This is a genomic window from Streptomyces sp. NPDC101234, assembly GCF_044767525.1.
Lineage (GTDB): Bacteria > Actinomycetota > Actinomycetes > Streptomycetales > Streptomycetaceae > Streptomyces > Streptomyces sasae.
On sequence record NZ_JBIWOA010000039.1, the window covers coordinates 1 to 103,124 of the forward strand.

The following is a 103,124-nucleotide window of genomic DNA, read 5'->3' on the forward strand; positions in this document are numbered from 1 at the left end:
ACCGGCACCTGCACCACCTGCCACCAACCCCTGCCCAGAACAACCCCCACCAGCCAGAACCCGAGAGCCAGAGCAACTTAACGGAGTCCTACTAGTGCCGTATCCGCGCAGGTTCACCCTTGCGGCCGGGGCCGCCGGCGCGACGGTCGGTATGCGGAGCACGGGTGCCATGCCCACGGACCGCTTCACCCCGGCCGCCTTGCGGACCTTCCCTGCCCGAGCGGGATACGCCGCCCCATGTGCCCGCCGAGCAGCGGAAGCCGGTATGTGATGCTGCCCTGCGGCGGGTCTGAGCCCGGGTTCTGCCATCACACTCTCGGACGGAACCGCGGGCCTTTTCGCGGTCCGGCTCCGGTATCGGACCCTTCTTCTTTCCGGCAGCGGGCAAGGTAATCAGCAGCACGGCAGCTCCGAGGAATGCGATGAGCGCGATCCAGCCCGCGCCGACGTGGCGGGCCCCTTCGGCGGAAACCCGTGCCTGATCCTGCACCGGACCGGGTGCACCCTCCAGCCGGCCGATCCTGCACCGGCCTGTTCCAACGGCAGGTTGCTGATCGGCGCGGCCGTGACGGGGCCGATCACCATGCCGATCGGGAGACCCTGTATCACCGCCCATGGTCAGCGCGGCCATGGTCAGCGGCGGCACGGTGGCCGGGCGTAGCGAAAAGCGGCGAACCAGGCGCGCGGCAAGGGGCGCCCCCACGAGCGCGCCCATTGCGGTCGGCGGTCGGAATATTGGCCGGCCCCGCCTTCATCGGCGAAAATCCGAGCGCCGCATTGCCGCCACCGAATGTGCGTTGCGCGAGCAGTCGTGGATCAAAGCCGGGCGCCTTGACGCGCAGCTCGACGCGTCCGAAAACGGCCGGCAGAACCAGACCGGCAACGAATCGGCGCCCACACGTCTATGACTCCCCGCAGCCGCCTGACTTCCGGAGGGCTGCGACTGAGCGGATTTCATGCCCTGCCTCGGGGGCGACACCGAGATGGCCGACGTCGGGCTGGTACGGAGTGGCGGCGACGTCGGCGACGGTCTCGCTGTCCAGGCTGCCGCGCTCGACCCGGTGGAACATCTCGACGCACGCCTCGTGGTCGGGCTCGGCCGGGAAGGCGAGACGGTCCGACGGTTCGGGCGGCACCGCCGGGCGGCCGTCTCCTCGCGGTAGCGGTCCGCGGTGGTCCAGACGACGGCCAGAGGTCTTCCCGACCGTCGGCGTCGGCGCGCGTGGGCGCAGGGTTCGACGTGCCGGCCCTGACGGCCGCCCGTACTCGCGCCGACTCGGTCGATCACATTTGTGCCGGTTCGGTCGACGATTCACTCCGAAATCCCGGGGCCCCGCTTTCCTTGGTGAATTCTATTCAGTCTGTGAATCCTGAAGATTTGGTCACGGATGTAATTCGAAGACATTCCCCGCTCGCTTTGCGCGTTGAGTGTCAACAATGTTGTTGCTAACGTCCTCCGCGTTCCAGCGATTTCGCAGCCGGTCGACGGGTGCCTCCCGTACGGCTGGTTCGGCATGCCATGTCTTGCTTTCACCTTGTCGCAGAAGGAGTGGTTCGTGAGCAGGGAAAGAACCCGTCAGATACGGTCCCGACGGACCTGGCGGGGCGTGGCCGGCGCCGCCACGGCCATTGTTCTGGTCGGCGGCGGATTCGCCGTCGCCAATGCCTCCACCGATGGGGCGAAGAAATCGGCCGCCGGTGTGCAGCGCCCGGTCGACAAAAAGGCGAAGGGCGTCGCGGCCGTGGTCAGCGCCGCCAACGCGTTCCTCAACACGCTGACCTCCGACCAGCAGTCGTCGACCCTCCTGGACCTCACCCAGGCGAACGCCACCGCATGGTCGAACCTGCCGTGCGGCGGGTCCTGCCGCCCCGGCATCGACTTCGGCTCGCTCACCGACGACCAGCTGGCCGCCGCCGAGAACGTGCTGAAGCTGGCCCTGGGCACCGGCAAGGACACCGGCTACGAGCACGTCCTGCAGACCCTCAAGGCCGACGACGTGCTCGCCTCGGCGGAGAGCAGCAGCTCCGCCTCCGCCGCACCGACGGACGCCCCCTCGACCGGTTCCTCGGCGGACCCGAGCGCGAGCGCGACCGCCACCGACGTCCCGACCGACGTCCCGACCGGCACCCCGCCGTCCGGCGGCACCGGCGGCGGCGCGGGCGGCTTCTCGTACGGCAGCGGCTCCTACTACCTGGCGTTCCTGGGCACCCCGTCGAAGACCGGCACCTGGCAGTTGCACTTCGGCGGTCACCACCTCGCCGTGAACATCACGTACAAGGACGGCAAGGTGTCCGGCGCCAGCCCGTTCTTCACGGGCGTCGAGCCGACCACCTGGACCGCGGACGACGGCACCACCTACGCGCCGCTCGCGAAGTTCCGCGACGGTCTGCTGAAGCTGACCGGCAGCCTGAGCACCGGGCAGCTGGCCGAGGCCAAGCTGTCCGAGTCGTTCGGCGACGTGCTGCTCGGCCCGGGCAAGGACGGCGACTTCCCGGAGACCAAGGAGGGCGTCAAGGTCAGCGAGCTGTCGGAGAAGCAGCAGAAGCTGGTCCTGGCGGCCATCCACCCCTGGGTCGCCGACGTGGACGACGCCACCGCGAAGCAGCTCATGAAGACGTACGCGAAGGAGCTCGACGAGACGTACGTCGCCTACTCCGGCGGCACCGGCCTGGACACCCAGGGCGACTACGTCCGTATCGACGGCCCCAGCGTCTGGATCGAGTTCGTCTGCCAGAACGGCGTGGTGTACCAGAACCAGATCCACTACCACACCGTGTACCGCGACCACACCCGCGACTACGGCAACGAGTTCTCCTTCTCATGACCGGACCGCGAAACTGGCTGACCACAGCGCTGGCACGGCTGTTGGCCGGGATCGCGATCGTGGTACCGGCGGCGCTCCTGCTCGGGGCGTCGCCGGCCGCCGCGCATCCGATGCCGCACTCCGTGGTCCGGCTCGACGTGTACCGGACCTCGGTCGCGGCCCGACTGGAGCTGCCGGCCGACGAGTTCACCCGGGCCAGCGGGATCGACCTGACCGGCGCCACCACGGCGACCCTGCCCGCCCGGGCCGCGGCGATCCGCGCCTACCTGGTCCGGCACATCCATCCGGTCACCGCCCGGGGCAGGGCATGGCGGGTCACCGTCGGCGCGCTGAGCCTCAGCCGCAGCCGGCAGACCTCCACCGGCTCCTACCGCGAGCTGACCGCCCAGGCCGTGCTCGCCCCGCCGGCCGGCGCCGACGTACGGCACTTCACCTTCGACTACGACGTGATCGTCCACCAGGTCGTCACCCACGTCGTGCTGGTGACGGTCCGCCAGGACTGGGCCGCCGGGCGGGTCGACGGCAAGGGCACCACCCAGGTCGGCACCATCGAGCTCGACACCCGGCACATGACCGTCCCGCCCCTGAAGGTCGACCTGGGCGCGGGCAGCGCCTGGCGCGGCTTCGTCGCCATGGTCGGACTCGGCGGCAACCACATCCTCACCGGCACCGACCATCTGCTGTTCCTGCTCATCCTGCTGCTGCCGGCCCCGCTCGCCGCCACCGGCGGCCGCTGGAACGGCCTGGTGGGCGCCGGCTCCGCCCTCGCCCGCATCGGCCGGATCACGCTCGCCTTCACCGTGGGGCACTCCGTCGCGCTGGCCGCCACCGCGGTCGGCCGCCTGCAGATCCCGAGCCGGCCGGTCGAGGCGTTCATCGCCGTCAGCATCCTGGTCGGTGCCGTCCACGCGATCCGCCCGCTCTTCCCCGGCCGGGAAGCGGTCGTGGCCGGTGTGTTCGGCCTCGGCCACGGTATGGCGTTCTCCTTCGTGCTGGCCGAGATGCACCTGTCCACCGGGCAGTTGGCGACCAGCCTCCTCGGCTTCAACCTGGGCATCGAACTGGTCCAGCTGCTCCTGGTCTGCCTTGCGCTGCCCTCGCTGCTGGTGCTCGCCCGCCTGCGTCCGCAGCCCGCGCTCCGGGTGACCGGCGCGGCGCTCACCGCGGTGGCCGCCCTCGGCTGGCTGGCCGACCGCCTCGGCCTGCCCAACCCCGTGGCCCGTACGGCCGACAGCGCCGGTGCCCACACCACCCTGCTGCTGGCGGCCCTCGCGCTGACCGCCCTCACGGCCGCCACATGGGCCCTGGCCGCCCGTCTCCGCACCCGCACGCGGCCGGACATCGGCCCGGCGGCCCGGACTCCCGAACCGCCGCTGTCCCGGCTGCCGGCAGGACGGGGAGGCCGACGACCCTCATAGCGCGGCCTCCTCCTCCCGCTGCCGCAGGTGACGCGTCAGGGTCAGCTGAAGACCACGGTCCGGTTGCCGTGGATCAGGACGCGGCCCTGGCAGTGCCAGTTGACGGCGCGGGCCAGTGCCAGGCGTTCGGCGTCGCGGCCGACGGTGACCAGTCGTTCGGCACCGCACCGGTGATCGACCCGGATGATCTCCTGCTCGATGATCGGTCCCTCGTCCAGGTCGGCCGTGACGTAGTGGGCGGTCGCGCCGACGAGCTTCACCCCGCGTCGGTGGGCCTGGTGGTACGGCTTGGCTCCGGCGAAGCTCGGCAGGAAGGAGTGGTGGATGTTGATGGCCCGGCCTTCCAGCCGCTTGCACAGGTCGTCGGAGAGCACCTGCATATAGCGGGCGAGGACGACCAGGTCGACGTGGTGTTCCTCGACCAGGGCGAGCAGCCTGGCCTCCGCCTGCGGTTTGGTGCCGGCCGTGACGGGGACGTGTGTGAAGGGCAGGCCCTCGGCCGCGGCCAGCGGCTCCAGGTCGGGGTGGTTGGAGACCACCAGGACGATCTCGGCGTCCAGCGCGTCGCTGCGCCACCGGTAGAGCAGGTCGGCCAGGCAGTGGTCGAACCTGGACACCATCACCAGCACCCGCGGCTTGACCGCGGCGTCCCTGAGCTGCCAGTCCATCCCGAACTCGGCGGCCACGGGCGCGAACGTGTCCCGCAGCCGGTCCAGGGAGACCTCGGTGCCGGGGGCGGCGAAACTCGTGCGCAGGAACACGATGCCGTGGTCCGCGTCGTCGAACTGCTGGTGCTCGGTGATGTCACAGCCGTGCCCGAGCAGGAACGACGTCACGGCGTGCAGGATGCCGGGGCGTTCCGGGCAGCTGAGGGTGAGGACGAACTCGTTCTTCATACAGGGCTCCTCAGCGGTATTCCGTGCAGGCGTCGACCAGCCAGGCGGCCAGGTAGGAGGCGAACGAGGAGCGGACCAGCAGCCGGACACCGCAGGCCGCCCCGTCGTGCACCACGAGGGTCACCGGAGCCTGGGCCAGCAGCGTGGTCAGGCAGGAGCCGACGGGCGTCACCCGCGGATCCAGGTCGATGGCACAGCCCTGGGCCAGGACCGTGCGGACGAGGTCCCCGGACAGGGCCAGCGTGGTGCGCTGCGCCGAGACGTCGGTGACGGTGGCGAACTCGTCACCGATGGCCGAGCGCAGCCGTGCGAGCAGGTCGTCCTGCCGGCCGTCCGGGGCCACCAGCAGCCATTCGTCCGGCCCCATCCACAACACCTCGACGTCACCGGAGAGTTCGGCACGCAGCGGGCCGGGCAGGGTGACGCCCAGGCAGGACTCGACGGCCTTCGCCGCGGCGCCGCCGGGCGGCACGCGGAGGGTGAGCTGGGTCAGGCAGGGCAGTTCCCGCACCCGGAATCCGGCCGGCGACTGCGCGAGGCGGTCCTGCCACTCGGCCAGCGGGCTGAAGCGAGCGGGTGTCTCAACCGTCACGGCGAGCTCCCTCCTTGTCGAAGAGCACGGGGTCGGTCACGGTCACCGGGACGGTGCGGCCGTCCAGCGGGACGTAGAGGGTCTCGCCGATGCGCCGGGTTCCCGAGCGCACCAGGGCCAGGGCGAACGTCCGCCGCAGGGCGTCGCTGCGGTAGCTGGAGGTGACATGGCCCAGCATGGGCACCGGGGGCTCCGGGATGTCGCTGGTGGCGATGATCTGGGCGCCTTCGGGAAGCAGCACGCGCTCGTCGGCCGGCAGCAGGCCCACCAGCTGCTTGCGGTCCTCCCGCTGGTTCTCCGCGCGGCTGAAGGACCGCTTGCCGACGAAGTCCGGCTTCTTCTTCGACACGACCCACGACATGCCCAGGTCCTGCGGGGTGACGGTGCCGTCGGTGTCCTGCCCGATGATCGGGTAGGCCTTCTCGGCACGCAGCACGTGCATCGTCTCGGTGCCGTACGTCGTGAGGCCGAACCCGCTGCCCGCCGCGCAGAGGGCTTCCCACACCGTGATGCCGTACCAGGCGGGCACGTTGATCTCGTAGGCGAGCTCGCCGGAGAAGCTGATCCGGCACACCCGCGCCGCCACCCCGGCGACGGTGGTGTCCTGCCACGACATGAAGGGGAAGGCGTCGTTGTCGACGTCCAGGTCCGGTGCCACCAGGGCCAGTACGTCACGGGAGCGGGGGCCGACCAGGGGGATCGTCACCCAGTGCTCGGTGACGGAGGTGAGGTGCACACGCAGGTCGGGCCACTCCGTCTGCAGCCACTCCTCCATCCATTCGAGGACCTTGGCCGCGTTGCCGGTGGTCGTGGTGAGCAGGAACTCCTGCTCGGCCACCCGGATCACGGTGCCGTCGTCGATGGCCATGCCGTCCGCGCCGCACATCACGCCGTAGCGGACCCGGCCCACCTTGAGGCTGCTCATCAGGTTCGTGTAGAGCCGGTCCAGCAGCACACCGGAGTCCGGGCCCTGCACATTGATCTTGCCGAGCGTGGAGCCGTCCATCATCGCCACGCCGGTACGGGCGGCCCGGCACTCGCGCAGTACCGCCTCCTCCATGGTCTCCCCGGCCCGCGGGTAGTACCAGGGGCGCTTCCACTGGCCGACGTTCTCGAACAGGGCGCCGTGCTCGACATGCCAGGGGTGGATCGCGGTCACCCGGACCGGGTCGAACAGTTCCCCGCGGTTGCGGCCCGCGAGGGCGGCGAAGGAGACCGGCACGGCGGGCGGCCGGAAGCGGGTGGTGCCGAGGTCGGCGACGTCCACCCCGAGCGCCTCGGCGACGATGCCCGAGGTCATCACGCCCGAGGTACGGCCCTGGTCGTGGGCGGTGCCGATGGTGGTGTACCGCTTGACGTGCTCCACCGACCGCAGGCCCGCCCCGGTCGCCCGCAGTACGTCGGAGACGGTCGCGTCGCGCTGGAGGTCGACGAACTGCACCGCGCCTTCCGGGCTGTCGTCGGCGTCCTGGGGGCTCGGCACCCGCCAGAGCACCCGGGTCGGCGCTCCGTCCGGGAGCGGGGCGGTGGCCGGCGGGGCGGTCTCCGGGCCGGTCCTGCCGATCGCGGACAGGGCCTGCCGGGCCGCGTCCACGCCGTCCGTGAGACAGCCGGAGAGGGTGAAGGTGCCACTGGCCGCCCCCGCCGTACGGACGTTGCCGGGCGCGTCGGCCGGGACGAAGGCGCCGATTCCGGCGTCGTAGCGCAGGGTGCCGCGGGCCTGGCTGAACAGGGCCACCGCGGGGTTCCAGCCGCCGGAGACCAGCAGCAGATCGCAGTCGACGCCCTGCCGTTCGCCGAGGTTCCCCTGGCCGAAGGGGGCGACATGGGCACGGGTGACCTGCTCGATGCCACTGGTGCCGGTGACGACATGGCCCGCGCGGATGTCGATGCCACGCTCGGCGCAGGCGGTGCGCCAGTGCTCCGGCACCTCCTCGCGTACGTCGACGACCGCGGCGATCCGCACGCCCGCGTCGGCCAGTTCGAGGGCGGCCGGGTAGGCGCTGTCGTTGGTGGTGAAGACGACGGCCCGCGAACCGGGCAGGACGCCGAAGCGGTTGAGGTAGGTGCGGGCCGAGCCGGCCAGCATGATCCCGGGACGGTCGTTGTTGTCGAAGGCGACCGGACGTTCGTAGGCGCCGGTGGCGTACACGACCTGCCGGGAGCGGATCCGCCAGATCCGCTGCCGGGAGACATGGGCGGGCGCGGCGGCACCGAGGTGGTCGGTGCGCTTCTCCAGGGCGAGGACGAGTCCGTCGTCGTAGTGGCCGAAGGCGGTGGTGCGCGAGAGGACCTGTACGTCGGGGTTGTCGGCGAGTTCGGTGAGGACCTCGGCGACCCAGGTGAGCGCCGGTGCGCCGTCGATCAGTTCCCGGCTGCCGAGCAACGACCCGCCCGGCTCCGGGAGTTCGTCGACGACGATCACCCGGGCTCCGGCCCGTGCGGACGCGAGGGCGGCGGCCAGTCCCGCCGGGCCCGCGCCGACGACCAGGAGGTCGCAGTGGGCGTGCATGGTGTCGTAGCGGGCGGTGTCCGGATCGCCGGCCAGCTTGCCCTGACCGGACAGACCCCGGGCGACGAGGCCGTCGTACAGCTCCACGGTGGTGGCCGTGAGCATGGGCTCGGGGAAGGGCGCCTCGATCTGCACGAGCGCGTTGGGCTCCTCGGCTCCGGCGGCCAGGATCCCGCGCGGCCGGCCGTACTTGATGCCGTCGGCCACGTGGTGCACGCCGTTGGCCAGCAGGGCCGAGGCGAGGGTGTCGCCCGGGTGCCCGGTGTAGGCGGTGCCGTCGAAGGTGAAGGAGAGGGCGGTGCCACGGTCGACGCGACCGTGGCCCGGGGCGCGGAAGGGGGTGTTCATCGGCTGGCCTCCTGGCCCTTCGCGGTGCTCGCGGTGCTCGTCGTGGCAGGGCGCTCGGCGCCGGCCCGGTAGACGGCGAGGAACTCGTGGGTGACCGTGTCGCGCACGGCGTTGAACCAGCGCCGGCAGCCGGCCGAGTGCACCCAGCGTTCGGCGAACGGGCCCTTGGGGTTGTCCCGGAAGAAGACGTACTGGGCCCACTGCTCGTCGTCGAGCGCGTAGGGGTCCTCGGGGTAGGCGACATGCGCCTGACCGCCGTAGTGGAACTCGATCTCCTCGCGGTCACCGCACCAGGGGCAGGTGATGAGCTGCATGCCGGAACTCCTCGCTCAGTGGGCCACGGCGGCTGCGCCGTGCTCGTCGACCAGGGCACCGGTGGTGAAGCGGTCGAGGGTGAAGGGCGCGTTGTAGGGGTGCGGTTCGCCGGTGGCGACGGTGTGCGCGAAGCACCAGCCGACGCCCGGTGTGGCCTTGAAACCGCCGGTGCCCCAGCCGCAGTTGAGATAGAGGTCCTCGACCGGCGTCAGGCCGACGATGGGGGAGGCGTCCGGGGTGGTGTCGACGATGCCGGCCCAGGTGCGCAGCATGTGGGCGCGGGCGAAGACGGGGAAGAGCTCCAGGGCGGCGGCCATCTGGCGCTCCAGGATGTGGAACGCGCCGCGCTGTCCGTAGCCGTTGTAGCTGTCGATGCCGGCGCCCATGACCAGTTCGCCCTTGTGTGCCTGGGAGACGTACACATGCACGGCGTTGGACATCACCACGGTCGGGTGCACCGGTTCCAGGAGCTCCGAGACCAGCGCCTGGAGGGGGTGGCTCTGCAGCGGCAGCCGCAGTCCGGCCATGCCGGCCAGCACGGAGGAGTGACCGGCCGCCGCGAGCGCGACCTTCCCGGCGGCGATGTGGCCGCGGGTGGTCTGTACGCCGCGCACCCGGCCGTCGACGATGTCGAGGCCGGTGACCTCGCAGTCCTGGATCAGGTCGATGCCGTACGCGTCGGCCCGGCGGGCGAAGCCCCAGGCCACGTAGTCGTGCTTGGCGATGCCCGCGCGCGGCTGGTAGGTGGCGCCGAGCACCGGATAGCGCACGTCCGGCGAGATGTTGACGATGGGACAGACCTTGGCGACCTCGTCCGGCTCCAGCCACTCGGCGTCGATGCCGTTGAGCTGGTTGGCGTAGACCCGGCGCTTGCTGTCGCGGATGTCCTGGAGGGTGTGGGCGAGGTTGAGGACGCCGCGCTGGCTGAAGAGGATCGGATAGTCGAGGTCCTCTTCGAGGGTCTCCCAGAGCTTGAGGGAGTGCTCGTAGATGCCGGAGCTCTCGTCCCACAGGTAGTTGGAGCGGATGATCGTGGTGTTGCGGGCCATGTTGCCGCCCGCGAGCCAGCCCTTCTCCAGCACGGCGATGTTGGTGATGCCGTGGTTCTTGGCCAGGTAGTAGGCGGTGGCCAGGCCGTGCCCGCCGCCGCCGACGACGACGACGTCGTACGACCGCTTGGGGTCGGGGTTGCGCCAGAGGAACTCGGGGTGGTCGGGCAGGTCGGCGCCCGGCGTGGCGGGGGCGGTGTCGCGATGCATCACTGGGCAGCCTCCTCGGCCACGAACTGCGGGTCGACGGCCGCCGGTTGCGGGTCGGCGGGGTACAGCGGGAAGCGGTCGGTGAGGACCTGGACGCGTCGGCGCAGCTCCGCGGCGACCTGGTCGTCGAAGCCGGGCAGGAAGGCGGTGGCGACGATGTCGGCGACCTCCGTGAACTCCTCGGCCCCGAAGCCGCGGGCGGCCAGGGCCGGGGTGCCGATGCGGACACCGGAGCTGACCATCGGCGGGCGCGGGTCGAAGGGGACGGCGTTGCGGTTGACGGTGATGCCGACCCGGTGCAGCCGGTCCTCGGCCTGCTTGCCGTCGAGTTCGGAGTGGCGCAGGTCCACCAGGACCAGATGCACATCGGTGCCGCCGGTCAGCACGCTGACCCCGGCCGCCTTCGTGTCCTCGGCCAGCAGCCGCTCCGCCAGGATCGCCGCTCCCTCCAGGGTGCGGCGCTGCCGGTCCGCGAACTCCGGCTGGGCGGCCATTCTGAACGCCACGGCCTTCGCCGCGACGACGTGTTCGAGCGGGCCGCCCTGCTGGCCGGGAAAGACCGCGGAGTTGATCTTCTTGGCGAGTTCGGCGGTGGACAGGATCACCCCGCCGCGCGGACCGCCCAGCGTCTTGTGGGTGGTCGTGGTCACCACATGCGCGTGCGGCACGGGGGAGGGGTGCAGACCGGCGGCGACCAGGCCCGCGAAGTGCGCCATGTCGACCATCAGGTAGGCGCCGACCTCGTCCGCGATCCGGCGGAACTCCGCGAAGTCCAGATGGCGGGGGTAGGCCGACCAGCCGGCCACGATCAGCTTCGGCCGGTGCTCGTGGGCGAGCTTGCGGACCTGGTCCATGTCGATGCGGTGGTCGTCCTCGCCGACCTGGTAGGCCGCCACCTTGTACAGGCGGCCGGAGAAGTTGAGCCGCATGCCGTGGGTGAGGTGGCCGCCGTGCGCCAGGTCGAGGCCCAGGATGGTGTCGCCGGGCTGCAGCAGGGCGGCCATCACGGCCGCGTTGGCCTGGGCGCCGGAGTGCGGCTGCACATTGGCGGCCTCGGCTCCGAACAGCGCCTTGATGCGGTCGATCGCGATCTGCTCGATGGCGTCGACGTGCTCGCAGCCGCCGTAGTAGCGGCGGCCGGGGTAGCCCTCGGCGTACTTGTTGGTCAGGACCGAGCCCTGGGCCTGCATGACCGCGAGCGGCGCGAAGTTCTCGCTCGCGATCATCTCCAGGGTGCCGCGCTGCCGGGCCAGCTCCGCGTCGATCGCCGTCGCGATCTCGGGGTCGAAGTCATCGAGCTGAGCGCTGAGAACCGCGGAACGGGCCGCGTGCCGGCCGGGGGCGTGGGCAGTCATGAGAACTCCTTGAGGACCTGAAAGACCTGAGAGACCTGAAAGGTCTGAAGACCTGGAGACCGACTGGAAGGAGACTGATATATCAACCTGCTGTTGCGCTACGCTAAGAGGACGGATCGGCCCGCGTCAAGGGAGGGTTTCACGTGACTTCGTCGACCGTCGCTGGTCAGAGCGCTGGTCAGAGCCCTGGTCAGGGCGCCGGAACACTCGCCGATCAGGCCTATCGCGCCATCTCGGACCGCCTGGTGACCCTCCAGATCCGTCCCGGAGAGCCCATCAACGACGAGCGGATCGCCGCCGAGCTCGGCTTCGGGCGCACTCCCGTCCGGGAGGCCCTCAAGCGCCTGGAGCACGAGCGCCTCATCGTCGCCTACCCCCGGCGCGGGACCTTCGCCACCGAGGTGCAGATCGCCGACCTCGGGCACATCTCGGAGGTCCGCAGAGAGCTGGAGCCCCTCGCCGCGGGCCTGGCGGCGCAGCGGGCCGGCGAGGCCGACCGCGCCGTCCTCGACGGGCTGCTGGCCCACCTGGCGGACGCGTCCGACGCCGGCACCGACCTGATCCGGCTCGACATGACCCTGCACCGGGCCATCTACGCCGCGACCCGCAACCCCTACCTCGAAGACACGCTGATCCGGTACGACAACCTGGCCACCCGCATCTGGTGCCTGTTCCTCGACCGGCTGCCGGGCCTGGCGGGCCATGTGCACGAACACGGCCCCCTGCTGCGAGCCATCATGGAGGGCGACGCGGAGAAGGCGGCGGCACTGGCCGAGGAACACGTCAGAGGGTTCGAGGCGGCGATCCGCAGCGTGATCTGAACGGCGGACGGCGTGCCGCGGGCGGTGTGCCGCGAGCCGCACGCCTCGCACCGGCCGGGTGAACCGGCCGGATCTCGTGGCCGTTGTGCCGAGCGGACGGGCTGCACACCCTTCCGCTGCGGGACGCCGTCCGCGTCTCCGCCGCACCCGAGGAGGTCACCCGGGTCTTCGGCCGTCTCACCGAGAGTATCCTGACTCTCCGTCACCAGCGGTTCTCCGGCGGGGAGGAGGGGCGGCACGGGACACCGGGCCCCGGGGCGCCGGCCGCGCGGCAGGATCCTGTCACCGGGCCGTCCCGCGACGAGTTCCTCGACGTCCTGACGAGCCGCCGGACCGCGGTCGGCTGAGCCGCTCCGGCCGCCCGTGTGCACCGCACAGCAGGCAAGGTGCCCCACACGCACCGCTGGGCTACGCGACCCGGCTCCCGGACGGCAACCGGCCGTTCGTCGCCGGGCTGCCGGGGCGATCCCGCCGATCCGGCCCAGGTACCGCCGATCATGTTGTGCGGGCTGCACGTCGCCCGCAACTCCTCTACCAGGCCGGGGAGTTCCTGGTTCAGCAGATACAGTCCGCCGGGCAGCAGGCCGTGGGTCCGGCGGAACTGGTGCACCCCTGGTCGGTGCCAGTCGTCCCAGATCGCGTCCGCGTCACCGGGCGGCGGCAGCGGATCACCGTCGAGCACCGTGACCCGGATGTCCTCGGCGGCCGGCAGCAGGGCGGTGACCAGTCCCGTCGGTCTTCTAAGGGGCGTCCGTCGGGGCTCCTCAGGCCGCCGGCCTGAGGAGCCCCGACTCGTAGGCGAAGCTCACCGCCTGGACGCGGGCGCGGGCGCCGATCTTTCCGAGGACGTTGCTGACATGGGTCTTCACGGTGGTCGGGGCGATGGACAGCCACTGTGCGATCTCGGCGTTGGACCAGCCGGAGGCGACGGCGACCAGGACGTCCCGCTCGCGTTCGGTGAGGGCGCCGAGCCCCGAGGGGCGGGGGAGGGGGCGGACGGTGTGCTGCTCGCGGACGGCGTCGATGAGCGCCCGGGTCAGACCGGGGGTGATGACGGCGTCCCCGGCGGCCACCACCCTGATGGCCGCGGTCAGTTCGGCCGGGTCGGCGTCGTTCAGGAGAAAGCCGTCGGCGCCCGCGCGCAGGGCGGCCCAGGCGTCCGCCTCCCGGTCGGCCGCGGTCAGCACCAGGACCCGGGGGGTGAACGCCTCCTCCTCGGCGAGGTCGGCGAGGTCGGCGAGGTCGGCGAGGCCGGTGACGCCGGTGACGCCGGGGGTCCGGCGGGCGGGGCGGGGCGGGCGGGCGAGGCGTCGGATGGTCTCGATGCCGCCCGCCCCGGACGGCCGGCTGTCCATGAGGACGACATCGGGGCGGAGCGCGGCGCTCGCACGGATCGCCTCGTCCCCGTCCGCCGCTTCCCCGACCACCGTCAGGCCGGGCTCGGCGGTGAGGAGCATGCGCAGGGCGAGGCGCTGGAGGGATTGGTCGTTGACGACGAGTACGGAGACGATGCCTGTCTTCTCCATGCGAGGTCCGTTCCGTGCGAGGTCCGTTCCGTGAACGAAACGGTTTCGTTCACATGCTACGCCCACTCCCACGGCACCGGGAGAGCACCCCGGGTGTTGCTCGACCCGCGCCGGTCCCGTACCCGTCCCGCGCCGTACGCCGTGATCAGGGCCCGGATCCGGTCGCGCGCCCCGGCAGCGCATGGTTCATATCTCGGATGGCCATGGCCCGGCGGCCGATTCACAGGGGCGGCTCACTTCTGCGCCCCCCCCGGGCGCTGCTTCACTCCCTGCCACGCCACCTGACGTCGACCACCCCATGAACAGCCATGGGACACAAGGGAGTTCGGCATGCCCAGAAACACCCTGAGGACCGAGGAACAGACCCGCGCCGAACGCGGGGTGACCATGCGGGCGCGGGTGCGCGCGCTGCTCGTCGTCGGGGGCGTTGCCGCCGCGCCCGCACTGCTCGCGCCCACCGCGGCGCGGGCGGCGGGACGGCGGAGCAGGACCGTCGCCGCGGGGGAGACCTGGGAGGTCACCGAGATCACCCGGCTCGACGAACTCGTGGTGGCGGAGGGGGCCGTCCTGACCGCCCCCGACGGCCAGATCCTCTCCCTGACCGTGAACGGCGTGGAGACGGGCTCCGCCCTGGACGGCACCTACGGCTGGACCACCGTGACCGCGGCGGGGACGTACCGAGGCGATGTGGTCCTCACGCCCGCCGTGGACCACCTGGAGTCCTTCGCCGGCGCCACCTTCCACCTCCGCCAGGCCGTCTACGTCGGCGCCGACGGCGTCGTACCGGCGAACTCGGTGCTGTCCGCCGTACGCGGCGGCCGTCTCACCGACGCGTACGCGAGGAACGTCGGTCTCACGTCCACCGGCGAGGCGTTCAACGGCTTCTTCGTCGCCGACGGCGCCTCCTACGTACTGGACGGGCCCCGCATCCGCTTCGACGGCAACGGCCGCCTGGACTTCGCCAGTTACGGCTCCGCCGTCACCGGAGCGGGCGATGGCACCCGGCTGGTGGTGGACGGCGCGGAGATCGACAACCGGGGTGCCGTCCGCACCGGCGTCATCGCCCGCGACGGCGCCGACGTGATCGTCAAGAACTCCCGCATCCACACCCGCGAGGGCGTCCTCCCCGCCGACTACCAGCCCGGGTTCGGCGCCAACATGATGACCGTGCCCTGGATGCTGGGCCTCAGCGGCAACGTCCGCGCGACCAACGTCCTCGGCGAGAACACCACCGCCACCTACATCGACTCCCGTATCTCCTCGGAGTCCTGGGGCGTCCTCTCCACCGACTCGGTCCGCAACTCCCGGCTCACCGCGATCAACAGCACCGTCACGCTCACCGGTGACTCCGGCTACGGCACCTATGCCGACGGCAACAGCCAGCAGGACCTCTTCCTCGGCACCCACTTCGACGTGGCCACCTTCGCCGCCATCTCCACCGGCAGCCCGGTCACCTTCGGCGACAGCACCCGCGAGGCGGTCGCCGCGCTCAACACCGAACTCGGTCTCGGGCTCACCGACCGGGAGCTGGCGGCGATCGAACCGCGCCCGTCGGTCGTCAGCTCGCGCGGCTTCGGCGTGATGTGGCACAGCGGCAACGGCGGCTCGGTGACCATCGGCGGCGGCACGCGGTTCACCACCGCAGAGACCATGTTCCTCGACAAGGCCAAGCAGATCAGCATCACCGTGGACGGTTCCCAGGGCGCGCGCCTGCACGCCGGCAACGGGGTCCTCGTCCAGATCATGGAGACCGACGACCCGGGCTCCATGACCGGCACCTACACCGAGCCCACCGGCGACCCGTCGAAGGACACCACCTTCGACACCGCCGCCGAGCACACCGCCGACGCCACCGCCACCTTCACCGACATCGCGCTGCGCGGCGACTTCTACAACGCGATGCGCACCGGCAAGAACCTGGTGGCCGCCTTCGAGCGCACCCGGGTCGAGGGCGTGATCTCCGCGTCGGCGTCCCGGCACGCCGTCTCCACCATCACCTCGACGGAGTGGCGGCAGATCAACCACGTCACCAACACCCCGCAGGCCGCGGTCAACAACGGCGTGATCGTGAAGCTGGGCGCCGGATCGGTCTGGACGGTCACCGGCACGTCGTACCTGACGAAGCTGGTCGTGGACGCGGACGCGACGGTGCAGGCGCCGACGGGCCGGACCCTCACCCTCTCCGTCGACGGCACGGCGACCGCCCTGACCCCCGGCACCACCTACACCGGCGCGCTCACCCTCACCCCTGCCTGAGCGCGGCCAGCGCGATCCGCTCGGCCACCGGGTTCATCTCCTCGCCCTTCGCGTCGGTCGAGCCGACCGAGTAGACGAGGGTCCGGCTCAGGTCGCGGGTACCGGCGATGACGGAGCTGTAGCCGTACCGGGCACCCGACTTGAGCCAGTACACCCGCCCCTGGTACGCGAACCGCTGCAGCCCGGCACTGTAGGTGGCGCCCTCGATGTTCGCCGGGACCGTGAACATCTCCTCCAGCCGCGGTCCCGGCGGCACGATCCGGCCCCGGAAGAGGGAGGTGAGCAGCCGTTCCAGGTCGGCGGTCGTGGAGATCATGTCCCCGGCCGCGAACCGGTCCGCCTGGTTCCACTCCGTGACATCGACGAACTCGGTGGTCCCGTCGGCCTCGGTCACCTTCTGGTAGCCGTGGTTGTGCGGTCCGCGGATCCGCGGGTCGGTGCCGGGGAAGTAGGTGTCCCGCATGCCGGCGGGGCGCAGCACCAGCCGGGTGACCTCGTCGTCGTACGACCGCCCGGTCACCTTCTCGATCAGCAGCCCGAGCACCGTGTAGTTGATGTTGAGGTAGTCCTGCCGGGTGCCCGGGGCGAACTCCGGCCCCTTCGCCACCGCCGACCGTACGACCTGCTCCGGGGTGAGCGTGTCGAAGCGGTGCGCGTACTGCGCCTCGAAGGAGTCGCCCCAGCCGTCACCGGCCTGGATACCGCTGGTGTGGTTCAGCAACTGCCGTACGGTGATGGGCCGGAAGGCCGGGGTGAACAGTCCCGGCAGGTAGCGCTGGACGGGCGCGCCGAGGTCGACCCGCCCGTCCGCCGCCAGTCGCAGCACGGCCGCCGCCGTCACCACCTTCGTCGTCGAACCGGCCCGGAACCGGGCGTCCGGGTCCGCCGCCCGGCCGCTCGCCAGATCGTGCACGCCCGCGCTGCCCCGCCAGGCACCGTCGGTGCCGCCCACCCGGACGAGCGCGGCGGTGGCGTCCGCGTCGGGCAGCCCGGCGATCGCGGCGCGCAGCGCCTCGGCGTCCGGGCCGGTGGTGTTCCGGTCGACGGCGGGTGCCGATGCCGCGGTCGCGGCGAGGGCGGGTGCCGTCAGCGGTCCGGCCGCGAGGGCCAGGACGAGGGAGGCGGCGAGAGCGGTGCTCCGGGTACGGACACGCATGCGTGAGCTCCTCAGAAGGCGATCGGTGAAGGGGATGTGATCATCTTCCCGGGGTGCGGCGGCTCCCGGATCGTCGGCGAGGAGGGCCGGCGCCCCGAAGTCCTCACCCATCAACTCGCACTGGAAATCGGTGAGTTGTAGGGGTCCACCCCCTAGGGGGCGGTAGGCGGCGCGGAACTCCGGGGCGAAAAAGTGTTATCCCGGAACCCCTCACTCCGTCTCCACACTGTGATCCCCGACATGGCCCACGCCACCGCCCCTGCTGAGAGGGTGCGGTTATGAGGACGGACGTGCACGTGCCGCGGCAGTGGCATGCCACCATCGCGGCCGCGCAGACGGGCGACCGGCGCGCACTGGACGAACTGGTCGAGGGCTGGCTGCCGCTGGTCTACAACGTCGTCGGCCGCGCCCTCAACGGTCACGCCGACGTCGACGACGTCGTCCAGGAGACCATGCTGCGTGCCGTCGGCAACCTCGGCACCCTCCGCGACCCGGACAGCTTCCGGTCCTGGCTGGTGGCCATCGCCATGCGGCAGATACGGGACCGGGCCCGCCGCAGACAGGAGCGGAAACTGGACGAGACGGTCCCGGACGGGGGTGCCGACTTCGCCGAACTCACCGTGCTGCGACTCCAGTTGGAGGGACAGCGGCGGGAGGTCGCGGAGGCGGTGCGCTGGCTGGACCCCGAGGACCGGCAGCTGGTGTCGCTGTGGTGGCTGGAGGTCTCCGGTGAACTCACCCGGCGCGAGCTGGCGTCGGCCGTCGGCATCAGCCGGCAGCACGCCGCCGTACGCATCCAGCGGATGAAGGAACGGCTGGAGGTCTCGCGCGGCATCGTGCGCGCGCTGGAGGGGGCCTGCCCCGAGCTGCGCGAGCTGACCGCCCGCTGGGACGGGCGGCCCGACTCCGTGTGGCGCAAGCGGCTGGCCCGGCACATCCGGGGCTGCGGCTACTGCGGCGACACCCGCGAATCCGTCGTACCGGCGGACCGGCTGCTGGTCGGGATCGCCCTGGTGCCGGTGCCGGTGGGCTTCACGCTGTCGCTGGCCCTCGGCGGCAAGACGGCGGTGGCGGCCACCGCCGCGACCTCCGCCGGGTGGTCGGCGAAGGTGCTGGGCGCGCTGACCAAACCGGTGGTCGCGGTGACGGCGGGGGCGACGATCGTCGCGGGCGGCGCGTATGTCGTCGTACAGACACCGGGGGATCCGGCACCGCGTACGGCGGTGTCGCCGACGGCGGTGGTCACGAGCGCGGGGCCCGCGGAGCCGGGGCCGACCACCGCCGCACCGTCCCCTTCGACCTCGCCGTCCCGGTCTCCGTCGGCCTCGGCGAGTTCGGGGGTCTACGGCTCGGTCGTCGACGCGGTGGACAAGGCGCCGGACCCGGACACCAGGCCGGGCGCGCTGCCGCACCGGCCGGAGTCCGGGATCACCAGTACGGGCGGTGCGCACGCCGTCATGAACCACCGCGGGGACAGCGTGACACTCAGCGGACAGGGCTATGTACTGGTCCGCTGGCAGATCTCACCGCAGTACCGGGCCGGGAGCCTGGTGATGCCCTCCTGGACCGGGTTGAAGGGGAAGCTCTTCCATGTGGCGTCCGGGGGCGGGCGGCGCATGGACGACCGGGTGAGCACGACGGACACCTCCGCGACGGGGATGGGCAACTCGGCCGTGGGGTACGCGGTGTTGCCGGCCGGGACCCAGCAGATGTGGCAGAACGAGTACTTCTACGTCGACGGAAGCGTCACGCTGACCGTGAACGAGCGGGGAGCCGACTACGGGCTGAGTGTCTTTCCCTCGTCGTGGGACGCGGCGGAGAAGGACGTGCTGTACGGGCCGCCGGACGGGGCCATCCGGTACGGGCTGGTGCGGGACGACGGGAAGGATTCGGCGCCGGTTCCGCAGTACGTGACGCGGAAGACGCCGAGTGACGCCTCGACGGTGCCTCAGCGGTCGGCCGTGTAACCACGCAGCGCGTTCAGCACGTCCACCCTGTTCGTCGTGATCGAGTCGACGCCCGTCTCCAGGAGGCGGCGCATCGAGCGGCGGGTGTCCGGGGTCCAGCACGAGACCAGGTAGCCGCTGCGGTGCACGTGTTCCGTGAGGGCGTGGTCGAGCAGGCTGAAGCGGTAGTTGAGGTAGTGCGGGCGGATCGCGGCCAGCAGTACCGGGCGGGCCGGGGCCAGGGTCGTACGGGTCAGGGCGATCTCGGCGGCCGCGTCGGCCGCCCGTACCGCCAGCATCGACGGGGCGTCCCCCGTGTAGTACACGCGGTCCGTCGCACCGCACTCCCGGGCCACGGCCACGATCCTGGCCACCGCCCGCTCGCTCGGGGCGCCGGGCAGGTCGATCATCACCCGGCCGCCCTCCGTCGCCGCGAGCGCCTCGGCGAGCGTCGGGACACCGCCCTCCGTCAGCCCGCGCACCTCGTCGGCCGACAGCGCGGTCAACGGGCGGTCGTGCCTCCACAACCGCTTCAGCGTGCCGTCGTGCAGCAGGACGGGGACGCCGTCACGGGTGAGGCGTACGTCGGTCTCCACCGCGTCCGCGCCCAGTCGGAGCGCGGAACGCAGGGAGTCGAGCGTGTTCTCGCGGAAGCGGTAGGGGTCGCCACGGTGGGCCACGGCGGTCACGGTCTGCATGAGCCCATGTTCTCAGGGGCGGGCAGGGGCGCGGGCAGGGGTTTTCAGGGGGCGAGCCACGCCTTGGTGTAGGCGTCGATCTCGGCCGAGATCCGGGCCTTGCCCGACTGGTCCAGGAACGACGCCTCCACCGCGTTCCTGGCGAGGTCGGCGATGCCGCGCTCGTCGAGGCCGAGGAGGCGGGCGGCGACCGCGTACTCGCCGTCGAGGTCGGTGCCGAACATCGGCGGGTCGTCGGAGTTGATCGTGACCAGGACACCGGCGTCCACGAAGTCCTTGATCGGGTGCTCTTCGAGGGTGCGGACCGCGCGGGTGGCGATGTTGGAGGTCGGGCACACCTCCAGCGCGATGCGGTGCTCGGCGAGGTGCGCCAGGAGCTTCGGGTCCTGGGCGGAGCTGGTGCCGTGGCCGATGCGCTCGGCACGCAGCTCGACGAGGGCGTCCCAGACCGTGCCGGGGCCCGTGGTCTCACCGGCGTGCGGGACGGAGTGCAGGCCGGCCGCGATCGCTCGGTCGAAGTACGGCTTGAACTGCGGCCGGGGCACGCCGATCTCGGGGCCGCCGAGACCGAAGGAGACGAGACCCTCCGGGCGGATCCGGTCGTCGGTCGCCAGCCGTACCGTCTCCTCGGCGGCCTCCAGACCCGCCTCGCCGGGGATGTCGAAGCACCAGCGCAGCACCGTGCCGAACTCGGCCTCCGCCGCCTTCCGCGCGTCCTCGATCGCGTCCATGAAGGCCCGCGCGTCGATCCCGCGCCGGGTGGACGAGAAGGGGGTGATCGTCAGCTCGGCGTAGCGCACCTGCTGGCGGGCCAGGTCGCGGGCCACCTCGTAGGTGAGCAGCCGGACGTCCTCGGGCGTGCGGATCAGGTCGACGACCGACAGATAGACGTCGATGAAGTGCGCGAAGTCCGTGAACGTGAAGTAGTCGGCCAGCGCCTCGGGGTCGCTGGGGACCTTGGAGTCGGGGTGCCGGGCGGCCAGTTCCGACACAATACGGGGGGAGGCGGAGCCGACGTGGTGGACGTGCAGTTCGGCCTTGGGCAGCCCGGCGATGAAGGGGTGCACATCACGCAGGGCGGCGGGAACGGTATGGCGGTCGGTCAAGGGTTCCTCCCCGGAACGGCGCGGGCCGCCTACGGCGGGGTACGGCCGTGGGGTCCTGCGCGGTGATCGGCTGATCGGTGACTCGGGGTCATCGTAGGCCGGGCCGGGATGCGGCGGGGGGCCGGGCCTTAGCATGACGGCGGCATACGCGCAGGAGAGGGGACATCGCACGATGGCTGACGAGGTGCCGCAGGCTCCGAAGACACGGCTGGAGAAGGGGGCGGACGCGGGTCCCGGGGACGGCCTCGGAGACAGGCCCGGGGACGGGCCGGCGGGGGACGGCGTCGCCGACGCGCCGCCGCCGGGGTGGGTCAACCCCTACGCCGCGCCGTCCGGCACACCTACGGCTCCGCCGGCGAACCCCTTCGCCGCGCCGAACCCCTACGCACCGCCCGCGCCGCAGCAGGGTGCGGCCGTGCCTCCGCCGCCGACAGCCCCGGACGGGCCCGGGCAGGTTCCCTACGGCTATCCCGGCGCCCCCGCCCCCGTCGCTCCCGGCCCCGGTTACGGCTATCCCGGCCAACCGCTGCCCTCCTACCCGGGCGGGCCCGCGGGCTACGGCGGCTGGCCCGGGATGCAGCCGATGCCCAACAACGGGCTCGGCACCGCCAGCCTGGTCACCGGGATCATCAGCGCGATCGGGTTCTGCCTGGTGCCGGTCTCGCTGGTGATGGGGGTGCTGGCGATCGTCTTCGGTTCCATCGGGCGGGCCCGGGTGGGGCGGGGCGAGGCCACGAACGGGGGGCAGGCGCTGGCGGGGATCATCTGTGGGTCGGCGGGGCTGGTGATCTCCGGCGGGTTCGTCGCGCTGCTGGTGCTGGCTGCGAGGCACGGAGGATAAGGAAAGGAACGGTCGTGGTTCGGGCGCGGGCTGGTGGGGGCTGGTCGCGCCCACGCGGCGGAGCCGCATATCGATACAGCCCCGCGCCCCTTAGGCGGGACCAGTTCTGTCGGTCAGCAACTGCTCCCTTGCCTCCATCAACGCGAACCCCAAGAGGTTCAGCCCCCTCCACTTCTCCGGGTCCTCGGCTCTCTCGTCACTCGCCGCCAGCCCGATCCCCCACACCCTGTCCACCGGGCTCGCCTCCACCAGGACCCGGCTCCGCGTCCCCAGCAGAAAGTCCCGCAGCTGCTCGTCGGCCGCGAACTTGTGCACGCTGCCCTCGGTCACGATGCCGAAGCGCTCCCGCTGCCATATCGCCTCGTCGAAGCCCCGGACGAGTCGGCCCGCCTTCTTCGCCTCGGCCGGATGCGCCGCCGCCAGGACCCGGCGCTCCGCCTCCGCGTCTTCGAAAAGCCTCGCCTTCGCCGCCATCATCCAGTGCTCGGCGGTCGCGTATTCGACACCTTCGACCACGAAGCGTGACGGCCACCACTGGCTCAGACAGCTCGCCGAGACCCGGCCGTCCGGTCGCGGGCGGTGTCCCCAGAAGTGCAGGTACTTGATCCCGGCCCCCGCCCGGACCGCCCTGATCAGGGCCTCCGCGGAATCGATCCTCGTCATGCATGCCACTGTGGCACGCACCACTGACACTCCGTCCCGCCTTTTCCTCCCCGACTCGACACCTGGTCGACAGATTCCGTCGCGTAACCAAAAGGCAACAACGGAATCACTTGTTGGACTCCCCTTGCTCTGTCAGGATCGGCAGTCAAATCGAGCTGGAGCTACGCCACCCGCCTCTCGGGACGGGGTGACGGCGGAGGAGAAGCGACATGGACAAGCCGGGCACCGCCACCCCGGAGACCTTCCCCGCGCAGGAGCGGCTCGCGGGCGGCGCGCAGTACATCGGGGGACGGCTCACCAAGGGCACGTCCGGCCGTACGCACGCCGTCGTCGACCCGGCCACCGGCGCGGAGGTGTACACCTACGAGCTGGCCGGGACCGACGACGTCGACGCGGCCGTAGCGGCGGCCCGCACGGCTTTCCCGGGCTGGGCCGGGGCCACCCCCGGCGAGCGGTCCGACGCGCTGCACCGGTTCGCCGCCGTGCTCGCCGACCGCGCCGAGGAATTCGCCCGTGCCGAGTCCCTCCAGTGCGGCAAGCCGCTGAAGCTGACGCGCGAGTTCGACGTGCCGGGGACCATCGACAACACCGCGTTCTTCGCCGGTGCCGCCCGGCACCTGCAGGGGCAGGCGGCCGGTGAGTACTCCGGCGACCACACCTCGTACGTCCGCCGCGAGGCCATCGGTGTCGTCGGTTCCATCGCGCCCTGGAACTATCCGCTCCAGATGGCCGCCTGGAAGATCCTCCCGGCGATCGCCGCCGGCAACACCATCGTGCTCAAGCCGGCCGAGCTGACCCCGCTCACCTCGCTGCTCTTCGCCGAGGCCGCCACCTACGCCGGTATCCCCGACGGTGTCATCAACGTCGTCACCGGGACGGGGAAGGTGGCCGGTGAGCATCTCGTCGGGCATCCCGACGTGGCGATGACGTCCTTCACCGGCTCCACCGGGGTGGGAAAGCGCGTCGCCGAGATCGCGACGGCGACCGTGAAGCGGCTGCATCTGGAGCTCGGCGGCAAGGCGCCGTTCGTGGTCTTCGACGACGCCGATCTGGAGGCCGCGGTGAACGGCGCCGTCGCGGGCGCGCTGATCAACACCGGGCAGGACTGCACCGCCGCCACGCGCGCGTACGTGCAGCGCCCGCTCTACGACGCCTTCGTCGAGCGGACGGCCGCCCTGATGGAGACCGTGCGGCTGGGAGACCCGTTCGCTCCCGGTACCGACCTCGGGCCGCTGATCTCGCACACCCAGCGGGACCGGGTCGCCGCCTTCGTCGAGCGGGCGCGTGGCTACGCGCGCGTGGTGACCGGCGGGGAGGCTCCCGAAGGGGAGCTGAAGGACGGTGCGTACTACCGGCCGACCCTGGTCGCCGACGCGCCGCAGGACAGCGAGATCGTCCAGTCCGAGATCTTCGGGCCGGTGCTGGTCGTTCTCCCGTTCGACAGTGATGATGAGGGCATCCGGCTGGCCAACGACACGCCCTACGGTCTGGCCGCCTCCGCGTGGACGGGCGGCGTCTACCGGGCCAACCGCGCGACGCGTGAGATCAAGGCGGGGTGTGTGTGGGTCAACGACCACATCCCGATCATCAGCGAGATGCCGCACGGCGGCTACAAGGCGTCCGGCTTCGGCAAGGACATGTCGGCGTACTCGTTCGAGGAGTACACCCAGGTCAAGCACGTAATGTTCGATAATACGGCGGTGGCGCGGAAGGACTGGCACCGCACGATCTTCGGGGACCGATAGTCAGATCTTCGGCCGCTCATCACGGCCATCTTCCCGAAAGGGCATCTAGCGCATGAGGCAGTATGAGCCCGACCGCCCTACCCCGGTCGAAGTGGCCGCCATGCGGCGCAGTCTCCGCAACGGCCGGGCCGCCCTGGCCCGCCGGTCGTTCCTGGGCGGCGCGCTCGCGGTGGGCGGCGTCGGGGCGCTGAGCGCCTGCGGCATCCCCGCGGCCGGCAAGTCCCAGGGCGGGGTCTCCGCCGACGACCACTCGGCCACGGAGAAGGTCGTCAACTTCTCCAACTGGCCCGAGTACATCGACGTCGACGACAGCGGGAAGATCCACCCCACGCTGGACGCGTTCCGCAAGCGGACCGGCATCACGGTCAAGTACACCGAGGACATCAACGACAACGACGAGTTCTTCGGCAAGATCCAGCCGCAGCTCGCCGCCGGCCAGGACACCGGCCGTGACCTGATCGTCCTCACCGACTGGCTGGCCGCCCGCATGATCCGGCTCGGCTACGTCCAGAAACTGGACGCCGCCAACCTGCCGCACGCCTTCGCCAACCTGTCGGAGCAGTTCCGCAGCCCCGACTGGGACCCGGGCCGCGCCTACTCGTACCCCTGGCAGGGCATCTCGACCGTCGTCGCCTTCAACAAGAAGGCCCTGAACGGCGTCGAGGTGAAGTCGGTCTCCGACCTGCTCGACAACCCCGCGCTCAAGGGCCGGGTCGGCCTGCTCACGGAGATGCGGGACACCGTCGGCATGACCATGCTCGACATGGGCATCGACCCGGCGAAGTTCACCGACGACAACTACGACGCGGTGATCGCGCGGCTGCAGAAGGCCGTCGACAAGGGGCAGATCCGCCGCTTCACCGGCAACGACTACACCTCGGACCTCAGCAAGGGCGACCTGGCCGCCTGTGTCGCCTGGGGCGGCGACATCGTGCAGCTCCAGGCCGACAACCCGGATGTCGCCTACGTCATCCCGGACAGCGGCTACATGACGTCGACCGACAACATGCTGATCCCGAACAAGGCGCGCCACAAGACGAACGCCGAGCGGCTCATCGACTACTACTACGAGCCCGAGCCGGCCGCGGAACTCTCCGCCTACGTCAACTACGTCAGCCCGGTCGGGGACGTACAGCCTTACCTTGCCAAGATCGACAAGTCGGCGGCGAGCAACCCGCTGATCGTTCCCGACAAGGCCATGCAGGCCAAGTCCCATGCCTTCCGCGCCCTGAGCTCGAAGGAAGAGACGGCCTACCAGCAGAAGTTCGCGAAGCTCACAGGGGCGTGACGACACCATGACGACAGACAGCAGCGGCGACGTCCGCCTCACCGGCATCGGCAAGACCTACGACAACGGCTTCACCGCCGTACAGCCGATGGACCTGACCGTGCCGCAGGGCTCCTTCTTCGCCCTCCTCGGTGCCTCGGGCTGCGGCAAGACCACCACCCTGCGCATGATCGCGGGCCTGGAGGAGCCGACCACCGGCACCGTGCACCTCGGCGACCAGGACGTCACCCATCTGCCGCCGTACAAGAGGCCGGTGAACACGGTCTTCCAGTCGTACGCCCTCTTCCCACACCTCGACATCTTCGAGAACGTCGCCTTCGGTCTGCGCCGGCGCGGCATCAAGAGCGTCAAGAAGCAGGTCGAGGACATGCTGGAACTGGTCCAGCTCGGCGAGCAGGCCCGCAAGAAACCGCACCAGCTCTCCGGCGGCCAGCAGCAGCGGGTCGCGGTGGCCCGCGCGCTCATCAACCACCCCAAGGTGCTGCTCCTCGACGAGCCGCTCGGCGCCCTCGACCTCAAGCTGCGCCGCCAGATGCAGCTGGAGCTCAAGCGGATCCAGACCGAGGTCGGCATCACCTTCGTGCATGTCACGCACGACCAGGAGGAGGCCATGACCATGGCCGACACGGTCGCCGTGATGAACGCGGGGCGCGTGGAGCAGCTCGGCTCGCCCGCCGATCTCTACGAGAACCCGAACACGACCTTCGTGGCGAACTTCCTCGGCACCTCGAACCTGATCGAGGCCGAGGTCGACACGAAGAGCGGCGACGACATCATCCTCAAGGCCGGCGGCGGGAAGCTGGTGCTGCCCGAGGCGCGATGTTCGGCGCCGACCACGACCGGCGGCAAGGTGCTGGTCGGGGTCCGCCCCGAGAAGATCTCCCTCACCCACGCCGACGACGCGGGCTCCATCCCCGAGGGCCGCAACCGGATCACCGGCAAGGTCGCGGACGCCAGTTTCATCGGCGTCTCCACGCAGTACGTCATCGACAGCGCGGTCTGCCCCGAGTTCGCGGTGTACGTGCAGAACATCGAGCGCGACGGACGGCTCGTCCCCGGTGCCGACGTCGTCCTGCACTGGAGCCCGGCCCACACCTTCGGTCTCGACGCCGCCCAGGACATCGACGCCGGCACCGAGGAGGAGGCCGCCTGATGGCCACGCTGACGGAAGCGCCGCCGCCCCTGGCGCCGGCCCCCGAGAAGAAGCCGGCGCGGAAGCGCGGCCGGTTCACGCCGTACTGGCTGCTGCTGCCCGGCATCCTGTGGCTGATCATCTTCTTCGCGCTGCCGATGATCTACCAGGCGTCCACGTCGGTCCAGACGGGCTCCCTGGAAGAGGGCTACAAGGTCACCTGGCACTTCGCGACCTACTGGGACGCGCTGAGCGAGTACTGGCCGCAGTTCCTGCGGTCCGTCTTCTACGCGGCCGCGGCCACGGTCCTGTGCCTGCTGCTCGGCTACCCGCTGGCGTACCTCATCGCCTTCCGCGCGGGGCGCTGGCGGAACCTGATCATGATCCTGGTGATCGCGCCGTTCTTCACCAGCTTCCTGATCCGCACCCTGGCCTGGAAGACGATCCTCGCCGACAACGGCCCGGTCGTGCACGTCCTGAACTCACTGCACATCCTGAGCCTCACCGACTTCCTCGGCTGGACGGCCGGCGACCGGGTGCTCGCCACCCCGCTCGCGGTGGTGTGCGGTCTGACGTACAACTTCCTGCCGTTCATGATCCTGCCGCTCTACACCTCGCTGGAGCGCATCGACGGACGGCTCCACGAGGCGGCCGGCGACCTGTACGCCAAGCCGTGGACGACGTTCCGCAAGGTCACCTTCCCGCTGTCGATGCCGGGCGTGGTCTCCGGCACGCTGCTGACCTTCATCCCGGCAGCCGGTGACTACGTCAACGCCGAACTCCTCGGCTCGACCGACACCCGCATGATCGGAAACGTGATCCAGACGCAGTTCCTGCGGATCCTGGACTACCCGACGGCGGCCGCGCTGTCCTTCATCCTCATGGCCGCGATCCTCGCCATGGTCACGATCTACATTCGCCGGTCCGGGACGGAGGATCTGGTCTAAATGCCCTTCGTCAACTGGCTCAAGAAGAATCTCGTCGTCATCGCGGGACTGCTGACCCTCGGATATCTCCTGCTTCCGAACGTCATTGTCACGGTGTTCTCCTTCAACAAACCGAAGGGGCGCTTCAACTACGAATGGCAGCAGTTCTCGCTCGACGCCTGGAAACAGCCGTGCGGGGTCGCCGACATGTGCGGCTCGCTCTCCATCAGCCTCCGGATCGCCGCCCTCGCGACGATCGGGGCCACCGTCCTCGGCACGATGATCGCCTTCGCGCTGGTCCGCTACCGCTTCCGGGCGCGCGGCGCCGTGAACTCGCTGATCTTCCTGCCGATGGCCATGCCCGAGGTCGTGATGGCGGCCTCGCTGCTCACCCTGTTCCTCAACATGGGCGCCCAGCTGGGCTTCTACACCATTCTGATCGCCCACATCATGTTCTGCCTCAGCTTCGTCGTCACCGCGGTCAAGGCGCGTGTGATGTCGATGGACCCGCGCCTGGAGGAGGCGGCCCGGGACCTCTACGCCGGACCGGTGCAGACGTTCGTCAGGGTCACCCTCCCCATCGCGGCCCCCGGAATCGCGGCGGGTGCGCTGCTGTCCTTCGCGCTCTCCTTCGACGATTTCATCATCACCAATTTCAACGCGGGCTCCACCGTCACCTTCCCCATGTTCGTCTGGGGTTCGGCACAGCGCGGTACGCCCGTTCAGATCAACGTCATCGGTACGGCCATGTTCCTGGTCGCCGTACTGTTCGTGCTGGCGTCGATGCTCATCAACAACCGCCGCAACAGGCAAAAGGCATAACCCTTAATTGACTCTGTAGGGAGTTGAAAATCATGGCCCCAAGCGCCATGAGCCGTCAGGCAGATTGGACCAAGTCACTTTCCGAAGCACAGCCGGTGCCGTACTGGCTGGAAGACCCCGGCAAGCCCCACCCCGAGCCCGCGCTCACCGGCGCCGACACCTGCGACCTGCTGGTCGTCGGCGGCGGGTACAGCGGACTGTGGACCGCGCTCAACGCCAAGGAGCGCGACCCCGGGCGCGATGTGGTCCTGCTGGAAGGCCATGAGGTGGGCTGGGCCGCCTCGGGCCGCAACGGCGGCTTCTGCGCCGCCTCCCTCACCCACGGGCTGCCCAACGGGCTCGCCCGCTGGCCCGACGAGATCCACACACTCCAGGAGCTGGGCCGGCGCAACCTCGACGAGATCGAGGCCGCCGTCACCCGGCACGGCATCGACTGCGAGTTCGAGCGCACCGGCGAGATCGACGTCGCCACCGAGACCTACCAGGCCTGGGAACTCCGCGACTGGCACAAGCAACTGGAGCAGAAGGGCCTCGCGGACGGCATCGAGTTCCTCGACGCCGACGAGGTGCGCGCGCAGGTCGCCTCGCCCACCTTCGAGGCCGGCCTGTGGGACCGGCGGGGCGTGGCCATGCTCAACCCGGCCAGGCTCGCCTGGGGTCTCAAGCAGGCCTGCCTCGCACTCGGCGTCCGCGTGTACGAGCACACGCCCGCCCTCGACCTGAAGGCGTACGGCGCCGGCATGGCCGTACGCACCCCGTACGGCTCGGTCCGCGCCCGCCGGGTCGCGCTCTGCACCAACATCTTCCCGAGCCTGCTCAAGCGGGTCCGCGCCTACACCGTCCCGGTCTACGACTACGCCCTGATGACCGAGCCGCTCACCGCCGAGCAGCTCGGCGCGATCGGCTGGAAGAACCGGCAGGGCCTCGGCGACTCCGCCAACCAGTTCCACTACTTCCGCCTCTCCGCCGACAACCGCATCCTCTGGGGCGGCTACGACGCGATCCACCACTACGGCGGCCGGGTGCGCCGTGAGTACGACGACCGCCCGGAGACCTACGCCAAGCTCGCCGGGCACTTCTTCAGCTGCTTCCCGCAGCTGGAGGGCGTCCGCTTCACGCACGCCTGGGGCGGCGCGATCGACACCTGCTCCCGTTTCTCGGCGTTCTTCGGCACCGCGCACCAGGGGAAGGTGGCGTACGCGGCGGGCTACACCGGCCTCGGTGTCGGCGCGACGCGATTCGGCGCCGACGTGATGCTGGACCTGCTGTCGGGGGAGGAGACCGAGCGCACCCGCCTGGAGATGGTCCGCAAGAAACCGCTGCCGTTCCCGCCCGAGCCGTTCGCCTGGACGGGCATCGCCCTCACCAAGTGGTCGCTGGCCCGCGCGGACGCGCATGGCGGGCACCGGAACCTGTGGCTCAGGGCGATGGACCGGCTGGGACTGGGTTTCGACAGCTGACCTTCTGATATGTGACCCAGGTCACTTCAAAAGCCTGCCGAAAGCCGCGTAATGCTCGCGGAGGACCTCCCTCTCTCCCCGTGGCGCGATATCCGCGTCCGCGTGTGAGCTGGGGAGGTCCTCTGATGACTGGGGCGAAGACGGCGGTCGAGTGGCTGGCATCCGTCGCACCGGATCCCGAGTCCTGTCGCCGGGAATGGGAGCGCAACCCCCTGGGGATCGCGCTGCTGCCCGCGGGCAGGGCCTGGGACGTGCTGATCCTGCCGGGCGAACTCGGCTGTCCCACCCTCGACGTGCTCACCCGCGTCCTCGATCAGCCGGGGCCTGTCCTGGTCGACTTCGGGGACAACCGGGTGGGCTTCTTCGTGCCGCCCGGAACGGCCGCGCGGTGGCTCGGTACGGGGATCCGCACGGCGGGGGCCGGGACCTGGATCGTCGTGCCGTATCCCGGGCGGGCGAGCCGGGGGATGCGGTGGCTGGTGGCGCCGGACGGGTCCGGGACGTTGACGGATCCGGCGCTGTTGGAACTGGCCATGCATGAGGCGGCGGCGGGGTTGGCCGACGACTAGGCGCCGTTCGTGCGTGGGTCGTCGGTCGGCTGCGGATTCGTCGTGGCTGGTCGCGCAGTTCCTCCCCCAGCCTTCGGCCGGGGGTACCCCCAGCGCCCCTTCGGGGTGCTTTGCCGCAGATCTTGACAAGTTGATTGGTCTGGACCAAATTGAGCGCGCTCCCACCCTCCAATTCCCCCACGTCCGGAGGTCCTTGTGGTTCGCGCAAGGATGTCAAATCGCGATGACCGACATGCTGCTGACCGGCTTCCCGGTGGCGGGCGACGCCGACAACGTCTTCCCGGCGCTCCGTCCCGACCAGGTGGCGATCGGCATGCCGGCGTCGACCGACGCGGGCAACGGCTATGTGGCCCCGTCCGAGGTCACCGAGGCCCTGGACTGTCTGACGAAGAAGACGAACTGCGGGTCGTACGGCACGCACGGCACCTGGCCGGCGCTGCGAGGCCTGATGACCTGGTCGGTCAACTGGGACCGGTACTCGAACTGGGAGTTCCAGAAGAACTTCGACGCGTACTTCGGCTGAGCAGCAGTCTCAGCGCCGTCAGCAGGACGGTGGCCAGGCACCAGCTGGCCACCACGTCCAGCGGCCAGTGCCAGCCCCGCCGGACCAGGCCGTAGGAGACGCCCAGGACCAGGGCCGCGCAGATCCCGACGGCCAGCCGGCGGGCCCGCGCGGAGGCCAGCCAGGGGAGGAGGACCAGGGTCGACGAGCCGTACGCGATCGCTGCGGTGGCCGTGTGCCCGGAGGGGAAGTAGCCGACCGCCGGGGGTACCACGGGGGTTCCCGGGCGGGCGGTCCAGTCCTTGAGCGGCACGATGATCGCGGGGACCAGGGCCATCAGGACGGCGGCGGCCGTGGGCGGCAGCCACCAGCGGTCTGTACCGGTGGCACGCCCGCGCCAGGCGACGTAGCCGATGACGGCCACCAGGACCGGGATGGCGACCTGCACGTTCCCGAGGTCGGAGAGGCCGGAGGAGAACCGGTCCGGATGGACGAGTGCGCTGCTCAGACGGCTGTCCAGGCGGAGCAGCGGGCCATGGGCGACGACCTGCCAGGTGATCAGCGCGAAGAGGAGGGCCGGCAGGCCCAGGAGTCCCAGGAGGGGAAAGAGGAGGAAGGAGGTCGGCCGCCCCGGAACAGGGGGGGTGGTTCCGAGGCGGCCGTCCGGATCGGAACGCCGCGCGCCCCGGGGGGTTTGGGGCGGGCGACCGTCCGATCGGTGAGGAGATCCGGAGCCGGAGGCCCCGGTTGTGTGCGCGAGGGCACGACCAGGTCGAAGCTGGGGAGGCCCCGGCCTGAAATCGCCCACAGTCCCCTGTGGGCGGGGTGTATCTCTCATCTGGATAGAACCTACGGCAGGGGCGGGTGCCGCGACAGGCGGAATCGCGTCCCGTCATCCACCCCGCACACCTTCTTCACACGGCCTGACGGGGGCCGCCCCAGCCCCTCACATCACACCAGGTGGGAGGGGTGGGGCGGTGGTGGCACAGGGGTTCGACAGCCTTTGAGCCGGCTGCGAGAAGCCTGTGACTCAGATCCGGGCGAAGGCCTGCTCGATGATGTCCAGGCCCTCGTTGAGGAGGTCCTCGCCGATGACCAGCGGGGGCAGGAACCGCAGCACGTTGCCGTAGGTGCCACAGGTCAGGACCAGCAGGCCCTCCTGGTGGCAGGCCTTGGCGAGGGCGGCGGTCGCCTCCGGGTTGGGCTCCTTCGTCGTACGGTCCTTGACCAGCTCGATGGCGATCATCGCGCCGCGGCCGCGGACGTCACCGATGACGTCGAACTTCTCGGCCATGGCGGTGAGGCGGGGCTTCATGATCGCCTCGATGGCCTTCGCCCTGGCGTTGAGGTCGAGCTCCTTCATCGTCTCGATGGCGCCGAGCGCACCGGCGCAGGCGACCGGGTTGCCGCCGTAGGTGCCGCCCAGACCGCCGGCGTGCGCGGCGTCCATGATCTCGGCGCGACCGGTGACGGCGGCGAGCGGCAGACCGCCCGCGATGCCCTTGGCGGTGGTGATCAGGTCGGGGACGATGCCCTCGTCCTCGCAGGCGAACCACTGGCCCGTACGGCAGAACCCGGACTGGATCTCGTCCGCGACGAAGACGATGCCGTTGTCCTTGGCGAACTGGCTGATCGCCGGCAGGAAGCCCTTGGCCGGCTCGATGAAGCCGCCCTCGCCGAGCACCGGCTCGATGATGATCGCGGCGATGTTGTCCGCGCCGACCTGCTTGGACATCTGGTCGATGGCCTGCTTGGCGGCCTCGGGGCCCGCGTTCTCCGCACCGGTCGGCCAGCGGTAGCCGTAGGCGACCGGGACGCGGTAGACCTCGGGGGCGAAGGGCCCGAAGCCGTGCTTGTACGGCATGTTCTTGGCGGTGAGCGCCATCGTCAGGTTGGTCCGGCCGTGGTAACCGTGGTCGAAGACGACCACGGCCTGCCGCTTGGTGTACGCACGCGCGATCTTGACGGCGTTCTCGACGGCCTCGGCACCGGAGTTGAACAGGGCGCTCTTCTTGGCGTGGTCACCGGGGGTCAGCTCGGCGAGCGCCTCGGCGACCTCCACATAGCCCTCGTACGGGGTGACCATGAAACAGGTGTGGGTGAAGTCGGCCAGCTGGGCGCTCGCCCGGCGTACGACGGCCTCGGCGGAGGCGCCCACGGAGGTCACGGCGATACCGGAACCGAAGTCGATCAGACGGTTGCCGTCGACGTCCTCGATGATGCCGCCACCCGCGCGGGCGGTGAACACCGGCAGCACGGAACCGACGCCCTGCGCGACCGCGGCGAGACGGCGGGTCTGCAGCTCCTGCGACTTGGGGCCGGGGATGGCGGTGACGACGCGGCGCTCCTGCGGAAGTGCGGTCATGGGGGCTCCCTGATGAATCGTGCGAACCGGCGCGTTCCGGGCTGCGTACCGAGTGTTCTCCCGGGTGACTCCGGTGGTGCGTTTTCGGACGCTTTCCTTCTTTCTTCGCAGGCTAGGGCCGGGTGTGGGAGGTGGGCATGCTCCATGTGGGCGTTGTCGGAGAGTGACGTTGTCCGCAGTGGACAGGTGACGTTGTCCGTGGTGGACACGGCGCGGACGGCGGGGCCGCGGCCGGACGGCAAGGATCCTCGGCCGCGTAAGCGGTGAACTCCCCTTGTGGGGGCATTAGATTGGCCGCTGACGGTGGACGGAACGGCTGGTCAGGGAGCGAGAGCGATGGACAGCGACGGGACGCGGGACGCGCGGGGCACGCAGGCGAATCCTGTGCCGCGTCCGGCGGGGCCGCAGGACGCGGGCGGTACGCCGACCGAGGCCGCCGCGGTGCCACCGCGACCGACGGCACCGCCGGCCGTGCCTCCGCTGCCGGACGGCTCGGCCTTTCTGAGCTGGCTGCGGGCGCCCAGGCCGGAGGCGGCGCCCGGGGTGTGGCGGTTCCGGTACACCCCGCGGCCGGAGCAGGAGCCCGAGCGGATCCCGGCCCGGCAGCTGCTCAGCGGCGCGCTGATCGCGTTCCTGGTCGGCTGGCTGGTCTGGTCGCTGCTCTGGAACGGCTACCTGGGCGGCTGGTGGGTCGTGCCCCTGGACCTGTTCACCCCGGACTCCTGGCGGCACAGCGACAACGCCGTCGGCAACGCCTTCCTCTGGTACGGCTACTACAGCCTGATCGCCCTTGCGATCATGCTCGTCGTCGGCCGCCTCGGCCGCTGGGGCGAGGTCTGGCGCCGCTACGGCCCGCCCGCCTGGGCCCAGGCCGCCCCTGCCGCCGAACGGGCGCCCGCGCCCGAGCAGGACCCCGCCGAGTTCCTCTACCTCCGTCAGGCCGGGGCCGCCGAGGCCGCCGACCGGCTCGCCGCCGAGGCGCGGACCGGGCTGATGCGGGACGTGGACCACGCCCGGATCGCCCGCGCCTGGCAGGGCGTGCGCAGCGGCCGGCACAGCATGGCCACCTTCACAAGTGCGGTGCTCAGCGATGGCGCCGCCGCCTGTCTGCACCCCTCGGGCGAGCGCGACCTGCCCGCCCGGCACGCCCCGCACGACCTGGTCACCGGCCAGGTCCGGCTCGGTACGACGGTCGACGACCCCCGCAACCCCTACCACTACCGGGGCGCCGGCCTCGCTCTCGGCCCCGAGCTGCTCGGCACCTCCCTGCTCGCCGTCGGCCCGGTCGGCTCGGGCAAGACCGGCGCGCTGGTCCGCCCGCTCGCCGAGTCGCTGTGCCTGCACGCGCTCGCCGGCCGCGCCTCCGTGGTCGTCGTCGGCGCGGCCGGCGCCGGGCTCGGACCCGCCGACTCCTACGACGTCGTCGTCCGCATCGCCCACCCCGAGTCGGTCTACGACCTCGACCTGTACGGCGGTACCACCGACCCCGACGAGGCCGCCGCCATACTCGCCGAGGCCCTCGTCGGCGACCTCGCCGACCCGCACCCCGGCAGCGACAGCCGCCGCTCCACCACCGTCCTCGCCCAGCTGCTCGGCCCGTTCAAGGCGGTCCACGGCCGCTTCCCCTCCGTCCCCGAACTCCGCCAGCTCCTCGACGGCGCCGCCGGCCCGCTGGCCGCGCTCCGCAAGGCGCTCACGGCCACCGGACACGAGTCCTTGCTGCGCGAACTGGACGCCCGGGAACGGCAGATGGGCCACCCCGGGGACGTGGGCGCGGTCCTGGCCGACCGTATCGCCCTCCTCGACCGCCCGGCCTTCGCCGGTTTCTTCGACACCTCCGGCCAGTCCCGCCCCTTCTCCCTCAAGGCCCTCGACCACCCGGTCCGGGTCCGCATCGACCTGCCCGAACGCGGCCACGCGGACGCCTCCCGCATCCTGGCCCGCCTGGTGCTCGCCCAGTTCACGGCGAGCGTGACGGTACGGGACGACCGCTCGCTCTTCGCCTGTCTGCTCCTGGACGACGCGACGGGCGTGGTCACACCGGAGGCGGTCCGTGCCGTACAGCGGCTGCGTTCGGCCAACGCGGGCGTGGCGCTGACCCTGCGCACCCTGGACGACGTACCCCGCCCGCTGCGCGGCCCCCTGCTGGGTGCCACCGGCTGCAGGATGGCCTTCTCCGGTCTCACCCCCTGGGACGGCCAGGACTTCGCCGAGGTCTGGGGCAAGGAGTGGACCGAGGCCCGGGACGTCACCGACCGCCAGATCATCGCGGAGACCCCCGCGGGCAAGGCGTTCACCGTCGTCCGCCGGGTCATCACCGGCAAGGCGCCCACCGCCCGCGCGGTCACCGTCCGGCAGGTCGAGCGGGAGCGCTGGTCGGCCTCCGAACTGGCGCACGAGGTCCCGGCGGGCCATGCGGTCCTCTCCCTGACCACCGTCAAGGGCGAACACGCGCCACCGCTGCTGGTGGATCTGAGGGGCGGTCCGCGGGTCTGAACACGCCGCTCCACAGGACCGTACAGTGAGGCAGAATCGATAGAGGTCGTTCATACGAGACGGCCAAAGTCCCTGTGAAGAGAAGATCGGCCCCATGCCTCCGACGCTCGCCTCGCTCGTCCACCACTCCGCGCTCAAACTGACCGTGCGCGCGGGCGAGGACCGCCTCGACGTACCCGTGCGCTGGGCCCATGTCAGCGAACTCGCCGACCCGGTGCCGTACATGGAGGGCGGGGAACTGCTCCTGATCACCGCGCTGAAGCTCGACGCGGAGGATCCGGAGGCGATGCGGCGCTATGTGAAACGGCTGGTGGGAGCCGGTGTGGTGGGCCTCGGCTTCGCCGTCGGGGTCAACTACGACGACATCCCCAAGGCCCTCGTCGACGCGGCGGAACAGGAGGGCCTGCCCCTGCTGGAGGTGCCTCGCCGCACCCCCTTCCTCGCCATCAGCAAGGCGGTCTCGGCGGCCATCGCGGCCGACCAGTACCGCGCCGTGACGGCGGGCTTCGCCGCCCAGCGCGAACTCACCAGGCAGGCGCTGAACGCCGGCCCGGAGGGCCTGCTGGCCGCGCTCGCCGCGCAGGTGGACGGCTGGGCTGCGCTGTACGACGCGTCGGGTGCGGTGGTGGCCACGGCACCGGAGTGGGCGGGCCGCAGGGCGGGCCGTCTGACGGCGGAGGTGGAACGGCTGCGGGAGCGCCCGGCGCCGGCGTCCGCTGTGGTCGGCGGCCCGGACAACGAGGACCGGGTGGAACTGCACTCGCTCGGGACCGGCCGGCGACCGCGCGCGGCCCTCGCGGTCGGCACGGCGGCGGCCCTCGGCACGGCGGAGCGCTACGCCGTGCATTCGGCCATCGCGCTGCTGACCCTCACGACGGAACGCTCCAGCTCCCTCCACGCGGCCGAGCAGCGGGTCGGGGCGGCGGTGCTGCGCATGCTGCTCGCCGGGCAGCCGGACCATGCGCGAGGGGTCGCCGGGGACCTGTACGGCGGGCTGCTCGACGCCCCGTTCCGGGTGATCGTCGCGGACGCGGACGGCGAACGGCTGGCCGGGCTCGCGGAGGCGGTGGAGTCGGCGGCGGCGCGCGCCGGGGAGGCCGTGCTGGTGGTGCCAGAAGGGGAGCGGCTGGTGGTGCTGGCCGCGGACGGAGGTGCGGCGGTGACGGCGTGCCTGGACTACGCGGCGGCGCGGGAGGCCGCGCGGGCGGGGACGGCGGAGCAGGGCGGCGGGGAGGACGACGAAGCGGTCGTGGGCCTCTCCGCCCCGTCCGGCCCGATCGCCGCGGCCGCCGCCTACAAGCAGGCCGAACAGGCGCAGTCCGTGGCCCGGCGGCGGGGACGGGTCCTGGTGGAGCACGAGCAGCTGGCGTCGGGGTCGGTGCTTCCCCTGCTGGCCGACGACGCGGTGAAGGCGTTCGCCGACGGTCTGCTGCGAGCCCTGTACGAACACGACGCCACGGGCCGGGGAGACCTGGTGGCCTCCCTCAGGGCGTGGCTGTCCCGGCACGGCCAGTGGGACGCGGCGGCGGCCGACCTGGGCGTCCACCGCCACACGCTCCGCTACCGGATGCGCAGGGTGGAGGAGATCCTGGGCCGCTCCCTGGACGACCCGGACGTGCGGATGGAACTCTGGCTGGCCCTGAAGGCGACGTCGACGGAGTGAGACCGCTCCGTCACTGCGCCAAACCGGCGCGGCGCCGCCTCCCATCACTACACCCCGGACAAACGCCGCTTCCCGCTGCCGCGCCTACCGTGGACAGCGAAAGCCAAGTGCACATCCCATACGCGGAAAGGCCGGGATCCTCATGACCTCCACGCACGCCTTCTGGCTCGCCGGCCGCCAGGTCACCGGCGAGGACACCTTCGACGTCACCAACCCGTGGGACGGCCGTCTCGTCGGCAAGGTCGGCGTACCGACCGACGCCCAGGTCGAGGAAGCCGTCGCCGCCGCGTACGCCGTACGGGACGAGTTCGCCGCCACCCCGGCCCATGTCCGCGCCGCCGCCCTCGACCACGTCAGCCGGCGCCTCGTCGAGCGCACCGAGGAGATAGCCCGGCTGATCTCCGCCGAGAACGGCAAGCCCATCAAGTGGGCCCGCGGCGAGGTCGGCCGTGCCGTCTCCGTCTTCCGGTTCGCGGCCGAGGAGGCCCGCCGCTTCAACAGCGGCGAGGCCCAGCGCCTCGACACCGACCTCGGCGGCCAGGGTCGCCTCGCGCTGACCCGCCGCTTCCCGAAGGGGGTCGTCCTCGGCATCGCGCCGTTCAACTTCCCCCTCAACCTCTGCGCGCACAAGATCGCCCCGGCCATCGCCGCCGGCGTGCCGATCATCCTGAAGCCGGCCCCCGCGACCCCCCTCTCCGGCCTGATCATCGGCGACCTGCTCGCCGAGACCACCGGTCTCCCCGTCGGCTCCTGGTCGGTCCTCCCGGTCGCCAACGACAAGATGACCGCCCTCGTCCAGGACGAGCGCCTCCCGGTCATCTCCTTCACCGGTTCCGAGAAGGTCGGCTACTCGATCATGGACTCGGTGCCCCGCAAGCACTGCACCCTGGAGCTCGGCGGCAACGGCGCGGCTGTCGTCCTCGGCGACTACTCCTCCGACGCCGACCTCGACTGGGCCGCGACCCGCATCGCGACCTTCTCGAACTACCAGGGCGGCCAGTCCTGCATCTCGGTGCAGCGGGTCATCGCCGACGCGTCCGTCTACGACCGACTCCTCCCGCGCATCGTCGCCGCCGTCGAGGCCCAGGTCACCGGCAACCCCGCCGACGACAACACCGACGTCGGACCGCTGGTCAGCGAGGCCGCCGCCGAGCGTGTCGAGGCCTGGGTGAAGGAGGCCATCGAGGCCGGCGCCACGCTGGTCACCGGCGGTGACCGCGACGGAGCCACCTTCGCGCCGACCGTCCTCACCGACGTCCCGGCCGGCACCAACGTCGCCTGCGAGGAGATCTTCGGACCCGTCCTCACCGTGCAGAAGGTGAATGGCGAGGCCGAGGCCTTCGCCGCCGTCAACGACTCCAAGTACGGCCTCCAGGCGGGCGTGTTCACCCACGACCTCCAGGCCGCCTTCCGCGCCCACCGCGCGCTGGAGGTCGGCGGCGTGGTCGTCGGAGACGTCCCCTCCTACCGCGCCGACCAGATGCCGTACGGCGGCGCCAAGCAGTCCGGCGTCGGCCGCGAGGGCGTCAAGTTCGCGATGGACGACTACACCTACGAACGAGTCCTGGTCCTCACGGGCCTCGCCCTCTGACCTGCCACGGACAGACCGCAGAGAGACAGAACGGCCGCAGCCCACTGTGCGGGGGCTGCGGCCGTTCTCCGTGCCGACCGCTCCGGACCCTCAGCCGGAGAAGTCGACGTGCGCGAGCCGTAGGGGGCCGCGCAGTCTGAGGTGGACGTCGTGGACGCCCTCGGTGGCGAGGGGGGCCGTCAGCGAGGTGTACGTGTATGCGTCCGGCGTCGGGTCGGTGAGTTTCAGCTCCGCCAGCGACGGGCCGCCGTCCAGGGTGAGTTCCAGCGTGCCCGTGCCTGACACCCGAGCCGTCACCTCCGTCACCCCCCGGCCGAAGTCGCAGTCCCGGTAGACGAGTTCACCGGAGCCGTCGCCCTGCGGCGTGACCGCGTCGCCCTCCGTCCTCGTACGGTCCACGATCGCGATGTTCGACTGCTCGTCGAAGTCCGCCGCTTCCAGGCCGCGTTCGGCGGCAGGCCGCGGCGCCGCCTGCTCGCCGTCCAGGGTCAGCGTCGTACGCAGGCGGACGTCCTCGCTGGACGCACCGACCAGTACGTCGTACGGACCGTGCTCCAGGCGCCGCCGGCCGTGTGCCACATCCCAGAACTCGAAGGCGGAGAGCGGGACTTCGAAGGTCACCTCGGCCCGTTCGCCGGGGGTGAGGGTGAGGCGGCGGTGGGCGAGGAGCTCCCGGCGCGGGCGGATCGACGACGGTTCGACGGCCCGGGTGTAGAGCTGGACCACCTCGTCCGCCGTCACATCGCCGGTGTTGGCGACCGTGAAGGCCACCCGGAGCGTCCCGTCCGTCACCGCGGTCGTCAGGTCCGCGTAGGAGAAGGACGCGTAGGACAGCCCGTGGCCGAACGGGAAGAGCGGGGTTCCCTCGAAGTAGAGGTAGGTCTGGCGGGCGCCCAGGATGTCGTAGTCGAGGAGGTCGGGAAGGTCGGCGTCGGCCGCGTACCAGGTCTGCGGGAGGCGGCCCGCGGGGGAGACGTCACCGGCGAGGACACGGGCGAGGGCGGTGCCGGCCGCCTGGCCGCCGTGGGCCGTCCAGAGCACGGCCGGGAGGCGGGCCACGTCCACCGCGTAGGGGTAGGCCGACGTCAGCGCCAGCACGGTCCTCGGGTTGGCGGCGCGGGCCGCCCGCAGCAGCCGTTCCTGCTGCGGGGGCAGCGCGAGGGTCGTACGGTCCTCGGTCTCGCGGCCGTTGATGTGCGGGTCGTTGCCCGCGACCACCAGGACCGCGTCGGCCGCGGCGGCGACCCTGGCGACGGCGTCCGTACCCCGTTCGACGATGATCAGTTCGAAGATGGAAGCGTTTTCGGCGGCAACCCTCACACCGTCGGCGGCGACAGAGACGTGGCGACCCGTGCCGAGATGCCGGAGGAGGTGACCGTTCTCGTGGGGTTCCAGGCGGAACGTCTCCTGGACGACCCAGCCGCCGGGCTGGTCCGCGGCGGCGCGGACGAAACCGTCGTCGGCGACCGAGAGGTAGCGGCCGTCCGGGGCGCGCAGCGTCAGCACCCCCTCGCCCCAGTCGACGAGGGCGAATTCGGTGCCCGTCGCGTCGGTGGTGAGCGGGGGCAGGTCGGTGCGGCCCGCGAGCAGCGCCGGATCCAGGGCGCCTTCCGCGCCGCGCGCCTCGTCGGCGACCTCGGGCGCGGCCGGTACGTGCAGGAAGGTGCCGTCGGCCAGCTTCAGCCGGACCCGGTCCACGCCCTCCGCGAACTCCACCCGCTCCGCGCCGAACCGCTCGTACAGCCCCTCCAGCGGGGTGGAGCGGTGGATCAGGGTGCCGCTGTACCAGTCGAGCTTGCACTCGTCGGCGAGCAGACCGACCACGGCGATCCGGGTGTCGGGCGCGAGCGGCAGCAGGTCGTCGTCGTTCTTGAGAAGTACGACGGCCTGTTCCGCGGCCTCCTGGGCGAGGGCGCGGTGCGCCGGTGTGTCGAACTCCGCGGTGCTCGGATACGGGTCGTAGTGCGGGTCGAACTCGCCGAGGCGGAACCGGACCGAGAGCTGGCGGCGGACCGCCGTGTCGATGTCGGCCTCCGTCAACAGGCCCCGCTCCAGGGCCCCCTCGACCCGCGCGACGATCTGAGAGCCGTCCGTGCCGTGGTCGGTGAAGCTGTCGACACCGGCGAGAAGGGCGGCCGCGGTGGCTTCCTCGTGGGTGTCGAAGTAGTGCTCGTGGTCGACCAGGTTGGAGGGTGCGCCGGCGTCCGAGCAGACCAGCAGGTCCTCCTCGGTCCAGGTGCGCAGCTGCTCGCGCAGGTACGGGGAGACGTGGTTGGGGCGGCCGTTGACCAGGTTGTAGGCGGGCATCACCCCGGCCACCGCACCCGCCTCCACGGTCTCCCTGAAGGCGCGCAGGTCGTACTCGTGCAGCACGCGCGGGCGGACCGAGGAGGAGGAAGTGGCCCGGTCCGTCTCGTTGTTGTGGGCCAGCCAGTGCTTCAGCACGGGGGCCGTGCGCCAGTACACCGGGTGGTCGCCGCGCAGGCCACGGGTGTAGGCGGTCGCGATGGCGGAGGTCAGCTTCGGGTCCTCGGAGTAGCCCTCCTCGTTACGGCCCCAGAGCGGGTGGCGCAGCAGGTTCACCGTAGGGGCCCAGACGTTGAGGCCGACCCGGTCGTCGCGGGCGCGCATCGCCCGGACCTCCTTGGACACGGCCTCCCCGACCCGGCGTACGAGCTCGGTGTTCCAGGTCGCGCCGAGCCCCACCGCCTGCGGGAACACCGTCGCCGGGCCCATCCAGGCGACCCCGTGCAGGGCCTCCTGGCCGGTGCGGAAGGCCGCGATGTCCAGACGCTCGACGGCGGGCGCGAACTGGTGCAGGAAGGAGACCTTCTCGTCCAGGGTGAGCCGTGCCAGCAGGTCGTCGATGCGCTTCGCGAACGGCAGGTGCGCATCGCGGAAAGGCGGCGTAGGCGGCGTTTGTGCGGTCACGTGCGGTTCCCCTTGGGATGGAGCGGCGAGGAGCTTTCGAAGCGCTTCGATGCTCATTCGACGCAGGGGTGGGTGTCAAGGGATGCACACCGTTATTTCAAGCGCCGCATACCCAGAGGTCATCCCCGGTGCCTCGGAGGAATCTTGGGAGCGACCCTTGTGCACCCCCGGGTGTTCACTTAACCTCGCAGCAACATCGAAGCGCTTCGACTAGCCAGTTCGCCCCAGGGACGCATGACAGGGGCCGTGGGACATGGGTCGGGGGACCGCTTCAGCTCAGCCAGTTCCACTCGAGACACCGCAGCCGACGGCCACCGCCGGGTGTCCTGGTGCGCCATGAAGGGTTGACGCAATGACGCCGAACGCCGCTTCCGCCCCCTCCGGGCCGAGCCGGAGAAGTTTCCTCGCCTCCACGGCAGTCGCCACCGCAGCGGTGGCCGGCGGGATGCCGCTGCTCGCCGCCTGCGGAGGGTCGGACAGCGGGTCGGGAGGGGGCTCCTCCTCGGGCAAGGACACGAAGAAGCTGCTGCCGTCCTACGTCGCCAACAACGTGGTGACCCCGGACATCCCGTCGAAGAACGGCTCCTCGATCGGCTTCACCGGCAAGCTCGACCTGGCGACCCTGAAGACCTCCGTCCCGAAGAAGCTCGGCAAGGGCGGCAAGGTCACCATCATGGCCCCGTTCTGGGGCTCCCCGCCGAAGCAGGACAACGCCTACTACACGGCGATGAACAGCATGATCGGCGTCGACGTCGAGTGGCAGAACCAGGACGGCAACACCTACGACCAGAAGCTGGGCGCGGTCCTCGCCTCCAGCGACGTACCGGACGTCGTGGTCGTCCCGAACTGGAACATGGGCGGCAAGATACCCACCGCCATCATCAGCAAGTTCGCCGACCTCGGCCCCTACCTGTCGGGCGACAAGGTCAAGGACTACCCGAACCTCGCCGCCATCCCCACCGACGCCTGGCGGCGCTGCATCTTCGGCGGCAAGCTGCGCGGCCTGCCGATGCCCTCCTCGTACGTGACCAACATCGTGCCCTTCTACCGCAAGGACATCTTCGACAAGAAGGGCTACCAGGTTCCGCGTTCGGCGGACGAGTTCCTCGCGCTGGCCAAGGAGATCACCAACGCCAAGGCCAAGCGCTGGGCCTGCATGGACATGAAGTGGACCGCCTGGCAGATGTTCAGCGTGCTCTCCGGCAGCGAGAAGCCGCTCGGCTGGAACCTCGTCGACGGCAAGCTGATCAACCGCATCGAGACCCAGGAATACCTCGAAGCGCTGGAGTGGACCCGCAAGCTCTTCGCCGCCGGGGTCGTCCACCCCGACGCCATGCTGGGCAAGAACGCCCCCGACGCGGGACCCAAGTTCGCGGCCGGCGAGTTCCTGATCTACCCCAACGACATCAGCCAGTGGTGGAGCCGCACCGCCGAACAGGCCACCCAGAACCCGGACTACAAGATCTGGGGCATGGACGTCTACGCCCACGACGGCGGCAACCCGCAGGTCTGGGCCGAACAGCCCGCCGGCATCTTCGCCTTCGTCAACAAGAAGGCCTCGGAGTCCGTGATCCACGACGTGCTGGCCGTGGCCAACACCACCGCCGCGCCGTACGGGACCAAGGAGTACATGGCCACCAACTACGGCGTGGAGGGCACCCACTACACCGTCAAGAACGGTGTGCCCACCAAGACCACCCAGGGCAACAACGAGGTCATCAACGCCTACGTCATGGTCGCCAGCCCCGCCTCCACCATCGCCCACCCCGACTTCCCCGAGGTCGCCAAGGCCCAGGTGGAGTGGCAGCAGCGGATGGGCTCCTTCACCAAGAAGTCCAGCTTCTTCGGCCAGATGATCACCGAGCCGTCCCGCTACGCCAACCTCATGGACAACTTCGAGACGCTGGAAGACGACATCACGCGCGGCCGCAAGAAGATCAGCGACATGCAGCAGGCCGTCGCCGACTGGAAGAGCAAGGGCGGCGACAAGGTGCGCGACTGGTACCAGAAGCTGCTCGACGACAACGGTTCGTCCGCGAGCTGACCAGGCACCGAGGCAAGGAGAACGGCCGTGTCCCACAGCACGGTGCCTCGCAGCAGGGCCGAGGCAGACGACAGAGCGGGGAGGACTCCGGTGGCGTCCGACGGCACCACCGGAACCCGGAAGAAGGGGAGCACCGGGAAACTGAGCCTGCGCCTCAGATTCAGACGCGACCGCGTACTGATCCTGATGACGCTGCCGGCGGTCCTGCTGCTCCTGGTCTTCAACTACCTGCCGATCCTCGGCAACATCGTCGCCTTCCAGGACTACGACCCGTACGTCAGCGACAACGGCATCGTCTCCATGCTGCACAGCGCCTGGGTGGGCGTGGAGAACTTCCAGCAGATCTTCGCCGACTCGGCGTTCTGGAACGCGGTGCAGAACACCCTGGTGCTGTTCTTCCTGCAACTCGTGCTGTTCTTCCCGATCCCGATCGCGCTCGCACTGCTCATCAACAGCGTGGTCCGGCCCCGGGTGCGGGCGATCGCGCAGGCGGTCCTGTACCTCCCGCACTTCTTCTCCTGGGTGCTGGTCATCTCCGTCTTCCAGCAGATCTTCGGCGGCGCGGGCCTGCTGTCACAGCTGCTGCGCCAGCACGGCTACGACGGCATCAACATCATGTCCGACCCGTCGACCTTCAAGTTCCTGGTCACGGCGGAGAGCGTCTGGAAGGACGCGGGCTGGGGGATCATCGTCTTCCTGGCGGCACTGGCGTCCGTGAGCCCGGACCTCTACGAGGCGGCGGCGATGGACGGGGCGGGCCGCTGGCGCCGCATGTGGCATGTCACGCTCCCCGCACTGCGCCCGGTGATCGCCCTGCTGCTGGTGCTGCGGGTGGGTGACGCGCTGACGGTCGGTTTCGAGCAGATTCTGTTGCAGCGTGATGCCGTCGGCCCCGGGGCCTCGGATGTCCTCGACACCTTCGTCTGGTGGAACGGCGTCCGCAACCAGGACTTCGGCTACGCGGCCGCCGCCGGCCTCATCAAGGGCGTGGTCAGCATCGGCCTGGTCCTCGCCGCGAACAAGGTGGCCCATCTCATGGGCGAGCAGGGGGTGTACAAGAAGTGACCGCCGTCATCGACGAGCCGCCCGTACGGGAACCGTCCCGGTGGGCCGCCCCGCCCCGCCCGGTCTGGGAGGAGGAACCGAGCAAGGCCGGAGTGACCGGCAAGGGACTCGTCCTCGCCCTGGCCTGCCTGGGCATCCTCTTCCCACTGTGGATCGTCGTCGTCACCAGCCTCTCCTCACGGAAGACGATCGACCAGGCCGGGGGCCTGGTGATGGTGCCCAAGGGCATCACCTTCGTCGCCTACAGGGAACTGCTGAGCGGCGGCCAGGTCACCCGGGCCACGATCATCAGCATCGGGATCGCCCTGGTCGGCACGCTCTTCTCGATGACCGTGTCGGTCCTGTGCGCCTACGGCCTCTCGCGCATCGGCTCCCTCGGCCACCGCTGGTTCCTGATGCTGCTGCTCGCGACGATGTTCTTCAGCGCGGGCCTGATCCCGACGTACCTGCTGGTCCAGTCCCTGGGCCTCACCGACAGCTATCTCGCCCTGATCCTCCCCAGTGCGGTCAGCGTCTTCAACATCCTTGTCCTGCGCGGCTTCTTCATGGGCATCTCGCAGGAACTCATCGACAGCGCGCGCATCGACGGCGCCGGCGACTTCCGGATCCTCTGGCAGATCGTCATGCCGCTGTCGCGGGCGGTGCTGGCCGTGATCACCCTGTTCTACGCGGTCGGGTACTGGAGCGCCTGGTTCAACGCGTCCCTGTACCTCAACAACCAGGACATGATGCCGCTGCAGAACGTCATGATCCAGCTGGTCCAGAAGCAGGAGGCCCCGGTGGGGATGGCCCAGGCGATCAAGACGGGTGAGCTGTCGGGGCTCGCGGTGCAGATGGCGGTGATGGTGATGGCGCTGCTGCCGGTGGCTGTCCTGTCGCCGTTCGTCCAGAAGCACTTCAAGAAGGGGATGCTGACGGGGGCGGTCAAGGGGTAGCCGACAGCGCGTTCTGAAGGGGGCGGCGGGGGAGCGTCGGCGACTGCGGGTGGTTCGTGGCTGGTCGCGCAGTTCCTCCCCCAGCCTTCGGCCGGGGGTACCCCCAGCGCCCCTGAAGGGGCTCGTCGTAGCTGCGGGCATGCGTGCCTCCCCCAGAGGGGGGACCCCCAGGGCGGCACGGGTGGGCGCAGCGGCACCCCGCAAGCGCGGGCAAGTGAAACCCCCTCGCCCCAGCCCCCACCCCGGACCACCAACCCACCCACGCCCACCGAAGGTTCCCCATGCCCACCCTGAGCCGCAGAACCGTTCTCGCCGGTACGGCAGCAGCAACCGCCCTCACCGCTCTGCCGACCCTCACCGCCACCGCCCACGCGGCCGAGCCCCAGCCGCAGGCGTACCGCTGGCGCAACGCAGTGATCGGCGGCACCGGCTTCGTCACCGGCGTCCTCTTCCACCCCGCCACCCCCGGTCTCGCCTACGCCCGTACCGACATCGGCGGCGCCTACCGCTGGGACGACCGGGCCGCCCGCTGGACCCCGCTCACCGACCAGCTCGGCTGGGACGACTGGAACCTCCTCGGTGTCGAGGCCCTCGCCGTCGACCCCGCCCATCCGGACCGGCTCTACCTCGCCCTCGGCACCTACGCCCAGTCCTGGGCCGGCAACGGCGCCGTCCTGCGCTCCGACGACCGCGGCGCCACCTGGACCCGCACCGACCTCGCCGTCAAGCTCGGCGCCAACGAGGACGGCCGCGGCATGGGCGAGCGTCTCCTCGTCGACCCGCGGGACAGCGACACCCTGTGGCTGGGCACCCGGCACGACGGACTGCTCAGGTCCACGGACCGTGGCGCCACCTGGGCGGCAGCCCCCGGCTTCCCGGCCACCCCCTCCGCCTCCGGCCAGGGCGTCAGCCTCCTCGTCGCCGTCGGCCGTGCCGTCTACGCGGGCTGGGCCGACGGCGACGGCGGCGCGACCGCCGTCAACCTCTACCGCACCTCCGACGGGGCGAGTTGGGAGGCCGTACCCGGCCGGCCCACCGGCACCGCCGCCAAGGTCCCGGTCCGCGCCGCCTACGACTGCCACGCCCGGGAGCTGTACGTGACGTACGCCGACGCCCCCGGCCCGGGCGGCCAGGCGGACGGCAGCGTGCACAAGCTGGCCGTCGGCAGCGGCCGGTGGTCCGACGTCACCCCGGCCGTGCCCGGCGGCAGCGACACCTTCGGTTACGGCGGGGTCGCCGTCGACGCCCGACGCCCCGGCACCGTCGTCGTCTCCACCAACAACCGCTGGGCGGCCGTCGACACCCTCTACCGGACGACGGACGGCGGCCGCACCTGGACGTCCCTCAAGGACACCGCCGTCTTCGACGTGTCCGAGACTCCCTTCCTGAAGTGGGGCGGCGACCAGCCCAAGTTCGGGTGGTGGATCCAGGCCGTGGCCGTCGATCCCTTCGACTCGCGGCACGTCGTCTACGGCACCGGCGCCACCCTCTACGGCACCCGCGACCTCGTCCACTGGGCCCCGCAGATCCGCGGCCTGGAGGAGACGTCCGTGGTCCAGCTGGTGTCGCCCCCGGTCGGGGAGGCACACCTGCTGAGCGGCTCGCGGGACATCGGCGTGATGTACCACGAGCGGCTCACCGCGTCTCCGTCCCGCGGTATGGCCGCGAACCCCGTGTTCGGGTCGGCGACGGGACTCGCGCAGGCCGCGGGCAGGCCGGCGTACGTGGTCCGCACCGGCTGGGGCGACAACGGCAACGGCGCGTACTCGAACGACGGGGGCCGGACCTGGGCGCCCTTCGCAGCCCAGCCCTCCCTCGCCCACGACGCCCCGGGGCCGATCGCCACGAACGCCGACGGCAGCGCGCTGCTGTGGTCCTTCGTGCACTGGGACGGGACCAAGTACCCCGCCCACCGGTCGGACGACAACGGCGCCACCTGGACCGAGATCTCCTCCTTCCCGAAGGGCGCCACGCCGGTCGCCGACCCGGCCGACCCGACGCTCTTCTACGCGTACGACACCGACACTGGAACGCTACAAGCCAGCACTGACAGTGGCCGCACGTTCACCGCGCGTGCGACCGGGCTTCCCGCCGGGGACAGCCAGTTCCAGCTGGTCGCGGCGCCCGGCCGGTCCGGTGACCTGTGGTTGAGCGTGAAGTGGAACGGCTTGTACCGGTCCACCGACGGGGGTGTCACCTTCGCCAAGGTCGTGAGCTGCTGGGCCTCCTACACCCTCGGCTTCGGCAAGGCGGCGCCCGGCGCCGACTACCCGGCGGTCTACCTGGTCGGCTCCACGGAGGCCATCACCGCCGTCCACCGCTCCGATGACGAGGCCAGGACCTGGGCCCGGATCAACGACGACCAGCACCAGTGGGGCTGGACCGGGCAGGTCGTCACCGGGGACCCGCGTGTGTACGGCCGGGTCTACCTGGCCACCAACGGACGCGGCGTCCAGTACGGCGAGCCGGTCCGATGACCGCAGGCAAGAGGCCGCCGAGACTCTCCGACGCCACCCGCGGCCGCATCCTCTTCGGCGGCGACTACAACCCCGAGCAGTGGCCCGAGGAGACCTGGCACGAGGACGTCCGGCTGATGAAGGCCGCCCACGTCAACTCCGTGACCATGGGCGTCTTCTCCTGGGCGAAGCTCGAACCCCAGCCGGGGGAACGGGACTTCGGCTGGCTGGACCGGCTGATGGACCTGATGCACGAGAACGGCATCGGGGTCGTCCTGGCCACCCCGACCTCCTCCCCGCCGCCGTGGCTGGGGCGGCTGCACCCGGACACGCTGCCCCGGGACGCCGACGGCCGCACCGAGTGGTGGGGCGGCCGCCAGCACTTCTCGCACTCCAGCGCCACCTACCGCCGCTACGCCGCCGCCATCACCGAGGACCTCGCCGCCCGCTACGGCGGCCACCCCGCCCTCACCATGTGGCACATCAACAACGAGTACTGCACCTTCGATCACGGAGACGAGGCGGCCGCCGCCTTCCGCCGCTGGCTGCGTGAGCGCTACGGGACCCTCGACGCCCTCAACACCGCCTGGGGGACCGCCTTCTGGAGCCAGGGATACGACACCTGGGACGGCATCCTGCCCGCGCGCCACGCCCATTACCTGAAGAACCCCACCCAGGTGCTGGACTTCCGCCGCTTCACCTCCGACATGCTCCTGGAGTGCTACACCGCCGAACGCGACATCGTCGCCCGGCACACCCCGCACATCCCGGTGACCACCAACTTCATGCCGCTGTGGATCGGCCAGGACGCCTGGCACTGGGCCGAGGAGGAGGACGTCGTCTCCGTCGACCTCTACCCCGATCCGCGTGATCCGCTGGGCGCGCAGCACGGCGCGCTCGTCCACGACCTCACCCGCTCGCAGGCGCGCGGTCCCTGGATGCTCATGGAGCAGGCCGCCGGATCGGTCAACTGGCGCGGGGTGAACCACCCCAAGCCGCGCGGGCTGAACCGCCAGTGGTCCCTCCAGGCCGTGGCCCGGGGCGCCGACGCCGTCTGCTACTTCCAGTGGCGGCAGTCCAGGCAGGGCGCGGAGAAGTTCCACTCCGGGATGGTCTCGCACGCGGGGGAGGAGGGCCGTACGTACCAGGAGGTCAGGCAGCTCGGTGCCGAACTCGCCCGCATCAGTGCCGAAGTGGCCGACCGTCACATCGAAGCCGACGTCGCCGTCCTCCACGACTGGCACTCCTGGTGGGCCGGTGCCCACGAAGGCCGGCTCTCGACGCAGGTGGACCTCCCCGACGTCCTGCACGCCTGGCACCGTGCCCTCTGGGAGGCGAACCTCACCACCGACTTCGCCCACCCCGAACACGACCTGTTCTCCTACAAGCTGGTGGTCGTCCCCCAGCTCTACCTCCTCACCGACGCCGCCGTCGACAACCTCCTCGCCTACGTCCGCGGCGGCGGCACCCTCGTCAGCGGCTTCCTGACCGGCATCGCCGACGAGGACGACCGGATCCGCCCCGGCGGCATGGACGCCCGGCTGCGCGAGCTGTTCGGGATCCGCACCCTGCACGAGTGGTGGCCGCTGGACGCGGGGGAGTCCGTCGAGTGCGAAGGCTTCCGCGGGACCCTGTGGTCGGAGGAGATCGAGGCCGCGCCCGGCGTCTGTGAGACGGTGCCCTACCGGGGCGGCGAACTCGACGGCCTGCCCGCCGTACTGCGCAACGGGCGCGCCTGGTACGTCTCCACACTCCCGGAACCGGCCGCGCTGCGCGAGCTGGTCGCCGGGATCGCGGCCGGGGCCGGGGTCCGTCCGGTCCTCGACGGGCTGCCCACGGGCGTCGAGGCGGTCCGCCGGGGTGAACTGCTGTTCCTCTTCAACCATGCCCGTGAGGAGGCGAAGGTCCCCGTGCCCGGTACGCACAGGGACCTGCTGACCGACTCCACCGTGATTGACAAGATCGTTCTCGGCCGGTACGGAGTGGCGGTGCTGAAGCCACGACGATCACCGGAGCTGCCATGACCACCACCGGCCCTGTCCACGGCACCTGGGAACCCGCCCCGGCCGCCCGCTGGGAGGACGCCTTCCTGAGCGGCAACGGCCGCCATGGCGCCCTTGTGTTCGGCGATCCGAACGACGACCGCGTCATCGTCACCCACCACACCCTCGTGCGCCCGAACGGCGGCGAACACGCCCGTCCGCCACGCCTGGCGGCAGAACTCGCGGACATCCAGGACCGGTTGCTCGCCGGGGACCTGAAGGCCGCCGAGGGCTTCACCGACGGCCGCCCCCTCCAGTGGGTCCAGCCCTTCCACCCCGCCTTCCAGACGCGGGTGCGACGCACGCCGGCCGGCGGCACCGACGGCTACCGCCGAAGCGTCGACTTCACCACCGGCGAGGTCACCGCCACCACCGCCGACCGGACCAGCCAGGTCTTCGTCTCCCGCGCGGACGACGTGATCGTGCAGCGGATCAGCGCCACCGCCGACCTCGACATCTCCCTCGACCACCGGCTCCCCGGCGCCCCGCAGGCCTTGGGCGTCGGCCACGGCGCCCTCCGCACCCCCGAGGGCGCCCTGCTCAGCCTCCGTGCCCGCTACCCGGGCAGCGACCGCGCCTACACCGGTGTCACCCTGGTCGCGGTCACCGGCGGTACCACCGAACTCGTCCCGCCGGGAGTCCGGGTCACCGGTGTGTCCACCGTCCTCCTCCTTACGCGCGTGCGCCGCCACACCGGCGAACTGGACGTGGCCGTCGAGGCGCGGGAGCTGCGCGAACTGCTCGCGGACGAACGGTCGTACGAGCAGTCGTACGACACCCTCCTCGCCCGCCACCTCGACACGCACCGCGCCGCCTACACCCGCGTCACCCTCGACCTGGCCGCCGCACCGGCCGAACGCGCACTGCCGGCCTCCGAGTTGCTCAAGCGGCCGGCCAAGGCCGCCCTGCTGGAGCGGCTCTTCGCCGCCGGCCGCTACCACCTGCTCTCCGCCTCCGGCCTCAACCCGCCCCGCCTGACCGGGCTGTGGACCGGCGACTGGGACACCGCCTGGTCCGGCGCCTTCACCAACGACGCCAACGTCAACCTCCAGACGGCCTCCGCGGCCGCCGCAGCGCTCCCCGAGGTCAGCGCGGCCTGCGCCGCTCTGGTCCAGCGTCAGCTGGGCGACTGGCGGGAGAACGCCCGCGCGGTGTTCGGCGCCCGCGGCGCGGTCGCGCCCGCACACAGCGACGGCGAGTCCGGGCTGTCGTACCACTTCAGCCGTGAGTACCCCCTGCATCTGTGGACGGCCGGCGCCGACTGGCTGCTCAAGCCGCTCGTCGACCACGACGAGATCCGCGGCGAGCGCGATCCGCGAACGGCGGCGGCGCTCGCCGAGGTCGCCGCGTTCTACGAGGACTTCCTCACCCGGACCGACGCCGACGGGCACCTGGTCGTCGTCCCTTCCTATTCGCCCGAGAACCGGCCCGCCGACGCGAGCTGGGGCGCGATCAACGCGGCGATGGACCTCTCCGCCGCCCGGCACGCCCTGCGCACGGCGGCCGACTACCACCCCGGACCGGACGCCGACCGCTGGCGCGCCCTCGCCGACCGGCTGCCCCCGCACCGGATCAACGCCGACGGCGCGCTCGCCGAGTGGGCCTGGCCCGGTCTCGACGACACCTACGACCACCGCCACCTCAGCCACCTCTACGGAGTCTGGCCGCTCGACGAGATCACCCCGTACGACACCCCGGAACTCGCGGCCGCCGCCCACCGTGCGCTCGAACTGCGGGGCGCCGAGAACGATTCGGCTCACGGGCACCTCCACCATGCGCTCATCGCGGCCCGGCTGCGGGACGGCGACCGGGTCGCCGCCGCCCTCGGCCAGGTCCTGGACGGCGACTTCTTCCACGCCTCCCTGATGAGCGCCCACTACCCGAACCGCGACGTCTACAACGCCGACGCCGCCCACACCCTGCCCGCCGTGCTGATCGAAGCCCTCGTCCAGTCGACCCCGGACCGCCTGGTCCTGCTCCCCGCGCTCCCGGCCGCCCTCGCACAGGGCCGGCTCCACGGCATCCGCACCCGTTTCGGAGCCGAACTCGACCTCTCCTGGACCCCCGACGGTGCGCAGGCCGTCCTGAAGCCCTCCCGAACGCTCCGCATCGATCTGTGGACTTCCTCCGGCGCGCAGCCGCTTGACCTCGTCGCCGGAGAAGACCACGTCCTCAGCCCGGGGACGTGGTAGCCACCGCAATTCCCCCCACCCATGGAAGGGACACCATGGCAACACGCACGCTCCGCAGGGTCGCCAAGGCCCTGATCGCCCCCGCGCTCGCCCTCGGTGCCACCGTCGGCCTCGCCTCCGCCCCGGCCTCGGCCGCCGTCTGGAGCTCCTGCGACCAGTGGGGCAACACCACGCTGAACGGCTACACCCTCTACAACAACATCTGGGGCTCCGGCGCCGGCAGCCAGTGCATCTGGGCCAACTCCGGCACCAACTGGGGGGTCTGGGCCAACCACCCCAACACCAGCGGCATCAAGTCCTACCCCAACGCCAAGGCGGTGATCAGCAAGTCGATCACCTCGCTGTCCTCGCTCTCCAGCAGCTACAACGTCACGGTCCCGTCGTCCGGCGCGTACAACACGTCGTACGACATCTGGGACACGGGCTACAAGTACGAGATCATGCTCTGGATGAACTACACCGGTGCCGTCGGCCCGCTCGGCACCTCGCAGGGCACGCTGACCCTGGGCGGCCACACCTGGACCGTCTACAAGGGCAACAACGGCTCGAACGACGTCTTCTCGTTCGTGCGTACCTCGAACTCGTCCTCCGGCACCGTCAACGTCCTGCCGATCCTGAAGTGGATCAAGGACACCAAGGGCTGGTTCGGAAACGTCACCATCGGTGACTTCCAGTTCGGCTTCGAGATCACGTCCTCGTCCGGCGGGCTGAACTTCACCGTCAACAGCGAGAGCGTCAGCAGCAGTTGAGAAACCGGTCGGCCCCGCGTGCGGTGCGGGGCCGACCCCCTCGCGGTCAGGCCCGGTCGACCTCCGCGCGCAGCGCGTTGTAGTCGGCGAAGGCCGTGTCGACGTCGGCACGGGTCAGACCGTAGCGGGCCAGGTCGTAGGAGTGGACACGGGTGCCCTTGGGGCGGGCGGTGACGGCGGGGAGCCGGGCCGCGTCGGCCTCGGTCCAGCGGGCGCCCACGGCCGCGTAGAGCTTCGGGGCGCCCGCGGCCGGGTCGGAGCCCAGCCAGGAGTACGGCACGTCGACGAGGGACTCGCGGGGGACGGCCGCACGGGCGGCGAGGCCGCGGGACGCCGAGCGGGCCAGCAGCTGCAGCCAGGTGGCGCCTATCCAGTTCAGGTCGAGGGGGCGGGTGTTCACCGCCATGCCGTGCTCGACCAGGCTGCAGAACGAGGCCACGGCGGTGGCCGGATCGCGGTGCGTCCACACGATCGTGGCATCCGGGAACACCGTGCGCAGCGCGTCCAGGTTCTCCAGGTGCAGCGGGGACTTCAGCACCCAGCGGCGGCGCGGTCGGCCGTACTGGAGCACCTGGTAGATCTGCTTGAGGTAGCGGTAGTCGGCCTCGAAGTCACGGGTCTCGTGCCAGGGCAGGTACTCGGGAATGACGGCCTGGGTGAGCGGCATCACCGTGTGCGGCAGCGCGAAGGTGCACTCCTCCGGGCCCTCGGGGCGCAGGGCGTGGATGTGCCGGAAGCGCGGGGCGAACAGATCGATCCCGCCGGCCAGGCGGCGGGCGGTCGCGATCGCCTTCTGCCGTTCCTCGGCCCCGAGTTCGAGGTCCGGGGTCAGTAACTCCCAGAGCAGCGGACAGCGGTGGTCCGCGGAGAGCGACAGCACGCTGTGGGTGAGCGTGGTGGCGGTGCGGGGCAGGCCCACCACGAACACCGGACGCTCGACGGGCTCCTGCTCGATCCGGGGGTGCTCGGCGAGCAGCCGGCGGATCCGGGCCCGGTTGGCGAGATGACGGCCGACGTGTCCGCGCGCGGACAGCCAGCCGACCGGGGTGAGGTGATCGGCGCCCGACCAACATCGCAGCAGGAACCGGAAGCCGTCGACGAATTGCTCGTCGCCCTCCGTCCGCCCGGCCGCGTCGAGCAGCCGGTCGAAGGCGTGGTCGGGCGTGCGGCGCGAGCGGGAGACGGGTCCGAGGAGCGCGTTGGCGAGCGTGAGAGAGAGCGGGCCGGAGGGCACGGCAGCGGATCCCTTCATGGGGGACAGGGGGAGGGGATACTGACTACCCCCTCCAACTGCCCCACCACACCGCCGAGTTGAGACATTTACCGGCTGGTAACAGCAACTCGCCGTGGCTACTCCGTCACCGGCAGTTTCGCGCCGTCCCGCAGGAACAGCGGAATACGATCCAGCGGCGCGTCCACCGTCACCGCCGTACCCCCCTCGTACGACTCGCCCGTCCACGCGTCCGTCCACCGGGCGCCCGCCGGCAGATACGTCGTCCGGGCCGTCGCCCCCGCCGTCAGCACGGGGGCCACCAGCAGGTCCCGGCCGAACAGATACGCGTCGTCGACCGTCCAGGCCGCCTGGTCCTCCGGGAACTCCAGGAACAGCGGCCGCATCGCCGGCAGGCCCTCCTCATGGGCCTCCCGCATGACCTCCAGGACGTAGGGCCGCAGGCGCTCGCGCAGCCGCAGGTACTTCTCCAGTACCGTGCCCGCCTCCTCGCCGTACGACCACACCTCGTTCGGGCCGCCGGTCATGTCCGGGCCCAGCGGCATGCCCGGCTCGCGGAAGCCGTGCAGACGCATCAGCGGGGACAGTGCGCCGAACTGGAACCAGCGGACCATCACCTCCCGGTACGCCGGGTCGTCCGGGTCGCCGCCGTGGAAGCCGCCGATGTCCGTGTTCCACCAGGGGATGCCGGACAGCGCGGTGTTGAGACCGGCCGCTATCTGGCGGCGCAGCGAGGCGAAGTCGGTGGGGATGTCGCCCGACCACACCGCGGCTCCGTAGCGCTGACTGCCCGCCCACGCCGAGCGGTTGAGGGTGACGATCTCCTCCTCGCCCTCCGCGCGCAGGCCCTCGTAGAAGGTGCGGGAGTTCTCGGCGGGGTAGCTGTTGCCGACCTCCAGGCCCGGTCCGGTCCAGTAGCGCAGGTTCTCCTGGAAGCCGGGCTTCAGCTCGGGCTCGCAGGCGTCCAGCCAGAAGGCCGTGATGCCGTACGGGTCGAGGTAGTTCTCCTTGATCTTCGACCAGAGGTAGTCCCGGGCGTCCGGGTTGGTCGCGTCGTAGAAGGCCACCTGGACGGTCGACGCCACCTCCTTGTCCGGCCAGTCGGCGTGTGCCATCGGGCCGTACTGGGTGCCGATGAAGTAGCCGCGCTGCTCCATGACCGGGTGGTTCTCGCTCAGCGGGGACACCGAGGGCCAGACGCTCACCACCAGCTTGATGCCCAGCTCGTCCAGTTCGCGGACCATCGCGGCCGGGTCGGGCCACTCCTTCGGGTCGAACTTCCACTCGCCCAGGTGGGTCCAGTGGAAGAAGTCGCAGACGATGGCCGAGATGGGCAGGCCACGGCGCTTGTACTCCCTTGCCACCGCGAGGAGTTCGTCCTGGGTGCGGTAGCGCAGCTTGCACTGCCAGAAGCCCGCCGCCCACTCCGGCAGCATCGGTGAACGGCCGGTCGCCGCAGTGTAGTTGCGCTGCCCGTCCGCCGGAGTGCCGGCCGTGATCCAGTAGTCGAGCTGGCGGGCCGAGTCGGCCACCCAGCGGGTGCCGTTGCCGGCCAGCTCGACCCGGCCGATCGCCGGGTTGTTCCAGAGGAGCGTGTAGCCGCGGCTGGAGACCAGGACCGGGATCGACACCTCGGCGTTGCGCTGGATCAGGTCCAGGACCAGGCCCTTCTGGTCCAGCCGGCCGTGCTGGTGCTGGCCCAGGCCGAACAGCTTCTCGCCCTCGTAGGCGGCGAACCGCTGCTCCAGCCGGTGGTAGCCGTTGCCGACGGCGGTGTAGAGGCGGGAGCCGGGCCACCAGAAGTGGGCGCGTTCCTCGGCGAGGATCTCGGTGAGGTCGTCGGTGCGCAGGAACCGGATCAGGCCCTCGGCGGACACCTCCACGGTCAGGTCCCCGACCGTCAGCCACCCTTCCCCGTCACCGATCTTGACGGTCGACCCGGTGACCGGGCGTTCGTCGAGCAGCGCGCCCGGCAGGCCGTCGAGGACCGGACCGCCGAGCCGGGCACGCACCCGGACCGCGGCAGGGCCCCACGGCTCGATCCGCAGTGTCTCCTGGCGCCCGCTCCACTCCAGGGCGCCGTCCCGCTCACGGAACGTGCCGACGGTGGGGGAGGACTGCGCGAGGCTGACCTTGGGCTGGTCGACCGCGGACTGGTTTTCGGCAGGCTGATTCATGTCACGTGCTCCTGAAGGAGTGCAGACAGGGGGGTGCCCCGGCAGGGCAGGGCAGATGAGCCGGAAGAAGAACGGTTCAGGACCCGGCCGGCGCCGGTCCCGTGCTCGCCCGTACCGTCAACTCGGGTGCGATCAGCACGACTTCGTCGCTGCCCCGGCCGTCCAGTTTGGCGACCAGGTGTTCCACGGCGTGCCGGCCCATCTCCTGCGCGGGGATGGCGACCGACGTCAGCCGCACCGAGGCCTGGACGGCGACCTGGTCCGGGCAGATCGCGACCACCGACACGTCCTCGGGCACGGCCCGGCCCTGCTGGCGCAGCAGCGCGAGCAGCGGCTCCACCGCGGACTCGTTCTGGACGACGAAGCCCGTGGTGCCCGGGCGTTCGTCGAAGATCCGGGCGAGGGTCGCGGTCATCGCGTCGTACCCGCCCTCGCACGGCCGGTGCAGCACCCTCAGGCCCAGCTCCCGGGCCCGGGACCGCAGTCCGTCGAGGGTGCGTTCGGCGAAGCCGGTGTGCCGCTCGTAGACCGCGGGGGCCTCGCCGATGACAGCGATGTCACGGTGACCGAGCTTCGCGAGGTGCTCCACACACAGTGCGCCGGTCGCCCCGAAGTCGAGATCGACGCAGGTCAGACCGGAGGTGGAGGCGGGCAGACCGATGAGCACGGAGGGCTGGTCGGTCTGCCTGAGCAGCGGCAGCCGTTCGTCCTCCAGCTCCACGTCCATCAGGATCATGGCGTCGGCGAGCCCGCTGCCGGTGACCCGGCGCACCGCGTCCGGCCCCTCCTCACCCGTGAGCAGCAGGACGTCGTAGCCATGGATGCGGGCCGTGGTGGCCACCGCGATGGCGATCTCCATCATCACCGGCACGTACATGTCCGTACGCAGCGGGATCATCAGCGCGATGATGTTCGACCGGCTGCTGGCCAGGGCGCGGGCGCCCGCGTTCGGGTGGTAGCCCAGCTCCCGGATGCTCTGCTCGACCCGCTGCCGGGTGGTGGTGGAGATGGACCGCTTGCCGCTGAGGACATAGCTCACCGTGCTCGCCGAGACTCCGGCGTGCTGGGCGACCTCGGCGAGGGTGACCATCCAGCTCTCCAAGCTTTGTGAAGCGCTTCGACAGTGCGCATTGCTGACAGGGGCGAGTGAGGGTGTCTCGACAGTAGCCCCAGTGCGGGTGGGTGTCCATAGGTTGTCGAAGCGCTTCGACACTCAAGGCGGTCAATTCATCGGCCGGAGTCGGCAACCTTTCACGGGGGCGGCGGCCGCAAAGAGGTCGTACGGCCGTCAGACGGGTCGTACCACGAACCGTCCCCCGGAAGGACCCCTCGATGCAACACCGCAGACCGCGCCTGTCCAAGTCGGCGAAGACGCTGCTGGCCGCCTCGGTCGCGCTCACCGCCGCCGCGGGCGTCACCGTGGCGCAGGCCGGCGCAAGTGGCTTGCCGAGCGCGGCCTAGTCGCGCTCGGCAAGTACTACGCCACCTTCTCGGCCGCTTCCGGCTGAACTCACTGCTCGGCCCTTTGCGCCTCGTCGCGCTCCCGACTGTCCCCTACGGCAGGACGGTCACGGGTCGCATCCACCCCAACCTGAGAGTGCGGGTACGGTGGCGGGCACCCACATCGGGCAGGCGGTGCCCGATGACGGCAGTCCGGTCGACGCCATGTACAACCGTGTCCCCGGTGTTCGCCGGTTCGTGCCTTCAAGGACTGGCGGACTGTCAGGCTGACGTTAACGTAGCGACCCACTCGCACGGCGGCTCACCACCGGATCCGGTGACTGTGGGGACGCGTGTTCGCCTCCCGGGTCCTGCTCCGGCGGGAGTCGTGCCGGAGCGCTGGGCACCAAGTACGGCAGCGTCAGCCTCGACGGCGCGATGTGGGACATCTACCAGGGCAACATCGGCTGGAACGTCTACTCCTTCGTCCGCCGCGCCAGCACCACCGGCGCCACGCTCAACCTGGACGACTTCACCCAGGCCCTGGTCCGCCGCAAACTGCTGAGCAACGACAAGTACGTCTCCGGCATCGAGTCCGGCACCGAGGTCTTCAAGGGCTCGGGACGGCTTGACACCAAGTCGTACTCCGTCGACATCGGCTGAGAGGCGACCCTCGGGACGGTCGGGTTGTCGTCCGATCGGACCGCGAGGACTGGTGGGGGCGGCCCGTTTCGGGTACCAACGATCCAGTAGCACTGGTCGGTAACGAACGGTCCTCAACGTCCCCTTTTGTGGCGAGGTGAGCCTCGAATGTCCGCCCCCACCACCAAGAAACCCACCGTCACCGAGCGGGAGGCCCGCCAGGTGGCGGAGGCCGCCCGGGAACAGAACTGGCGCAAGCCCAGTTTCGCCAAGGAACTGTTCCTCGGGCGCTTCCGGCTCGACCTCATCCACCCTCATCCGCTCCCCGCGGACGAGGACGTGCGCCGCGGCGAGGAGTTCCTCGCCGAGCTGCGCGAGTTCTGCGAGACGAAGATCGACTCGGCGCTCATCGAGCGCGAGGCCCGCATCCCCGACGAGGTCATCGCCGGCCTCAAGGAGATCGGCGCCCTCGGCATGAAGATCGACCCCAAGTACGGCGGCCTCGGCCTCACCCAGGTCTACTACAACAAGGCCCTCGCCCTGGTCGGCTCCGCGAACCCGGCGGTCGGCGCACTGCTCTCCGCCCACCAGTCCATCGGCGTGCCGCAACCGCTGAAGATCTTCGGCACCCAGGAGCAGAAGGACGCCTTCCTGCCCCGCTGCGCCCGCACCGACATCTCGGCGTTCCTGCTCACCGAGCCGGACGTCGGCTCGGACCCGGCACGCCTGGCCACCACCGCCGTACGGGACGGGGACGACTACGTCCTCGACGGGGTGAAGCTGTGGACCACCAACGGCGTGGTCGCCGACCTGCTGGTGGTGATGGCCCGGGTCCCGAAGTCCGATGACGGCAGGGACGGCAAGGGCGGCATCACCGCCTTCGTCGTCGAGGCGGACTCCCCGGGCATCACGGTCGAGAACCGCAACGCCTTCATGGGCCTGCGCGGCATCGAGAACGGCGTGACCCGCTTCCACCAGGTCCGGGTCCCGGCCGCCAACCGCATCGGACCCGAGGGCTCGGGCCTGAAGATCGCGCTCACCACCCTCAACACCGGCCGGCTCTCCCTGCCCGCCATGTGCGTGGGGGCCGGGAAGTGGTGTCTGAAGATCGCCCGGGAGTGGTCGGGGGTCCGCGAGCAGTGGGGCAAGCCGGTCGCGCTGCACGAGGCGGTCGGCTCCAAGATCAGCTTCATCGCGGCGACCACCTTCGCCCTGGAGGCGGTCGTCGACCTCTCCTCCCAGATGGCCGACGAGGACCGCAACGACATCCGCATCGAGGCCGCCCTCGCCAAGCTCTACGGCTCCGAGATGGGCTGCCTGATGGCGGACGAGCTGGTCCAGATCCGCGGCGGCCGGGGCTTCGAGACCGCCGAGTCCCTCAAGGCGCGCGGCGAACGCGCCGTCCCCGCCGAGCAGATCCTGCGCGACCTGCGGATCAACCGCATCTTCGAGGGCTCCACGGAGATCATGCACCTGCTGATCGCCCGTGAGGCCGTCGACGCCCATCTCTCGGTCGCCGGCGACCTCATCGACCCCGACAAGTCCCTCCAGGACAAGGCGAAGGCGGGCGCGAACGCGGGAGTCTTCTACGCCAAGTGGCTGCCGAAGCTGGTCGCGGGACCGGGCCAGCTCCCCACGTCGTACGGCGACTTCAAGCACGGCGTGGACCTCTCCCCGCATCTGCGCTACGTCGAGCGGCACGCCCGCAAGCTGGCCCGCTCCACCTTCTACGCCATGTCGCGCTGGCAGGGCCGGATGGAGACCAAGCAGGGCTTCCTGGGCCGGATCGTGGACATCGGTGCCGAACTGTTCGCGATGAGCGCGGCCTGCGTCCGTGCCGAGCTGCTGCGCAGCCAGGGCGACCACGGACGCGAGGCCTACCAGCTCGCCGACGCGTTCTGCCGGCAGGCCCGCATCCGCGTCGACGAGCTGTTCACCCGCCTCTGGTCGAACACCGACGACCTGGACCGCAAGGTCGTCAAGGGTGTCCTCGGCGGCTCCTACGAGTGGCTGGAACAGGGTGTCGTCGACCCGTCGGGCGAGGGCCCGTGGATCGCCGACGCGACCCCCGGGCCTTCGCAGCGGGACAACGTCCGCCGTCCGTTCGAGTAGGGGTTCAGCAGTACTTGTCGCTCGGATCCCGCGTCGTCCAGGAGCAGGAGTCGACCTTGGCGCCACTCGCCCTGGTCAGCGTCGCCGTGTCGCTGGTGTTGTTCCACACATAGGCACGGCGGTTCTGGAACTTGTCCGACGCGGTGTCCGTGCCCCGGCCCGTGTGCACCTTCATCGTCCTGTGGGCGCCGATCTTGACGTCCTTGAACACGTACCGGTGGTTGGAGACGTCCTTCAGGACCCAGCCCTTGAGCGAGACGGCCGAGCCGCCGGTGTTCTTGATCTGCACCCACTCGGCGTTGAGGCTGGCGTTGGAACGGTTGTCGCTGCCCGGGCTGTCGAACCAGACGTGGTAGATCGTCACGCCGCCGGCCGCCTGGGCCGGGGTGCTGAGCACCGTGCCGGTGAGCACCGTGCCGGTGAGCAGCGCGGCGCCCGCGAGCGCGGGCAGGACGGTGCGTATGTGCGGAGTACGCATGGAGAGATCCCCCCTGGATCCAACTGGATCCGAATCCGAATTGACAGAAGTGTTATCACATGATCTTCACGTGAACCACACAAAGGGAATTCCGCTCCATACGGCACCAAGAACTGATAAGGCACCCGCGCGAGGGACGCGCTGTCCACCGGGCCGCCGGTTGCGGCAACAATGGGGGGATGACCGACAGTCCCGCCAGTCCGGCACCCCTGGCAGACCCGCACCTCGTGTACGACCCGCTCGTGGGCGACGGCCCGAAGGACGTGGTGATCCTCGGCTCCACCGGATCCATCGGCACCCAGGCCATCGACCTCGTGCTGCGCAACCCCGACCGCTTCCGGGTGACCGCCCTGTCCGCCAACGGCGGCCGGGTCGCCCTCCTCGCCGAGCAGGCGCACCGGCTGCGGGTACGGACCGTCGCGGTCGCCCGCGAGGACGTCGTACCGGCGCTGCGCGAGGCGCTGACGGGCCTGTACGGCACCGGTGAGCCGCTCCCCGAGATCCTCGCCGGCCCCGACGCGGCCACGCAGGTCGCCGCCTCCGACTCCGCGCAGTGCCACACCGTCCTCAACGGCATCACCGGCTCCATCGGCCTCGCACCGACCCTCGCCGCCCTGGAGGCGGGCCACACCCTCGCCCTCGCCAACAAGGAGTCGCTGATCGTCGGCGGCCCGCTGGTCAAGGCGCTGGCCGAGCCCGGCCAGATCATCCCGGTCGACTCCGAGCACGCGGCGCTCTTCCAGTCGCTGGCGGCGGGCACCCGGGCCGACGTCCGCAAACTGGTCGTCACGGCGTCCGGGGGACCCTTCCGGGGCCGTACCAAGGCCGAGCTGGCGAACGTCACCGTCGAGGACGCGCTGGCCCACCCCACCTGGGCGATGGGCCCGGTCATCACGATCAACTCCGCGACCCTGGTCAACAAGGGGCTGGAAGTGATCGAGGCGCACCTCCTCTACGACATTCCCTTCGATCGCATTGAGGTCGTCGTCCACCCGCAGTCGTATGTCCACTCGATGGTTGAGTTCACGGACGGATCCACGATCGCGCAGGCGACGCCCCCCGACATGCGTGGGCCGATCGCCATCGGTCTCGGCTGGCCCGAACGGGTCCCGGACGCGGCGCCCGCCTTCGACTGGAGCAAGGCGTCCACCTGGGAGTTCTTCCCGCTGGACAACGAGGCCTTCCCTTCCGTGAACCTCGCCCGGCACGTCGGCGAGCTCGCGGGCACCGCCCCGGCGGTGTTCAATGCGGCCAACGAGGAGTGCGTCGAGGCCTTCCGGACCGGTCTGCTGCCGTTCAACGGCATCATGGAGACCGTCACCCGGGTGGTCGAGGAACACGGCACCCCCCGAACGGGAACTTCGCTCACCGTGCCGGACGTCCTCGAAGCGGAGACCTGGGCACGGGCCCGGGCCCGGGAACTGACAGCGCAGAAGGCGACCGCGGAGGCGCGTGCATGACAGCCCTGATGATGATCCTCGGCATACTCGTCTTCGTGATCGGCCTGCTGGTCTCGATCGCCTGGCACGAGCTGGGGCATCTCTCCACCGCCAAGCTCTTCGGCATCCGCGTCCCGCAGTACATGGTCGGCTTCGGCCCCACCATCTGGTCGCGGCACAAGGGCGAGACGGAGTACGGCATCAAGGCCGTCCCGTTCGGCGGCTACATCCGCATGATCGGGATGTTCCCGCCGGGCGCCGACGGCAAGATCAGCGCCCGCTCCACCTCGCCCTGGCGCAGCATGATCGAGGACGCCCGCTCGGCCGCCTTCGAGGAGGTCCGGGAAGGCGACGAGACCCGTCTCTTCTACACGCGCGCCCCCTGGAAGCGCGTGATCGTGATGTTCGCGGGCCCCTTCATGAACCTGGTCCTCGCCGTCGCGCTGTTCCTCACCGTCCTGATGGGCTTCGGCATCAGCCAGCAGACCACCACGGTCAGCTCGGTCTCCCAGTGCGTGATCGCGCAGAGCGAGAACCGCGACAACTGCAAGACGACCGACGCGGCCTCCCCGGCCGCCGCGGCGGGCCTGAAGGCCGGCGACAAGATCCTCTCCTTCAACGGCGTGCAGACCACCAGCTGGAACCAGCTCTCCGACCTGATCCGGTCCACCCCCGGCAAGGACGTCGCGATCGTCGTCGACCGCAAGGGCCAGGACGTCACCCTGCACGCGAAGATCGCCACCAACCAGGTCGCCAAGAAGGACTCCAGCGGCCAGATCGTCCAGGGCCAGTACGTCACCGCCGGCTTCCTCGGCTTCAGCGCCGCCACCGGCATCGTCCGTCAGGACTTCGGCGAGTCCCTGACCTGGATGGGCGACCGGGTCGGTGACGCCGTGGACTCCATCGTGGGCCTGCCCGGCAAGATCCCCGCCCTCTGGGACGCGGCCTTCGACGGCGCCCCCCGCCAGCCGGACTCCCCGATGGGCGTGGTCGGCGCGGCACGGGTCGGCGGCGAGATCTTCACCCTGGACATCCCCCCGACCGAGCAGCTGGCCATGGCACTGATGCTGGTGGCGGGCTTCAACCTCTCCCTGTTCCTCTTCAACATGCTCCCGCTGCTGCCCCTGGACGGCGGCCACATCGCGGGCGCCCTGTGGGAGTCGCTGCGCCGCAACCTGGCAAAGGTCCTGCGCCGCCCGGACCCCGGCCCGTTCGACGTGGCGAAGCTGATGCCGGTGGCTTACGTGGTGGCCGGGGTGTTCGTCTGCTTCACCCTCCTCGTCCTGATCGCCGATGTGGTTAACCCCGTCAAAATCTCGTAGCCACCCGACGTTCGAAGCGGCCCGGAACACTGTGTTCCGGGTCGCTTCCATCGAGTGGGTTTACGGGTGGGGGATGTGCTCGCTCCTGTGCCGGTGCCGTAATCTCGAAGCCTGGAACCCGTTTCGGGCGGGACCTGGACCTAGATCCACGACTTGGGGTTGCACAGCAGATGACTGCGATTTCTCTCGGCATGCCGTCCGTTCCGACCAAGCTCGCCGAGCGCCGGAAGAGCCGGCAGATCCAGGTCGGCTCCGTGGCGGTCGGCGGGGACGCCCCGGTCTCGGTCCAGTCGATGACCACGACCCGTACGTCCGACATCGGCGCGACGCTCCAGCAGATCGCCGAGCTGACCGCGTCCGGCTGCCAGATCGTCCGGGTCGCCTGTCCCACCCAGGACGACGCCGACGCGCTCGCCACGATCGCCAGGAAGTCCCAGATCCCGGTCATCGCCGACATCCACTTCCAGCCGAAGTACGTCTTCGCGGCGATCGAGGCCGGCTGCGCCGCCGTCCGCGTCAACCCGGGCAACATCAAGCAGTTCGACGACAAGGTCAAGGAGATCGCGCGGGCCGCCAAGGACCACGGCACCCCGATCCGCATCGGCGTCAACGCCGGCTCCCTGGACCGCCGGCTGCTCCAGAAGTACGGCAAGGCGACCCCCGAGGCGCTGGTCGAGTCCGCCCTGTGGGAGGCGTCGCTCTTCGAGGAGCACGACTTCCGGGAGATCAAGATCTCCGTCAAGCACAACGACCCGGTCGTGATGATCGAGGCGTACCGCCAGCTGGCCGCCCAGTGCGAGTACCCGCTCCACCTCGGCGTCACCGAGGCGGGCCCGGCCTTCCAGGGCACCATCAAGTCGGCCGTCGCCTTCGGCGCCCTCCTCTCCCAGGGCATCGGCGACACCATCCGCGTCTCCCTCTCCGCGCCGCCGGTCGAGGAGGTCAAGGTCGGCAACCAGATCCTGGAGTCCCTGAACCTCAAGCAGCGCGGCCTGGAGATCGTCTCCTGCCCGTCCTGCGGCCGCGCCCAGGTGGACGTCTACAAGCTCGCCGAAGAGGTCACGGCAGGCCTCACCGGTATGGAGGTCCCCCTCCGCGTCGCCGTCATGGGCTGCGTCGTGAACGGCCCCGGCGAGGCCCGCGAGGCCGACCTCGGCGTCGCCTCCGGCAACGGCAAGGGCCAGATCTTCGTCAAGGGCGAGGTCATCAAGACGGTCCCCGAGTCCAAGATCGTCGAGACCCTCATCGAGGAGGCCATGAAGCTGGCCGAGCAGATGGAGGCGGACGGCGTGGCCTCGGGCGAGCCGTCGGTCGCAGTGGCGGGCTGAGGCAGCCGGCCTTCGGGCGCCGGGGGACCTTTTCCGCCCCCGCCGCCCCTACCCACCCCATCTCCAAAGGGCTGCGCCTCTTGGCCCCCGCCACGGTGGTCTGTGTCCCTTGGCCCCCGCCACGGTGGGCTGCGGCCCGTGAACCCCGTCAGTGTTTCGGGGGCAGGGGGCCTGGTCTTTCCCACTCCGCCAGGGGCAGCGCCCCGCAAGGGGCGCGGGGAACTGCGCGACCGGCCCCCACCACCCGCACCCGCCGAACCGAGCGGCTTTCCCGAGTCCGTAGGCGCGAAGGCGGGGGCCCGGGGCGGCAGCCCCCAGAGGGCGGCACCCACAACCGACGGCAACCTACAAGCCAAGGGCACCTCACACGAGGCGGCACGGCTCAGCTTCCGCAGGTACAGTGCGGAGATCAGCAGAACCCATCAGCGTGAGGCCCCGCACGTGTTGACGCAGACCACCTCACGGGTGCTCGAACCGAGTGACCTGGACGCCGCGCTCGCCGTACTCGACCGCGAGCCGGTCGCGAACGCCTTCGTGACCTCACGCGTCCAGGTGGCCGGCCTCGACCCCTGGCGCCTCGGCGGCGAGATGTGGGGCTGGTACGAGGACGGCATGCTTACCTCCCTCTGCTACGCCGGCGCCAACCTCGTCCCGATCTGCGCCACCCCGCGCGCGATCCGCGCCTTCGCCGACCGCGCCCGCAGGGCCGGCCGCCGCTGTTCCTCCATCGTCGGCCCCTCCGAGGCGACCGCCCAGCTGTGGCGCCTCCTGGAACCGCACTGGGGCCCGGCCCGCGAGGTCCGCGGACACCAGCCCCTGATGGTCACCGACCGCATGCCCGCCGACATCGCCCCGGATCCCTACGTCCGCCGCATCCGCAAGGACGAGATGGAGGCGATCATGCCGGCGTGCGTGGCGATGTTCACGGAGGAGGTGGGCGTCTCCCCGATGGCTGGCGACGGAGGTCTCCTCTACCAGGCCAGGGTGGCCGAACTGGTCGGCTCCGGCCGCTCGTTCGCCCGGCTCGACGACAACGGCAAGGTCGTCTTCAAGGCGGAGATCGGCGCGGCCACGGCCCAGGCCTGCCAGATCCAGGGCGTCTGGGTGGCCCCGGAGTACCGGGGCATGGGCCTGGCGGCCCCGGGGATGGCGGCGGTCCTGCGCTATGCGCTGGCGGACGTGGCCCCGGTGGTCAGCCTCTACGTCAACGACTTCAACACGGCGGCGAGAAGGACGTATCTGAAGGTGGGGTTCCAGGAGGTCGGCGCGTTCATGAGCGTGCTCTTCTAGCCGAGGCCAGGGGGAACGCGCCCCGAAAGGGGCGCGGGGCCGTATTCGACATGCGGCTACCGCCGCGTGAGCGCGGGCAACCGTGACGCACCTGCACCCGGACGACGGGGCTCCGCCCCCTGTACTCTCCCCACATGGACCTCGTGATCGGCCCCCTGGACCTCCCCTCCCACGTAGACGAGGCCCTGGCAGTCCAGGCGATCGCTTTCGGCCTGGGCGCCGACGAGGTGGCGGTCCGCCGCCAGATCGTCCTCCGCCATATGCAGTACCCCGGCGCCCGGTCCCTCGGCGCCACCAGCGACGGCCACCTCGTCGGGTTCGTCTACGGCATGCCCAACTCCCGCACCCACTGGTGGTCCACCGTCGTGGAGCCCTACCTCCGGGCCCAGGGCCACGCCGACTGGCTCGACGAGTCCTTCGTCATCACCGAGCTGCATGTGCACCCCCGCTACCAGAACCGCGGCATCGGGCGCCGGCTGATCACGATGATCACCGACGGCGCCGGCGAACCCCGCTCGATCCTCTCCGCGATCGACACCGACAGCCCGGCCCGCGGCCTCTACCACTCCCTCGGCTATGTCGACCTCGCCCGCCAGGTCCACTTCCCCAGCGCCCCGAAGCCGTACGCCGTCATGGGCGCCCCCCTCCCGCTCCGTCGCCGTTAACGGATTTCCACCGGCACAGCAAGCCCGGCTAACCTCCTAGCCATCACCGTTTCCCGGCAGGAGTACAAGAACCATGGCGAACGCACCGGTCCAACGCATGTCCCAGTTGATGGCGAAGACGCTGCGTGACGACCCGGCGGACGCCGAGGTCCTCAGCCACAAGCTGCTCGTCCGCGCCGGGTACGTCCGGCGCACCGCGGCCGGTATCTGGTCCTGGCTGCCGCTCGGCCTGCGCGTCCTCTCGAACGTCGAGCGGATCGTCCGCGAGGAGATGGACGCGATCGGCGCCCAGGAGGTGCTGCTCCCGGCCCTTCTGCCCCGGGAGCCGTACGAGGCGACCGGCCGCTGGGACGAGTACGGCCAGGAGCTGTTCCGCCTCCAGGACCGCAAGGGCGGCGACTACCTGCTCGGCCCGACCCACGAGGAGATCTTCACCCTTCTGGTGAAGGACCAGGCGTCGTCGTACAAGGACCTGCCCGTCACCCTGTACCAGATCCAGAACAAGTACCGTGACGAGGCCCGCCCGCGGGCCGGCATCCTGCGCGGCCGTGAGTTCCTGATGAAGGACTCCTACTCCTTCGACCTGGACGACGACGGGCTCGCCCACTCCTACGCCCTGCACCGCCAGGCCTACCAGCGCATCTTCGAGCGCCTCGGCCTCGACTACCGCATCGTCGCCGCCACGGCCGGTGCCATGGGCGGCTCGAAGTCGGAGGAGTTCCTGGCCCCTGCCGAGGCCGGCGAGGACACCTTCGCGGACTGTCCGAACTGTGACTTCGCGGCGAACACCGAGGCGATCACCTACACGCTGAAGCCGGTGGACGCCACCGACGTGCCCGCGCTGGAGGAGATCCCGACCCCGGACACCCCGACCATCGAGACCCTCGCCGCGTACCTCGGCGTCCAGGCCTCCGACACCCTGAAGAACCTGCTGGTGAAGGTCGACGGGGAGATCGTCGCCATCGGCGTTCCGGGTGACCGCGAGGTCGACATGGGCAAGGTCGAGGAGCACTTCGCCCCGGCCGCCGTCGAACTGGTCACCGAGTCCGACTTCGCCGGGCGTCCCGACCTGGTCCGCGGCTACGTCGGCCCGCAGGGCCTCGGCGAGAAGGTGAAGTACATCGCCGACCCGCGCGTGGCCCCCGGCACCGCCTGGATCACCGGCGCCAACAAGGCCGGCGTGCACGCCAAGAACGTCGTGGCGGACCGTGACTTCACCGTCGACGAGTACGTCGACGTCGTCGTGGTGCTGGAGGGCGACCCCTGCCCGAAGTGCGGCACCGGCCTCAAGCTGGACCGCGCCATCGAGATCGGCCACATCTTCCAGCTGGGCCGCAAGTACGCCGACGCCCTCAAGCTCGACGTCCTCGGCCAGAACGGCAAGCCGGTCCGCGTCACCATGGGCTCCTACGGCATCGGTGTCTCCCGCGCCGTCGCCGCCCTCGCCGAGCAGACCGCCGACGAGCGCGGCCTGGTCTGGCCCCGCGAGATCGCCCCGGCCGATGTGCACGTGGTCGCGGCCGGCAAGGCCCTGCAGACCGAACTCGCCCTGGACGTCTCCGAGAAGCTGCGCGCGGCCGGCCTGCGGGTCCTGGTCGACGACCGGGCCGGGGTCTCCCCGGGCGTGAAGTTCGCCGACGCCGATCTCTTCGGCGTACCGCAGATCCTGATCGCGGGCCGCCGCTCCGGCGAGGGCGTCCTGGAGCTCAAGGACCGCAGGACGGGCGAGCGCGAGGAGCTGACGGTGGACGAGGCGATCGCCCGCCTGACCGCCAACTGAGCCCAACTCCCTTCGCGGGGGCCGCCGGTGACCACCGGCGGCCCCCGCGTCTTTTCAGGAAGGTCTCAGACAGTTCTTCCGATCCGTATGGGAGTCTCACAGACTTCTCTCAGGCCGATACCCGAACGTAATGCGTGACAGAGAGTCACGCAGGAGGGGATCGGTCATGACCGAGAGAGTGCAGCGCAGGCAACCGGGGGAGCGGCAGGGGGAGAAGGGCGCGGCCGCGGCGGTCCGCCGGGGCACCCGGCGTACGGCGGCCCTCGCGGCGGCGGTCACGCTCGCCGCGGCGGCGGGGGTGTTCGCCCTGGTCGGCACGATGCAGTCGGACGCCGAGACGACGGCGAGCAGCAGCGGTACGACATCCAGCGCCAGCAGCTCCGGAAGCAGCTCCGGCTCGAGCACGGACAGCTCCTCGACCTCGTCCTCGTCGTCCAAGTCGACCGACTCATCCAGCTCCTCGTCCTCGTCGTCCTCGTCGTCGTCCTCCTCGGACCTGCAGTCCTCCTCCGACGGGCTCACCTCCGGCAGCGGCTCCAGCGACTCCACCTCGGGGGCGTCATGACCGTCACCGCCCTGCGCACCACGGCCGCCACCGACTGGCGCGCCCTCGGCACCACCGTCCGCCTGGTCGTCACCGACCCCGCCCTGCTGGACTCCTGCAACCTGCTCCTCGCCCGGCAGCTCGCCGAGGTGGACGCGGCCTGCAGCCGGTTCCGCACCGACTCCGAACTGGCCGCCCTCGACACCGCCCACGGCCGCCCGGTCCGGGTCAGCCCGCTGCTCGCCGAGGCCCTCGCCGTCGCCCTGCGCGCCGCCGAGGCGACGGACGGCGCGGTGGATCCCACGGTCGGCTCGGCGATGGACGCGATCGGCTACGACCGCGACTTCACCCTCGTCCGCGAGGACGACCGCCCGGTCTCCCTGCGGGTGCGCCGCGCCCCCGGCTGGCGCAAGGTCACCCTCGACCGCGCGACCGGCACGGTCACCGTCCCCGAGGGCGTCCGCCTCGACCTGGGAGCGACGGCCAAGGCCTGGGCCGCCGACCGCGCCGCCAGGATGCTGGCCGAGGTCGCCGGCTGCGGGGTGCTGGTGAGTCTCGGCGGTGACACGGCCGTCGCCGGCGAGCCACCGGCGGGCGGCTGGCAGATCCGCGTCCAGGACATCACAGGACCGGTGAAGGAGACGCCCGCGCAGGGGCCGTACGACACCGTCGGGCTCCGCTCCGGCGGCCTCGCCACCTCCGGCACCACCGCCCGCCGCTGGCAGCGCGGCGGACACGACCTGCACCACATCGTCGACCCGCGCACCGGCCTGCCCGTCCGCTCCCCGTGGCGCACGGTCTCGGTGGCCGCCGCGAGCTGCGCCGACGCCAACGCGGCGACCACGGCGGCCCTGGTCAAGGGCGCGGGCGCGGAACGCTGGCTGACCCGCCTCGGTCTGCCCGCCCGGCTGGTGGCGCACAACGGCACCGTCGTCACGACCCCCGGCTGGCCCGCGGCCCTGGTGGCCCTGGAGGCGGCGGCATGACCTCCGAGACCCTCTGGTACGCCAACCGGGCCACCGGCGCCGTCTGCCTGGTCCTCTTCACGGTCGTCGTCCTGCTCGGCATCGCCGTCCGGCTCCGCACCCGCCTCCCCGGCCTGCCCCGCTTCGGCACGGTCGCCCTCCACCGCACCCTCTCCCTCTCCGCCACCGCCTTCCTGACCCTGCACATCGCGGTGGCGGTCGTCGACGGCTATGTCGACATCACGGTCCTCGACGCCTTCGTCCCCTTCGTCTCCGACTACCAGTCGCTCTGGCTCGGCCTCGGCACGGTCGCCTTCGACCTGATGCTCGCGGTCCTGGTCACCAGCCTCCTCCGGGACCGCCTCGGCCACCGCGCCTGGCGGGCCGTGCACTGGCTGGCCTACGCCTCCTGGCCGGTCGCCCTCGTCCACGGCATCGGCATCGGCACGGACGCCGGCACCGACTGGATGACCTGGCTGACCGTGGCCTGCGTGGCGACGGTGATCACCGCCTTCGCCCTGCGCACCGCCCAAGCCGTGCGGGCCTCCCGCCAGACGCCCGCCGCACTCCTGCACACCGAAGGGGCCCACTGATGACCGCGCTCTTCACCGACGTCCACATGCCCCCGCGCCTGCTGGCCCCCGGCGGCACCCCGGCCGACCTCACCACCCATGAACAGCGCTACGGCCCGCTCGCGCACGGCGATCCGGCCGCGGTCCTGCGCACCCTCGCCGAATCCGGCCTCACCGGACGCGGCGGGGCGGGATTCCCGGCGTACCGCAAGTTCGTCGCGGTCACCGACGCGGCCCGCCGCACCGAGCGGGCCCCGATCGTCGTCGCCAACGGCGCGGAGAGCGAACCGGCCAGCCACAAGGACAAGACCCTGCTCCGGCTGTCGCCCCATCTGGTCCTGGACGGGCTGCAGCTGGCGGCCGCGGCGACCGGCGCGGCGGAGGCGTACCTCGCCGTCGAGGACGGCGCCTCCTACCTGCAGTCGGCCATCGCCCAGCGCCGCGACCCGGTGCGCGTGCAGGTCGTACGCCTGCCCGCCCGCTTTCTCTCCGGCCAGGCATCGGCCCTCGTCCAGTACCTCTCCGGCGGCCAGGCCCGCCCCACCCACCCGACCCCACCGGTCCGCGAACGCGGGGTGCGCCGCGCCCCCACCCTCGTCCAGAACGTCGAGACCCTGGCCCATCTGGCCCTGGCGGCCCGCTACGGCGCGGAGTGGTTCCGGTCGGCGGGCACCCCGGCCGAACCCGGCAGTGCCCTCTGCACCCTGCACGTCCCGGGCCGCGAAGTCCGAGTGGTGGAAGCCCCGTTCGGCATGAGGATCGGCCGGCTCCTGCCGCTGGAGGGCGCGTCCGCGGCCCTGGTCGGCGGTTACCACGGCACCTGGATCCCGGCCGCGGAGGCCGCCCGGGTCCCCCTGTCCTCCGCGTACCTGGGCGCGGGCGTGCTGGCAGCGCTCCCCGCCGACCGCTGCGGCCTGACCGAGACCGCCCGCGTCCTGCGCTATCTGGCGCTGCAGTCGGCGGGCCAGTGCGGCCCCTGCCTCAACGGCCTCCCGCGCATGGCCGCCGCCTTCCAGACCCTGGCCGCACCGGGCCCCCAGGGCGCCGCCCGCACGGACATCTCGCGCTGGGCGGGCCTGGTGGAGGGCAGAGGCGCCTGCCACCACCCCGACGGCACGATCCGCCTGGTCCGCAGCGCGCTGACCACCTTCGCGTCCGAAGTGGACGCCCACGCCCAGGGCCACTGCACCGCGACCGACCGCACCCCGCTGCTCCCCGTACCCACCGAAGAGATCTGACATGGACCAGCACATAGACATCGACTGGACGTCCTGCCAGGGCCACGGCCTGTGCGCAGAGCTGTTGCCGGAACACATCACGCTGGACGAGTGGGGCTACCCACTGGTCGACGGCCGTCCCATACCGCCCCGCACAAGGAAACGAGCCCGCAGAGCAGCGGCGGACTGTCCGGTGCTCGCTTTGAAACTGAGGGAGGACGGAGCGCCCCGATAGGGGCGCGGGGCCGTATCGATCCGCGGCTCCGCCGCGTGGGCGCGATCAACCCCCACCGGACCCGCACCCGAAACCGTCAGACCCACCCGGCGAATTCAAGCAACAGCTCCGCATCCCTCGGCCGCCCCACGCGAAGCGCCCGCACCCCCGACTCAACCGCACGGAACAGCGTCCACCCGCGCAGCCGCTCCTGATCCACCTCCAGCGACTCGGCAAGCCGCTTGATCCGCCGCCGGGTGATGGACGCCCCGGAGGGGGACGCGATCAGATCCTCCACCCGGTCCCGCACCAACCGCGCCAGATCGAACGCACACTCCCCGACCACCGGATCCGGCCCCACCGCCAGCCATGGCAGCCGCTCCCCGGCCAGCACCTTGCTCTGCCGGAACGTGCCGTGCAGCAGCCGCCGCTCGGGTGGCCCGGCCAGCAGCTCCTCCCGGGCCGCGAGCGCCGCGTCGACCAGCGGCATGACCTCCAGGTCGGCCGTGGTCCGCATCGCCGTCGCCTGCCGCCCCGATCGCTCGGCCACGGTCTCGAACGCATGCCCCTCCGGCGGTTCCACCCAGAGCCGCCGCAGCGTCCCCGCCGCCTCCAGCAGCGCCTTCGCCTCGGGCAGCGACCGCACCGAGACCTCCGGATGCAGCCGCTCCAGCAACAGCACCCCCGCGGCCGCGTCGGCCTCCAGCAACTGCACCGAGCCCAGCCCGCCCCAGTGCGCCAGCGCGGCGGCCTCGCTCTCCGGCCGGGCCCGCCGAGGGGCCAGCTTCAGCACGGCCGGGGTGTCGTCCGCCCGCCGCACCAGCAGTACGACGCTGCTGCGGCCGCCCGGCACCTGCACCCGTTCCACGGTCAACTCGCGTAGCGCGACGGCGTGTTCCAGCGCTCCCGGCAGCTTCTCCAGCCACTCGTCACCGTCCGGCGCCGTCTCACCGAGCGCCTTCACCAGGCGCCGCGGCGGTTCGAAAGCCATACGCGAGTCGTTCCCTTCCTGTTCTGGGTCCTGTTCTAGGGAGTCGCCGAAGCCGAAGCCGAAGCCGAAGCCGGAGCCGCAGCCGGAGCCGAAGTCGAAGCCGGATCCGAGGCCGACCCGCCGGCCACCCCCGCTGCCGCCGCCCCGGTCGCCGGGGCAGTCGCCGCGGCGGACGCCCGTTCCGCGAGCCCAGGGAAGGCTACGCTCTCGCCGCTCCACCGCACCGCACGCACCGCGGCCTCCCGTAGCGCCCCGGCCGCCGCCCCGCGCCGCTGGCCGGAGGACGCCCGGACCATGTCGGAGTACACGTCGGCCACCCGTTCCTCCAGCTGGGCCGCGAGTCGCACGGCCGTCGCCGAGTCGGTCACGGCGAACGGCAGGGCGTACGCCGCGCTCGCGGCGACGGGCTGACCACCCAGGTCCCGCACCTCGCGGACCAGCGCGTCCCGGCGGGACCGGTGCGCGTCGTACGCCGAGCGCGCCTCGGCCTGCCGCTGTTCTCCTATCCGGCCGCCGATGACGCCGTACCCGTACACCGCCGCGTGCTCGGCCGCCAACGCCGCCTGGAGTGCCGTCAGCACCCCGGACTCCGTCCCGTCGCTCACTTGCCACCCTCCGTCAGCAGGTACGCGTGTCCGGCGCCGGCCGCCGCCACCCCGGCCAGCAGTCGCGCCAGTTCGCCCGGCACGTCCAGCAGCGCCTTGGCCCGCTGGTCGGCGAGGGTCCGCTCGGCGGTGGCCAGGGAGGCGAGCGCGGACTTCTCGTCGGTCGGGACCGTGGCGGAGGGCGACGCGGACGGAGAGGCGGTCGTCGACCCTGTCGCCGTCGTCGATCCGGTCGCCGTGGGCGATTCCGTCGCCGAGGGCGAAGCCGCACCCTCCTCGAAGGCCGCCGCGTGTGCCGCCACCTCCGCCCGCAGCGGCCGCAGCCGCTCCGCGAGCGCGGGATGGGCGGCGAGGACGGCGTCGTACTGCCGGAGCAGCCCCCGGCTGTCCCGGGCCGCACGCGCGCGTGCCCGCGCGGAGACCGACGGGCTGCCGCCGTTGCCGGCGGAGTCGGGGGCGGTGGAGCAGCCCGCCAGCACGGCGGCCGAGGCCGCCGAGACGATCAGGCTCCTTCTGCGTACTCCCGAGCGGGTACGCGACGGCGGGGGCAACGGCACGGCAGACGTCCTCGGGGGCTGGATGAGGGCTGGACACGAAGAAATCGGGGGCTGGGCACGAAGAAAAACGAAGAAACACGAAAGGAATGGGGCAAGGGACGGACCCGCCCGTGATCACCGTACCTGCGCACCTGTCCGAAGCCACTCATCGGCACCGCCCGTACCCGGGTGGACGGCAACACACCTCACGACCCGATACCCTTTGACCAGACACGCGACCTATCCCACAACAGCACACGCGGCCGAGGAGTCACCCGGATGAGCACGACCCAGAGCGAGAGGCTGCGAGAGCTCCTGGAACCGCTCGTCACCTCCCAGGGACTGGATCTCGAAGAGATCGCCGTGGACTCCGTCGGACGCAAGCGCGTGCTGCGTGTGGTCGTCGACTCCGACGCCGGGGCGGACCTGGACCAGATCGCCGATGTGAGCCGTGAGCTCTCGGCGAAGCTCGACGAGACCGACGCGATGGGCGAGGCGGAGTACACCCTCGAGGTCGGCACCCCGGGCGCGGAGCGCCCCCTCAAGGAGCACCGGCACTATGTGCGGGCCGTGGACCGGCTGGTGAGGTTCCAGCTGGCCGAGGGCGGGGAACTGGTCGCCAGGATTCTGGACGTCGACGACGCGGGTCTCGACCTGGAGGTGCCCGGCGTGAAGGGCCGCAAGGCCACGAGCCGCAGACTCGCCTTCGCCGAGATCGACAAGGCGCGCGTGCAGGTCGAGTTCAACCGCAAGGACAAGAACGAGAAGGAAGAGGAGGCGTAGCCGTGGACATCGACATGAGTGCCCTGCGGGGCTTGGTTCGGGAGAAGGAGATCTCCTTCGACCTGCTGGTCGAGGCGATCGAGTCGGCCCTCCTCATCGCCTACCACCGCACCGAGGGAAGCCGCCGACACGCGCGCGTGGAGCTCAACCGGGAGACCGGGCATGTGACCGTGTGGGCGAAGGAGGATCCCGAGGACCTGGAGGAGGGGCAGGAGCCGCGCGAGTTCGACGACACCCCGTCGGGCTTCGGGCGGATCGCCGCCACCACCGCCAAGCAGGTGATCCTGCAGCGGCTGCGCGACGCCGAGGACGACGCCACGCTCGGTGAGTACGCCGGGCGCGAGGGCGACATCGTCACCGGTGTGGTCCAGCAGGGCCGCGACCCGAAGAACGTGCTCGTCGACATCGGCAAGCTGGAGGCCATCCTGCCGGTGCAGGAGCAGGTGCCCGGCGAGACGTATCAGCACGGTCTGCGGCTGCGGTCGTACGTCGTCCGGGTGGCGAAGGGTGTCCGCGGGCCGTCCGTGACGCTGTCCCGCACGCACCCGAACCTCGTGAAGAAGCTCTTCGCCCTCGAAGTGCCGGAGATCGCCGACGGGTCCGTGGAGATCGCCGCCATCGCCCGCGAGGCCGGTCACCGGACGAAGATCGCGGTCCGCTCCACCCGTTCGGGTCTGAACGCCAAGGGCGCCTGCATCGGCCCCATGGGCGGCCGGGTCCGCAACGTCATGGGCGAGCTGAACGGCGAGAAGATCGACATCGTCGACTGGTCGGACGACCCGGCCGAGATGGTGGCGAACGCGCTGTCCCCGGCCCGCGTGTCCAAGGTCGAGGTCGTGGACCTGGCGTCCCGGTCCGCCCGGGTGACCGTGCCGGACTACCAGCTGTCGCTGGCGATCGGCAAAGAAGGACAGAACGCCCGTCTCGCCGCCCGCCTCACCGGCTGGCGCATCGACATCCGCCCGGACACCGAGCAGGCGCCCGAGTAGATCACCGGGGGATGACCCCCGGCCCTCGTCCGCGATTCACTCGGACGAGGGGAATACTTCCAAGCCGCAGGTGGCTTGGATTACGACAACGGCCGTTCGATCTTTGCCCCGAAGGGGTGAGGTCGCTGCGGGGAGGTAGACTTAGCAGTGTCTGGCCGGACGCGTGCCCGCGCATGCCCTGAGCGCACCTGTGTGGGGTGCAGGCAGCGAGCGGCCAAGACCGAACTGCTGCGGATCGTGGCGGTCGAGGACGAATGCGTCCCCGATCCTCGCGGTACGCTGCCCGGCCGGGGTGCATATGTACACCCCGCCCAGGTCTGTCTGGACCAGGCGGTGCGCCGCCGGGCACTCCCGCGGGCGCTGCGCGCCCCGGGTCCGCTGGACGTAAAGGCGTTGCGCCGGCACGTCGAGCAGTAACACCGTAAGAAGCGTCGTCCGGAACGTCCGTGCGGCTCTGGTACCCCGCGAGTTGGAAGTAGGTCGAGATTGCGATGAGCACTCGATGAGCACGCGATGAGTACGCCCATGAAGTAGCGACGGTCCGGACACACCCGGACCTAAAAGGAGCGAAGTGGCTAAGGTCCGGGTATACGAACTCGCCAAGGAGTTCGGGGTTGAGAGCAAGGTCGTCATGGCCAAGCTCCAGGAACTCGGTGAATTCGTCCGTTCGGCGTCCTCGACGATCGAGGCGCCCGTTGTACGCAAGCTGACCGACGCCCTCCAGGGTGGCGGCAGCGGCAAGCCCGCCCCGCGCAAGGCGGCCCCCAAGCCCGGCGCGCCCTCTCCGGCGCAGTCGGCCCGTCCGGGTGCCCCGAAGCCGGGTGCCCCCCGTCCGGCTGCCCCGCAGCCTGCCGCCCCGGCCGCGCCCGCGGCTCCGGTGGCGCCCGCCGCCGCGGCGCCCGCCGCCCCGGCTCCGGTCACCCCGGCTCCGGTCACCCCCGCGCCGGCCGCCTCCGGCCCGCGTCCGGGTCCCCGGCCCGCCCCGCGTCCGGCCCCGGCCGCGCCCGAGTTCACGGCCCCGCCGGCGCCTCCGGCCGCCGCGGCGCCGAGCCCGGCCGCCGCGCAGGGTCCGCGTCCCGGCAACGCCCCCCGTCCGGGTCAGGGCGCGCCGCGTCCCGGCGGTCGTCCCGCCCCCGGTCAGGGCCAGGCCCGTCCGGGTCAGGGCGCCCCGCGTTCCGGTGGGCAGGGTCAGGGCCAGCGCCCCGGCGGTGCCCGTCCGGCCGGTCCGCGTCCGGGCAACAACCCCTTCACGTCCGGTGGCTCCACCGGCATGGCCCGTCCGCAGGCCCCGCGCCCGCAGGGCGGTCCGCGCCCGGGTGGCCCCGGTGCCCCCGGCGCCGGTCCCCGTCCGCAGGCGCCCGGCGCCCAGGGCGGCGGTCCGCGTCCGCAGGCTCCCGGCGGTGCCCGTCCGAGCCCGTCCGGCATGCCCCGTCCGCAGGGCGGTCCGCGTCCCGGCGGCGGCTCCGCGGGTCCGCGTCCGAACCCCGGCATGATGCCGCAGCGTCCCGCTGCCGGCCCGCGTCCCGGCCCCGGTGGCGGCGGTCGCGGTCCCGGCGGTGCGGGTCGTCCCGGCGGCGCCGGTCGTCCCGGTGGTGGCGGCGGCTTCGCCGGTCGTCCCGGTGGCGCCGGCGGTGGCGCCCGTCCGGGCGGTGGCGGCGGCTTCGCCGGTCGTCCCGGTGGTGCCCCCGGCGGCGGTGGCGGCGGCTTCGGCGGCGGTCCCGGCGGTGGCGGCGGCGGTCGTCCCGGCTTCGGCGGTCGTCCGGGCGGTCCCGGCGGTCGTGGTGGCACGCAGGGTGCGTTCGGCCGTCCCGGCGGTCCGGCGCGTCGCGGTCGCAAGTCGAAGCGGCAGCGTCGCCAGGAGTACGAGGCCATGCAGGCCCCGAGCGTCGGCGGCGTGATGCTGCCGCGCGGCAGCGGCGAGACCATCCGTCTCTCCCGCGGCGCGTCGCTCACCGACTTCGCGGAGAAGATCAACGCCAACCCGGCGTCCCTCGTCGCGGTCATGATGAACCTCGGCGAGATGGTCACTGCCACGCAGTCCGTCTCCGACGAGACGCTCCAGCTCCTCGCCGGCGAGATGAACTACCAGGTTCAGATCGTCAGCCCGGAGGAGGAGGACCGCGAGCTGCTCGAGTCCTTCGACATCGAGTTCGGCGAGGACGAGGGCGACGAGGACGACCTGGTGGTCCGTCCCCCGGTCGTCACCGTCATGGGTCACGTCGACCACGGTAAGACCCGACTGCTCGACGCCATCCGCAAGACGAACGTCATCGCGGGCGAGGCCGGCGGCATCACCCAGCACATCGGTGCCTACCAGGTCTCGACCCAGGTCAACGACGAAGACCGCGCGATCACCTTCATCGACACCCCGGGTCACGAGGCGTTCACCGCCATGCGTGCCCGTGGTGCCCGGTCGACGGACATCGCGATCCTGGTCGTCGCGGCCAACGACGGCGTCATGCCGCAGACGGTCGAGGCGCTCAACCACGCCAAGGCGGCCGACGTCCCGATCGTCGTCGCGGTCAACAAGATCGACGTCGAGGGCGCCGACCCGACCAAGGTGCGCGGTCAGCTGACCGAGTACGGCCTGGTGGCCGAGGAGTACGGCGGCGACACCATGTTCGTCGACATCTCCGCCAAGCAGGGTCTGCACATCGACTCGCTGCTGGAGGCCGTGGTCCTCACGGCCGACGCCTCGCTCGACCTGCGGGCCAACCCGCACCAGGACGCGCAGGGTATTTCCATCGAGTCCCGCCTCGACCGCGGCCGCGGTGCCGTGGCGACGGTCCTCGTCCAGCGAGGCACCCTGCGGGTCGGCGACACGATGGTCGTGGGCGACGCCTACGGTCGCGTCCGCGCCATGCTCGACGACAACGGCAACAACGTCGCCGAGGCCGGCCCCTCCACGCCGGTCCAGGTCCTGGGTCTGACCAACGTCCCGGGCGCCGGCGACAACTTCCTCGTGGTCGAGGAGGACCGTACGGCCCGCCAGATCGCCGAGAAGCGTGCCGCCCGCGAGCGCAACGCGGCCTTCGCGAAGCGCACGCGCCGTGTCTCGCTCGAGGACCTGGACAAGGTGCTCAAGGCCGGCGAGATCCAGCAGCTCAACCTCATCATCAAGGGTGACGCTTCTGGTTCCGTCGAGGCCCTGGAGTCCTCCCTGCTCCAGCTGGACGTCGGCGAAGAGGTCGACATCCGCGTCCTGCACCGCGGTGTCGGTGCGGTCACGGAGTCCGACATCGACCTGGCGATGGGCTCCGACGCCATCGTGATCGGCTTCAACGTCCGCGCGGCCGGCCGCGCGGCGCAGATGGCCGAGCGCGAGGGTGTGGACGTCCGGTACTACTCGGTCATCTACCAGGCGATCGAGGAGATCGAGGCGGCCCTGAAGGGCATGCTCAAGCCGGAGTACGAGGAGGTCGAGCTCGGTACGGCGGAGATCCGCGAGGTCTTCAAGTCGTCCAAGCTGGGCAACATCGCCGGTGTCCTCATCCGCTCGGGCGAGGTCAAGCGCAACACGAAGGCCCGCCTCGTCCGCGACGGCAAGGTCATCGCGGAGAACCTCAACATCGAGGGTCTGCGCCGCTTCAAGGACGACGTCACCGAGATCCGCGAAGGCTACGAGGGCGGTATCAACCTCGGAAACTTCAACGACATCAAGATCGACGACGTCATCGCGACGTACGAGATGCGAGAGAAGCCGCGGGCGTAAGGCCGACGGTTGGTGCCGGCCGACGGGACTTCGGTACCGTCGGCCGGCACTTTTCCCGCCGAGAGGCCCCGCCGCGGGGCTCCGCCCCGGACCCCGGACCTTCGCCCACCCACCACCCGACTCGGTCGGCCGGAAAGGCACCGCCCTGGGGGCACCTTTTCCAGCTCACCGCGTCGGGTGGTGGGTGGGCGAGGGCGGGGTCCGGGGCGGAGCCCCGTGGCGCTCACCTCTGGCCCGACCGAGTCGGGCGGGTGCGTGGGGAGGAAGGCCCGGGGTCCGGGACGTCCCCGTCACGGCCCGGGAAAGTCGGTCGAGCCCCCGGCAGGGACGGGGTACCGTTCCTGACAGGGCCATCGATCCCGAACCGGCGGGTTAACCGGTTACATACATGTACGTGGGGACCCTGTCCTTCGACCTCCTCCTCGGCGACATCCACTCGCTGAAGGAGAAGCGCTCCGTCGTCCGCCCGATCGTCGCCGAACTCCAGCGGAAGTACGCCGTGAGCGCGGCCGAGGTGGACCATCTGGACCTCCATCGCAGGGCCGGCATCGGCCTCGCCATGGTCTCCGGCGACGCCGCGCACCTGACCGACGTACTCGACCGGTGCGAACGGCTGGTCGCCGCCCGCCCCGAGGTGGAGCTGCTGTCCGTCCGACGGCGCCTCCACGGCGACGACGACTAGACCTGAGAACGACAAGAAGAAAGAACGGGAGCGGACCAGTGGCCGACAACGCGCGAGCGAAAAGGCTGGCGGACCTCATCCGAGAGGTGGTGGCCCAGAAGCTGCAGCGCGGGATCAAGGACCCGCGGCTCGGCTCGCACGTCACCATCACGGACACCCGGGTCACGGGTGACCTCCGGGAGGCGACCGTCTTCTACACGGTGTACGGCGACGAGGAGGAGCGGCAGGCCGCCGCCGCCGGCCTGGAGAGCGCCAAGGGCATTCTCCGGTCCGAGGTCGGCCGGGCCGCCGGCGTGAAGTTCACGCCGACCCTCGCCTTCGTCGCGGACGCCCTGCCGGACACCGCCCGCAACATCGAGGACCTCCTCGACCGGGCACGCCTGTCCGACGAGAAGGTCCGCGAGGCCTCCGCGGGCGCCGACTACGCCGGAGACGCCGACCCGTACAAGAAGCCGGGCGCGGACGAAGAGGCCGACGAGACGGACGACGCCACCGAATGACCAGCAAGCCCACTCCGCCCGACGGCCTTGTCATCGTCGACAAGCCGTCGGGCTTCACCTCGCACGACGTCGTCGCCAAGATGCGGGGCATCGCCCGCACCCGGCGCGTCGGGCACGCCGGCACCCTCGACCCGATGGCCACGGGCGTTCTCGTCCTGGGCATCGAGCGGGCGACCAAGCTCCTCGGGCACCTCGCCCTCACCGAGAAGGAGTACCTGGGGACCGTCCGCCTCGGGCAGAACACCGTCACGGACGACGCCGAGGGCGAGATCATCTCGTCCACCGACGCCTCCAAGGTCACCCGCGAGGCCGTCGACGCCGGCGTCGCCAAGCTGACCGGCGCCATCATGCAGGTGCCGTCCAAGGTCAGCGCCATCAAGATCGACGGCGTACGGTCGTACAAGCGCGCCCGCGAGGGCGAGAACTTCGAGATCCCGGCCCGCCCGGTGACCGTCTCGTCGTTCGCCGTGTACGACGTCCGGGACGCCGTCGCCGAGGACGGCACCCCCGTGCTCGACCTGGTGGTCTCGGTCGTCTGCTCCTCCGGCACCTACATCCGCGCCCTCGCCCGCGACCTGGGCGCCGACCTGGGCGTCGGCGGCCACCTCACCGCGCTGCGCCGGACGCGCGTAGGGCCGTACAAGCTGGAAGCGGCACGCACCCTCGACCAGCTCCAGCAGGAGCTGACCGTGATGCCGATCGCCGACGCGGCGGGCGCCGCCTTCCCGCGCTGGAACGTCGACGCCAAGCGGGCCCGGCTGCTCCTCAACGGCGTGCGCCTGGAGATGCCCGACGAGTACGCGGGCGCCGGCCCCGTCGCCGTGTTCGACCCCGAGGGGCGCTTCCTCGCGCTCGTCGAGGAGCAGAAGGGCAAGGCCAAGAGCCTCGCCGTGTTCTCCTGAGGTCTGCCCGTGGAGCGGCGACCACGGGGTCTGCGCCGCCGCCGCTCCACGGTCCCCCCTCGGTTCCCCCACCCCTAGGGTGTATCCACCCGCTCCGGGCTATTCACCCGACCGAGCAGGCGCTCGGAGTGAACCGGGGGAGCGGAGGGGGGCGCGTTCAAGGCCCGCTCTGTCCCACTGATCATTTCGCGCCTACGGTCGAGGACAAGGGCCTGCTGGATCCGCCGGACCGGCCCTGAGGCACGGATGCACGGGCGGGGAGGTTCGATCATGGCGGGACGCGGTCCGCGGACCGGGAGCGGTCGCCGGACGGCGGACGGTGCGGGGGAGGCGGAGCAGGAGCCGGGGCAGGAGCCGGGGCCGGCGCTCGACCACCGGCTGGTCCGGGTCCGCGACCTCGCCGGGCGCCCGCGCGGCACCGGTTTCCTGGCCGACCACCACGGGACGCTCATCACCAGTCACGAGGCGGTCGACGGCCTGGCCCGGATCGTGCTGCACGCGGCCGGGAACCGCACCTGCGTGGTCGACCCGGACGCGGTCACCCCACTGCCCGCCCACGACCTGGCCCTGATCCGCACCGAGGGTCTCGGCGTGGCCCCGCTCCCGATCACCGTACGAGAGCGGATCCCGGCCGGCACCTATGTACGGATCGCCGCGGACCGCTGGCGTGAGGCCCGGGTGCTGGCGGCGACCCAGGTGACGTACACCGCCACCGACCGCTTCCATCTCCTTCAGGACGCCCTGGAGTTGGCGATCGGCACGGCAGGCCGGGACGCCCTGCGACTCGGCGGCGGAGCGGCCGGGGGACCGGTACTGGACGCGGAGACCGGCGCGGTCCTCGCCGTCCTGGGCACCGCCCTCCAGTCCGGCCGGCGGGACGCGGGCTTCGCGGTCCCCCTCCACCACCAGGCCCCGGGCCCCCTGTCCGACCTGCTCGCCCGCAACGCGGCAACGGTCCCGGCCTACGGCATCGACCTCAACCTGGCCGGCGTACTGGAACTGACGGCGACATCCGTGGCCCAGGACGGCCCTCCCGGCGCCCTGGCCGGCTACATCGGCCACACGTCAGCGCCCCGCACTGGAGCGCCCCGAAGGGGCGCGGGGAACTGCGCGACCAGCCCCCACTCGCCGCCAGCCGCTCCACCACCTTTCACGGCACTCGCAGGCGAATACACCGACCCCGTCCACCCCGTGGACCGAGCCGCAGTCTCAAAGGCCCTGTCGGCCTTCGCCGAAGGCACCGGCACCGGCACCGGCACCGAAATCAACACCGGGACCGTCCTGGCCCTGGTCGGCTCCCCCGGCACCGGCCGCACCACGGAGCTCGCCACCCTCGCCGCCCGCCGCAACCGCGAAGCGAACCCCGCTCCCACCCTCTGGCTCCGCGGCGCCGACCTCAAGGACGCCGACGACTCCGTGGCCGACGCGGCCCGCCGCGCCCTGGAACGGGCGGTCCGGATCGTCGCCGCCTCCCGATCCCAACTCCCGGGCGATCTGGGCGAGTTGACGGCAGAACGGCTGGCCCGCCGGGCCGCCCGCGCCGGACGCCCCCTGCTCCTCCTGCTGGACGGCCCCGAGGAGATGCCCCCGATCCTCGCCCACCGGCTCTCCACCTGGACCGCGGGCACCGTGGACTGGCTGCGCGACACCGGCGCCCGCCTCCTCGTGGCCTGCCGCGAGGAGTACTGGGAGCGCGCCGGCGCGGAGTTCCCACCCGACCTGCTGCACAGGCACGGGCGGCACAGCCACGGCGGCGGCAGCGAGCCGCCGTGCATCCGGCTGACCGACCTCACCCCCGACGAGGCCCGCCACGCCCGCTCCCGCTACGGCATTCCCGACGGCACCCTCATCGACCGCGACGCCCGCCACCCCCTCGCCCTGCGCCTGCTCTCCGAGGTCCGCGCCGCCCTCCCGGACGCCGCCCCGCCGGCCGACGGCCCGATCGACCGGCACGACGTCTTCGCCGCCCACCTCGATCTGATGTGCCTGCGCATCGCGGTCCGGCTGGCCGCCGAGAACGGCCTGCGCGGCAAGGCCGTACGACGCCTCGCCGCCCGCGTCTCCGGCCAGGTGCACGAGGCCGCCCGGCGCAGCCTGGGGCCGGGGCAGGGCGAGCTGGACCGGGAGTCGTTCGAGGCGGTGTTCCCCTGGGGGCCGGTCCCGGCCCACCTCGGCGGCGGCTCAGGCTGGGCCTCCGCCGTACTCACCGAGGGCCTGCTGGTCCCCGCCGGCGGCGGCTACCGCTTCGCCCACGAGGAACTCGCCGACTGGCTCCAGGGCATGCACCTGGACCTGGACGAGGCCCTGCACGCCCTCGTCCACCGCCCCCGCCACCTCCAGGAGGCCCACCCCCTGCCCGTCCCGCACCACCGGATCGGCCCGGTCGTCCAGGCCCTGCTGTTCCTCGACCGCCAGCACGGACCGGCCCAGCTCGGTCCCCGGCTGACGGACCTGGCGCACGCCCTCGACCTCGACCCCGGATCCTGGTGGGCCGCGCGACTGCTCGCCCAGACCCTGCTACGGCTGCCCGACGTCACGCCGTACACCGGCGTGCTGCGGCTGCTCGCCGACCGGGTCGTGGGCCGGGTCGCCGGCCGGCAGCGCACCGCTCCCGCCGAGTTCGGGCCGGACTTCTGGACCGCGCTCGCCCTGCCCGACACCGAACGCTTCGATCTGCTGCGGCGGTTGGTGCTCGCGGACGAGCCCCCGCCGGAGAGCGTGGGCCTCGGTCGGTTCGGAGCCCGGCCGGCAGCGGAGGGTGCCGAGGACACGCTCCCGCGCTACCTGGACGCCGTCGCCCGGATGCTCGCCGCCGACCCCGCCGCCGTACAGCCGTATCTGACCCGGTGGTTCGACGACGAGCGGCCGTTGCCCGCGATGCCGCACGCCACCGTGGCGACCGCGGCGCAGGCGCTGCTGCACACGCATCGGCACGGGGCGCTGGACGACCTGACCGAGGTGCTGGTCGACGCCGCGCACCGGCGGGGCGACGAACTGCTCGCCGTGCTCGCCGAGGACGAGCCGTCCGCGGTGTGCCGGGCCGTCGACCGCTGGGCGCACGACGAGCGCCCGGCCCGCCGGGTGGCCGCCGTGGCCCACGGGCTGCGCGCCGCCCCGCACGTCCGCGACGAGTCCGACCGCGGACTGCTCCGCTATGCCGCGCTCGCCCTGCTCGCCCGCCCCGCCGACTGCACCGTGCACGGCGGCGCGCTCGCCCTGCTGATCCGGGACCCCGCGACCCGCTCCCGCCATCTCCCGCAGGCGCTACGGCACTTCACCGCCGGCGACCCCCAGCTCACGCCCGCCGCGCTGGTACCCGCCCTGGCCACCCATCCCGAAGAGGTACTGGAGGCCTTCCGCGCCCGGCTGCGCGGACCGGACGCCGGACAGATGCTGCGCACCCTCGCCGATGTCACCACGCCCGTCTTCGCCCGGCGGGTCACCGAACTGGTCCTGGAGGCCGCCGAGCTGCGGCCCGGGCTCGCCGGGCAGGTGGCCGGATACGTCGAGCGCCGTCTCGACCGGGGCGCCGAGGCTCGCGCGGGCCTCCTGCCCCTGGTCACCGGACTGCTCGACGACGGCCCCGAGCCGGTGCGGGCGGCCCTGGCGACCGTGCTCGGCGCGGCCGGCACCCCCGCCTCGCGGCCACTGCGCCGGGAACTGCTGGAGTTCCTGCTCGCCCGCGAGCGGGAACCGGGTGTGCTCGACGCGCTGCTGCACGCGGCCGCCGTCCAGCGCGAGGACGCCGCCGACGAGATGCGTGAGCTGGTCAGACGCACCGGGATGCTGCTCGTCCGCACCCCCGACGGGGCGACCCGCTTCGACCGCGGCCTGGTCGACCTCGGCCGGCACGTGCCCGGATTCGCCGCGCTGATGGCCCGCTGGCTCACCGACACCCCCGAGGAATGGGCCGCGGTGGTGGGGCCGAGCACCCGGCGGATGCTGGGGAACCTGGCGGGTGTCCGGGTGCCCGCATGAGGCGGCGGGTGCGTGCGCCCGGTCACAGCGACCGTGCCGGTGTGAGCCGGGTGCGCCAAACATGGCACCCTTAGACCTGCGTAAGAGGGACAACCGACACAGGTTCGAGGAGCGGACACAGTGCAGCGCTGGCGTGGCTTGGAGGACATCCCCGAGGACTGGGGGCGCAGCGTCGTCACCATCGGTTCCTACGACGGGGTGCACCGCGGTCACCAGCTGATCATCCGGCATGCTGTGGACCGCGCCCGTGAGCTGGGCATCCCCGCCGTCGTCGTCACCTTCGACCCGCACCCCAGCGAGGTCGTCCGCCCCGGCAGCCACCCGCCGCTGCTCGCCCCGCACCACACCCGCGCCGAGCTGATGGCGGAGCTGGGCGTGGACGCGGTGCTGATCCTGCCCTTCACCACCGAGTTCTCGAAGCTGTCGGCCGCCGACTTCGTGGTGAAGGTCCTGGTCGACAAGTTGCACGCCAAGGCCGTCGTCGAGGGACCGAACTTCCGCTTCGGCCACAAGGCCGCGGGCAACGTCGAGTTCCTGACCGAGCAGGGCAAGGTGTACGACTTCGAGGTCGAGGTCGTCGACCTGTACGTGCGTGGCGAGGCGGGCGGCGGCGAGCCGTTCTCCTCGACCCTGACCCGCCGCCTGGTCGCCGAGGGCGATGTCGCCGGCGCCCGCGAGATCCTCGGCCGCCCGCACCGGGTGGAGGGCGTGGTCGTACGCGGCGCCCAGCGCGGCCGCGAGCTGGGCTTCCCCACGGCCAACGTCGAGACGCTCCCGCACACCGCGATCCCCGCCGACGGCGTCTACGCCGGCTTCCTGCACGTCCAGGGCGAGGCGATGCCGGCCGCGATCTCCGTCGGCACGAACCCGCAGTTCGACGGCACCGAGCGCACGGTCGAGGCGTACGCCATCGACCGCCTCGGCCTCGACCTGTACGGCCTGCACGTCGCCGTCGACTTCCTGGCGTACGTGCGCGGCCAGGCCAGGTTCGACTCCCTCGACGCCCTGCTGGAGCAGATGGCCGAGGACGTCAAGCGCTGCCGGGAACTGGTCGCGGCCGAGGAGGCCTGACCTGTCGGTCGACAACGCCGAAGGGCGGCCGGTGCGCTGAGGCACCGGCCGCCCTTCGGCGTTTCGGTCACTGCTGCGGGGGCTGTCCCTGCGAGGGCTGCGGCTGGTGGGGCGGCTGCGGGGCCTGCTGCGGTGCCTGCGGTTGCGGCTGGCCGGGCTGCGGGAAGCCGTAGCCGTCGGGCTGGGCCGGGGGAGCGGCGGGCGGCTGGGCGCCGGCTTGCGGGTAGCCGTATCCGGGCTGCGGCTGCGGCTGCGGGGGATACGGCTGTCCCGGCTGCTGCGGGTACGGCTGTCCCGGTGCGTACGGCTGCGGCTGTCCGGGCGCGTACGGCTGCTGCGGCTTGCCCGGTGCGTAGTGCTGCTGGCCGGGCAGTGGCTGGCCCGGCATCGGCGGGGCGGCGACCGGCGGCGGGTTGCCGTCGCTGGTCCACAGGCCGTGCATCTGCTGGTGCCGTACGAAGTCCTCGGCGACCATCGCCGAGAGGTTGAAGTACGCCTCGCGCACCTTGGGCCGCATCATGTCGAGGTCCACCTCGGCACCGGCGGCCAGGTGCTCGTCGAAGGGGACGACCATGACACCGCGGCAGCGCGTCTCGAAGTGCGACACGATGTCCTCGACCTTGATCATCTTGCCGGTCTCGCGGACCCCGGAGATGACGGTGATGGACCGCGAGACGAGGTCGGCGTACCCGTGCGCGGACAGCCAGTCCAGCGTCGTGCTCGCGCTGCTCGCACCGTCCACCGACGGCGTCGAGACGATGATCAGCTGGTCGGCGAGGTCGAGCACGCCACGCATGGCGCTGTAGAGCAGACCGGTGCCGGAGTCGGTGAGGATGATCGGGTACTGCCTGCCGAGGACGTCGATCGCACGCCGGTAGTCCTCGTCGTTGAACGTGGTCGAGACGGCCGGGTCGACGTCGTTGGCGATGATCTCCAGGCCGGACGGGGCCTGGGAGGTGAACCGCCGGATGTCCATGTAGGAGTTGAGGTACGGGATCGCCTGGACGAGGTCACGGATGGTGGCCCCGGTCTCCCGGCGCACGCGGCGGCCGAGCGTACCCGCGTCCGGGTTGGCGTCGATGGCGAGGATCTTGTCCTGGCGCTCGGTGGCGAGCGTGGAGCCCAGCGCGGTGGTCGTGGTCGTCTTGCCGACACCGCCCTTGAGGCTGATCACCGCTATCCGGTAGCAGGACAGCACCGGCGTGCGGATCAGGTCCAACTTCCGCTGCCGCTCGGCCTCTTCCTTCTTCCCGCCGAGCTTGAACCGGGAGGAGGCGGCGGTGGGCCGGCCGCTCTTCGTCTTCTGCTTCTTGTTGTTGAGCAGCCGGTCGGAGGACAGCTCCACGGCGGCGGTGTAACCCAGCGGCGCGGCACCGGGGTTGGTCATCTGCCGCTGGTCGTGCTGGATCGGCTGCGGCCAGGCGGCACCGGCACGGGGGTCGACCGGGGGCTGGGGGGCCTGCGGCGCCTGCTGAGGCGCCTGCTCGGGCTGCGGTGCCTGGGCGGGCGGAGCGGCTGGAGCGGGCTGGGCTGCGCGCGGGTCCTGGGGAGCCTGGGGCTGGTGGGGCGGCTGCGGGGCCTGCGGCTGCGGCTGCGGCCGGCCGGGCTGCGGGAAGCCGTAGCCGTCGGGCTGGGCCGGGGGCGCCGGGGGCTGAGCCGCGGCGAGGGGGTAGCCGTAACCGCCGGGCAGGGGCGGCTGGGGTGCGGGGGCGCCGGGGTAGCCGTAGCCGGCCTGCGCGTCGGGGGCCGGGGGCTGGGCGCCGGGGAGGGGATAGCCGTAGCCGTCCGGTGCCTGCGGCGGGACGGGGGCGCCCGGCTGCGGGAAGCCGTAACCGTCCTGCGCATCGGGCGCGGGGTGCTGCGGGGGCGCGGGCTGGTTCCAGGCGGCGGGCGCGGGCTGCGGTGCCTGCGGCTGGAACGTCTGCTGCTGACCGGGCACACCGGCCGGGCCCTGCACGGGTGCCGGCTGGGGCTGCGGCTGCGGCTGGGGCTGACCGGGCGCCGGCTCCTGCGGTGCGGGCTGGGCCGGCCACTGGGCGGCCGGGGCGGGGGCCGCGGGCTGGTAGGACGGCGGCAACGGCGGGACCGCGGCCGGCGGCGTGGGCGGGGGAGCCCAGGCGGTGGGGATGAGGTCCTCGGGAGCCGGAGGCGGGTCCTGGGGGGCGGAGGGTGCGCCCTCGGGCTCAGCGGCCACGGCGGCACCGGTCTCGGAGCGGGCCTCCTCGTCGGCACCGTCGTCCTCGCGGTCGGCGTCGGCGTCGGCGTCTGCGTCGGTGTCGAGGACCGGGCTCTGGGGCTCGTCGTCCTCGGTGTCGTCCGGCGGGGCGGCTTCCCGGGCGGGCTCGTCCGTGCCGTCGGCTTCGGCGGAGACGGACTCGTCGAGTACGGCCTCGTCCTCGTGGCTCTCCTGGCCCGCGTCGCTCTCGTCCTCCGCGGAGCCGATCACGTCGATGGCGACGTGGAGCGAGTCGTCCACGTCGGCCGATACCGGCGCCTCGGGCGCCTCCTGCTCCTCGCCCGAGTCCTCGGCCTCGGTCTCGGAGGCCACCGGGAGCACGACGACGCCGGCGCCCGCATCCTCTTCCGCTTCATCGGGGGTGCCCTGATCAGGGGCCTCGCTCCTGGGCGCGGCAGCCTGCTCGGCGGCCGCATCGGCCACCTCGCGCTTCACCGCGGCGGCGGAGAACCGCATCGTCGCACCGCCCTCCAGGTCACCGTTGTCGGGCTCGGGCTGGGGCGCCTGCTCCTCGGCGGCGGGCCGCTGCGGCTCGAAACCGACGGGCAGCCCGGGCACCGCGGCCTGGGTGAACGGCGCGGTGGGCGGGACGGCCGGTGGGGCGGGCGGCACAGGCGGAGCGGCCGGCACCCCCGCGTTCGCGCTCGGAGCCGGCGGAGTGAAAGGTGCCCCCGGCGTCGGGGCGGGCGGCGGCGTGAAGGGTGCCCCAGGCGCCGCGGTCGGGGGCGGAGTGAAGGGCGCCCCCGGCGTTGACGCTGGCGCAGGAGTGAACGGCGCGCCGGGAGTTGACGGGGGCGGCGGGGTGAAGGGTGCCCCGGGTGTCGAGGTGGGGGCAGGGGTGCTCGGGGCGCCTGGTGTCGCGGCGGCCGGAGGTGTGAAGGGCGCGCCGGGAGTTGACGTGGGCGGCGGGGTGAAGGGTGCCCCGGGTGTCGAGGTGGGGGCAGGGGTGCCCGGGGCGCCTGGTGTCGCGGCGGCCGGAGGTGTGAAGGGCGCGCCGGGAGTTGACGTGGGCGGCGGCGTGAAGGGTGCCCCCGGGGACGACGTGGGCGGCGGAGTGAAGGGAGCGCCGGGCGTCGGCGCGGGCGGCGGGGTGAACGCGCCCCCCGGCGCCGGTGTCCCGCCCCGCTGCCCCTGCTGGGCGTGCGGAGGAGGGGTCAGTCCGGGGATCGGCGCACCCGGCGGGAACGGCGAACGCGGCTGAGGGGCAGGCGCCGTACCGGCGGCCTGGGTACCCGCACCCGCACCGGCCCCCGGCCCGCCCGGCGCACCGGACGTACCCCCGGCGCCCGGGGCGTCCGTACCCGGCGCGCCGGAACCGTCGGCTGCCCCGGGTCCCCCGGCCGCGTTCTGCGTGTACCAGGCGGGCGGCGCGTAGTCGATGGTGAACTCGCCCGTGATCTCGTTGAGGGACTCCGCGTCGGGCTGGTCATCGCCGGGTGTGGCCCAGCCCCCGCGGATCCCGTCCCGATCGCTGCTCACAGTTCCTCCTGGTGTGGTCGAGCACCCTCATGCCGTGCCGGCGCGACGACCGTGTCGTGTCGTTCTCAGCATCCGTATTCGTTCGAGGTAGTCCGATCCACCGGCTCTCCCCCTTGGGACTTCGACGCCGTGTTCACGGTCCTGACGTCGCACCCCCTCCCAGCCTAATCACCACCCGCCGCACCTCGGCAGGCCCGTCCGTCTCTCGGCCGAAGCCCACCTGGTCACACCCTGCCCGGAAGTGGTGCGCGGGGCTTTCCAGTTACCGAACAATCGATGAACAAAACGGGCAAGAACCGTCAGTTCGGGCGCCAGTTGGCGCCTCCCGTCCTGCATGCGCGTGAACTGGCCCCGGAAGCCGCGGCATTGCGCACGGACGCGCCGACGGCAGGCCGTGAAAAGGGCGGCACGCATGCGTGCCGCCCTGCGGCCACCCTGCACCGGGCGACCGGGTCATCGCCGCTCACTGGGCGGCGAGACCCCCGTTGCGCTCGTTCGGCTCCAGATCGAACTCGCCGTCCCGTGCGCCCAGCACGAACGCGCGCCACTCCGCCTCCGTGTACCGCAGCACGGTGTCCGGGTCGAGCGACGAGCGCATGGCCACGGCCCCCTCGGGCAGGTAGGCGATCTCGACCCGCTCCTCGTCCTGCTCGGTACCGGGCGCGCAGTGCCACTCGACGCCCGAGATGTCGAGCGCGTAGAGCTCGTCCCGTTCCCGCTCCTTGCGCGCCTTCATCTCCTCAGCCGTCTCGCTCATCCCGCAGCGACCCCTTCCCGATGTACCTGGGCTGTGACCGCCACACTACTGGCGGCCGTACCGGCGCGTACCTTTTCCACAGCCCCCGGACATAGCCCCCCACCGGCACTGGTACTCTTGACGACGGCCGTTTGTGTACGCACCTCCGGAGTCCCCAGTGAACCCCGGAGGCCGTGCCCGGCGGATCCTGCCTCCCGAGTTGTGGAAGCTTCCCCGCGATGAAGACCGGGGGCACTCGGAGGTCATTCACAGACTATGAGGAGTACGCGTGTCGCTCGACGCCGCCACGAAGAAGCAGATCATCTCCGAGTTCGGTACCAGGGAGGGTGACACCGGCTCTCCCGAGGTCCAGGTCGCCATGCTGTCGCGCCGGATCTCCGACCTGACGGAGCACCTCAAGACCCACAAGCACGACCACCACTCCCGCCGTGGTCTGCTGATCCTGGTCGGCCAGCGCCGTCGCCTCCTGCAGTACCTGGCGAAGAAGGACATCCAGCGCTTCCGTGCGCTGGTGGACCGCCTGGGCATCCGCCGTGGTGCGGCGGGCGCCAAGTAAGTCGCAGTGAAGGGAGCGGTTCCCGGAATCACCGGGGCCGCTCCCTTTGCCGTACGTACGGAAAGTACTGCCGCAAGCGCTGCCGCAAGTACTCCCGTACGTGGGGAAACGTGCGGAGTGTCACTCACGCTTTGTAGTGTGGTAGCACAACGCAGTACGGACGACACAGCACGACAACGAACAAGGAGAAGCGCACCCAAGCCGCCGCCGGTCCTCGGTAGTGGCCCCCGGGGGGAAGCGAGCCCCGGGTGCTTCGATCGAAGACCGGCCCGCACAGCACGGCGCGCTTCTCCGCAACCGTCCCCCTGCCACACGGGCAGTGAGGGACGAAGACGAGGAGAAAACGCTAGTGGAGAACGAGACCCACTACGCCGAGGCCGTCATCGACAACGGCGCCTTCGGCACCCGCACCATCCGTTTCGAGACGGGCCGCCTGGCCAAGCAGGCCGCCGGCTCCGCCGTGGCGTACCTGGACGACGACACCATGGTGCTGTCGGCCACCACCGCCTCCAAGAACCCCAAGGACCAGCTCGACTTCTTCCCCCTCACGGTGGACGTCGAGGAGCGGATGTACGCCGCCGGCAAGATCCCGGGTTCCTTCTTCCGCCGTGAGGGCCGGCCGAGCGAGGACGCGATCCTCACCTGCCGTCTGATCGACCGCCCGCTGCGCCCGTCCTTCAAGAAGGGCCTGCGCAACGAGATCCAGGTCGTCGCCACCATCATGGCGCTCAACCCCGACCACCTGTACGACGTCGTCGCGATCAACGCCGCGTCCGCGTCCACCCAGCTGGCCGGTCTGCCCTTCTCCGGCCCGATCGGCGGCGTCCGCGTCGCGCTGATCAACGGCCAGTGGGTCGCCTTCCCGACGCACTCCGAGCTCGAGGACGCCGTCTTCGACATGGTCGTCGCGGGCCGCGCCCTGGAGGACGGCGACGTCGCGATCATGATGGTCGAGGCCGAGGCCACCGACAAGACCATCCAGCTGGTCCAGGGTGGTGCCGAGGCGCCGACCGAGGAGGTCGTCGCCGCCGGTCTGGAGGCCGCGAAGCCCTTCATCAAGGTCCTGTGCAAGGCCCAGGCCGACCTCGCCGCGAAGGCCGCCAAGCCGACCGGCGAGTTCCCGATCTTCCTCGACTACCAGGACGACGTCCTGGAGGCGCTGTCCGCCGCCGTCCGCCCGGAGCTCGCCTCCGCGCTGACCATCGCGGGCAAGCAGGAGCGCGAGGCCGAGCTGGACCGCGTCAAGGGTCTGGCCGCCGAGAAGCTGCTCCCGGAGTTCGAGGGCCGCGAGAAGGAGATCTCCGCCGCGTACCGCTCGCTCACCAAGCAGCTGGTCCGCGAGCGCGTGATCAAGGAGAAGAAGCGCATCGACGGCCGTGGCGTCACGGACATCCGTACGCTCGCCGCCGAGGTCGAGGCCATCCCGCGCGTGCACGGCTCCGCCGTGTTCGAGCGTGGCGAGACCCAGATCCTGGGCGTCACCACCCTCAACATGCTCCGGATGGAGCAGCAGCTGGACACCCTCTCCCCGGTGACCCGCAAGCGCTACATGCACAACTACAACTTCCCGCCGTACTCCACCGGCGAGACCGGCCGCGTCGGCTCCCCGAAGCGCCGCGAGATCGGCCACGGCGCCCTCGCCGAGCGCGCCCTGGTCCCGGTCCTGCCGACCCGCGAGGAGTTCCCCTACGCGATCCGCCAGGTCTCCGAGGCGCTGAGCTCCAACGGCTCGACGTCCATGGGTTCCGTCTGCGCCTCCACCATGTCGCTGCTGAACGCCGGTGTGCCGCTGAAGGCCCCGGTCGCCGGTATCGCCATGGGCCTGATCTCCCAGGACATCGACGGCGAGACGCACTACGTCACCCTCACCGACATCCTCGGTGCGGAGGACGCCTTCGGTGACATGGACTTCAAGGTCGCCGGCACCAAGGAGTTCGTGACCGCCCTCCAGCTCGACACCAAGCTGGACGGCATCCCGGCCTCCGTCCTGGCCGCCGCCCTCAAGCAGGCCCGGGACGCCCGCCTCCACATCCTCGACGTGATGATGGAAGCGATCGACACCCCGGACGAGATGTCCCCCAACGCCCCGCGGATCATCACCGTCAAGATCCCCGTGGACAAGATCGGCGAGGTCATCGGCCCCAAGGGCAAGATGATCAACCAGATCCAGGAGGACACCGGCGCCGAGATCACCATCGAGGACGACGGCACCATCTACATCGGTGCCGCCGACGGCCCGTCCGCCGAGGCCGCCCGTACGACCATCAACGGCATCGCCAACCCGACGATGCCCGAGGTCGGCGAGCGCTACCTGGGCACGGTCGTGAAGACGACGACGTTCGGCGCCTTCGTCTCCCTCCTCCCCGGCAAGGACGGTCTGCTGCACATCTCGCAGATCCGCAAGCTGGCCGGCGGCAAGCGCGTGGAGAACGTCGAGGACGTCCTCGGTGTGGGCCACAAGGTCCAGGTCGAGATCGCCGAGATCGACTCCCGCGGCAAGCTCTCCCTCATCCCCGTGATCGAGGGCGAGGAAGGTTCCGACGAGGACGCGAAGGACGACACCGACAAGTGACGTCGAGCAGCTCCACGGCGACGGCCCGCACCTCCTCGGAGGCGCGGGCCGTTGCCCGTACCCAAACCCTGATCAAGGGCGAGAACGGCATCGGCACGGTCCGTAAGACCACCCTCCCGGGCGGCCTGCGCATCGTCACCGAGACCCTGCCGTCGGTCCGCTCCGCGACCTTCGGCATCTGGGCCCATGTCGGCTCCCGCGACGAGACCCCCGCCCTGAACGGCGCCACCCACTACCTGGAGCACCTGCTCTTCAAGGGCACCACGCGCCGCTCCGCCCTGGACATCTCCTCCGCCATCGACGCGGTCGGCGGCGAGATGAACGCGTTCACGGCGAAGGAGTACACGTGCTACTACGCGCGCGTGCTCGATACCGACCTGCCGCTCGCCATCGACGTCGTCTGCGACATGCTCACGGGCTCGCTGATCCTGGAAGACGACGTCAACGTCGAGCGGGGCGCGATCCTCGAAGAGATCGCCATGACCGAGGACGACCCCGGCGACTGTGTGCACGACCTGTTCGCGCACACCATGTTCGGCGACAACGCCCTCGGCCGCCCGGTCCTCGGCACCGTCGACACGGTCAACGCCCTCACCGCCGACCGCATCCGCCGCTTCTACAAGAAGCACTACGACCCCACCCACCTGGTGGTCGCCGCGGCCGGCAACATCGACCACAACAAGGTCGTACGACAGGTCCGCGCGGCCTTCGAGAAGGCCGGCGCCTTCCGGAACACCGCGGCCGCCCCCATCGCCCCGCGCGACGGCAGCCGTACGATCCGCACCGCCGGCCGCGTCGAACTCCTCGGCCGCAAGACCGAGCAGGCACATGTCGTCCTCGGCATGCCCGGCCTCGCCCGCACCGACGACCGCCGCTGGGCGCTCGGCGTGCTCAACACCGCCCTCGGCGGCGGCATGTCCTCCCGGCTCTTCCAGGAGGTCCGCGAGAAGCGCGGCCTGGCCTACAGCGTGTACTCGTACACGTCCGGCTTCGCCGACTGCGGTCTGTTCGGCGTCTACGCCGGCTGCCGCCCCTCGCAGGTCCACGACGTGCTGAAGATCTGCCGGGACGAACTCGACCAGGTCGCCGAGAACGGTCTGCCGGACGACGAGATAGGGCGTGCCATCGGCCAGCTCCAGGGCTCCACGGTCCTCGGCCTGGAGGACACCGGCGCGCTGATGAACCGTATCGGCAAGAGCGAGCTGTGCTGGGGCGAGCAGATGTCCGTCGACGACATGCTGACCCGGATAGCCGCGGTGACCCCGGACGAGGTCCGCTCGGTCGCCCGCGACATCCTGGGACAGCGCCCGTCGCTGTCGGTCATCGGCCCGCTCAAGGACAAACAGGCCGCACGCCTGCACGACGCCGTCGCCTGACACATCACCGGTAAGGAACGAAGAAGATGAGCAAGCTGCGCGTGGCGGTCCTCGGCGCCAAGGGCCGGATCGGCTCCGAGGCGGTCAAGGCGGTCGAGGCCGCCGAGGACATGGAGCTGGTCGCCGCCCTCGGCCGGGGCGACAAGCTGGAGGCGCTGGCCGAGTCCGGCGCCCAGGTCGCCGTCGAACTCACCACCCCCGCCTCGGTCATGGGCAACCTCGACTTCTGCGTGCGCCACGGCATCCACGCGGTCGTCGGTACGACGGGCTGGACCGACGAACGCCTCGCGCAGCTGAGGGGCTGGCTCGCCCAGTCCCCTGAGACCGGCGTGCTCATCGCCCCGAACTTCTCCATCGGCGCCGTGCTGACGATGAAGTTCGCGCAGATCGCCGCGCCCTACTTCGAGTCGGTGGAGGTCATCGAACTCCACCACCCGAACAAGGTGGACGCGCCGAGTGGCACGGCCACCCGCACGGCCCAGCTCATCGCCGAGGCCCGCCGCGCGGCCGGCACCGCCGCGGCCCCGGACGCCACGGTGACGGCCCTGGACGGCGCCCGGGGAGCCAGCGTCGACGGCATCCCGGTGCATGCGGTCCGCCTGCGCGGCCTCCTCGCCCACCAGGAGGTCCTGCTGGGCGGCGAGGGCGAGACCCTCACCGTCCGCCACGACTCCCTCCACCACAGCAGCTTCATGCCGGGCATCCTGCTCGGCGCGCGCCGCGTGGTCACCACTCCGGGCCTGACCTTCGGCCTGGAGAACTTCCTGGACCTCGGCTGAGCCCCGGAAGGCCCCTGCTCATGCGCGCGAAGATCTCCTACGCCATCACGGCCGCCGTCCTGCTCTTCTACTTCGTCCTGGTCGGCAGCCGGGGCGTGATGCTCATCCAGACCGGCACGCTCCTCACCGTCACCTTCGGGGTGGCGGTGCTGATCCTGCCGGTCATCGGCCTGTGGTTCCTGTGGAAGAACACCCAGTTCGTCCGCAAGGCCAACGCCCTCGCCGCCGCACTCGACGCCGAGGGCGGCCTGCCCGTGGACGAGCTGAAGCGCACGCCCGGCGGCCGGATCGACCGCGACTCGGCCGACGAGGTCTTCGCCAAGCGCAAGGCCGAGACGGAGGCCGCCCCGGACGACTGGCGCAGCTGGTTCCGCCTCGCCGTCGCGTACCACGACGCCCGGGACACCCCACGCGCCCGTAAGGCGATGCAGCGCGCCATCGCCCTGCACGAGGGCAAGCCGATCGAGGCCTGAGCCGTACGCCTCCACCAGCCCGTACGCGGCTTGTACGTAGCCCGTACGTAGCCTGTACGCGGCTTGTACGACGAAGGGGCCGGCGCCCGCACACCGCGGACCGGCCCCTTCCCGCTCTGCGGGCGCTAACCGCGCCGGTACTCCGCCGCCCATGCCTCCACCGCGTCCGCCGCATGGTCGAAGGCGGACGAGCGGCCCACGAAGTCCATCGTGTGCGTGGTCAGCAGCGGTGCCGCGTCCCCCGCCGCCCGGTCCTTGCGCACCAGCGTCAGCGCCTGCCCCTGCACCGTGCGCGGGAGCCCCAGCCAGCGCACCGGCTGCTGCGCCGTGCGCACCGAGGCGACCCGCTTCCAGGGCACGGTCCGCGTGTACACCAGACCCACCTGGCGCACTCCGCGCGCGCTCACCCACACGCCCATGCGCAGTATCCGCAAGGCGCCGGCGATGATCAGCAACGCGATGCCGAGAACCACTCCGGCGGAGCCGAGCGAACCGGTCAGGGCGAGTGCGACCGCCGCGAACAGCACGAACGAGGCGAGCAGCAACCACAGGGCAGCCCCGCCCACACGCCATGGGCCGGGCCGGTAGGGGCGCCGCCAACGGTCCCGGTCGTCGTAGGGCAGCGCGGTGTCGGGTGCCGCGTCGAAGGTGCGGTCGGCCGTCAGGAAGGGCAGGGGCACGGCTGGTCCTCACTCAATCCATGCATGGGCTGTGCCCGGTGAGGCTATCCGGCCATGTCCCCGCTCACCACTCATGGGGGTCCGGAAGAGTCAGTGCCCCTGAGAGGCCTGCGACTGCTGCGTCTGGGTGTCGGACGGCGTGGACAGCGCCGGCATGCCGAGGACCACCGACCCCACGAGTCCAGCCACGATGGTGAGCCCGAGCAGCCATCGCCCGGCTATCTGGCTCACGGACGACCGCTGACGGGGCGGGGGAGCGACATTGCTGCGGAACCTGTCGCCTTCGGCGAGGAAGGCGAACGGTACTGGTTCGCTGGGGGCACCTCCCGGCGGTAGCTGGGGGAGGAACATGGGCGGTGCTTCTCCTCTCGGGATCGCATCGGGACCGGATCGGGATCGAAGGAATGTCCGGCATCTACACAGACGCGCGGGTGCCCCGAAAGGTGCCCGGTTTCACCGAATTCACAGAATTTTGCCGCCGTATGCAGCGCCCCGGCACCGAACGCCCCGATGTCAGTGCCGGGCCGTAGAGTGGGCGCCGCCCGAGAGAAGTGATGGAAGGACCCTCCGAGCCGTGACCGACACCCCCGCCGACGACCTCAAGCCCAGCTTCCGCAGCGAAGTCACCGTTGAGCTGGTCAAGCACAGCGCGGCCGACTCGGACGTGCTGTGGGCCGCCCGCGTCTCCACCGCCGGCGAGCAGTCCCTGGACGAGCTGAAGAAGGACCCCGAGCGCTCCAAGGGCCTGATCAACTACCTGATGCGGGACCGGCATGGCAGCCCCTTCGAGCACAACTCGATGACGTTCTTCATCAGCGCCCCGATCTTCGTCTTCCGCGAGTTCATGAGGCACAGGGTCGGATGGTCCTACAACGAGGAGTCGGGCAGGTACCGGCAGCTCGAACCCGTCTTCTACGTTCCTGACGAGTCCCGCAAGCTCGTCCAGGAGGGACGTCCCGGCAAGTACGTCTTCGTCGAGGGCACCCAGGCCCAGCAGGAGCTCGTCGGCCGGACGATGGAGGACTCCTACCGGCAGGCGTACGAGGCCTACCAGGAGATGCTCGCCGCCGGTGTCGCCCGCGAGGTCGCCCGAGCGGTCCTGCCCGTCGGCCTCTTCTCCTCGATGTACGCCACCTGCAACGCCCGGTCGCTGATGCACTTCCTCGGCCTGCGGACCCAGCACGAGCTGGCCAAGGTGCCGTCCTTCCCGCAGCGGGAGATCGAGATGGTCGGCGAGAAGATGGAAGCGGAGTGGGCCAAGCTCATGCCGCTCACCTACGCCGCGTTCAACGCCAACGGCCGTGTCGCCCCGTAACCCGGCCATTTTGACGTGCTCGGCACAGATGTACGGATCAGCCTCGCGAAGTGTCCGTATTGCGGCATTTAGCGAAGTTCATCTAGCCTGATCAAACGGACCCGGCACTGCTTGAACCCCCGAGCAGGCAGTGCCGGGCTCCGCATTTGTCCGGACTTTCCCCGTACCCCAAGGGCAGACCGCGCCGTGAGCACCGAGTAGCGTGTAACCCATGGCTCCGACCTCCACTCCGCAGACCCCCTTCGGGCGGGTCCTCACCGCCATGGTCACGCCCTTCACGGCGGACGGCGCGCTCGACCTCGACGGCGCGCAGCGGCTTGCCACCCACCTGGTGGACGCAGGCAACGACGGCCTGATCATCAACGGGACCACCGGCGAGTCCCCCACCACCAGCGACGCGGAGAAATCGGACCTCGTACGAGCCGTACTGGAGGCGGTCGGCGACCGCGCCCACGTGGTGGCCGGCGTCGGTACCAACGACACCCACCACAGCATCGAGCTGGCCCGCCAGGCCGAGCGAGACGGCGCCCACGGCCTGCTGGTCGTCACGCCGTACTACAACAAGCCCCCGCAGGAGGGCCTGTACCGGCACTTCACGGCCGTCGCCGACGTCACCGAGCTGCCCGTCATGCTCTACGACATCCCCGGCCGCAGCGGCGTCCCGATCAGCACGGAGACGTTCGTCCGCCTGGCCGAGCACCCCAGGATCGTCGCCAACAAGGACGCCAAGGGCGACCTCGGCCGCGCGAGCTGGGCCATCGCCCAGTCCGGCCTCGCCTGGTACTCCGGCGACGACATGCTCAACCTGCCGCTGCTCTCCGTGGGCGCCGTCGGCTTCGTCTCCGTGGTCGGCCACGTGGTCACCCCGGACCTCAGGGCCCTCGTCGAGGCCTTCACCTCCGGTGACGTCCAGAAGGCGACGGAGATCCACCAGAAGCTGCTCCCGGTCTACACCGGCATGTTCCGCACCCAGGGCGTCATGACGACCAAGGCCGCGCTCGCCCTCCAGGGGCTGCCCGCCGGACCGCTGCGCGCCCCCATGGTCGAATGTTCGGCCGAGGAGATCTCCCAGCTCAAGATCGATCTTGCTGCTGGCGGGGTACAGCTCTGACAACAGACTTCGCGCGGCTGTCCGCGCAGCAAGGCTTCACAACTGAATAAGCGGGACCACCGGTGTGCCCGCACCCCACACAACGACAACTGCTTATGCACGAACGTCACGCACGCCACGTGCCCGACCGGTACGTGGCGTGCGTGGTGAGGAGAGTCTTTTGAGTCATCCGCATCCTGAACTCGGCGCGCCTCCGCAGCTCCCCGAAGGCGCCCTGCGCGTCACCCCGCTCGGCGGGCTCGGCGAGATCGGCCGAAACATGACCGTCTTCGAGTACGACGGCCGCTTGCTGATCGTCGACTGCGGAGTGCTCTTCCCCGAGGAGGAGCAGCCCGGGATCGACCTGATCCTGCCGGACTTCTCGTCCATCCGGGACCGCCTCGACGACATCGAGGGCATCGTCCTGACCCATGGCCACGAGGACCACATCGGCGGTGTCCCCTTCCTGCTCCGCGAGAAGCCGGACATCCCGCTGATCGGCTCCAAGCTGACCCTCGCGCTCATCGAGGCCAAGCTCCAGGAGCACCGCATCCGCCCCTACACCCTGGAAGTGGCGGAGGGCCGGCGCGAGCGCGTCGGTCCCTTCGACTGCGAGTTCATCGCCGTCAACCACTCCATCCCCGACGCCCTGGCGGTGGCGATCCGCACCCCCGCGGGCATGGTGGTCCACACCGGCGACTTCAAGATGGACCAGCTCCCGCTGGACAACCGCCTCACGGATCTACACGCGTTCGCCCGGCTCAGCGAGGAAGGCATCGACCTCCTCCTCGCCGACTCCACGAACGCCGAGGTCCCGGGCTTCGTCCCGCCCGAGCGCGACATCTCCAACGTCCTGCGCCAGGTCTTCGCCGGCGCCCGCAAGCGGATCATCGTGGCGAGCTTCGCCAGCCACGTCCACCGCATCCAGCAGATCCTGGACGCGGCCCATGAGTACGGCCGCCGGGTCGCCTTCGTCGGCCGCTCGATGGTCCGCAACATGGGCATCGCCAGGGACCTCGGCTATCTGAAGGTCCCGCCGGGCCTGGTCGTGGACGTCAAGACGCTCGACGACCTCCCGGACAGCGAGGTGGTCCTGGTCTGCACGGGCTCCCAGGGCGAGCCGATGGCGGCCCTGTCCCGGATGGCCAACCGCGACCACCAGATCCGCATCGTCGAGGGGGACACGGTCATCCTGGCCTCGTCCCTCATCCCCGGAAACGAGAACGCGGTCTACCGCGTCATCAACGGCCTGACCCGCTGGGGCGCCAACGTCGTCCACAAGGGCAACGCCAAGGTGCACGTCTCCGGCCACGCCTCCGCCGGCGAGCTGCTGTACTTCTACAACATCTGCCGGCCGAAGAACCTGATGCCGGTCCACGGCGAATGGCGGCACCTGCGGGCCAACGCCGAACTGGGCGCGCTCACCGGTGTCCCGCACGACCGCATCGTCATCGCCGAGGACGGCGTCGTCGTCGACCTCGTCGGGGGCAAGGCGAAGATCTCCGGCAAGGTCCAGGCGGGTTACGTGTACGTCGACGGCCTCTCGGTCGGCGACGTGGGCGAGCCGGCCCTCAAGGACCGCAAGATCCTCGGCGACGAGGGCATCATCTCGGTCTTCGTGGTCGTCGACTCGTCCACCGGCAAGATCACGGGTGGCCCTCACGTCCAGGCCCGCGGGTCCGGCATCGAGGACTCGGCGTTCGCGGCCGTCCTCCCGAAGATCTCGGAAGTCCTGGAACGCTCGGCCCAGGACGGCGTGGTGGAACCCCACCAGCTGCAGCAACTCATTCGGCGGACCCTCGGCAAGTGGGTCTCGGACACGTATCGCCGCAGGCCGATGATCCTCCCGGTCGTCGTGGAGGTCTGACCCGCGCACGCGTGAACCCGGAGCGGGGCTCCTCGATTTGCATCGAGGAGCCCCGCTCCAGTAGGTTTACGGCTCTGCCCGACCGGGAACCCCAGTGCTTCATGCATCGGATCCAGGTGCCACGGACCGGGTGGAAATTCCGACTCAGAACTTCTGATAAAGTCGGAACCGCCGGAAAGGGAAACGCGAAAGCGGGAACCTGGAAAGCACCGAGGAAATCGGATCGGAAAAAGATCTGATAGAGTCGGAAACACCGAAGGGAAGCCCGGAGGA

General features: G+C 71.2%; 81 protein-coding genes and 1 pseudogene. 57 read left to right on the forward strand and 25 right to left on the reverse strand.

The window, feature by feature from the left end; all coding sequences use genetic code 11:
* Positions 1 to 956 precede the first annotated feature (956 nt).
* The 3 genes from ACIRR9_RS45220 (at position 957) to ACIRR9_RS45230 (ending at position 4,243) form a co-directional block, all read left to right on the forward strand.
* Complete coding sequence (locus ACIRR9_RS45220) at positions 957 to 1,163, forward strand: hypothetical protein (RefSeq protein WP_403764828.1); 207 nt, start codon at positions 957 to 959, stop codon at positions 1,161 to 1,163.
* A 393-nt stretch (positions 1,164 to 1,556) separates the two neighbouring features.
* On the forward strand, positions 1,557 to 2,825 hold the full coding sequence (locus tag ACIRR9_RS45225) for a DUF3500 domain-containing protein (protein WP_403764830.1): 1,269 nt from the start codon (positions 1,557 to 1,559) through the stop codon (positions 2,823 to 2,825).
* On the forward strand, positions 2,822 to 4,243 hold the full coding sequence (locus ACIRR9_RS45230; RefSeq protein WP_403764832.1) for a HupE/UreJ family protein: 1,422 nt from the start codon (positions 2,822 to 2,824) through the stop codon (positions 4,241 to 4,243). Before ACIRR9_RS45225 ends, ACIRR9_RS45230 begins: the two co-directional genes overlap by 4 nt.
* A 41-nt stretch (positions 4,244 to 4,284) precedes the next feature.
* Here ACIRR9_RS45230 and purU read toward each other — a convergent pair whose 3' ends face one another.
* From purU to glyA, 6 genes are read right to left on the reverse strand one after another with little or no spacing between them, the layout of a single operon-like run.
* The gene (gene purU, locus ACIRR9_RS45235) at positions 4,285 to 5,139 is read right to left on the reverse strand and encodes a formyltetrahydrofolate deformylase (protein WP_403764834.1); all 855 of its coding nucleotides are present in this window, start codon (positions 5,137 to 5,139) and stop codon (positions 4,285 to 4,287) included.
* A 10-nt stretch (positions 5,140 to 5,149) separates the two neighbouring features.
* Positions 5,150 to 5,731 carry a sarcosine oxidase subunit gamma gene (locus ACIRR9_RS45240; protein WP_403253890.1) on the reverse strand — a complete coding sequence of 194 codons (582 nt, stop codon included), beginning with the start codon at positions 5,729 to 5,731 and terminating at the stop codon, positions 5,150 to 5,152.
* Complete coding sequence (locus tag ACIRR9_RS45245; protein ID WP_403764837.1) at positions 5,721 to 8,591, reverse strand: 2Fe-2S iron-sulfur cluster-binding protein; 2,871 nt, start codon at positions 8,589 to 8,591, stop codon at positions 5,721 to 5,723. Before ACIRR9_RS45245 ends, ACIRR9_RS45240 begins: the two co-directional genes overlap by 11 nt.
* The gene (locus tag ACIRR9_RS45250; RefSeq protein ID WP_365338265.1) at positions 8,588 to 8,905 is read right to left on the reverse strand and encodes a sarcosine oxidase subunit delta; all 318 of its coding nucleotides are present in this window, start codon (positions 8,903 to 8,905) and stop codon (positions 8,588 to 8,590) included. The genes ACIRR9_RS45245 and ACIRR9_RS45250 overlap by 4 nt, the downstream gene beginning before the upstream one ends.
* A 15-nt stretch (positions 8,906 to 8,920) precedes the next feature.
* Positions 8,921 to 10,165, reverse strand: coding sequence for a sarcosine oxidase subunit beta family protein (locus ACIRR9_RS45255; protein WP_403764839.1), 1,245 nt, complete (start codon positions 10,163 to 10,165; stop codon positions 8,921 to 8,923).
* Complete coding sequence (gene glyA, locus ACIRR9_RS45260; protein WP_403764841.1) at positions 10,165 to 11,520, reverse strand: serine hydroxymethyltransferase; 1,356 nt, start codon at positions 11,518 to 11,520, stop codon at positions 10,165 to 10,167. Before glyA ends, ACIRR9_RS45255 begins: the two co-directional genes overlap by 1 nt.
* Positions 11,521 to 11,663: 143 nt before the next feature.
* Here glyA and ACIRR9_RS45265 point away from each other — a divergent pair, with 143 nt between their 5' ends.
* Together ACIRR9_RS45265 and ACIRR9_RS45270 are read left to right on the forward strand one after the other, a co-directional pair.
* Positions 11,664 to 12,341 carry a GntR family transcriptional regulator gene (locus ACIRR9_RS45265; protein ID WP_403764843.1) on the forward strand — a complete coding sequence of 226 codons (678 nt, stop codon included), beginning with the start codon at positions 11,664 to 11,666 and terminating at the stop codon, positions 12,339 to 12,341.
* Between the two features lie 83 nt (positions 12,342 to 12,424).
* Positions 12,425 to 12,688 carry a hypothetical protein gene (locus tag ACIRR9_RS45270; RefSeq protein WP_403764845.1) on the forward strand — a complete coding sequence of 88 codons (264 nt, stop codon included), beginning with the start codon at positions 12,425 to 12,427 and terminating at the stop codon, positions 12,686 to 12,688.
* Positions 12,689 to 13,105: 417 nt separating this feature from the next.
* On the opposite strand, the gene ACIRR9_RS45275 is transcribed toward ACIRR9_RS45270, so the two are convergent.
* Positions 13,106 to 13,852: a LuxR C-terminal-related transcriptional regulator gene (locus ACIRR9_RS45275; protein ID WP_403764939.1), complete on the reverse strand. Its 747-nt coding sequence runs from the start codon at positions 13,850 to 13,852 to the stop codon at positions 13,106 to 13,108.
* A 345-nt stretch (positions 13,853 to 14,197) separates the two neighbouring features.
* Between ACIRR9_RS45275 and ACIRR9_RS45280 the strand changes: the two genes are divergently transcribed.
* Positions 14,198 to 16,123 carry a hypothetical protein gene (locus tag ACIRR9_RS45280; RefSeq protein WP_403764847.1) on the forward strand — a complete coding sequence of 642 codons (1,926 nt, stop codon included), beginning with the start codon at positions 14,198 to 14,200 and terminating at the stop codon, positions 16,121 to 16,123.
* On the opposite strand, the gene ACIRR9_RS45285 is transcribed toward ACIRR9_RS45280, so the two are convergent.
* Positions 16,110 to 17,279 (reverse strand): serine hydrolase domain-containing protein, encoded by a 1,170-nt coding sequence (locus tag ACIRR9_RS45285; protein WP_403764849.1) that lies wholly within the window; start codon positions 17,277 to 17,279, stop codon positions 16,110 to 16,112. The genes ACIRR9_RS45280 and ACIRR9_RS45285 overlap by 14 nt on opposite strands.
* A gap of 278 nt (positions 17,280 to 17,557) precedes the next feature.
* On the opposite strand from ACIRR9_RS45285, the gene ACIRR9_RS45290 reads away from it, so the two are divergent.
* A complete protein-coding gene (locus ACIRR9_RS45290) occupies positions 17,558 to 19,246 on the forward strand; it encodes an RNA polymerase sigma factor (RefSeq protein WP_403764851.1) in 1,689 nt (562 codons plus the stop codon).
* Here the strand turns inward: ACIRR9_RS45290 and ACIRR9_RS45295 are convergent.
* Positions 19,228 to 19,923: a glycerophosphodiester phosphodiesterase gene (locus tag ACIRR9_RS45295; RefSeq protein WP_403764853.1), complete on the reverse strand. Its 696-nt coding sequence runs from the start codon at positions 19,921 to 19,923 to the stop codon at positions 19,228 to 19,230. The two genes, ACIRR9_RS45290 and ACIRR9_RS45295, sit on opposite strands and share 19 nt — an antisense overlap.
* A 44-nt stretch (positions 19,924 to 19,967) precedes the next feature.
* Positions 19,968 to 21,164: an adenosine deaminase gene (locus ACIRR9_RS45300; protein ID WP_403764855.1), complete on the reverse strand. Its 1,197-nt coding sequence runs from the start codon at positions 21,162 to 21,164 to the stop codon at positions 19,968 to 19,970.
* Positions 21,165 to 21,201: 37 nt separating this feature from the next.
* Here ACIRR9_RS45300 and ACIRR9_RS45305 point away from each other — a divergent pair, with 37 nt between their 5' ends.
* Positions 21,202 to 21,870 (forward strand): DUF4190 domain-containing protein, encoded by a 669-nt coding sequence (locus tag ACIRR9_RS45305; protein WP_403764857.1) that lies wholly within the window; start codon positions 21,202 to 21,204, stop codon positions 21,868 to 21,870.
* Between the two features lie 90 nt (positions 21,871 to 21,960).
* Here the strand turns inward: ACIRR9_RS45305 and ACIRR9_RS45310 are convergent, their stop codons facing one another.
* Positions 21,961 to 22,533: an NADAR family protein gene (locus ACIRR9_RS45310; RefSeq protein ID WP_403764859.1), complete on the reverse strand. Its 573-nt coding sequence runs from the start codon at positions 22,531 to 22,533 to the stop codon at positions 21,961 to 21,963.
* A 209-nt stretch (positions 22,534 to 22,742) separates the two neighbouring features.
* Between ACIRR9_RS45310 and ACIRR9_RS45315 the strand changes: the two genes are divergently transcribed.
* From ACIRR9_RS45315 to ACIRR9_RS45350, 8 genes and pseudogenes are all read left to right on the forward strand, one after another.
* On the forward strand, positions 22,743 to 24,278 hold the full coding sequence (locus tag ACIRR9_RS45315; protein WP_403764861.1) for a gamma-aminobutyraldehyde dehydrogenase: 1,536 nt from the start codon (positions 22,743 to 22,745) through the stop codon (positions 24,276 to 24,278).
* 52 nt (positions 24,279 to 24,330) lie between these two features.
* Entirely contained in the window at positions 24,331 to 25,566 is a 1,236-nt protein-coding gene (locus ACIRR9_RS45320) for a PotD/PotF family extracellular solute-binding protein (protein WP_403764863.1), read from the forward strand.
* 7 nt (positions 25,567 to 25,573) lie between these two features.
* Positions 25,574 to 26,719, forward strand: coding sequence for an ABC transporter ATP-binding protein (locus ACIRR9_RS45325; RefSeq protein WP_365348624.1), 1,146 nt, complete (start codon positions 25,574 to 25,576; stop codon positions 26,717 to 26,719).
* Complete coding sequence (locus ACIRR9_RS45330; RefSeq protein ID WP_123973794.1) at positions 26,719 to 27,645, forward strand: ABC transporter permease; 927 nt, start codon at positions 26,719 to 26,721, stop codon at positions 27,643 to 27,645. Before ACIRR9_RS45325 ends, ACIRR9_RS45330 begins: the two co-directional genes overlap by 1 nt.
* A complete protein-coding gene (locus ACIRR9_RS45335; RefSeq protein ID WP_123973793.1) occupies positions 27,646 to 28,446 on the forward strand; it encodes an ABC transporter permease in 801 nt (266 codons plus the stop codon).
* 32 nt (positions 28,447 to 28,478) lie between these two features.
* Positions 28,479 to 29,906, forward strand: a complete 1,428-nt coding sequence (locus ACIRR9_RS45340) for an NAD(P)/FAD-dependent oxidoreductase (protein WP_403764866.1) — start codon at positions 28,479 to 28,481, stop codon at positions 29,904 to 29,906.
* 125 nt (positions 29,907 to 30,031) lie between these two features.
* Positions 30,032 to 30,475 carry a hypothetical protein gene (locus tag ACIRR9_RS45345; RefSeq protein ID WP_403764868.1) on the forward strand — a complete coding sequence of 148 codons (444 nt, stop codon included), beginning with the start codon at positions 30,032 to 30,034 and terminating at the stop codon, positions 30,473 to 30,475.
* A gap of 217 nt (positions 30,476 to 30,692) precedes the next feature.
* Positions 30,693 to 30,998 (forward strand): annotated as a pseudogene (locus tag ACIRR9_RS45350) (chitinase); the annotation flags it as partial.
* On the opposite strand, the gene ACIRR9_RS45355 reads toward ACIRR9_RS45350, so the two are convergent.
* Together ACIRR9_RS45355 and gabT are read right to left on the reverse strand one after the other, a co-directional pair.
* Positions 30,937 to 31,815: a phosphatase PAP2 family protein gene (locus ACIRR9_RS45355; RefSeq protein WP_403764870.1), complete on the reverse strand. Its 879-nt coding sequence runs from the start codon at positions 31,813 to 31,815 to the stop codon at positions 30,937 to 30,939. The pseudogene ACIRR9_RS45350 and the gene ACIRR9_RS45355 overlap by 62 nt on opposite strands.
* Before the next feature lie 192 nt (positions 31,816 to 32,007).
* Positions 32,008 to 33,342 carry a 4-aminobutyrate--2-oxoglutarate transaminase gene (gabT, locus tag ACIRR9_RS45360; protein WP_365348636.1) on the reverse strand — a complete coding sequence of 445 codons (1,335 nt, stop codon included), beginning with the start codon at positions 33,340 to 33,342 and terminating at the stop codon, positions 32,008 to 32,010.
* Between the two features lie 336 nt (positions 33,343 to 33,678).
* Between gabT and ACIRR9_RS45365 the strand changes: the two genes are divergently transcribed.
* The 3 genes from ACIRR9_RS45365 (at position 33,679) to ACIRR9_RS45375 (ending at position 39,092) form a co-directional block, all read left to right on the forward strand.
* A complete protein-coding gene (locus ACIRR9_RS45365; protein WP_403764872.1) occupies positions 33,679 to 35,838 on the forward strand; it encodes an ATP-binding protein in 2,160 nt (719 codons plus the stop codon).
* A gap of 94 nt (positions 35,839 to 35,932) precedes the next feature.
* A complete protein-coding gene (locus ACIRR9_RS45370; RefSeq protein ID WP_403764874.1) occupies positions 35,933 to 37,501 on the forward strand; it encodes a PucR family transcriptional regulator in 1,569 nt (522 codons plus the stop codon).
* 142 nt (positions 37,502 to 37,643) lie between these two features.
* The gene (locus ACIRR9_RS45375; RefSeq protein WP_316774980.1) at positions 37,644 to 39,092 is read left to right on the forward strand and encodes an aldehyde dehydrogenase family protein; all 1,449 of its coding nucleotides are present in this window, start codon (positions 37,644 to 37,646) and stop codon (positions 39,090 to 39,092) included.
* Positions 39,093 to 39,182: 90 nt separating this feature from the next.
* Here ACIRR9_RS45375 and ACIRR9_RS45380 read toward each other — a convergent pair whose 3' ends face one another.
* Positions 39,183 to 42,023, reverse strand: coding sequence for a glycoside hydrolase family 3 C-terminal domain-containing protein (locus ACIRR9_RS45380; protein WP_403764876.1), 2,841 nt, complete (start codon positions 42,021 to 42,023; stop codon positions 39,183 to 39,185).
* A gap of 352 nt (positions 42,024 to 42,375) precedes the next feature.
* Here ACIRR9_RS45380 and ACIRR9_RS45385 point away from each other — a divergent pair, with 352 nt between their 5' ends.
* From ACIRR9_RS45385 to ACIRR9_RS45415, 7 genes are all read left to right on the forward strand, one after another.
* Positions 42,376 to 44,067 (forward strand): extracellular solute-binding protein, encoded by a 1,692-nt coding sequence (locus tag ACIRR9_RS45385; RefSeq protein WP_403764878.1) that lies wholly within the window; start codon positions 42,376 to 42,378, stop codon positions 44,065 to 44,067.
* Between the two features lie 27 nt (positions 44,068 to 44,094).
* On the forward strand, positions 44,095 to 45,132 hold the full coding sequence (locus tag ACIRR9_RS45390; RefSeq protein ID WP_384573246.1) for an ABC transporter permease: 1,038 nt from the start codon (positions 44,095 to 44,097) through the stop codon (positions 45,130 to 45,132).
* Complete coding sequence (locus ACIRR9_RS45395; RefSeq protein ID WP_403764880.1) at positions 45,129 to 46,067, forward strand: carbohydrate ABC transporter permease; 939 nt, start codon at positions 45,129 to 45,131, stop codon at positions 46,065 to 46,067. Before ACIRR9_RS45390 ends, ACIRR9_RS45395 begins: the two co-directional genes overlap by 4 nt.
* 281 nt (positions 46,068 to 46,348) lie before the next feature.
* Positions 46,349 to 48,544, forward strand: coding sequence for a 1,4-beta-glucanase (locus ACIRR9_RS45400; protein ID WP_403764882.1), 2,196 nt, complete (start codon positions 46,349 to 46,351; stop codon positions 48,542 to 48,544).
* A complete protein-coding gene (locus ACIRR9_RS45405; protein WP_403764884.1) occupies positions 48,541 to 50,547 on the forward strand; it encodes a beta-galactosidase in 2,007 nt (668 codons plus the stop codon). Before ACIRR9_RS45400 ends, ACIRR9_RS45405 begins: the two co-directional genes overlap by 4 nt.
* A complete protein-coding gene (locus tag ACIRR9_RS45410) occupies positions 50,544 to 52,757 on the forward strand; it encodes a glycosyl hydrolase family 95 catalytic domain-containing protein (RefSeq protein ID WP_403764886.1) in 2,214 nt (737 codons plus the stop codon). Before ACIRR9_RS45405 ends, ACIRR9_RS45410 begins: the two co-directional genes overlap by 4 nt.
* Before the next feature lie 35 nt (positions 52,758 to 52,792).
* Positions 52,793 to 53,506, forward strand: a complete 714-nt coding sequence (locus ACIRR9_RS45415; protein WP_403764888.1) for a hypothetical protein — start codon at positions 52,793 to 52,795, stop codon at positions 53,504 to 53,506.
* A gap of 46 nt (positions 53,507 to 53,552) precedes the next feature.
* Here the strand turns inward: ACIRR9_RS45415 and ACIRR9_RS45420 are convergent, their stop codons facing one another.
* The 3 genes from ACIRR9_RS45420 to ACIRR9_RS45430 all read right to left on the reverse strand — a co-directional run bounded on the left by ACIRR9_RS45420 (position 53,553) and on the right by ACIRR9_RS45430 (position 58,004).
* Complete coding sequence (locus tag ACIRR9_RS45420; protein WP_403764890.1) at positions 53,553 to 54,758, reverse strand: sulfotransferase family protein; 1,206 nt, start codon at positions 54,756 to 54,758, stop codon at positions 53,553 to 53,555.
* Between the two features lie 98 nt (positions 54,759 to 54,856).
* Complete coding sequence (locus ACIRR9_RS45425; RefSeq protein ID WP_403764892.1) at positions 54,857 to 56,914, reverse strand: TIM-barrel domain-containing protein; 2,058 nt, start codon at positions 56,912 to 56,914, stop codon at positions 54,857 to 54,859.
* 76 nt (positions 56,915 to 56,990) lie between these two features.
* Positions 56,991 to 58,004: a LacI family DNA-binding transcriptional regulator gene (locus tag ACIRR9_RS45430; RefSeq protein WP_123973776.1), complete on the reverse strand. Its 1,014-nt coding sequence runs from the start codon at positions 58,002 to 58,004 to the stop codon at positions 56,991 to 56,993.
* Between the two features lie 242 nt (positions 58,005 to 58,246).
* On the opposite strand from ACIRR9_RS45430, the gene ACIRR9_RS45435 reads away from it, so the two are divergent.
* The 3 genes from ACIRR9_RS45435 (at position 58,247) to ACIRR9_RS45445 (ending at position 61,108) form a co-directional block, all read left to right on the forward strand.
* Positions 58,247 to 58,375 carry a hypothetical protein gene (locus tag ACIRR9_RS45435; RefSeq protein ID WP_403764894.1) on the forward strand — a complete coding sequence of 43 codons (129 nt, stop codon included), beginning with the start codon at positions 58,247 to 58,249 and terminating at the stop codon, positions 58,373 to 58,375.
* Positions 58,376 to 58,792: 417 nt separating this feature from the next.
* A complete protein-coding gene (locus ACIRR9_RS45440; protein ID WP_403764896.1) occupies positions 58,793 to 59,017 on the forward strand; it encodes a hypothetical protein in 225 nt (74 codons plus the stop codon).
* Positions 59,018 to 59,164: 147 nt separating this feature from the next.
* The gene (locus tag ACIRR9_RS45445) at positions 59,165 to 61,108 is read left to right on the forward strand and encodes an acyl-CoA dehydrogenase family protein (RefSeq protein ID WP_403764898.1); all 1,944 of its coding nucleotides are present in this window, start codon (positions 59,165 to 59,167) and stop codon (positions 61,106 to 61,108) included.
* 4 nt (positions 61,109 to 61,112) lie between these two features.
* Here the strand turns inward: ACIRR9_RS45445 and ACIRR9_RS45450 are convergent, their stop codons facing one another.
* Complete coding sequence (locus ACIRR9_RS45450; RefSeq protein WP_403764900.1) at positions 61,113 to 61,586, reverse strand: lamin tail domain-containing protein; 474 nt, start codon at positions 61,584 to 61,586, stop codon at positions 61,113 to 61,115.
* Between the two features lie 179 nt (positions 61,587 to 61,765).
* Here ACIRR9_RS45450 and dxr point away from each other — a divergent pair, with 179 nt between their 5' ends.
* The 11 genes from dxr (at position 61,766) to ACIRR9_RS45505 (ending at position 72,943) form a co-directional block, all read left to right on the forward strand.
* Positions 61,766 to 63,046: a 1-deoxy-D-xylulose-5-phosphate reductoisomerase gene (dxr, locus tag ACIRR9_RS45455; protein WP_316774958.1), complete on the forward strand. Its 1,281-nt coding sequence runs from the start codon at positions 61,766 to 61,768 to the stop codon at positions 63,044 to 63,046.
* Between the two features lie 8 nt (positions 63,047 to 63,054).
* Positions 63,055 to 64,347, forward strand: coding sequence for a M50 family metallopeptidase (locus tag ACIRR9_RS45460; protein ID WP_403764941.1), 1,293 nt, complete (start codon positions 63,055 to 63,057; stop codon positions 64,345 to 64,347).
* A 170-nt stretch (positions 64,348 to 64,517) separates the two neighbouring features.
* A complete protein-coding gene (gene ispG / locus ACIRR9_RS45465) occupies positions 64,518 to 65,675 on the forward strand; it encodes a flavodoxin-dependent (E)-4-hydroxy-3-methylbut-2-enyl-diphosphate synthase (protein ID WP_365348670.1) in 1,158 nt (385 codons plus the stop codon).
* Between the two features lie 441 nt (positions 65,676 to 66,116).
* Entirely contained in the window at positions 66,117 to 66,965 is an 849-nt protein-coding gene (locus tag ACIRR9_RS45470; protein ID WP_384573211.1) for a GNAT family N-acetyltransferase, read from the forward strand.
* Between the two features lie 134 nt (positions 66,966 to 67,099).
* Positions 67,100 to 67,630 carry a GNAT family N-acetyltransferase gene (locus tag ACIRR9_RS45475; RefSeq protein ID WP_403259361.1) on the forward strand — a complete coding sequence of 177 codons (531 nt, stop codon included), beginning with the start codon at positions 67,100 to 67,102 and terminating at the stop codon, positions 67,628 to 67,630.
* A gap of 73 nt (positions 67,631 to 67,703) precedes the next feature.
* Entirely contained in the window at positions 67,704 to 69,410 is a 1,707-nt protein-coding gene (locus ACIRR9_RS45480; protein WP_403764903.1) for a proline--tRNA ligase, read from the forward strand.
* 166 nt (positions 69,411 to 69,576) lie between these two features.
* Positions 69,577 to 69,975 (forward strand): hypothetical protein, encoded by a 399-nt coding sequence (locus tag ACIRR9_RS45485; protein WP_403764905.1) that lies wholly within the window; start codon positions 69,577 to 69,579, stop codon positions 69,973 to 69,975.
* Positions 69,972 to 70,940 (forward strand): FAD:protein FMN transferase, encoded by a 969-nt coding sequence (locus tag ACIRR9_RS45490; protein WP_403764907.1) that lies wholly within the window; start codon positions 69,972 to 69,974, stop codon positions 70,938 to 70,940. Before ACIRR9_RS45485 ends, ACIRR9_RS45490 begins: the two co-directional genes overlap by 4 nt.
* On the forward strand, positions 70,937 to 71,512 hold the full coding sequence (locus ACIRR9_RS45495) for a ferric reductase-like transmembrane domain-containing protein (RefSeq protein ID WP_403764909.1): 576 nt from the start codon (positions 70,937 to 70,939) through the stop codon (positions 71,510 to 71,512). Before ACIRR9_RS45490 ends, ACIRR9_RS45495 begins: the two co-directional genes overlap by 4 nt.
* Complete coding sequence (locus ACIRR9_RS45500; RefSeq protein ID WP_403764911.1) at positions 71,512 to 72,729, forward strand: NADH-ubiquinone oxidoreductase-F iron-sulfur binding region domain-containing protein; 1,218 nt, start codon at positions 71,512 to 71,514, stop codon at positions 72,727 to 72,729. The genes ACIRR9_RS45495 and ACIRR9_RS45500 overlap by 1 nt, the downstream gene beginning before the upstream one ends.
* Position 72,730: 1 nt before the next feature.
* The gene (locus ACIRR9_RS45505; protein ID WP_365352902.1) at positions 72,731 to 72,943 is read left to right on the forward strand and encodes a ferredoxin; all 213 of its coding nucleotides are present in this window, start codon (positions 72,731 to 72,733) and stop codon (positions 72,941 to 72,943) included.
* Positions 72,944 to 73,019: 76 nt separating this feature from the next.
* Here ACIRR9_RS45505 and ACIRR9_RS45510 read toward each other — a convergent pair whose 3' ends face one another.
* Genes ACIRR9_RS45510 through ACIRR9_RS45520 form a run of 3 tightly spaced genes read right to left on the reverse strand, consistent with a single transcriptional unit; the run spans position 73,020 to position 75,075 of the window.
* On the reverse strand, positions 73,020 to 73,913 hold the full coding sequence (locus tag ACIRR9_RS45510; protein ID WP_403764913.1) for an aminoglycoside phosphotransferase family protein: 894 nt from the start codon (positions 73,911 to 73,913) through the stop codon (positions 73,020 to 73,022).
* Positions 73,914 to 73,948: 35 nt separating this feature from the next.
* Positions 73,949 to 74,518, reverse strand: a complete 570-nt coding sequence (locus ACIRR9_RS45515; protein ID WP_403764915.1) for a ferritin-like domain-containing protein — start codon at positions 74,516 to 74,518, stop codon at positions 73,949 to 73,951.
* Positions 74,515 to 75,075, reverse strand: coding sequence for a hypothetical protein (locus tag ACIRR9_RS45520; RefSeq protein ID WP_123973679.1), 561 nt, complete (start codon positions 75,073 to 75,075; stop codon positions 74,515 to 74,517). The genes ACIRR9_RS45515 and ACIRR9_RS45520 overlap by 4 nt, the downstream gene beginning before the upstream one ends.
* Before the next feature lie 258 nt (positions 75,076 to 75,333).
* Between ACIRR9_RS45520 and rimP the strand changes: the two genes are divergently transcribed.
* The 9 genes from rimP to ACIRR9_RS45565 all read left to right on the forward strand — a co-directional run bounded on the left by rimP (position 75,334) and on the right by ACIRR9_RS45565 (position 87,671).
* Positions 75,334 to 75,837, forward strand: coding sequence for a ribosome maturation factor RimP (gene rimP / locus ACIRR9_RS45525; protein WP_123973678.1), 504 nt, complete (start codon positions 75,334 to 75,336; stop codon positions 75,835 to 75,837).
* Positions 75,838 to 75,839: 2 nt separating this feature from the next.
* On the forward strand, positions 75,840 to 76,826 hold the full coding sequence (gene nusA, locus ACIRR9_RS45530) for a transcription termination factor NusA (protein WP_384577944.1): 987 nt from the start codon (positions 75,840 to 75,842) through the stop codon (positions 76,824 to 76,826).
* Positions 76,827 to 76,973: 147 nt separating this feature from the next.
* Entirely contained in the window at positions 76,974 to 77,243 is a 270-nt protein-coding gene (locus ACIRR9_RS45535) for a YlxR family protein (RefSeq protein WP_365352891.1), read from the forward strand.
* 154 nt (positions 77,244 to 77,397) lie between these two features.
* On the forward strand, positions 77,398 to 80,538 hold the full coding sequence (gene infB / locus ACIRR9_RS45540; RefSeq protein ID WP_403764918.1) for a translation initiation factor IF-2: 3,141 nt from the start codon (positions 77,398 to 77,400) through the stop codon (positions 80,536 to 80,538).
* A 388-nt stretch (positions 80,539 to 80,926) separates the two neighbouring features.
* On the forward strand, positions 80,927 to 81,220 hold the full coding sequence (locus ACIRR9_RS45545; protein ID WP_123973674.1) for a DUF503 domain-containing protein: 294 nt from the start codon (positions 80,927 to 80,929) through the stop codon (positions 81,218 to 81,220).
* 38 nt (positions 81,221 to 81,258) lie between these two features.
* Complete coding sequence (rbfA, locus tag ACIRR9_RS45550) at positions 81,259 to 81,720, forward strand: 30S ribosome-binding factor RbfA (protein WP_365352177.1); 462 nt, start codon at positions 81,259 to 81,261, stop codon at positions 81,718 to 81,720.
* Positions 81,717 to 82,622, forward strand: a complete 906-nt coding sequence (truB, locus tag ACIRR9_RS45555; RefSeq protein ID WP_403764921.1) for a tRNA pseudouridine(55) synthase TruB — start codon at positions 81,717 to 81,719, stop codon at positions 82,620 to 82,622. The genes rbfA and truB overlap by 4 nt, the downstream gene beginning before the upstream one ends.
* A gap of 270 nt (positions 82,623 to 82,892) precedes the next feature.
* The gene (locus ACIRR9_RS45560) at positions 82,893 to 86,600 is read left to right on the forward strand and encodes a trypsin-like peptidase domain-containing protein (protein ID WP_403764923.1); all 3,708 of its coding nucleotides are present in this window, start codon (positions 82,893 to 82,895) and stop codon (positions 86,598 to 86,600) included.
* 120 nt (positions 86,601 to 86,720) lie between these two features.
* On the forward strand, positions 86,721 to 87,671 hold the full coding sequence (locus tag ACIRR9_RS45565) for a bifunctional riboflavin kinase/FAD synthetase (protein WP_365352172.1): 951 nt from the start codon (positions 86,721 to 86,723) through the stop codon (positions 87,669 to 87,671).
* Positions 87,672 to 87,738: 67 nt separating this feature from the next.
* Here the strand turns inward: ACIRR9_RS45565 and ACIRR9_RS45570 are convergent, their stop codons facing one another.
* Complete coding sequence (locus ACIRR9_RS45570; protein ID WP_403764925.1) at positions 87,739 to 91,386, reverse strand: SCO5717 family growth-regulating ATPase; 3,648 nt, start codon at positions 91,384 to 91,386, stop codon at positions 87,739 to 87,741.
* A 463-nt stretch (positions 91,387 to 91,849) separates the two neighbouring features.
* On the reverse strand, positions 91,850 to 92,143 hold the full coding sequence (locus ACIRR9_RS45575) for a DUF397 domain-containing protein (protein WP_123973668.1): 294 nt from the start codon (positions 92,141 to 92,143) through the stop codon (positions 91,850 to 91,852).
* A gap of 268 nt (positions 92,144 to 92,411) precedes the next feature.
* Between ACIRR9_RS45575 and rpsO the strand changes: the two genes are divergently transcribed.
* From rpsO to ACIRR9_RS45600, 5 genes are all read left to right on the forward strand, one after another.
* Positions 92,412 to 92,699 (forward strand): 30S ribosomal protein S15, encoded by a 288-nt coding sequence (gene rpsO / locus ACIRR9_RS45580; RefSeq protein WP_365352169.1) that lies wholly within the window; start codon positions 92,412 to 92,414, stop codon positions 92,697 to 92,699.
* Positions 92,700 to 93,048: 349 nt separating this feature from the next.
* Positions 93,049 to 95,271, forward strand: coding sequence for a polyribonucleotide nucleotidyltransferase (locus tag ACIRR9_RS45585; RefSeq protein WP_403764928.1), 2,223 nt, complete (start codon positions 93,049 to 93,051; stop codon positions 95,269 to 95,271).
* Entirely contained in the window at positions 95,268 to 96,647 is a 1,380-nt protein-coding gene (locus ACIRR9_RS45590; RefSeq protein WP_365352164.1) for a pitrilysin family protein, read from the forward strand. Before ACIRR9_RS45585 ends, ACIRR9_RS45590 begins: the two co-directional genes overlap by 4 nt.
* Positions 96,648 to 96,673: 26 nt before the next feature.
* Entirely contained in the window at positions 96,674 to 97,426 is a 753-nt protein-coding gene (gene dapB, locus ACIRR9_RS45595) for a 4-hydroxy-tetrahydrodipicolinate reductase (RefSeq protein ID WP_403764930.1), read from the forward strand.
* Positions 97,427 to 97,446: 20 nt separating this feature from the next.
* Positions 97,447 to 97,899 (forward strand): tetratricopeptide repeat protein, encoded by a 453-nt coding sequence (locus ACIRR9_RS45600; RefSeq protein WP_123973664.1) that lies wholly within the window; start codon positions 97,447 to 97,449, stop codon positions 97,897 to 97,899.
* 125 nt (positions 97,900 to 98,024) lie between these two features.
* On the opposite strand, the gene ACIRR9_RS45605 is transcribed toward ACIRR9_RS45600, so the two are convergent.
* Entirely contained in the window at positions 98,025 to 98,579 is a 555-nt protein-coding gene (locus ACIRR9_RS45605; RefSeq protein WP_384577114.1) for a hypothetical protein, read from the reverse strand.
* Positions 98,580 to 98,669: 90 nt separating this feature from the next.
* Positions 98,670 to 98,930, reverse strand: a complete 261-nt coding sequence (locus ACIRR9_RS45610; RefSeq protein ID WP_403764933.1) for a hypothetical protein — start codon at positions 98,928 to 98,930, stop codon at positions 98,670 to 98,672.
* Between the two features lie 223 nt (positions 98,931 to 99,153).
* Between ACIRR9_RS45610 and thyX the strand changes: the two genes are divergently transcribed.
* The 3 genes from thyX (at position 99,154) to ACIRR9_RS45625 (ending at position 102,851) form a co-directional block, all read left to right on the forward strand.
* On the forward strand, positions 99,154 to 99,894 hold the full coding sequence (gene thyX / locus ACIRR9_RS45615) for an FAD-dependent thymidylate synthase (RefSeq protein WP_403764935.1): 741 nt from the start codon (positions 99,154 to 99,156) through the stop codon (positions 99,892 to 99,894).
* Positions 99,895 to 100,105: 211 nt separating this feature from the next.
* Positions 100,106 to 101,005, forward strand: coding sequence for a 4-hydroxy-tetrahydrodipicolinate synthase (gene dapA / locus ACIRR9_RS45620; protein WP_123973660.1), 900 nt, complete (start codon positions 100,106 to 100,108; stop codon positions 101,003 to 101,005).
* A gap of 160 nt (positions 101,006 to 101,165) precedes the next feature.
* Positions 101,166 to 102,851 (forward strand): ribonuclease J, encoded by a 1,686-nt coding sequence (locus ACIRR9_RS45625; RefSeq protein WP_403764937.1) that lies wholly within the window; start codon positions 101,166 to 101,168, stop codon positions 102,849 to 102,851.
* Positions 102,852 to 103,124 lie beyond the last annotated feature (273 nt).

What these genes read in the sequence shown, in the direction of transcription:
- ACIRR9_RS45220 (WP_403764828.1), top strand. Translation starts at nt 957, where the DNA reads ATGCCCTGCCTCGGGGGCGACACCGAGATGGCCGACGTCGGGCTGGTA.
- ACIRR9_RS45230 (WP_403764832.1), top strand. Translation starts at nt 2,822, where the DNA reads ATGACCGGACCGCGAAACTGGCTGACCACAGCGCTGGCACGGCTGTTG.
- purU (WP_403764834.1), bottom strand. Translation starts at nt 5,139, where the DNA reads ATGAAGAACGAGTTCGTCCTCACCCTCAGCTGCCCGGAACGCCCCGGC.
- ACIRR9_RS45245 (WP_403764837.1), bottom strand. Translation starts at nt 8,591, where the DNA reads ATGAACACCCCCTTCCGCGCCCCGGGCCACGGTCGCGTCGACCGTGGC.
- ACIRR9_RS45250 (WP_365338265.1), bottom strand. Translation starts at nt 8,905, where the DNA reads ATGCAGCTCATCACCTGCCCCTGGTGCGGTGACCGCGAGGAGATCGAG.
- ACIRR9_RS45255 (WP_403764839.1), bottom strand. Translation starts at nt 10,165, where the DNA reads ATGCATCGCGACACCGCCCCCGCCACGCCGGGCGCCGACCTGCCCGAC.
- glyA (WP_403764841.1), bottom strand. Translation starts at nt 11,520, where the DNA reads ATGACTGCCCACGCCCCCGGCCGGCACGCGGCCCGTTCCGCGGTTCTC.
- ACIRR9_RS45280 (WP_403764847.1), top strand. Translation starts at nt 14,198, where the DNA reads ATGCCCAGAAACACCCTGAGGACCGAGGAACAGACCCGCGCCGAACGC.
- ACIRR9_RS45285 (WP_403764849.1), bottom strand. Translation starts at nt 17,279, where the DNA reads ATGCGTGTCCGTACCCGGAGCACCGCTCTCGCCGCCTCCCTCGTCCTG.
- ACIRR9_RS45290 (WP_403764851.1), top strand. Translation starts at nt 17,558, where the DNA reads ATGAGGACGGACGTGCACGTGCCGCGGCAGTGGCATGCCACCATCGCG.
- ACIRR9_RS45295 (WP_403764853.1), bottom strand. Translation starts at nt 19,923, where the DNA reads ATGCAGACCGTGACCGCCGTGGCCCACCGTGGCGACCCCTACCGCTTC.
- ACIRR9_RS45300 (WP_403764855.1), bottom strand. Translation starts at nt 21,164, where the DNA reads ATGCTAAGGCCCGGCCCCCCGCCGCATCCCGGCCCGGCCTACGATGAC.
- ACIRR9_RS45305 (WP_403764857.1), top strand. Translation starts at nt 21,202, where the DNA reads ATGGCTGACGAGGTGCCGCAGGCTCCGAAGACACGGCTGGAGAAGGGG.
- ACIRR9_RS45310 (WP_403764859.1), bottom strand. Translation starts at nt 22,533, where the DNA reads ATGACGAGGATCGATTCCGCGGAGGCCCTGATCAGGGCGGTCCGGGCG.
- ACIRR9_RS45315 (WP_403764861.1), top strand. Translation starts at nt 22,743, where the DNA reads ATGGACAAGCCGGGCACCGCCACCCCGGAGACCTTCCCCGCGCAGGAG.
- ACIRR9_RS45320 (WP_403764863.1), top strand. Translation starts at nt 24,331, where the DNA reads ATGAGGCAGTATGAGCCCGACCGCCCTACCCCGGTCGAAGTGGCCGCC.
- ACIRR9_RS45325 (WP_365348624.1), top strand. Translation starts at nt 25,574, where the DNA reads ATGACGACAGACAGCAGCGGCGACGTCCGCCTCACCGGCATCGGCAAG.
- ACIRR9_RS45330 (WP_123973794.1), top strand. Translation starts at nt 26,719, where the DNA reads ATGGCCACGCTGACGGAAGCGCCGCCGCCCCTGGCGCCGGCCCCCGAG.
- ACIRR9_RS45335 (WP_123973793.1), top strand. Translation starts at nt 27,646, where the DNA reads ATGCCCTTCGTCAACTGGCTCAAGAAGAATCTCGTCGTCATCGCGGGA.
- ACIRR9_RS45340 (WP_403764866.1), top strand. Translation starts at nt 28,479, where the DNA reads ATGGCCCCAAGCGCCATGAGCCGTCAGGCAGATTGGACCAAGTCACTT.
- ACIRR9_RS45345 (WP_403764868.1), top strand. Translation starts at nt 30,032, where the DNA reads ATGACTGGGGCGAAGACGGCGGTCGAGTGGCTGGCATCCGTCGCACCG.
- ACIRR9_RS45355 (WP_403764870.1), bottom strand. Translation starts at nt 31,815, where the DNA reads ATGAGAGATACACCCCGCCCACAGGGGACTGTGGGCGATTTCAGGCCG.
- gabT (WP_365348636.1), bottom strand. Translation starts at nt 33,342, where the DNA reads ATGACCGCACTTCCGCAGGAGCGCCGCGTCGTCACCGCCATCCCCGGC.
- ACIRR9_RS45365 (WP_403764872.1), top strand. Translation starts at nt 33,679, where the DNA reads ATGGACAGCGACGGGACGCGGGACGCGCGGGGCACGCAGGCGAATCCT.
- ACIRR9_RS45370 (WP_403764874.1), top strand. Translation starts at nt 35,933, where the DNA reads ATGCCTCCGACGCTCGCCTCGCTCGTCCACCACTCCGCGCTCAAACTG.
- ACIRR9_RS45375 (WP_316774980.1), top strand. Translation starts at nt 37,644, where the DNA reads ATGACCTCCACGCACGCCTTCTGGCTCGCCGGCCGCCAGGTCACCGGC.
- ACIRR9_RS45385 (WP_403764878.1), top strand. Translation starts at nt 42,376, where the DNA reads ATGACGCCGAACGCCGCTTCCGCCCCCTCCGGGCCGAGCCGGAGAAGT.
- ACIRR9_RS45400 (WP_403764882.1), top strand. Translation starts at nt 46,349, where the DNA reads ATGCCCACCCTGAGCCGCAGAACCGTTCTCGCCGGTACGGCAGCAGCA.
- ACIRR9_RS45405 (WP_403764884.1), top strand. Translation starts at nt 48,541, where the DNA reads ATGACCGCAGGCAAGAGGCCGCCGAGACTCTCCGACGCCACCCGCGGC.
- ACIRR9_RS45410 (WP_403764886.1), top strand. Translation starts at nt 50,544, where the DNA reads ATGACCACCACCGGCCCTGTCCACGGCACCTGGGAACCCGCCCCGGCC.
- ACIRR9_RS45415 (WP_403764888.1), top strand. Translation starts at nt 52,793, where the DNA reads ATGGCAACACGCACGCTCCGCAGGGTCGCCAAGGCCCTGATCGCCCCC.
- ACIRR9_RS45420 (WP_403764890.1), bottom strand. Translation starts at nt 54,758, where the DNA reads ATGAAGGGATCCGCTGCCGTGCCCTCCGGCCCGCTCTCTCTCACGCTC.
- ACIRR9_RS45425 (WP_403764892.1), bottom strand. Translation starts at nt 56,914, where the DNA reads ATGAATCAGCCTGCCGAAAACCAGTCCGCGGTCGACCAGCCCAAGGTC.
- ACIRR9_RS45430 (WP_123973776.1), bottom strand. Translation starts at nt 58,004, where the DNA reads ATGGTCACCCTCGCCGAGGTCGCCCAGCACGCCGGAGTCTCGGCGAGC.
- ACIRR9_RS45435 (WP_403764894.1), top strand. Translation starts at nt 58,247, where the DNA reads ATGCAACACCGCAGACCGCGCCTGTCCAAGTCGGCGAAGACGCTGCTG.
- ACIRR9_RS45440 (WP_403764896.1), top strand. Translation starts at nt 58,793, where the DNA reads ATGTGGGACATCTACCAGGGCAACATCGGCTGGAACGTCTACTCCTTC.
- ACIRR9_RS45445 (WP_403764898.1), top strand. Translation starts at nt 59,165, where the DNA reads ATGTCCGCCCCCACCACCAAGAAACCCACCGTCACCGAGCGGGAGGCC.
- ACIRR9_RS45450 (WP_403764900.1), bottom strand. Translation starts at nt 61,586, where the DNA reads ATGCGTACTCCGCACATACGCACCGTCCTGCCCGCGCTCGCGGGCGCC.
- dxr (WP_316774958.1), top strand. Translation starts at nt 61,766, where the DNA reads ATGACCGACAGTCCCGCCAGTCCGGCACCCCTGGCAGACCCGCACCTC.
- ACIRR9_RS45460 (WP_403764941.1), top strand. Translation starts at nt 63,055, where the DNA reads ATGATGATCCTCGGCATACTCGTCTTCGTGATCGGCCTGCTGGTCTCG.
- ispG (WP_365348670.1), top strand. Translation starts at nt 64,518, where the DNA reads ATGACTGCGATTTCTCTCGGCATGCCGTCCGTTCCGACCAAGCTCGCC.
- ACIRR9_RS45475 (WP_403259361.1), top strand. Translation starts at nt 67,100, where the DNA reads ATGGACCTCGTGATCGGCCCCCTGGACCTCCCCTCCCACGTAGACGAG.
- ACIRR9_RS45480 (WP_403764903.1), top strand. Translation starts at nt 67,704, where the DNA reads ATGGCGAACGCACCGGTCCAACGCATGTCCCAGTTGATGGCGAAGACG.
- ACIRR9_RS45485 (WP_403764905.1), top strand. Translation starts at nt 69,577, where the DNA reads ATGACCGAGAGAGTGCAGCGCAGGCAACCGGGGGAGCGGCAGGGGGAG.
- ACIRR9_RS45490 (WP_403764907.1), top strand. Translation starts at nt 69,972, where the DNA reads ATGACCGTCACCGCCCTGCGCACCACGGCCGCCACCGACTGGCGCGCC.
- ACIRR9_RS45495 (WP_403764909.1), top strand. Translation starts at nt 70,937, where the DNA reads ATGACCTCCGAGACCCTCTGGTACGCCAACCGGGCCACCGGCGCCGTC.
- ACIRR9_RS45500 (WP_403764911.1), top strand. Translation starts at nt 71,512, where the DNA reads ATGACCGCGCTCTTCACCGACGTCCACATGCCCCCGCGCCTGCTGGCC.
- ACIRR9_RS45505 (WP_365352902.1), top strand. Translation starts at nt 72,731, where the DNA reads ATGGACCAGCACATAGACATCGACTGGACGTCCTGCCAGGGCCACGGC.
- ACIRR9_RS45510 (WP_403764913.1), bottom strand. Translation starts at nt 73,913, where the DNA reads ATGGCTTTCGAACCGCCGCGGCGCCTGGTGAAGGCGCTCGGTGAGACG.
- rimP (WP_123973678.1), top strand. Translation starts at nt 75,334, where the DNA reads ATGAGCACGACCCAGAGCGAGAGGCTGCGAGAGCTCCTGGAACCGCTC.
- ACIRR9_RS45545 (WP_123973674.1), top strand. Translation starts at nt 80,927, where the DNA reads ATGTACGTGGGGACCCTGTCCTTCGACCTCCTCCTCGGCGACATCCAC.
- truB (WP_403764921.1), top strand. Translation starts at nt 81,717, where the DNA reads ATGACCAGCAAGCCCACTCCGCCCGACGGCCTTGTCATCGTCGACAAG.
- ACIRR9_RS45560 (WP_403764923.1), top strand. Translation starts at nt 82,893, where the DNA reads ATGGCGGGACGCGGTCCGCGGACCGGGAGCGGTCGCCGGACGGCGGAC.
- ACIRR9_RS45575 (WP_123973668.1), bottom strand. Translation starts at nt 92,143, where the DNA reads ATGAGCGAGACGGCTGAGGAGATGAAGGCGCGCAAGGAGCGGGAACGG.
- dapB (WP_403764930.1), top strand. Translation starts at nt 96,674, where the DNA reads ATGAGCAAGCTGCGCGTGGCGGTCCTCGGCGCCAAGGGCCGGATCGGC.
- ACIRR9_RS45600 (WP_123973664.1), top strand. Translation starts at nt 97,447, where the DNA reads ATGCGCGCGAAGATCTCCTACGCCATCACGGCCGCCGTCCTGCTCTTC.
- ACIRR9_RS45610 (WP_403764933.1), bottom strand. Translation starts at nt 98,930, where the DNA reads ATGTTCCTCCCCCAGCTACCGCCGGGAGGTGCCCCCAGCGAACCAGTA.
- dapA (WP_123973660.1), top strand. Translation starts at nt 100,106, where the DNA reads ATGGCTCCGACCTCCACTCCGCAGACCCCCTTCGGGCGGGTCCTCACC.